The following is a 114,323-nucleotide window of genomic DNA, read 5'->3' as shown; positions in this document are numbered from 1 at the left end:
ATTCGAGTTCGAGTTGCAGGAGATTCTCAACCAGCCAAGCGATTCCAGCGACGGGCTTTCGTTCGACCAGGCGCGCCGCGAAACGGATGCAATTCGGTCCGATAGTTTCGCCGAATTCAGTCGTGAATTCGAACCTTATGACCATCTTCTGTTCCGGAAAGGCGAGGTCGATCCGCTGAGCACGGTTTCGTTCTCATTCCTGGTGACTGATTTCACGCCGACTGCGCGGCTCTATCTCGTTCAGGACCCGCGCATTCCCTCAACCTGAACGTGTCGCGCATCATCGCGGCCGTCGGTTCGAACAACGCTGCTCGTCATGCATGCCGGCAGTTTGGCAGGTGTCGTTGGGCGCGGCATGCCGATGGATTTGCTGGTCATTTTGGTCGCTTGGCCGTGCCTTTGATTCGGGCCACAAAATACGGACAACAGGGCAAAACCCGACGCGAACGACGATTGAGGATCGTGAGCGCCCGCGGTACGAGTTCTCCGCCGAGTTACTTGTGAAGCGTTCACACTAGCGACAGTTCCGGATCGTGCTATGATCTTGCGCATGAGGACGATCCCGGCCTCTTACATTCTGGTTTTCGCGGCGCTCGCTGCAACGCCCGCGCGGGCCGAATGCCAGTGCCTCGCCAACGGCCACATTTTCCATCACGGCGAAATCGCTTGTCTGCAATTGCCGTCAGGTCCTGAACTCGCGCAGTGCGACATGGTTCTCAACATTTCGTCATGGAAAAAATTCAGGATGGATGCCCCGAGGCGACGGCGCCGTTTGGCTTGCCTGTCAAAGGGGACGAGCAGAAACCAGGCGAAGGCGGAGATAAAGCCAACGATTTGGCTTTATCAACAGCAAACGCCCGGAGCTAAAGCGAAGCGCAGTTTGCGCGCATCCAACAGTGCGACGCAAGCCCAACGCATACCCTAGCGGTGTTCCAACACCGCTAGGAACCAGCCCTATGGATGAGCTTCCTGTTGAGATTCTGCTTTCCTGTCAGTCCTTCTTGTTCCGGTAGCTTTCAATGGCTTTGCCAACCATGTCGATGGCGACGTTGGCGCCACCAAAGCCGTTCAGCTCAACGGCCTTGCGGCCTTCAGGTAGCTGCTTGTAAACTCGAAAGAATGCCTCGATGCGCTGTCGTTCGATGGCCGGAAGATCATCGATGGTCTTGACCCCGTCATATTGCGGATCGATATCCGTAGCCGGCACAGCGATGATCTTGTCATCCGCTTCGCCGCCGTCGACCATGTTGAGCACGCCGATGGCGCGGACTTTGATCAGAGCACCGGGCACAACGGGTTCCCGGGTGAAGACAAGCGCATCCAACGGGTCGCCGTCGCCGCCCAACGAACTGGTAACGGAACCATAGTTGGCCGGATAGACGACCGGCATGGACTGATATCGATCGACGACGACATGGCCTGTCTCGGCATCGATCTCATATTTGGTGATGCTTCCCGCCGGAATCTCGATAACCGTGTAAAATTCGCTGGTGTCTTTCGGCTGCGGAAAATCGAAAGCTGTGACGAATTCGGCGAAAGCGGGCTGCGTGCCCAGCAGGGCCGCAAGCGCCATGACAGTCGGCAAAGCGCGCATGGTTGTCTCCAGAGGTTGGACGGGCAGGGCGCCCTGCATCCGCCTAGCCACCGTATGTGACGGCAGCATTACAGGGTTCCGTTATTGAAATTGGATGACCGTATTTGCACCGATCCTGCGGCGAGCAGAAATGGGCCGAGATAGAGCGCTGACGAGTGATGAGCGTCTATGGGCGTTTGCGTTTATGGGCGTTTAAGAGACGGTGGCCGCTTCAAATGTGCTATTTCAGGCGAGCCCATTTCCGGCAAGGGGATAGCTTGCGTCGTAACTCCTGCCAATCGGGCACGCTACACCCACAACACGCCGTTCGGCGAGAGCTGCCACGTAGACGCCTCGCGGCTCAGTGCGACGTTGTGTGGCAATCATCAAAAAGCAAGTGAAACTCCAACTTCAGTTGAAGTCCTTCGGAGACTACGCCACCTTGACCTTGAATCATTGCCAGGGTTCGAAATTCGTGAACGAAGAGACAACAACACCACGTCCGCTATACTCCACTGAAAGGGCTGCTTCATGTCGGGAATGTCGCGCAGGGGATTCTTGCTGGGCGGCACGGCAGCAGTAGCTGTCGGCGCTGCAGGCGGGCTGATTGCCGGCAGGGCCGTAGCAGCCGATCTGACCTTGCGGGTTTCAGCGATCAGTCGGTCGATTTTGCCCGGCACCGTCACCAAAGGGATGATGAGTTTCGGTGCGGGCGGGCCGCCGCCCACTCTGCGTTTATTGCGAGGTAGGCCGTTTTCCATAGACGTGGTCAATGATCTCGATGAAGCGACGAGTGTGCACTGGCATGGATTGCGCATCGCCAATGCCATGGACGGCGTGCCTTATCTCACCCAGCGTCCCATCGCGGCGGGCGAAAGCTTCCGTTACACTCTGACACCGCCGGATGCCGGCACCTATTGGTATCATCCGCATTGCAACACGCTCGATCAGATGGCCCGCGGTCTGACAGGCATGCTTGTTGTCGAAGATGACGAAGATGCCGGTTTCGACCAGGATTTGCCGCTCAATATACGCGACTTCCGTCTCGGCGAAGACGGCCAGTTCATCGAATTGTTCAAGGCACGCAACGCTGCGCGCGGCGGCACGCTGGGTACGGTCTCGACGGTAAATTGGGAAGTCACCCCGATTTACGATCTGCCAGCGGGCAGCCTTGTGCGCCTGCGTTTGGCAGTCACGGATGTCACCCGTATCGGCACTTATGACCTCGATGGCGGAACGGCCAAAGTGATCGCTCTTGATGCCAACCCGCTGCCGCAGCCTGTTGCGCCTCGGGGCATTGTCATCGCGCCCGGCCAGCGCGCCGATGTCGCCCTCCGCGTGCCTGATGGCGAAGACGAGATCGTCAGCCTGAATCTCAGAACAGCCAAGGGACCTCGCGTTCTCGTCCGATTCCGGCCTATCGGCGCCAGCGCGGGGCGGACGCTTGGCGAACTCAAGCCGCTGCGGCCGAATCGCGTACCGGAGCCGGATCTTGCCGATCCCGAGACAATGGACTTCGTCTTTGGCTGGTCGCCCAATGGTGATGCGCCGGCGCCGGGTGTTTGCGGCACGCTCGGCTACACCTTCTGGTCGATCAACCGCGTCGCCTGGCGAGGGGACGCGCCGGGGCCAGTTGATCCGCTCGCGGCTCTAAAACGAGGCAAAAGCTATGTTCTGCGCCTTCGCAACGAAACGCCGAACGATCATCCGATCCATTTGCACGGTATGTCTTTCCGTCTGCTACGCTCCGACAAGCGCAAAATTGCGTCGCTTGTAACAGATACGGCCCTTCTTAAATCGCAAGAAGTGATGGAAGTGGCGTTGGTCGCTGACAATCCGGGTAATTGGGCATTCCATTGCCACGTCATTGAACATCAGAAGAGCGGCCTGACCGGTTATTTGCGTGTGGAATGACCCGGTCCTCATCCAGGGTTGCGTTGCCGAGGGCGTGAGAGGGTCGAAATTGGGCGAGGCGGAGCGTCCGAGTTCTCGCCGCACTAATGGCGCTACTGCTCACGGGCGCCGGAGCGGCCGGCGACGGGTGCTGATCTGTGCATCTGATCGAGCCTCTGCTGAGTGGCCTCCCGGGCTCGCTCGCCAACGCCGGTTCCCATGCCACCGCGGTCGCGATTGCGTTGGTCATCATCACGGCGCTGTAGCTCATGCTGGGCGATCTGGCGCCCGCTCCGGATCGTGCTATGATTTCGCATGAGGACGTTCCATGCCTCTTGCATCCTGGTTTTCGTGGCGCTTGTTGCAACGCCCGCGCGGGCAGAATGTCAGTGCCTCGCCAACGGCCGGACGTTCCATCACGGTGAATTCGCCTGTCTGCAATTGCCGTCTGGACCGGAACTCGCGCAATGCGACATGGTTCTCAACATTTCGTCATGGAAAAAAATTCAGAGCGGCTGCCCGGAGGCGACAGCACCATTGAGTGTGCTCGTCGAAGGGGGCGAGCAGCAATCAGGCGAAGCCGGACACAAAGCCTTAACAACGACGAACACTCCGACCTAAGACGAAGAGCAGGCTGCGCATCAGCCACAGAGATCTCTTTCGGCAAGGCGTCAACTTTGGGGTGAACTGTTACACTACCGTCACTTGATTGCGCTGACCAGCGGGTTGTCGCCATCGAGGGAGACCCAGCGCCCCGTGTCGGTGCCGGTTTGCCTCTTCAGGAAGCGGTAGCCGGTCTGGTCCCAGCGGCGCACCGTGTCGGTGAGGTTGTCGAGGATGAAGTCGCCCGTGTCGGTACGAACAGTCAGCACTGCATGACCCTCGCCGTCGGGCTTGCGAACAACCGTCATCAGCAGATCCGACACAGGAATGCCGCGGTTTATCAGACGGCGACGCTTTTCCAGCGCATAGTCTTCGCAATCGCCGAAACCACTGTCCGGATAAGCCCAGAATTCGTCCTGTCCGTACTGGTCGAGATCGCTCATCGGCTTGACGTTGTTGTTGACCGTCAGGTTAACGCTCGTAATCTGCCGCCAGAGTTTTCCGGTCATGTGCTCCGGACCATTGTCGCGTGAGCGGATCTCACATTCGGCCCGATGGGATTTGCAGAAATCGTAGTGACCGATCGGCTGCGAGGTAAAGCCACCGATCGGCATCGACTGTGAAGCCGTCGCCGCCGACCACGTGGACATTATCGCAATGATTGCAACGACCGCACCGCCGCCCAACCGTGCGCACAACCGCACTCGTGAGGAACTCATCCGACCCGCCCAACCACCTTTGTTAAGAATGAGTTAAGGTCGATCCCGTGGGTTCTGTCAATCAGAGCGGGAGGAAGATCCTTCTGAATGGTTACTTGCGCCGTGTGCGTTGCTCGGCCGCTACACGTCTGCACGATTTCGGTTTCCTGCGCGGCAGGTCTTTGCCAGAGGGACCGATATGGTGAGATGTCAACCGTCGGTCACGCTTGGTGCGAATTGGAAAGTGATGAATGAGCCTCGATGAGGTCACGCAAGCGACGATCGCGTTTATCCGGACGCATGAAGCATGGGGTGTTCCGCTGGTGCTCGTGCTGGCCTTTGGGGAATCGCTGGCGTTCATCTCTCTGTTGTTGCCTGCAACCGTGATCCTGATCGGTGTCGGTTTTCTCATCGGCGAAAGCGGTATCGCATTCTGGCCCCTGTGGCTTGCCGCCGCCATTGGGGCGGCATTGGGGGACTGGCTGTCCTTCTGGATCGGCACGCGGTTGGGAAACGGGGTTTCGCACTATTGGCCCCTGTCACGTTATCCAAACCTCATTCCGCGCGGTCACCTGTTCTTCGAGCGATGGGGGGTGGCCGGGGTGTTCTTTGGGCGCTTCTTCGGTCCTTTGCGCGCATCCGTGCCATTGGCGGCGGGCATCTGTAAGATGCCCGCCTTGACGTTTCAGATTGCCAACATCACCTCAGCCTTCGTCTGGGCCACAGGTATTCTGGCTCCCGGCGCCTTCGGCCTCAAATGGCTGCAGGCGTGGATTTGATGGGCACCAAAGGCGGACCGTCATTGTCTGCCTCTGGCAAGGGCAGGAATCAATCGTAGGCGGCGCGAACGGGTATGCTCCCCAGTTCAGTTCGAGTTCGAATTTCGAAGGCGAAACAATCCGCAACTCAAGAGAATTAGGCACGGTTTCGTCTTGAACTCGTAGCTGGTTCCTTTGATGCCGCTGGCGCAACCGTAGGAGCCAACTTGCCGCCGCTACTCGAGGCCAGATTTGCAGATTTCTAGTGCGACAAAAGGACAGGCAGGCGCAGATCGCCCAGAACGCCCTTGGTTGCGCCACCCACGACAAAATCTCTCATCCGGGAATGGCCGTACGCACCCATGACAAGCAGATCGGCGCCCATGCCGACAGCGCGCTCCTGAAGCGTAACGCCAATGGGGCGATCTTCCGTATCGATTGAGACTCCCTCAGCGGGAAGGCCACGCATTCTCAGGCTTAAAGCAAGGCTTTCGCCAATATCGCGCAGCGGCTTTTCGATTGTCACCGTCAGTACGGTTATCTTTGCCGCACATTGCAGAAACTCATACGCGTCGGCAACGGCCCGGGCCGCAACGCGACTCCCATCCCAAGCGATGATAACATGATCGATTGCACCAACATTTGCGCTTTCCGGCAGAATTATGGTCGGTCGGCCCGAACCAAACAGAACCGCGTCAACGGTCATGCGCGCAGTCTGGTTATTTGGCTCCAACCCAATCAAAGCAAAATCGAAATAGCGTGACTTCACTGCCGCAACATCGCTGACAGATGCCGGCTGAACAGCAATCTCCTCGGTTGTCAGGGACGATCCGACACGTGCCGCTTCAGCTTTCAATGCCTCCAGCAAATCGAGCCCGTGCTTGCGGCTGGTCGCTTCTGTCTCCCGGATCATTTCGGGAAGGTTGATCAAGTATCTCGACACCGGGTTGGAAATACCCGGGATATCGACATTGATCGTTAATGCGTGAAGCGCCGCGCCAATGTGCTTGACCACCGCGATTGCGTTTAAGGCGATTTTGGTGGAATTCGCTTCCGGATACGTCACCAGAGGAAGTAAGGCAATCTTATTCATCAAACCTCAGCTCCATGATTTCGGCCGCTGTCGAGCGACCAATGGCCCAACGCGTGTTACACACCTCAAGCCTCCTAGTTCAGCCCGCCAAAATACTCAGACGACCGAGGTTCGCTATCGCCTACCTCGATATTCCAAGGCGATCTTGCGCCGCATCGATTCCGTCCTGAACGGTCGTGGCTATAATGGCAGGCATCGATGACGAGAAATGTCAACAAAGATTAGCCCGTTTGTTGCCATGAGCGCAGTGGCGCCCGCAAGCATTGTTTTGACAGTAGCGGCAGCCGAGGATGTGGCGGAAACTCCGCTGTTCACGATCCGCGCCGGGGACCATCGGGGTTTGACATCTGGAGATCCGCGTTCTGCGATCATCCTTCCTGAATCCGGATACCGGCCAAACCTGGATGCCTAGCGAAGCTGTAACGCAGCCTGCCGCAACCGACGCGCCAGTGTTGTGCTCCCTACATTATGTCCGGCAGGCTCCAAGCAGACACAAGAGCGGGAGGGGTTGAAGCTGTCGATCGCGCGCTTTCGATCCTCGGGTGCTTCACAGAGCGCGACGAAGGTTTAAGCTTGGCCGAGATTTCTTCTAGACCAGGCCTCTACAAAAGCACGATCCTTCGGTTAACGGAATCCCTTGTCCGGAGTGGCTACATTGTTCGCATGGCGGACAAGCGCTTTGCTGCCGGCCCTACGCCGATGATATTGGGCTCATTCTACCGTCGTCGTTTTAAGATGGAGGCCTTCGTTCGGCCTCTCCTTTTGAGCCTTGTTGAACGGGCGAATGAAAGCGCATCGTTTTTTCGAAAGGAGGGAAATCGCAGCATTTGCCTGTTTCGTGCAGACTGTCGCCATTTGATCCGGGATCAAATCCGAGAGGGCGATGTGCTTTCGCTTGACCATCATGCAGCTGGCCAAGTGCTTGCTCGGTTTAGTCTCGCTAAGCCTAGAATGCGAATAGCTCTTATGGCGAAGATTCCGTTTGTATCGCTCGGGGAGGGAGATTCTGAAACAGCGACGATGGCCGTACCGGTTTTTTCAGGCAGCGAGGGCTTGGCCGGAGCGCTGGCTGTTTCTGGACCGCTGACCAGATTTACACCGGAAAAGCTGGTCAACATGAGACCGCTTTTGCTGGAATTTGACGAACGCCTATGGACATCCCTTGCGAGTAGCCAATATTTACAAGCGCGCTCATAGAATGGTCGTCACTAGAGCGTGTGTGCCCAAGGGCACGGGAGCAGCAGTTGGGGCGGATTGTGGCCTTCTTGCCTTTGGAAGCGGTTAAGCGTGATGACAAGCGAGGCTCCAAATCGGCTACTCTGCTCGATTCATGGCAAGCGGCCCCGCCAAACATGATTGGAATCGACATCGGGCGCTTGAGGACATGACTGCCAGTGAGCGTCCGAGCAACAACGCGCACAATCAAAGCGATAGTGGCGATCTGATCCGCCGGGCGGTGGCTGCTTTCAATTCCGGTAATCACGACCAAGCGATGCATCTGTGCGCATTGGGCCTGGGGCAGCACCCGGGCGATCCAGCGCTTTGCCATCTTCTGGCGGCGTTCCTGTTCGCAAGGGCAGACATGCCGGGGGCTCGTGCGCGCGCATCGAAGCGAGCCTTGCCGTTCGCCCGGACAATGTGCCTGCCTTGATTCTGGCATGCAGGATTGCCCGGGCCGAAGGCAGGTTTGAAGCGGCGTTGCAACAGCTGGATCGCGCAGCCAAGCTATCATTGCAGGCGGAAATCCTCATCGAGCGAGCACGTACCCTTGATCAGGCAGGCGACGCCCCGGCCGCGCGCGAATGCTGGACACTTGTCTTGCAGCGGGATCCGAAATCCTAGGAGGCAGCGCGCGCCTCGGGCGCCTTGCCTGGCAACGCGGTGCGCCTGCCGAAGCGGAGGGCTTCCTCGAACGCGCTGTCGCCGGCGGTGGGCATCCGGCTGCGTGGTTTGACCTCGGGCTGGTGCGTCAGGACATGCGCAAGTTCGGCAGCGCCGCTCAAGCCTATCGGCGGGTGCTGAAGATGAGCCCGGACGCCCCGGAAGCTGCCGTCAATCTGGGTGTCGTCCTGCAGGAAGTCGGCGACCTCGACGGGGCCATGGCTGCGTATTCGATTGCCTACAGTCTGCGCCCATCCACGTTCGGCGTCATCGCCATGGCACTCACATCGGCGTCCAGCGGCCGGCTATGGCTTGATGAGGAAGCGCTGCGTCGCTCACTCGCTGGTGGAGCGTCCCCGCCTGGCGCGAAACCGCTTGCGGTACACACCGGGCGTTGACAGGACATCGGCGACCGTCTGCGCATACGATGCCTGCCGCTTTTCATCGAACACCTCGTATTCCAGCTGCGGCTCAACCCGTGGAACCGCAAAGCACTGCGCGACCGGGGTTCCTTTCCTGAGCAAGCCAGAAAACTCGGGCTCAGTCCAGACCGCCGGGAAATTAATGCCTCCATCGTTGAACCGGTCGGAATCCACCAGGCCCGTCACCAGCCTGAAGGGCAGATCGTCGCGATTGACCGGATGCGTCGCGAACAGCGACCAGCCGTCCTCGACCTGTATGGTCCAGAAGCTGTTGAATTTGAGGGCGGCCTGACCGGGAGTGGCAAACGGGCTGCCTGCGAGTTGCCCCGGCGTGTGGAAGCTCAAAGGCGCTCGGGGGTGGTTCCCGGTGACCGGGTCCGGAATCTGCCAGTCCTAGGAAAAGGTCCCTTTGTCGGCGATGACGTCGCACGGCAGGAGGATCATGAAGCCATAGGTCATCGCATCGATAACGGGCGGGCACTGCTTGAGCGTGCGAATGTCGCGGCCGTGGATCGCCGAAAAGGAAGTAGCGGGCATTGTGCGCAGCCAATCCGGCAACGCGCCGCGCGCGAGGATCGGGCGTGGCAAATGCTCGACCAACATTGGATCACATCGGAAAATGACACGCATCGTCGCCTCCCGGCATTGCGATACCACGATTGCCGATCACACTCCAAGCGGCGATAAGGCAAGGGCAATGCTCCGTTGACACTTTGGACAAGTTGGCGAGTTTTTTTAATACAGGCGAAACCCATCCGTCCGGTAGCCCAAGCCGTTCCAAAGGCCATCAGGGAAGGGAGCCACGCAGGCAACCAACTGTCGCGTCATCATGACTAACGGCAGAATCACCACCACGACTGCCGGGTTTGCGGGATAAAGGAAGGGCCCCGCCGAGCAACCACGCAAAAATGAAAATGACGACGCCTGTCTTGCAGGAATCCGGGCATTCTTACTCCGATGTTTCTTGCCGCCCCGTGGGAGAGTTCCTTCGTGCGAGCAGTTTGTCGATCCGCCGGCCATCCATGTCCACGATCTCGAAGTGCCAGCCGCCATAATCAAAATGTTCCCCGATCTCAGGCAGATGCCCTAGTCGAAACAGGGCAAATCCTGCGATCGTATGGAAGTCGCCTTCAGTTGGCCGTGCTCGAAAACCAAGGCGATCGAACGCGTCCTGGGCCGACATCATACCATCCACGAGAAGGGAGCCGTCTTCACGCTCGACGATATCCGGCTCTTCGCCTTCGATGTTGGGCAGGTCGCCGGCGATGGCTTCGAGCAAATCGGTCTGGGTAACAATTCCTTCCAGACTTCCGTACTCGTCGAGGACCATTGCTATGCGGACGGGCGCCTTCCTGAACTGCTCCAGCACTTTGAAAATCGGCGTTGATTCATGAACGACGAGCGGCTCACGGATGATCGCCATCGGATCGAGAACCTGCCCGTCAAGAACCTGGTCGAGCATGTCCTTCTTCAGAACCATGCCGAGCAGTTCATCGATACCGCCCTTGCCGACAAGGAGCTGCTCATGGCGGCAATCGCGGATCGTACGAAGAATCTCGGTTCGGTCATCATTCACGTCGATCCAGTCGATATCCGGCCGAGGCGTCATGATGTCACTGATGCGGCGCTCGCCGATATTGAAGACCCGCTCGACCATCTCCCGCTGCGCCTGCTGCAACAGCCCGCCTTCCTGACTGGCCGAGATCAGAAGCTTCAGCTCGTCTGGCGAGTGCAATGAATCCTCACCGGTTCCCGGGCGCAGGCCGCAGAGTCGCAGAACGAGGTTGCCGAGACCATTCAGCATTAGAATCGCCGGCCTGAGCAGAAAGAGGAACAGACCGAGCGGACGCACGACCCAGAGCGCAGTGTCTTCGCTGCGCTGGAGCGCCAGACTCTTTGGTGCGAGCTCGCCAAGCACGATGTGAAGCGCGGTGATGATGATGAAAGCGATCGCGACGGCGACAGTGTGTGAGCCCGCAGTCGCCAACGACCCGAGCAGCCCGATCAAGAGAGGCTCGACGAGATGCGCGAGAGCAGGTTCGCCGATCCAGCCGAGCGCGAGCGATGAAATGGTGATGCCGAGCTGGGTCGCCGCCAGATTGGCATCGAGATTGTCGACGGCCCGCTGGAGCGCTGCCGCGTTCAGCCGCCCAGCCGCAGCGAGTTCGGCAACTCGGCTTCGGCGCACGGCGACCAGGGAAAACTCGGCGGCGACAAAGAAGCCGTTTGCGGCCACGAGTAGGAGAACCGATAAGATACCAAGAATGTCGCTCAAACTGCCATCGCCTGTCGGCATGATATCCTCTTAATGACGCAATTGGATACGTCTCTGAAGCGCAAATGATGGCATTGCGCAATCGCTGTCAGCATCACGATCGCCAGAAGCATAATCCCCTGATGGCGATGGTGGTGCATCTACTAGCGACTGATCACGGTGCGGTCGAATACGTTGAATGCGGCAAAGTGCGTGGTCCAGCCGTGGCTTGCAGCGCGGGTCATGTACCGACGCGCCGCGTTCTTGGCGTGGATGCGCAGATCACATGAAGGCAGACGCCATCACGCAGCCCGTCGATAAAGCTCAAATGATTGGATAGCTTGAACTGCTGACGGTAACAGGGCTGAAGCCAACGCGTGATCTGCAGATGATGTCAAGCGCCTCTCCGCAAAGAGGTGACGCTTGATAGGCGGCTGCTTCCGTGCAAATGCTCCGGCATGCGAATTCTCCTCGTCGAAGACACGCGCGACGTTGGCGAGGCTATCAGCCGCCGCTTCGAAACGATCGGCCACGCAGTCGATTGGGAGACGGACGGCCGTGCTGCCGCAGAGATCCTCGATTTCACCTGCTACGATCTCGTCATCCTCGACGTCATGCTGCCCAGCCTCGACGGGTTCGAAATCGTTCGACGGCTCCGGCAGGCAAGGAATACGACCCCGGTTCTGATGTTGACGGCCCGTTCCGAGATAGAGGACCGCGTTGGCGCGCTTGATCTCGGCGCCGACGACTATCTGGTCAAACCGTTCGATTTCCGGGAATTGGAAGCGCGCGCCCGTGTTCTGCTCCGGCGGAAAAGCGGCGAGGCGACCAACATCGTACAGTGTGGCGATGTCGTGCTCGACCGCGGCAGCCGCTCAGTGCGAGTAGGCAGGCGCGAGGTGCAATTGAAACGACGCGAGATGTCGTTGCTTGAGATACTGGCGTCGCGGCCAGGCCGCGTCTTCAGCAAAGATGAACTTATCGATCAGCTTTTCGGGTTTGACGAGCCGGCCAATCAGAACGCGATCGAACTTTATGTCGGGCGGCTGCGCAAGAAGCTGGAAGGCGCCAAGGCGCAGATCGTTACCGTGCGGGGCGTGGGATATCAGCTGGCTTCCGATGATACCGGCTGAGCCTTCCCTTTTCACGCGCCTGGCGGTCCGCATCTCGCTGGTGCTGGGCCTGGGTGCGGCTCTTCTGGTGAGTGCGGCGTCGTACTACGCACGTACCGCCGCCGATGACGCCTATGACCGGCTTCTGCTTGGTGCGGCCATCCAGATGGCAGACAGCCTTACGGTTGAATCCGGTTCGCTCATCATCAACCTGCCGGTATCAGCTTTTGAACTTCTGGGCCTCGCCAGCCGCGATCGCATCTTCTATCGCGTGATCGGCCCTTCCGGCGCGACGCTGACAGGTTATGCCGATCTGCAAACAGAAGTTGATCTGGCCGCAATACACGATGTCCCGGTATTGGAATCGGCGCATTATCGCGGCGAACCGGTTCGGATTGCGGTGGTGGCGCGCGCACTGTCCGATCCAGCCGTATCCGGTTGGGCGCATGTCATCGTTGGGCAGACCACGGAAGCCCGCCGCGCGCTCGCGGGTGAATTGACTCTCAGGGCGACCGTCCTCCTGGCGGTCATGAGCATATTGGCATTGGCTGGAGCGATGATTGCTATTCGCTATTCTCTGCAACCGGTCAAGCATCTCGGAGCGACGCTCCGCCGTCGCGATCCACAAGACCTGACGCCGGTAACGGTCGTCGTACCGAGAGAATTGCGGCCCTTCGTTACTTCCATCAATTATTTCATGAGTCGGCTCGACGAGCGCGTGAAACTCCTGCAGCGCTTCATCGCCGACGCGGCGCACCAGATCAGAACGCCGCTGACAGCGCTAACGGCGCAGCTCGATCTGTTGAGTCAAGCCAAGCTGGACAAGTCGAGCCGCCAGCATCTCGATCGCGTACAGCAGCGCGCCAGCGAACTTGCGCGCCTGACCAACCAGTTGCTCAGCCACGCCATGGTCATCCATCGTGCCGATTCCGTGCAGCTTCAGCCGCACGGTCTGGCAGATGTCGCACGGCGCGCTTTCCGTGCGGCGGTTCCGATAACTATCGATCCGGACATTATCGTCTCCTTCGAGGCGCCTGACGACGAGCCGGTCGTGCTTGCGGACGCCGTCAGCCTTCGCGAAGCGATCGTCAATATCATCGACAATGCCTTGCGTCATGGAGTGGTGTCGCGCCTTGAGGTCAGAGTACGCAGGGACGGTACGCGTGCCCATCTCGAGGTCGAAGATGACGGACCGGGCATTCCGCCGGGCGAGTGGGAGCGGGTCACGCAGCGCTTCGAAACGTCCAAATCTCATGACGGCAGCGCAGGTCTTGGTTTCGCCATCGCGTCGGAGGTTGCGGCGGCTCACGGTGGCGCGCTGACCTTTCGCGAGACAAGCAAGGATGGCGGGAAGGGCACGCAAGGGTTCACCGTCACCTTGACGTTGCCCATCGCCACGGAGAAGACCGGATGATAACGGGAACATTGCCGACATTCGGTTTGATGGCTGCCGTCCTCCTATGCATCGGTCACGCGGCAAGAGCTGCTGAAGGAAGCAGCGCATTTTTCCCTTCGTCTCAGCCGGAGAAGGACCGACTGTCGATCCACGCCGCGACCGATCTGGCGGCTATGGAACCACTGATCCGGGATTTTCAGTCCGTTTTCCCCAACGTGGCCGTCGAGTATGTTGAATATGTCACCAACGACTTGCAAAGGAGTGCCAGTGAAGCCTGTCGGACGGACGCGGTGCTGGGCGACATCTTGTTGTCTCCGTCGGTCGACCAACTCGTGAAGCTCGCCAATGACGGCTGCGCGGCGCCGCACGTGTCGGCCGAAACCGCGCATGTCGCCAATTGGGCAAACTGGCGCGACGAGGTATTCGGCTTTACCTACGAACCGGCCGTCTTCGTCTATAATGCCCGCCTCGTGCCGTCCGGCGACGTACCGCGCACCCACATCGAACTCGCCGATCTTCTCAGGCGGCGGATCGATTTTTATCGCGGACGGGTCGGAACGTTCGACATCCGACTTTCGGGCATCGGCTACCTATTGGCGTTCAGTGATGCGCGGCAGACGACGGCGGTCTACGGTCGGCTTCTGGAAAGCATGAGCCGAGCGGAAACTGTGGTGCGTTGTTGCACCGCGGAGACCCTTCAGGACGTTGCAAACGGGAGCCTGTATATAGGCTACAATATGATCGGGTCATATGCCTACGCCGCGGCCAGGGGCAATTCCGATTTGAGGGTCGTTGTCCCGCGGGACTATGCGCTGATACTCAGTCGTGGCGCGCTCATTCCGAAGACGGCGCCGAATATGGGCGTTGCCAAACGATTTCTCGACTACCTTCTGTCAGCCCGAGGACAGAAGGTTGCCAGGGATAGCGCCTTCTTCTTTGCCGAGAACGGGCAATTGCCTGAGGGAGCGGACGGCCCGGAAAAACTTGGGGAGTCTGGTATCGCGCGCGCCATACGCATCGGCCCTGCGTTACTTGCCGTACAGGACGAGGCGTTGCGCCGCCGCTTCATCGAGGATTGGAGCAAGTCCATGATCGATGCGCAGGGCCAGCGACCGTGACGCGTAGGATGCCGTCCCAAGATTTCAAAAATTCGGCAATACGTCGATGTGGCCGATCCGGCTGTCGTCGACAATCTGATCACGACCCATCGGGCCTAGTCGGCTGAGCAAACCTCGACATCGCCGTGACAGGTTGGTGACAGGTCAGGATGATACTCGCCTTTGTGCCTGGAGGAGTACGATTTAGGCGAACTTGGAGGAGACCCTAATGAAAAATCGTCTTGCGACGATGATGGCCGCGTTTTCGCTGTCAGCCGCTTTCGCGACGCTTGCCGCCGCTGCCGAGATCCCCGCCGGGTATCCGGACGACTACAAGGATCTGGTGGCCGCCGCCACCGCGGAAGGACACCTAAGCATCTATTCAACGACCGATGCGGCGCTGGTCCAGCCCTTGCTCAAGGACTTCGAAGCAGCGTTCCCCGGCATCGCCGTCGAATATTCCGACCTCAATTCCACCGAACTCTACAATCGCGTCATTGCCGAAACCGCTTCGGGCCAAGGCACGGCAGATGTCGCATGGTCTTCGGCTCCGGATCTGCAGATCAAACTTGCCTCAGACGGCTATGCGCAGGAATACAAATCCGTGGAGGCGGCCCACCTTCCGGCCTGGGCGTCCTACAAGGACATGGTCTATGGTACCACCGCCGACCCGGTGACTTTCGTCTACAACAAGCGTCTCGTGCCTGAAGGCGATGTTCCCGCAACCCACGCCGATCTTCTCAAGCTGATGACCGGGAAAACCGCAGAATATGATGGCAAGATCGCGTCCTACGATCCGGAAAAATCCGGTGTCGGCTTCTATTTCTACAACCAGGACGCCAAGAACTGGACCGATTCCTGGGCGCTTAACAAGGCTTTTGGCAAGGCCCATATCAAGCTCTACAGCTCCGCCGGCTCGATGATCGAGAAGGTCACGTCTGGCGAACATTCCATCGCCTATGGCATCTTCGGCTCATATGGCCTCGCCAAGCAGGCCAAGGACGAGAACCTCGGTGTGATAATCCCGAAGGACTATGTCCTGGTGACCACCCGCGCCACCGTCATTCCGGCGGAAGCCCAGGATCCCAATGCTGCGAAGCTATTCGTAGACTATCTGCTGTCGGCGCGCGCGCAGAAGCTGATCGCCGACGACATCAAGCTCTATGCCGTTCGTGATGACGTTGAAGGGGCAACCACGCTGGCGTCCATAAAGGCCGCCGCCGGTGAAAACGTTCACCCGATCGCGCTCGACGACGAGCTGCTCGAAGGTCTCGACGAGACGACACGGCTGGCGTTCCTCAACGAGTGGCAGAAAGCCATGAAGGGCGAGTAATCGCTTGATCGGGAGTGCCTCCACAGTCGGCTCTCTCACCCTTCTTGCTATTGAGAACCATCGGAACGGCGCGCTTGCGCTCTTGCTAGCGGACGGCCCCCGGCTTTGTTCGAGGCGATCATGCCCTTCCGTGTCTTTCGTGTCAGCACCAACCTCCTCGCCATCCTGGTGGTGCTGGCACCGGTCACCCTGATCATTTATCAGAGTTTTCTGTCCGCGCCTTTCTTCCAGAAAACCGCGCATCTGTCGCTGAACGCCTACAGCTTCATCCTCGCGGACGCGGATTTCTGGCTAGCGCTGACGACTTCGCTCAAGCTCGCGGTGGGCATGACGGTGATCGCAGTTCCGGTGGGAATCCTGCTGGCGTTCATCATCGTGCGCACCGACGTGCCGGGCAAGCGCTGGCTGGAGCCGATCATCCTGATCCCGGTTTTCATGTCGGCGGTGGTGCTGGCCTTCGGCTATGTGATGACACTGGGACCAGTCGGCTTCGTCTCGCTGGCGGTCAAGTCGATGATCGGCTACGTGCCCTGGAATGTCTATTCGGTGACATCGATCGCGATCATTGCCGGGCTCACCCATGTCCCACATGTCTATCTCTATGCATCGGCGGCGCTCCGCAACGTTGGCGCCGACCTCGAAGAGGCGGCACGCACCGCCGGCGCTGGCCCTTGGCGCGTCGCCGCCAGTGTGTCGCTGCCCATGGTGATGCCGGTGGTGCTCTATGCGGCGGTTCTGGTGTTCTTCCTCGGTTTCGAACTTTTCGGCCTGCCGCTGGTGCTTGGCGATCCGGAAGGCGTGCTGGTTCTCGCCACCTATCTCTACAAGCTCACCAACAAGCTCGGTGTTCCTTCCTATCAGTTGATGGCCGTAGTGGTGGTGGCGATCATCATGATCGCGCTGCCGCTGGTGGTGCTGCAGCGCTACATGCTGCGCAACGCCAGCCGCTATGTGTCCGTCAAAGGCAAGGGCAGTCGGCACAACCCCATCCGGCTGGGCGCTCTTCGCTGGCCGGCCTTCGCGCTTGTGGTGGCCTGGTTCGCGGCCACCGTGATCATACCGGTGGGCGGCGTCGCAATTCGTTCACTGGTGACAAGCTGGGGCGTCGGGGTGAATATCTTCCAGGTGCTGACGTTGGATCACTATCGCGATCTCGCTGACTATCCGAATGTCGTCAGCGCCATTGTCAACACGGTCGGCGTCGCGGTGGTCGGCGGCGCGGCTTCGATCGCGGCCTATACTGCCGTGGCACTCGCCGGTCATCGCTCGAGCGCACCCCTGACCAAAGTCGTCGACTACGTGGCCATGATACCGCGGGCGATGCCGGGCATTGTGGCTGGCCTCGCCATGCTGTGGATATTTCTGTTCTTCAAGCCGATCGCACCCCTGCGCGCCACGATGATCTCGGTATGGCTCGCCTACACCATTGTCTGGTTCGCCTATGGCATGCGGCTGATTTCCGGAACGCTCCTGCAGATCGGCAAGGAGCTCGAGGAAGCCGGCCGGTCAGTTGGTGCCAGCGAGGGCCAGGTTGCCAGGGACATCACCCTGCCGCTCATCCGCGGCGGCATGTTCTCGGCCTGGCTGTTGATCTTCCTGATCTTCGCCCGTGAATATTCGACGGGCGTCTATCTGCTCGGACCGGGAACCGAAGTGATCGGCTCGCTCATGGTTTCCCTTTGGGGCACCGGCGCGATCGATCTGGTCTCGGCTCTCGCCGTCATCAACACCGTCATCATCGTGACCGGTCTTGCCCTCGCGATGCGCTTTGGAGTCCGCCTCAATGACTGACATCGTCATAGACGGCCTGCGCCTCAGTTACGGCAACCTTGAAATCCTGAAAGGTGTGTCCTTCTCGGTCGAACCGGGTCAGATCGTCGCCTTGCTCGGCGCGTCCGGGTCCGGCAAGACGACGCTCTTGCGAGCGGTCGCCGGTCTGGAGACACCCAACAGCGGCAAGATACTGCTCGGTGACAAGCCGCTTTTCGATGCCGGGCAGAACATCAATCTGGCGCCGGAAACGCGCGGTCTCGGGCTGGTATTCCAGTCCTATGCGCTGTGGCCGCATCGGACGGTGTCCGAGAATGTGGGTTATCCCCTGAAGCTGCGCAAAGTATCCCAGGCAGATGTTGCGAGCCGCGTCCAGAAGGCTTTGGACAGCATCGGCCTCGGCAAACTGGGCGAGCGCTATCCGCATCAGCTCTCCGGCGGACAGCAGCAGCGCGTGGCGTTGGCCCGTGCGCTGGTCTACGAGCCGAACGTGATTCTGCTCGATGAGCCGCTCTCAAATCTGGACGCCAAGCTACGCGAAGAAGCGCGGATCTGGCTGCGCCGCCTCATCACCAATCTCGGGCTATCGGCGCTGTGCGTCACCCATGATCAGGTGGAAGCGATGGCGCTCGCCGACCGCATCCTGCTGCTCAACGGCGGCCAGATCGAACAGGACGGAACACCCAAGCAAATCTACAACAAGCCGGAGAGCCTGTTTGCAGCAGAGTTCATGGGTGCCAGCAATCGCCTTGACGGCGTGGTCACCGCCATCAACGGCAACCGTGCGGAAATTGTCGCCAACGGCATCCATCTTGTGGGCAGCGCCCAGCAGGAGCTGACCGTCGGCGCCAAAGTCACCGCACTCGTCCGGCTTGAGCGGGTGACGTGGTCCGGGGAGGACGGCCCTGGACGTATCGCCATGACCTGCGTCGAGAGCCTTTTCCTTGGCGATCGGCATGAAGTCATTTTCGAAAGCAATGACCTGACCATCCGGACCTATTCCCGGGACGCCCTTCCGTCCGGCCAATACTATGTCGAGTTCCCCTTCGAGGATCTGATGGTCTTCGCGGCGGAATGAACTTCGGCTTCACCACGAAGAGGATCATTCTTGCCAACGGCATAAACATCCTCGAGCGGCTGACCTGCCACGGGCAATTTCCTCCATCTGAGATTAAAGTCCGGCCTCGATTGAAGGGCGGACTGATGAAGAGAATGCGGTTTACGGAAGAGCTGATCATCGCGGTCCTGCGTGAGCATGAGGCGGGGCAAAAACGGGCGACCTGGCGCGCAAGCATGGGATCTGCGAGGCGGTTAGCCTTACACACGTGTTGAACGCGTGTTCGCTTGCGCATCACCGGGTATCAAAGCTAATGAAACCCGGAGAGGACTTGGCTGCTTCTGCAGGTGAAAAGTGCTGACTTTCTCATGGTTCTATCTCGCGTCGTGCCTGCTTGCGCTTATAGCGCTCGTCGCCGTTCTCGAACTCGGACTGCTTCCGGCACTGCTTTCGGGCCTTCTCGTGTTCAACATCGTTCATTTCGCCGCACCGATGCTCCATCGAATCGGCGTCTCCAACAGCCTGACGAAAAGCCTTGCGCTGACCTTGGTGGCATTGATCTTCACGCTCCTGATAGCCGCCGCTATCTTTAGCGGCATGTCGCAATTGACTGGCGGTTCGGAGAACGTCGTGACGCTCCTCAAGAAGATGGCCGAGATCATCGATACCGCGCGCGTCCATCTCCCGACCTGGGCGATGGCCTATTTTCCGTCGAACATCGAGGAACTGGAAGTCTTCGCGGCCCGGTGGCTCCGCGAACATGCCGGCCAGCTTCAACTCGTCGGGCGGGATGTCGGCGTCCTGGTGGTCCACATTGTCGTCGGCATGGTGATCGGCGGCTTGATCGCGGTGAGCTCGGCGGCGCCATCGCGCGAGCCCGGCCCACTGGCGGTCGCGCTGGCGGATCGTGTCAACATTCTGAGCAAGGCCTTTCGCAACATCGTGTTCTCGCAAATCCGGATTTCGGCGTTGAATACGTTTCTGACGGCGGTCTATCTCGTCGTTGTTCTGCCGTCCTTCGGCATCGATCTGCCATTCATCAGGACAATGATAGCGCTGACTTTCGTCACCGGCCTTCTGCCGGTCATCGGCAATCTGATCTCCAACACGGTGATCGTGGTTGTCAGCCTCAGCATCTCCTTCCTTGCAGCACTCGGCTCGCTTGCCTTTCTCATCATCATTCACAAGCTCGAATACTTCGTAAACGCCAAGATCATCGGTTCGCGGATCAATGCGCGTGCCTGGGAGCTTCTTCTGGCGATGGTTTTCATGGAAGCCTGGTTCGGTATGCCGGGTCTTGTCGCCGCGCCGATCTATTATGCCTATCTGAAGGCTGAACTGACGATGCGCGGGCTAATCTAGTTTCCGTCCATAAACGGCAAACGATTGATTCTGTTGGATGAATCGCGGCTTTGCGCGAGCAAGGCCCGGCGGTTTCAGGTATCTTGGATCATGCCACTGATTCCAAAGCCTTGCCACCGCCGGAGCCGACAATGCGCCAAGAACGCACCGTCCAAGATGGGGTATTCGGCTTGCGCCCCATCTTGGCGGAGCGGCATGGAGGTGCTGCGCTTCGAGCTGATGGTAGAACGTGGTCTGTCCGAAACAGCCACAAGCATCAGGAAAGGAAGCGCAGCATGAAACATTATGCAGGATTGGACGTCTCGGTGAAAGAGACGGCAGTGTGCATCGTCGACGAAACAGGCACGGTTTGCCGCGAGATGAAAGTTCCCAGCCATCCGGAGGATCTTGCGCGGGTGCTCAAGGATCCTGCCTGGAACTTTGAGCGGATCGGTCTTGAAGCCGGGCCCTTATCGCAATGGCTGTTCGAGGCCCTTGCCAAAGCCGGCCTGCCGTTGATCTGCATTGAGACGCGTCACACCAAGGCATTCCTGAAGGCGCAGGTGAACAAGACCGACCGCAATGACGCGCGCGGCATCGCACAGATGATGCGGGTCAACCTGTTCCGCCCGGTGCGTGAAGACCCTGACGAGCCAGAAGCGTCGGGCGTTGCTGACGGCGCGCAAGCTGCTGCAGGAAAAGGCGATTGCCATCGAGAACGACATCCGCGGGCTGCTGCGCAACTTCGGGCTCAAGGTCGGCATCGTCGGTACGGGCAAATTCGAGCAACGCATCCACGAACTGGTTGAAGGCATGCCTGATCTGGCCGAAATCGTCGAACCGCTTCTCGACGCTCGCGGCAAGCTGCGCCAGCACTTTGCCACCCTTCACCGCAAGCTTTTGGCGATCGTCCGGGATGAGGAAGTTTGCCGCCGACTGATGACGACACCAGGTGTAGGCCCGGTCGTGGCTCTGGCCTATACCACCACCATCGACATTCCGGCCCGCTTCCGCAATTCGAAAGCGGTCGGACCGGTTTTGGGTCTGACACCTGTGCTCCATGAGTCGGGCGAAAGCCGCCGGGTCGGCCGGATCTCGTTATGCGGTGACGATATGATGCGAACGCTGCTCTACGAAGCCGCGCAGGTCCTACTGACGCGCGTGACGAAGTGGTCCTGGCTGAAGGCCTGGGCGATGAACGTCGCCAAGCGGCGTGGTCGGCAGAGGGCCATCGTTGCGCTCGCCCGTAGACTAGCGGTGATCATGCATCGCATGTGGAGCGATGGCACACGGTTCCACTGGACAAAGGAAAGCACACCGGTCGCCGTCTGAACTGGGCCGTTAAGAAGGAGACAACAAAGTTCCACTTGCCGGTGGAAAAACGTCCTTCGCGGGACGAGGGATGAGGTGAGTTCGCTATGCTGGCGGTGCCAGCATATTCGATCTTTTCGCCACGCACGAGATCGGTCACGAGTTGAAGGCGATGTCGCAATGGCTGGATGAGCATCGCGACCTTCTTGGCTTGGTGGCGCGCGATTTGGTGCGGGTCGACGTCAAGGCCACCGGACGGCAGGGCCTGCCTGCCGAAGCGGTGTTGCGCTGCGCGATCCTCAAGCAATACCGGCAACTGAGCTACCAGGAGCTGGCGTTCCATCTTGAGGACTCCGCTTCGTTTCGCGCCTTTGCTCGCCTGCCTTTGTCATGGAGCCCGCACAAGTCGGTGCTGCAAAGGACCATCAGTGCGATCCGGTCCGAGACCTGGGAACAGGTCAATCGGGTACTGCTGTCGAGCGCTCGGCAGGCGAAGCTCGAAGATGGCGCAGTCGTGCGGCTGGACAGCACCGTGACCTCGGCACTCATGCACGAGCCGAGCGACAGCAGCCTGCTTTGGGATGCCGTGCGGGTCATGGTGCGCCTGCTGAAGCGGGCTGACGCCTTGGTCGGCGGTGCCGGCTCAGCATGGCGGATCATTGCCGCGCAGCCAAGAAGCGGGCTCGCAAGATCCAGTTCACGCGGGGTCGACCCAATCGGGTCCAACTCTACCGCGAGCTGATCGCAATCGCCCGTGCGACCTTGACTTATCTGGAGCAGGCGAGCGAGCGATTGGTAGTGGCGAGCACACCGTCCATCGCACTGTGGCAGCTCCAGGTCCGTCACTATCGGCCGCTGGTCGAACGCATCATCAGACAGAGCGAGCGGCGGGTATTGGCCGGCGAGCCGGTGTCGGCCGGCGAGAAGCTGGTCAGCCTGTTCGAAGAGCATGCCGATATCATCGTCAAAGGCAGCCGCGACACCGAGTATGGCCACAAGCTCAACCTGACCACCGGCAAGAGTGGAATGATCCTCGATCTGGTGATCGAGAAAGGCAACCCGGCCGACAGCGACCGATTGCTGCCGATGCTGGAGCGTCACATAGGCATTTGGGGTCAGGCGCCACGGCAGGCAGCAGCCGATGGTGGCTTCGCCACGCGCGACAACCCTGGCCACGGCGAAGGCGTGGGGCGTCTCCGACATGGCCTTCCACAAGAAAGCCGGCCTCAAGATCGAGGATATGGTCAGAAGCAAGTGGGTCTATCGCAAGCTGCGCAACTGTCGCGCCGGCATCGAAGCTGGCATCTCGTGCCTCAAACGCGCTTACGGCCTGGCGCGCTGCACTTGGCGCGGCCTTGATCACTTCAAAACCTACGTCTGGTCCTCGGTCGCGGCCTACAACCTCGTCCTCTTCACCCGCCTCAGGCCGACCTGATATCAGCTCGGCATCGCAGCCGTCCCGCCGGCAGAGCCGCCGGCAATGGCGTGCGTCCGATCGTTGCCAAGCACTGCATTTTGTCGATCATCAACTATTCCTGACCTGTCCATGCCCGTCAACGGCGCTTCCGGTCGGATCCAAGCGATTGCAAATGCTGCGAAATACCGGCGTTTATGGACGGAAACTAATCTAGGGTTAGGGCAGGTGGCGATTTGACGACGCAAGCAAGGTTGCTGGGAAACCGCGCAAATTTGGCCACTCGCTGAACAGCACCATCTTGGTTAGTGAACCCTCAGGAGTTTCGTGACCGATTTGAAGGCCCCCGTTTAATAGCACACCCCCTGCAAAGACATTAGACAGCGCTAAAACGTAAATTGTCCGGAGGCATGTAATCTGCTACTGCTTAATCACCGACAAACGGCTCTGGAAAGCCGTGCGTCGGACATCATGCACAAGATCAACTCAAACCGGAGAACGGCCATGAAACGGCTGCTGACGGTCGCTGCCCTTTTGGCGGCAGGCAGTTTGGTTACGATGCAAGGCGCAGCCGCCGACGACGCTGCGATGATCAAGAGCGCTGAATCTGCTGCACCCCCTGCCGTGGCAAGCGGCGCTGCGGTCTACGCCGCGGATGAAAAGGGCGCCATGCGCACCTTGCGCGAGGGCAAGAACGGCTTCTGGTGCATGCCGGACAGCCCGTCCACGCCCGGCCCGGACCCAATGTGCGGCGATGCCAACGCGATGGAATGGGCGATGGCATGGATGGAAAAGAAGGAGCCGCCCAAGGGCAAGGTCGGCTTCATGTACATGCTGTCCGGCGGTACCGATGGCAGCAACACCGATCCCTATGCGACGAAGCCCGAGGAAGGCAACAATTGGATAGAGACCGGCCCGCATGTGATGATCGTCAACGCAATGGACATGATGCAGGGCTATCCGACGGACCCCAAGCCTGACACATCCAAGCCCTATGTGATGTGGCCGGGCACTCCATACGCACATCTCATGATCCCGATTAAGTAGCTGAAATGGAGTCACGCGGGCGCAAACGCTTGTTTCGCCCGCGCTTGTCCTGATAATTACAAACGCTTGCGGCGTCCGTGACCTTCAATCGAGAGTCTCGGCGGTCGGTAGCGTGTTGGCCTGATCTCCCATCACTTTTCCGGCAAATGGAAAATTTCGTGACAGCTCGAACGGTGGCGGCCCTGCAACACCAACAAATTCGTATACTCGTCAGAAAGTGCATAGTCTTTGATGACCGTCGCCGCGGGAGGAGTTCGCGTTGAATCGGACTATCGGAATGATCGCCACACTTGCGCTGTGGAGCGTGCCATTATCGGGCCAGGCGCTTGCGCATGCTCGATTGGTCGAGGCTACTCCAGAGATCAATAGCACCATTGCCGCTCCGCCCACCGAGATTGGACTGCGGTTTAGCGAATCCATTGAGGCTCGATTCTCGGGCATCGATCTGTCGGGGCCGGATGGTGCGAAGATCACCACGGAGATCGCGGTGCGCGATAAGGACATGGTGGCACCTGTATCAAGGTCCCTTGCGCCGGGTGTTTATCAAGTTGATTGGCACGTGCTGTCAGCAGACGGGCACAAGGTGAAGGGCAATTTCAAATTTGAAGTCAGACCGTAGAAATGGACGTTGATGGCACTCTGGCCTTCGCCCGGTGGGTCTACTTCCTCTCAGTGATGATTCTATTCGGGTCGGCACTCTTCCCTTTCTATGCGCTAGACAGAACCGCGGCTCCCGCGCTTGCGCCTCTACCCCGTAACATCAATCCTGCCCTCGCACTTGCGGCCGCAATCTTCGCGGCAATTTGGCTGCTGTGCTTTACGGCCGGGCTCTCCGGACGCGAGGGTATGGTTGACACCTTGCGCGGCGTTCTCATGGAAAGCGACTTCGGAACTGTTTGGTTTGTTCGCCTTTCGCTCGTTCTCCTGCTCCTGGTGATCAGTTTCTCGGGGCGGCCCGAATTGATCGTCGGGCCGGCTTTCTTGCTACTGACCTGCGAGGGTTGGCAGGGCCACGCGGCGGCGTTGGGCCTTCTAGGCTCACTGACTCAAGCTCTCCATGTTGCAAGTGCCGGGGCGTGGATAGGTGGCCTCCTGCCCCTCGGCCTGCTTATCGCGGCAGCACAGCGGCATCCATCCGAAGTCGCAGGCGTGGAAACCGTCCTGTGGCGCTTCTCCCGCTTTGGTATGGTGGCGGTTGCGCTCATTTTTTTGACGGGTGCCATGAACACTTGGCTCGTGCTTGGCTCGTTCCCCGATCCGCGCAACAGCTACGGTCGAGTTCTCCTGTTCAAGATCAGCCTATTCGTCGCGATGGTCGGTTTGGCGGTCTACAACCGATATGCCCTGGTCAGCCGCATGAAGTCCGAACCGGCCAAAAGCTTGGGCACATTGTCTCGCAACGTTGCGCTGGAGCAGATCATCGGGTTTGGGGTGCTTATGGATGTAAGCGCGCTGGGGCTTATGGATCCGTACGCGTGACGCGCTGACTTTGCAATTATCCGCTGGCAACGTTTCTGCAATTCGCGATCGACACTCACCTCTATCCGCCTGGCGCACAGAGTGGCTGGCCGGTCTGGCTGCCGATCTTAACCAACGTCGGGACGTGTGGAGCGCGGATATATGCCTGCGACCTAGACACGATTCCATGCGTAAACGAGTAACTGCCAGCACCAGCCGGCCAGCGTTCATCGCTCCTTTGATCCCCACCCTGGTGGAGAAGCCTCCCGAGGGCCGAGGGATGGACACACAAGTTCGACGGCTATCGCGGGTCTTCAATGCGGACCGCGTTGGAGAATAACTGGCGAATGATACTACGGGGCGACGGCGCAGCCGCCGACAGTCGGATGCAGGTCGATCTCGTCGCAGCCGCTGGGCCCGCTAAATGGCACTCTTGACTAACGTGCCAGAGGGTCCATTTTTTGACCCTGCGGTGTGCTGATGTCGAAGCCCCTCTTTATCCCGGCGCTCGCTGCTATATGCCTGAGATCGCCGCTGGTGCGTGCCGATAATGTCGATCTGGCGTTGGAAGCTTTTCACGGTATTTGTCTTGCCCATGGACCTGACTTCGAACGAACCGTCCTGCGGCCAGGAGACGCGGATGGACTCCGTTGTCCGGCGACGCAGCACTTGCCCCCGTCGGTGACGTAGGCGCCTTCCAGGACTGGGAGGCGACCGGTGACGACCTCCCGGCCAAAACCATGATCGCGGTGACAAAAGCCACTTGAATGGCAAGTCCGTGCAACCTTGCTCCATAAAGCTATTCGATGTCGACGGCGCGCCATTCGAGGAGCGTTTCTTCGCCCGGACGGATGCCGAAACAATCGGCGAGGACAGAAACGGAATGCAAGTTTCCAAACTCTGCATATTGACAGTCGGCAATCGCAAGCACTTGTCCATTTGACGTTCCCGAGGTCCGGATCACATCGAACACGGTCATTGCAAGCTCGATCGCCGACGACTAGGGCGGATCAGCTGGTGTTATCAGCACGGGACGCGGGGCTTTTTGCGTTTGCAAGGAACTCGCGATAGGAATGCTCTGAATCGATCAGGAGCAGGAAATTGAGCGATCGGCAAAAGATCATCTGGATGATAGTGCTGGCAATCCTTGCTGGTATCGCGGTGATCATGCTCAAACATTGGCTGAAGGGCGACCTTGGGTAGCTGCCTCCTTAGATGAAGCAACACAGCCCTGATCGATCAAGGTTGGTATGGGCTTTGGCCCGTCCCATTTCGGCCTGCTTGCAATGGCAGGTGTCCTGCCTGATGCGGAATCGACGAGCGAAATGTGAGCGAAGAATGCAACTGACAGGCATGGTATCCGGCGCGGCGCTGTTGCTCGCTTCCACCGCGGCAGCGAACGCCCATCCGCATGTCTTTGCCGAAGCGAAGCTGGACCTGACCGTCGGTCCAGACAGGACGGTCAAGTCGCTTCGGCATCTCTGGCGTTTCGACGACCTCTTTTCCAGCACTGTGCTGATGGAATTCGACAAGAATTCCGACCTTGTCCTTGATGCGAAGGAACTCGATGAAGTCGCTCTCACCGTCCATGCGTCGTTGGCCGAGTACAACTACTTTCAGATGGTGACCTTGAACGGCAAGGACGTGACGATGGCGCCACCGCCGAAGTTCAGCGTCAGCTATGAAAACGATCAACTCGTCGTCCAGTTCGAAACGCAGCCGAAGGACCCGTTGGCCCTTGCTGGAAAAGTCAGTATCGGTGTCTACGATCCGACCTTCTACACGGCAATCGATTTTACCGAGGACGAAAAGCTTGCGGTGGCCGGTCTGCCGCAAGGCTGCTCACGTTCCGTCGTCCGTCCAGATCCGGACACGGCCATCGCGCAGAACCAGAAGAGCCTGACAGGCGCGTTCTTCAGTGACCCGACGGGGACCGATCTCGGCAAGATTTTCGCGACGCGCCTCGAATTGACGTGCGGCTGACCCGGAGCCGGTTCGATGGCCATGTTCCAGACGCTGGTCGAGTTCCAACGCACGATCTACCTGGCGTTGGCCGAGCAGATCAAACTGCTTGCGGCTGGCGGCGGTTGGCTGGCGTTCACGGCCTTTCTGCCCATGGGCATTCTGTTCGGTGCGGCGCATGCGCTGACGCCGGGCCATAGCAAGGCTGTCCTGGCCACCTATCTGGCAGGATCGGACGCCAGCGTCCGGCGTGGGCTTCTGGTGTCGCTGACACTCTCCTTCACGCATGTAACGATTGCCGTGCTGATCGCGGCGCTCTCGTTGCCGTTGGTATCGATTGCCCTGGGCAGTGTTGGCCGAGCCCCACTGCTGGAAGACGTCAGTCGGGGCCTGCTTGGCCTGATCGGCATTTGGATGCTCTGGCGCGCATTGAGCCACGGCCATCACCACAAGCATGAGGGCGAGGCCGTCGGCGTCATGGCCGGCCTGATCCCATGCCCGCTGACGCTTTTCGTGATGACCTTTGCGATATCCAGAGGCGTTCCGGTCGCCGGCATTCTTTTCGCAATCACAATGATGGCCGGCGTGGCGCTGACGCTGTCTTGCGTTGCGGTGCTGTCGATCCTGTTTCGTGAACGTCTGGTGCATTTTTTCGATAGCCGGCCACGCCTGTTCGATGCCATTTCCCGAGCCATTGAGGGCGCTGCCGGCTTGGCGCTTGCCGGCGTAGCCGTTTGGCAAATCTCGTCGGGCTGAAATGCCGTGAACCAGATCGAGCGATGGATCAAGACCCGTTTACCTGAAGGTCAGCCGTGTCTTCGTCGCGGCGCAAAGCTTCGACGCGCATCTGCGCTCGTCGGTGGAACAGACGGATAGGTGACGCCCGAGGCTCGAAGTGGCGCCGGGCGACCCTGTATGCGCTAGATCATACGCTTGATGTCGATGTAGTCGCCTTCAGCCTGGATCGTCAGGGTCACGTCGCTGCCACCGCGGTTGCGCCAGAACCAACCATGATTTCCATCGAAGGCGGCTTCAATGGCACCTTCGTCAGCTGGAACGCTGCGGCCCTTTTCGTAGCTTACGGACTGACCGCCGCCATCGCCGTGCGTCTCGAAGTTCACCACGCCACCGTCCGCTGTCCAGGAAAAGTTTGCCTTGGCACCCTGCCGCATCACGAGCTTGACCTCAATGCCCTGACCCGGTGTCAGTGTGAAGGACATTTCATCTCGCCTTCCGGTGGTCGGGGCCGGCGCTTCCGCGGGGATTTCTGCGACCTGCGGCGCCGCACTCGGATTGACTGGCAGGGCTTCGGCAGGAGCAATCTCTCCAACTGTCACATTGTCTTGGGCAATGGCCTCCCCAGTTGGGGATGGCTGCGACGCGGGCTGTTCGGCGGTAAGGGCAACGAGGAGGTTTTCAATTCGGTCCATGCGCGCCATCAACTCGGCTGGAGGGACCATTTGCGTCATCCGCTCGGCCGAAGCCTTCGCGCTGGCCATTTCGTCCGCTGCCGCCTCGGCTGCCAACTGCGTTTTGATTTCGCCCATTCTGGTGAGGCCGAGCAATCTGCCCGCCCCCGTCGGGTCGATTGCATACTCGGACGGCATAACGACCGTGACAAGCAAGGCGAGCGCCGTCAGCGCGGCAATGAAGGTGGAGCGCTTCAGCTGCGCTGAAGTGGGCAATTCGGCGCGAGTGGGCAAGTCAGTATTGTACATTGTTGCGGTTCCTATGCTGCGACGAACAGGCCGGTGAGCTGATATCCGATCAGCAGGAACCCGGCCGTCATCATGATGACGTTTGCGGTATAGGCGTGACGCCAGAAGCTTCGTGTCCGGCGCCAGTAGCCCATCACGATCAGGATGGCGCCAAGAGCCAAGAGCTGCCCGATCTCGACGCCGACATTGAAGGCCAGCAGGTTCGGCACAAGGCCGTCAGGCGAGATGTTGTATTCGATGATCTTCGTCGACAGGCCAAAACCGTGGAAGAAGCCGAAGACCAGCGTCGCGACCTTGGTGTTCGGCTGGAAGCCGAGCCATCTCTGGAAAGCGCCCATATTGTCGAGCGCCTTGTAGACCACGGACAGGCCGATGATGGCGTCGATGATGTAGCTGTTGATGCCGACGTTGAAGTAGACGCCAAGCAGCATGGTCGTCGAGTGACCGAGCGCAAACAGGCTGACGTAGATGCCGATATGCTTCATCCGGTAGAGGAAGAAGATCACGCCGAACAAGAACAGGATGTGGTCGTATCCGGTCACCATGTGCTTGGCGCCGAGATAGATGAAGGGCAGCACGTTGATGCCCGAGATTTCCTGGATATAGCCCTTGTCGCCGGCGGCAACGGCATGGGCAAAGGCTGCTCCTGCCAGCAGCGGCAGGGTCAGCAGAGCGATAAGCAGGGGCAGGGCGGGTCGCCAACACGTGCGACGCGCGCGTGATCGGCCCTGATCGAAGGGTCCTTGCATGAAATTTCCAATCTTCGTCGTTGAGGGTGGCCGCGTGAGCGGCCGCGATCATGCTGCGAGGAACGGTCTCGGCGGTCGATCAAGCCGGAATGTCGTGTCCGGATCGACGAAAGTCGGCTGATACTTTAGCCAGCCCCGCTCGATCTGTGGAACGGTCGGCGCGAAGTCGGCGGGCGTACTCGCCGTTTCGTGCGAGTGGTCGGCCGCATTGTGCCCGTGAAAATGGCCAGCGCTCTGCTCGTCGGCTACGCCGTCATCATTTGCATGGTCATGATTTTCGATCTGCGCGGCGGCTTCGACTTGGCGCTCGATTGTGGCGGCGGCAAGTGCGACCGGATCGTGCGAGGCCGAATAGCCGACGGGGCGCAGCACGCCGAACGTCATCGCCAAGGCGATGACGAGACAAAAGGCTGAGCTGTGGATCCGATTCGGCATGAACGGCGATTATTCTCCAAAATCCTAAGGAATGGTTGTTGCATGCACCAGAATCGAGGCCTCTTTGAGACTTGCATATCCCCTCCGGGAGGATAGTATCAACATATCAGCGAGCAACCTCACATCCACGAAACCCATCCCGATATCGTCAAGCGCCTGAAACGGGCTGGCGGACATCTCAAGGGTGTCATCGAAATGATCGAAGCGGGCCGGCCCTGCCTCGACCTCGCCCAGCAGCTTCATGCTGTCGAGAAGGCCATTTCGCAGGCCAAGAAGACCTTGATCCAGGATCATCTCAACCATTGCCTTGAAGACGTCGTCGGGCCGCTGGCGCGCGAGCAGCGCCGTTCGATCGACGAGTTCAAAGATATCACCAAGTACCTGTGAGAAGCGCCATTATGGACAAAGTTCGCGACTGGTTTGGGTTTGGCCCGATGACGCATGGCATGGGCAGCCACGGACATGATCACGGTGATGGCGGCCATGGCCACACCCATGGCGTCATCGATCCGACGATCGCCACGACGACACGCGGCATCTGGGCGATCAAATGGTCGTTCGTCGTTCTGGCTATCACGGCAGCGCTCCAGCTTGTGGTTGTGTTCCTCTCCGGCAGCGTGGCGCTGCTGGCCGATACGATCCACAATGTCGGCGACGCGGCCACTGCCATTCCGCTGTGGATCGCGTTCGTGCTGGCCCGCCGCAAGCCGAGCAAGACGTTCACCTACGGGCTGGGCCGGGTCGAGGATCTGGCTGGAATCGTCATCGTTCTCATCATCCTCTTCAGCGCCGTCGTTGCCGGCTATGAGGCGATCGACCGGTTGATCAATCCGCGTCCCATCACGTTTCTTGGCTGGGTCGCCATCGCCGGCCTCATAGGCTTCATCGGCAATGAAGCGGTCGCCGTATTTCGTATCCGCGTCGGGCGAGAGATCAACAGCGCGGCGCTGATCGCGGACGGCTACCATGCCCGCACCGACGGCTTTACCAGCCTGGCGGTTGTCCTGGGCGCTATCGGCGTCTGGCTGGGCTTTCCGCTTGCCGATCCGATCGTCGGGCTGCTGATCACCGTGGCGATCTTCGCCATCGTCTGGCAGTCGTCGAAAGCCGTATTGACCCGCATGCTCGACGGAGTCGAGCCCGGCGTCATCGATGAAATCCATCATGCCGCCGAACACGTGTCGGGCATCGGGCGCGTTGAAGGCGTGCAGGCACGCTGGATCGGACATCGTCTGCATGCCGACGTCGCCATCAGTGTTCCGGAGACGGCGACGGCCAAGAACGTGCTGGGCGTAACCGAAGCCCTCAAGGAGGAGCTGTTCGCCCACTTGCCGGCGTTGGCGGAAGCCAATGTCCGCCTGGTGAGTCCGGCCGGGCCGACCGCCACTGGAAGGGAACCCTCTCATGCTCACCATCATGCGCCGGAGCCCTTCAAGGTCGCCTGCGATCTGGCTGAAGGGACGTTGGAAATCGTCGACACGGCGGCCGGCGAGCGGATGCGGCTGACCATAGAACGGCACGCCGATGATTTGACAGCGACTGTGATCATCGACCGACCCGAAGGGCCAGAGACGCTTCGCCTCGAGCCCGCCGCTGACAACCATCATCGGCTTGAGAGCACCGTCGCCCCTGCCGAGCCGCATGAGTTCCAGGCGAGGTTGATCCTGGCCGCGAAGGGTCGCGAGCAGGTGCTGCCGTTCAAGATGGTCGAACCCGAAGGTCACCACCACTGAGACAGGCGGGCTGTTTGCGCTACGTTCCTGGCTCGACGAACCCCAATCCGCTGCAAGAACGCAAAATATGCTTCAGGTCCTGGCCAATCGCACCTACCGTCATCTCTTCCTGGCCCAGGTCATCGCCCTGATCGGCACTGGCCTTGCCACCGTAGCACTCGGGCTGCTGGCCTATGATCTTGCCGGCGCCGATGCCGGCGCGGTGCTCGGCACGGCGCTCGCTATCAAGATGATCGCCTATGTCGGCGTGGCGCCTGTCGCCGCTGCGTTCGCCGAGCGCCTGCCGCGCCGCACCATGCTGGTTTCGCTCGACCTCATCCGGGCTGCGGTCGCGGTGTTCCTGCCCTTCGTTACCGAAGTCTGGCAGGTATATGTTCTCATCTTCGTCCTGCAGTCGGCGTCGGCAGGCTTCACTCCGGCCTTCCAGGCCTCTATTCCTGACGTGCTGCCCGAGGAGAAGGACTACACGCGGGCCCTGTCGCTGTCGCGACTGGCCTATGACCTGGAAAGCGTCGTCAGTCCCATGCTGGCGGCGGCGCTGCTTTCCGTCATCAGCTTCCACAGCCTGTTCGCCGGTACGGTTATCGGCTTTCTCGCCTCGGCGGCGCTGGTGGTGTCGGTGGTCCTGCCGAGCCCTAAACCGTCGCAGCCGCGCGGCGTTTACGATCGTACCACGCGCGGAATCCGCATCTATCTGGCGACGCCGCGATTGCGCGGGCTGCTGGCCCTTAACGTTGCCGTCGCGGCGGCAAGCGCGATGGTGATCGTCAACACGGTCGTCCTGGTGCAGGCGCAGTTCGGCCTCTCGCAAAGCGACACGGCGCTGGCGCTCGCAGCGTTCGGCGGCGGATCGATGATTGCAGCCCTTGCCCTGCCGCGGCTGCTGGAGAACGTCCCGGACCGGGTTGCGATGCTCTCGGGCGCCGCGATCCTGGTCGCGGGCGTGCTGGTGGGACCGCTCGCCGGCAGCTATTATCTGCTGCTGCCGCTCTGGTTCGTGCTGGGGCTCGGCTATTCGCTGGCGCAGACGCCTTCGGGCCGATTGATCAGACGTTCTGCCGATGCCGTCGACCGGCCCGCTCTGTTTGCTGCCCAATTCGCGCTTTCGCATGCCTGCTGGCTGATGACCTATCCCATTGCCGGCCGCGTCGGTGCCGCGATGGGATTGCCCTTCACCTTCGTTCTGCTCGGCGTTATAGGCGCCGCTGCCCTGCTTGCCGCGATCTGGCTATGGCCGAAACACGATCCCGACGTGCTTGTGCATACGCATGTCGACCTGCCTGAGGACGACCGTCATATCGGGGACGCAGTATGGTCGGAAGCGGGCTATGAGCATTCGCATGGCTACGTCGTCGACGATCGGCACCCGAAATGGCCCAAGGCAAGCTGAGGGCTCGAGATGCCTGGCGAGCTCGCCATCTATGGCGGTCTATTTCTGACCGCGTTCGCGGCGGCGACCATACTGCCGATGCAATCGGAAGCAGCCCTTGCGGGACTGCTTCTGACAGAAAGCTATGCTCCGGCTCTGCTCATCGCCTCCGCAAGCGCAGGCAATGTGCTCGGCTCGATCGTCAACTGGTGGCTCGGCCGGGGCGCCGACCGCTTTCGCAACCGCAAATGGTTCCCGGTGAGGCCCTCTGCGCTGACGCGCGCGACGCTATGGTATCAGCGCTATGGACGATGGTCGCTGCTGTTGAGCTGGTTTCCTCTCGTTGGCGATCCGCTGACGGTTGTGGCGGGAGCGCTGCGGGAGCCATTCTGGAGCTTCCTTGCGATCGTCACGATCGCGAAGGTCGGCCGCTACCTCGCGCTGGCGGCGATGACGCTGAGCTGGATTTAGCCCTTGTCGAGACCCGCGCCGGCATGGCGACATTACGCGAGACGGCGCTTTCCTATGCCAAACGCAGCGCTGCGCGCCAACTTGGATTTGCGCCGTATATGTCTATACAAATGGGAATGCATGTGTACAATCGCTACCAATCAAAAAATGGGGAACTGAAATGATCACTCTCGACCGCCGCAATTTTCTCGCTTCCACCGCTGGCCTCGCCTTCGTCGCCGCCCTTCCGCGCAGCGCCTTCTCCGAAACGAATGACACGTTGAAAATTGCTATCGCCGCGGAGACCGGCGATCTCGATTTGCTGCAGAACGTTTCGACGCTGAGCACCTACACCATCGTCTTCGACGCGCTGATCCACTACGGCCAGAATGGCGCGCTGGAGCCGGGGCTTGCTACCAAATGGGCCGTCGCCGACGATCAGCTTTCGATCGCTTTCGATCTGCGCGAAGGCGTGACCTTCAGCGACGGCACACCGTTTGACTCGGCCGCAGCCGAATGGAATCTCAAGCGCTGGATGGGGGTGAGCGACTTCTCCTGGATTGGCGTCTCCGACGCGTTCGACAGTATCGTCACCGATGGGCCGAACAAGCTGACGGTCAAGCTGAAGCGGCCGGTGCCGGCCGCATTGCTTGAACTCACCATCGTCCGCCCAGTTCGTTTCCTGTCGCCAAAGGCAGTCGACAAGGATGGCAAGCAGACGGCGCCGATCGGAACCGGTCCGTGGATCGTCGAAAAATACGATGCGAGCGGCACCAGCCTCGTTCGCAACGACAAATACTGGGGCGAGAAGCCGCTCTTCAGCCGCATGGAATTGAAGGTCGTTCCGGACGAGCTCGCTCGCGCCAACGGTCTGCGCTCAGGCGACCTCGATGTCATCGGTGGCGACTGGGTAGCGACGCTGTCGCCACGCCGCGCTCGCGCGCTGGAAAGCGACGGCATGAAGGTCGTGGCCGAGCCGGGCACGGCGACGATGCTGCTCGGCTATTCGCCGAAGTCGAAGATCATCGCCGACAAGGCCGTCCGCGACGCTGTCTATGCATCGATCGACCGGGCGGCGATCGCCAAGGTCCTATTCGAAGGCTTTGCCGACCCGGCCGCCGATCTGTTCCCGGCGAACGTGCCTTCGTCGGGCAAGCGGCATGACGTGCCGGTGCGCGACGTGGCGGCGGCCAAGAAGATCCTCGCCGATGGCGGCTGGGTCGACAGCGGCGGTGCTTGGACCAAGGCTGGCTCTCCTCTGACCATCGACTTTCTGGTTTCCGAAGAGTCCCTGCCGGGATCGCGGCGAATCGCCGAAATGATCCAGGGTCAATTGTCCGAGGTCGGTTTCCAGGTCCAAGTCTCCTCGGTGGACAATGCCACCATGCATGAACGGCGTCCGGCCTTCGACTATGATCTCGCTTTCTTCACCACCTATGGCGCTCCCTATGACCCTCACGGGACCCTTGGCAATGCCTTCGTCTCGACGGCGGACAGCGGGCCTGACGGCAAGATCTATGTCTCGGACGCGCTCGACGGCGTAGTCAAGGCTGCGCTCGAGGCGAGCGGCGCCGAACGCGACCTGAAGATGCAGGCTCTCTACGATTGGCTGCACGACAACACCGCCATCTGTCCGCTTGTCGTCAGCCAGCGGCTGTGGGCTCACAATCCGCGCGCAGAGAACTTCTCGCTTCCGGCGACTGACTACGACTTGCCGTTCAAGGCGATCACGCTGAAGGCCTGAAGACTTCGAGCCCGAGTGAGGCCTGACGATGAAACGCACGATCCTGCGACGGATGCTGCTTGCCTGCCTTTTGATCCTGGCGGCATCCGCGCTGACATTCGCCCTGGTTGCGGCGGCTCCGGGCAATGTTGCGGCGCTCATTGCCGAGCGTGCGGCAGGTCCTGGTGCTGACGCGCAAATGATCGCCAAGATCGGCAACGAGCTCGGTCTCTACGACCCGTTGCCGATCCGCTACGGACGCTGGCTTTCCGGCGCGCTGGCCGGGGATTTCGGCATCTCACTGCGAACGGGAAAGCCGATCTCGTCGGAGTTTGCCGCCCGCATCCCGATGACGGCGGCTCTGCTTGCCGGCGGCGGCGTTCTCGCCTTCATTTTCTCGATCACGCTCGGCATTGCCGGCGCCGTCAGCAACGGCGGCATGATGGACAGGTTCCTGCATGCATTTTCGCTGATCGGCGCGTCGACCCCGAACTTCTTCGTGGCGGCGCTGCTGGTCATCGCGTTTTCGGTGATGCTCGGCTGGGTGCCCACCTTCGGCACCAGCGGCTTCACCTCATGGCTTCTGCCGTGGGTGACGATCGCGCTGTTCCCGGCCTCCGTTCTCAGCCGCGTCGTTAGGGTCAACCTCCAGGAAGCGATGTCGCGGCCGTTTGCGACAACGGGCTTCGCAAAAGGCTTTACCAGAACGCAGGTGCTGCTGCGCGAGGCGCTGCCCAACATCGCCATTCCGTTCCTGACGACATTCGGGGCGCAATTCACGCTGATGATCATCGGGTCGATCGTCGTCGAGACGGTATTTGCATTGCGCGGCGTCGGTGCCTTTTTCATCGAGGCGATACGCTTCCGCGACTTCATCGGCATGCAGTCGGTGCTGCTGCTGTTTGTCGTCTTCTTCGTCATGGTCAATTTCATCGTCGACATGATTTGCATCGTCGCGGATCCGCGAATGCGCCGGGCGCGGGGAGCATGAGGCGATGAACATTTCTGCTATCAGGGACATCAAGGACTGGCCGTGGCTGGTGCTGCTCCCCGTAATCGGCTTTGTGCTGATCGGCATCTTCGCTCCTGCGATCATGCCTTACGATCCGAGTGCGCAGGACTATTCGGCGACACTGGAGGGCATGAGCTGGAGCCACTGGCTCGGCACCGACTATCTCGGCCGAGACGTCTTCAGCCGCATCGTTGGTGGCGCCCGCATTTCCCTGGTGGCGATGGTCATCGTGCTTGTCGCTGCCTTGGCAATCGGGGTGACGATCGGCTCCTTCGCCGGCTATGTCGGCGGTCGCGTCGAGCTTGTCCTGATCAGCATCATCGACATTGCGCTGGCACTTCCGAGCCTGGTGATCGCGCTGGCGCTGATCGGCATTCTGGGCACGGGCTATTGGTCGATGATCACGGCGCTCACCCTGGCGTGGTGGGCGAACTATGCCCGCATGAGCCGCGCCGTCGTCACCGCCGAGCTGCAACAGCCCTATATCGAGGCGGCGAGAGTCATGGGCGCCGGTCATCTGTGGATATTTGTCCGCCATATCCTGCCGCATGTGCTCGCTCTCGTCGTCGTCTACGCAAGCGCCGACGCCGGCGCCCTTGTGCTGGCCATCGCGACGCTCAGCTTTCTCGGACTTGGCGTCGCACCGCCGACACCGGAATGGGGCCAGATTCCGGTGGCGATCGATGTCTGCCGGGTCGAGGAACCGATGCTGCGATCGGTGCCGCATGGCGGCGTTGCAGCCTGTCATCTGGCCGATAGCGGCCGCCGCCCGGTTATCTGAAAAGATGGCGTTTCTGCCCCCAACGCGTTTCGCGAGGCTGACCGTCATTGCCGGTGTCCTGCGCGAGCTTTTTTTGCTGGTCACTGCCGCCAAGGTTGGCCGTTATCTTGTTCTTGCCGCCGTGACGCTGAGCGTCATCTGACCTCGCGAAGCTTCTCCAACCTGAGCGGGTTAGGCCCGACTGGTTCGAAGGAGCCAGCCCAAGAGCCACGTCTGATACAGGCGGTCGGGAAGCCTAGCCTTTCTTGACGGCGACCTTGTCAAGGGGCCGCGCGCAGTCCTTTCGCCAGCTGCTGCGCGTCGCGGGACCGGCCAACCAAGCTAAGGCACAGCGCGCGAAGGGCTTCAGCCAACGTCGACATTGTTAAGACATTCCTGTGGCCGCGCGCCAGGCCTGCACAACAAAGCTGTGCTGGTTCCAGACCATCAGCGCTCCACTGACAGCCATGAGCGCGACCACAAGGCCGCGGAACTGTCGTCCACTCAGGCGCTCGAGCCAGCGCTTGGCCAGCAGATTGGCAAGCGCAGCGCCCAAACCCGCGGCTGCGCCGTACATGGCCGCCTGACCCCCGAGCGCGCCAAGTCCGGTGAATACCGCGATCTTGACGACATCGGTCACAAACGAGTTCACCGATTTCGTGGCGACCAACGTCTCCTTCTCCGAACCGTAGTTCAGATAGAGCGAATTCAAGACGGGTCCCACCGTGCCCATCAGCGCCGACAACAGCGCGACGATCAGGCCGGCCGGGAGGAACCACCAGCGGCGGGCTCGGTAGCTCCGCTCGCGCGCCCCGCCGCGAAATTCCCAGACTGCACTGATCAGATAGATCCCTATGAGTATCTGGAGCCATTCCGCCCGACTGTTGGCGAAGAGCCAGGAGCCCGCAGCGGCACCGGCGATGGCGCCGGGCAGGTACCAACGGACGAGGCTCCAATCGATGTCGCGCCGGAAGGCCAGGGCGCGGATGGGATTGCCGATGAGCTCGGTCAAGGTGATGACCGGCGCAACCGCCGCGCTCCCTGTGATGAAAGTCACGGCGGGGATCAGCAATAGACCTCCGCCTCCGGCCGAGAGGGTGTTCAGCGTCCAGGTGAGGAACCCCGCCAACGCCAGGAGGCCTAGTCTAATCCAGTCCATCGGATCAGAACGAAGCGGGCCTCCGATCGTTCCGAACGCATCGGTTCGCAAAAACCCGGCCCGCCTTTTGAGTCTCGTGTGCGGTGGAAAGGCGATCTCCGGCGGAATGCTGGTGGCAGAAAGACGCCCTGCCAGAGAACAATTCCCGAGGCGGCGGGAAGAAGGCCGGCGATCGCTCCGAGCCGGCCGAACTCCGCCGTTGGACGGGCCACCAATCTAGCTCTTCTTGACGGCGACCTTGTCGAGGGCTGCGCGCAGGCCTTTCGCCAGCTTCTGCACATCGTCGTTCGCCCAGAAATGCATGAAGAAGAGCCGCGGCTGCTCATCGAGCATGTGGCTATGCAGTGCGGTGATCTCGATGCCGTTGTCCTGCATGGCTTTGATAACCAGATTGACCTCCTTTGCGGTCAGCACAAAATCTCCCGTGATCGCCGCCTTGCCGCCACCTGTCGATTGGAAGTTGATCGCTATTGCCGAGCCCATGGCCGCCGGCACTTCCATTCCATTTTCCTCGACCGGCTTAGCGCGCGGGATCGTGAACTGGTAGATCGCGCCATTGGCTTTGCCCTTATAACCGATGGTTTGGTCGACACCGGCTGCGTCGAAGTCGATCTGCGGAGCGGCTTGCGGCTGGGCGCCGCCTCCCATCGGTGTTTTGCTCAGCGCCAATCCGGCATGAAGCGCTGTGGCGAGCGTAACCGGGTCGCCCTGGCCGAACACGTGCATGTAGAGCGTCATCGGCTCCGCGCGCAGCAGGTGGTTGTGCACCGCGGTGATCTCGATCCCGCCTTCTTCCAACTTCTTCATGACCGGGTTCACCTCGTCCTGCGTCAGAACGATGTCGCCCATGACCATAGTCTGATTTCCCATGGGTTCGAACGCGACCCAGCCTCCGAGCGCAAAGCCGGGTTTCAGGGCCACGCCGTCGAGCGACACCTTCAGGTCCGTTCGTGGCAAGCCCACTCGATAGACGCCATCAGGCGTCTCTGCTCCGGATTTGCCGAGCGCCTTTGCGATTGTTTGCCAATCGGGTGCCGCCGATGCCGGTTGGAGCAGCGCCGACATCGCGATCAGCATTGCTCCGGTCACGAGTTTTGCATGCATGGGGTTTCTCCTTGTGATCTGCCCCCATTGCCCAATTCGTCATGCGGCTGCTGGCTTCGTGGCGGGAGGCCAGCTGTGCGTTTCCGCTTTGCGGCCCGAAGCCCACGCGTAGAGCGCGTCATAGATGACGAAGCCGTGGTTCAGCACCTCATGGTCGTCGGGCGTCAGGTCCCGCAGACCCATGGAGATCGCCAGCAACCCGGCCGATTGCGGCGTCAGGTCATGCCGGTCGGTGTCGGCACCGCGCACGATCGCGGCAATGGTCACGATCGCCGGGTGCGCTCGAGGCCGTATTTCGAGACGAAGGTGTCGACACTGCAGCCGTCGCCGACATGCGTGAATTCGACGCCGGGCACGTCATACGGCGTAGCGCCCGTCTCCTGTGCAACCCGGATCACCTGATCGGGTGGCACGAACAGGAATTCGGACTCCTTGTCGATGAAGCGGGCGATCAGCCAGGGGCAGGCAATGCGGTCGATGACCGGACGTTCGCGGGTAACCCATTTCACGGCCTTGTCTCCCTTGATTTGGCAACAAGCCCAGGCGGCCCACTGCCATAAGGAGGTCAACGCTACGCCCGAATGTGAAATGATACAAGTGTTGCATTTATTTGTGCACGTGATACGGTTCACTTATGAGTGAGGGGGAAACGACGGAACAGCGCTGGCTGCTCCTTATCCATCGGCTGCCGAGCAAGCCGGCCTATTTCCGGGTGAAGATCTGGCGGCGGCTGCAAGGCATCGGCGCGGTCGCGGTGAAAAGCACCGTCTATGCACTGCCGGCCAATGCCGAGACGCAGGAGGATTTCGAGTGGCTCCTGAAGGAGATCGTCGCGGGTGGTGGCGAGGCGATGGTGTGCGAGGCGCGTCTCGTCGACGGGCTGTCGGATGCCCAGGTCCAGGCGCTGTTCGATGCGGCGCGTGATGCCGACTATGCGGAGATCGCCAAAGAAGCGCGTGGTCTCGCCGCCGAGATCGGCGCGAACGCTGCGCCGGAGAAACGTGTGGAGACGCGGCCGCAGCTCAACCGAATGCGCAAGCGGGTCGCCGAAGTGGACACGATCGATTTTTTCGGCGCTACCGGTCGCCTCGCGGTTGAGGGGTTGCTCGCCGAGCTCGAAACGCATGTCGTGGAGGACCAGCCCATGACCGAGGAGTCGAAGGCGGCTGAGCCGATCACGGACCTCAAGGGCCGGATCTGGGTGACACGCCGTGACGTGCATATCGACCGGATTGCCTGCAGCTGGCTGATCCGCCGCTTCATTGATCCAGACGCCGTCATCCGCTTCGTCCCGGGCAAGAGCTATGCGGCGAAGCCGAGAGAGCTGCGCTTTGATATGTTTGACGGTGAGGTCACCCATGAGGGCGACCGCTGCAGCTTCGAGGTGCTGCTCACCCGGGCCGGGCTTGACGACCCGGCGCTGCAGGCCATCGCCGAGATCGTCCATGATATCGACCTCAAGGACGGCAAGTTCGGGCGCGACGAGACGACGGGCATTGCCAGCCTAATCGCGGGCATCGCCATGACGAATAAGGGCGACGAGCAGCGGATCGCGCAGGGCGGCCCGGTCTTCGACAATCTCTACCAGTATTTCCGCCAGAAGCGCGGGTGAGGGGAACCAATGACCAGCGTCCATGCCGTCCATCCGAATGCGCTGGGGGATGAACCTTCGCATTGCATCCCCTTCCGCGAAGCAGTGCGGGTCTGGGCGCGAGTCGCTGCGTTGAGTTTTGGTGGCCCGGCCGGCCAGATCGCGGTAATGCATCGCATCCTCGTTGAGGAGAAGCGCTGGATCGGCGAGACGCGGTTCCTGCATGCGCTGAACTACTGCATGCTGCTGCCAGGACCGGAGGCCCAGCAGCTCGCCGTCTACATCGGGTGGCTCCTGCATAAAACCCGAGGCGGGCTCGTGGCCGGCACGCTGTTCGTACTGCCGGGCGTCATCGCCATCATGGCGCTGAGCTGGATCTATGCGATTTTAGGCAATGTCGGCGCGGTGCAGGCGCTTTTCTTCGGCCTGAAGGCCGCTGTCCTCGCCATCGTGCTCGAGGCGGTTATCCGGGTCGGCAAGCGAGCGCTCAAGAACAAGGTCATGACAGGCCTCGCCGCCGCCGCCTTTATCGGGCTCTTCCTGTTCCATCTCCCGTTCCCGCTCATTGTCCTGACGGCCGGAGTGATCGGGTACGTCGGCGGGCGGGCCGGGCTGGCAGCGTTCATGGCGGGCAACGGCCATGGCAAGGTCGGCGGCAAGCAGGTCGCCGACGCGGAATCGGCGCTCGGCGAAGGCATTCCTGCCCATGCTCGCCCGCCGGTCAGCTGGTCGTTGAAGATCGGAGGTGTGTTTCTGGTGCTATGGCTGGCACCTGTCCTCGGCCTTTTCGTGCTGTTCGGGTCCGGCAATGTCTTCGCCGATATCGCGGTCTTTTTCTCGAAGATGGCGGTCGTGACCTTCGGAGGCGCCTACGCCGTCCTCGCTTACGTGGCGCAGCAGGCTGTCGATACATATGGCTGGCTGAAGCCAGGCGAGATGCTGGACGGCCTCGGCATGGCGGAGACGACGCCTGGCCCCTTGATCATGGTGACGCAGTTCGTCGGGTTCATGGGCGCGTATCGAGCGCCGGGATCGCTTAATCCGCTGCTCGCTGGAACGTTGGGCGGCCTGCTCACCACCTGGGTCACCTTCACACCTTGCTTCCTCTGGATATTTGTCGGTGCGCCGTTCGTGGAAACGTTGCGCAGCAACAAGGCCTTGTCCGCCGCGCTGGCGACCATAACGGCAGCCGTGGTGGGCGTGATCCTGAACCTGGCGGTGTGGTTCGCGCTTCACGTTCTGTTTGGAGCACTGCGCGAGGTCAAAGGGTTCGGCATGACGGTCGATGTGCCCGCATTCAGCTCCGTCAACGTCCCGTCCCTCGTCCTGACATTGGGTGCGCTGCTAGCGGTGTTTCGCTTCAAGATCGGCATGCTCCCGGTGCTCGTCGGCTGTTCGATCCTCGGGCTGCTCTACGGGATGGCAACGGGAGCGATCTAACCCGTGCAGCCAGCGCCGCTTACCAGTGGTGAGGAGGCATTGTTGACGTTACAGTGGCTCGCGCACGGTTTGCGCAAAGCTATTTCGAAGCGGCGCTTCAGGCTCCTTCCTGCCGGTGCTGAGCCGACTGCTGCGAACCTGCTGATATCAAGGGGACTGCGGGCGTTCGGTGACGGTCTGGTCAGCATCCTGCTTCCCGCCTATCTGGCCACGCTCGGCTTCGACGCCTTCGAGATCGGAACCCTGTCGACGGCGACGCTCGCGGGCTCAGCCGTCCTCACCCTGGCTGTTGGGATCGTCGCGCACCGCTTCTCCCGTCGAGCGCTGCTGACCGCAGCGGCTGTCCTGATGATAGCAACGGGGGTGGTCTTCGCTGTCGTTCACGACTTCTGGCCGCTGCTTCTCATCGCGTTCGTCGGCACGCTGAACCCATCTTCAGGGGACGTCAGCGTGTTTCTACCGCTCGAACATGCGCAGCTTGCGCAGAGCGTCACCGACCGCGACCGCACGGCGCTCTTTGCGCGCTACAGCCTCATCGGCTCTCTCGCCGGCGCCGTCGGAGCGCTGGCCGCAGGAGCGCCCGACTTTCTCCGCGACGCCATCGGCCTGGAAATGAAGCAGGCCCTCCAGGCAGCTTTTCTATTTTATGCCTCACTTGGGTTGGCGGCGGTGCTCCTCTATCGGCGGCTGCCGAGTGACGCGCCTGATGCAGGCAAAGTGTCGGCACAGCCATTGCGCAGGTCTCGCTCCATCGTTCTGTCACTCGCAGCGCTCTTCAGCCTCGACGCTTTCGCAGGCGGCTTCATCGTCCAATCGTTGTTGGCCCTCTGGCTCTTTCAACGGTTCGGCCTGTCGCTGGCCGCGACCGGCGCAATCTTCTTCTGGACGGGTGTCCTTTCGGCTGCGTCCTATTTGGTCGCTGTGCGAATTTCCCAGCAGATCGGACTCATAAACACGATGGTGTTTACGCACCTTCCGTCGAGCCTCTGTCTGGTGCTCATCCCGTTCATGCCGAGCGTCGCTCCGGCTATCGCTCTTCTGCTGATTAGAAGCGCGCTGTCGCAGATGGACGTGCCGACCCGCACATCGTACGTCATGGCCGTGGTGACGCCCGAAGAGCGGGCTGCCGCGGCGAGCATCACCGCCGTCCCCCGCAGCCTCGCGGCGGCCGCCAGTCCGGTCCTCGCAGGGGCTCTCCTTGCCGTCTCCAGCTTTGGCTGGCCCCTGATCATCGCCGGTGGGCTGAAAATTATCTACGACCTTCTGCTGCTCGCGACATTTCGCAGTGTTCGCCCTCCAGAGGAGCACGGGGGCGGGAGGAATGACATGTCAGTCGGCCATGATCGAACTGGCAACGACGCGCGGGTTTCCTGGTGGCGTTGAAGGCAGGACCACCAGCCGGACAAATTGCTTACGTCCGCCGGCAACGAGGATGTAGAGACGCGAGAACTCCTCCGTATCGCGATCTTCGGCAATCTTCTCGGCATCCGTACGGGTGAAGAAACTCTTCCGAAATGCCTCTTGATCGATATCGGGAAATGCCAGCGTACACGTCTGCACCGGTTTGCCGCTCATCGTTGCCTTGGTGGTGCCGATGATGGTTCCTGCTGGCAATCCTTCCTCCGCTTCGGCCACCAGCCATGCCTCCAATGAGGTTGGATTAGCGATTGGCGCGAGTTCGGCGAAGCCTGCTTCGGCAATAAGTGTCCACCTGCGTTCGTGCGCGGTCTCTATCATGCGCTCGAAATTGGGACCCTCGGCCAGACAGGTACGGTGAAATTGTTCGACAGCCTGATCCGCATCACTGGCGGCCTGCGCCGGTGACATCGTCAGACCCAAGATGGTCCCTGCCCACGTTAGAAATCGGAACATGTCTATCTCGCGTAGCTGATTGTGGACGAACCACTTATCCTGAACGGGCTACGACACTCGTTGTTCCGGACTGTCGGCGCCTGCATGGCCGGTATCTTGATGGAGGCGCGAAGCGCCTGCGCAGTTGATGCAATGTTCAGGCATCTGGCAACTGATGGAACCATGCCGCACTGGGTTTCGATGACGGACCCTGCTACAGACCCACTCACACCGCCGGGCGGGACCATTTGATCTCGTGCTGAGTTCCTGGAGACATCTCCCGGCGCTCGCCGAGGAACCTGCATGTCGTGCTCGCCGGCAACCAGCCCCGGTGGTTTTTCGGGCACTTGGCCTATGTCCCAGTCCACTGTGGAAACTTGTTAAAATCCCTTACGGCAAAGGTTTTCGAGGTCCGCTTTTGCCATTCCCTCGAAGCCCAGCGCGGGAAGAATATCATTATCTCCCTTAAGATCGCGACCGTAAGCCGCCGAGAATATGGCAATTCCAGATTCATGGAGAATCGCTGAATTTCCGCTGATCTTCCCCAACAAAACGGTCGGCAGCAGCCCGAACGGAACGTCCTCGAGGATATAGCGGCTTTCGATGGTTGACGGGCCGAAGCCGCCGCGGCCTTGGCGATCCATCTCCTGGTTCATTTCCGAAACGGTGGCCATGGGGACGTGAAACGACAATGAAAAATGCTCTTCAACTGTGCGCACGGCAATTCCAAAACGGGCGGCGATCGCCAATCGTTCCGCGTCCAGAGCCTCGATAAAGCGGCCGACAGCCGGGGTGACGTTTCCGGCCTGGCTCCACTGTTCTCCCTTCTCCATGCGTGTGAGATTAAGAAGAGCGATCCCAAGATGGTTCTGCGGATTGAGGTTGCTGAGCGCGATAGCAAGCATGCCGTCGCGCTTGACGAAACGATCGCCGAACAAGCTCGTGCAAAGCTCGAACCCTTGGTCCTGAGCACTGAAAGGCAGCGTCGCGACATCCAGTTTCTGGCGAACGGTTGCAACATCGATTTCGGCTGGCCCGCGCTGTTGCCCAGTCACGAGCGTGGTACCCCAGACGACGATCGGCAGGCTAACCTTCCGGTCCGCAAGCTGCTTGGAGAGATACAGTGCCCCAAAGGAACTGTGCGAGCTGATGATAACCGGCGTTCCGTCGCTTAGATAAGGAGTGGCAGCGTCCATCACCATCTTGTGGCCGTAAGCCGGCAACGCGATTATGACGACGTCGGCATCGGCAATGGCGTCTTCGCAATCCTTGGCGATGCGCACCTTAGTCGTTGCCTTGATAGCTCCGGTAGCCTTCAGCAATCCACCGGCGGCCAGCGCCTTGGTGCGTTCTCCGGAAGGCGACCAAAGCATAGGGTCATGTCCCGCTTCGGCCAGATAGGCGGCAAGGCCGTAAGCAATCGCTCCGGCGCCAAGAATGCTTACGCGCATAAATTCCCTCCTGTTGCATTGCAGCCTCCATTTCTCACTAGGAGGTTCCACAAATCGGAGCCGCATCTGCCATCGTCGGCTTCTGGCGATGGGATTCCGGCCTGAGCCCGCGATTGCAACATGCCGCAGCGAATATTCGTTTCCCGCTTGACATATATCAAAAATGAATGAGACGATCTTATTCATACATAATACGCATGTAGGCGTAAATGGAAACACGAGATCTCCAGGCCTTTCTTGCCGTTGCCGCCAGTGGCAGCATCACCAAGGCTGCCGAGATGCTCGGGTGTTCCCAGCCTGCAGTGACACGCACCATTCAGGATCTCGAGGCAGAGCTCGGCTTCGAATTGCTGCACCGTGTCGGTCGGCGGGTGCAGTTGTCTGAAGAAGGTGCCGCCTTCGAGGAGGAAGCGCGGCGTTTGCTGATGTCCTTCACCGAGCTTGCCGCGCGGGCCAAGATGATTGCCGCCGGCAGACGGCGGATCCTGCAGATTGTTACCACTTCCGCGATCGGTACTGGCTTGATCCCGACGGCCATGGCCGAGCTCAAAGGTGTCGAACTTCCGCACGAGACGCATCTCGGGCAGTTTCTCCCCTCGATCGTCGCCCAGGAGGTGCGGAGCGGACGTGCCGAGATCGGGTTTTCAAGCCTGCCGCTCGATACGCCTGGTCTGGATGTCCTGCGGCTTTATTCAGCGCCTGATGTTGCTGCCGTGCGGGAGGACGATCCGCTGGCTGAACTTGACGTCATACCGCTTTCCGCTTTTGCCGGTCGCCGCGTCGCCACACTGCTCAACCCCCTACGTTTCCAGTTGCATGTCTCAAAGGCCTTGGCGGCCAGGGGCATCGACACAGGGCCAGTGATCCGGACGAATACTGCATATGGCGCGTTACAGATCGTGCGTCAGACTGGTGCGGCGGCCGTCATCGATCCCCTCACCGCTTATGGCGTCGCCCTGCCCGATGTCGTCATCCGCCCGATCGACGCAACCGTTCTTTTTTATTGGGGCGTTATGGCTGCCGAAAAACGCCCCCTTCGTCCAGTCGCGCAGGCGTTGATGGATGCGGTCGAGGCGGTGGCTGAACGGTCGATCGTCGGCTTCAAAAAACTGGATCCGACCCTCGCTGGCCAATTGGTGAACGATCCTGCATCCGGCACAAATCACGGAACAGGAATATGAAGCATACCCCCGCCGCGCCAACGCCGACAGGTCTTGCTGCGCTCGAAGCACAGCTCGCGCAGGATCTCGACTTTCTCGAACTGCCCGCCAAGCCATGGGTTCCCGCGCGTTCGCACGATGGCGTGCCGGTCCGTGACGTCGTGGTGATCGGCGCCGGCATGTGCGGACTTGCTGCCACGGCAAAGCTGGTGCTGACCGGGATAACCAATGTCGTGGCCTATGATGCGGCTCCGGCCGGGCTCGAAGGACCATGGGTCACCTTTGCCCGCATGCAAACGCTCCGGTCGCCGAAAACACTGCACGGTCCATCGCTCGGCCTGCCGCAATTGACGTTCCGCGCCTGGTTCACGGCGCAATGGGGCGTTGAGGCTTGGCGGTCGCTGGACAAAATCCCCAAGGGCCAGTGGATGGACTACCTTGTCTGGTACCGCAAGGTTCTTGGCCTGCCGGTGCGCAACAGCGTGCGCATGACCGGACTGGCACCCCTTGGAGATCTGATTGCGATCGATATCGAAGGCGCGGAAACCGGCCGGGTTCTCACCCGTCGCCTCGTTCTGGCCACCGGTCGGTCCGGGTTGGGCGGTTTTGCCGTGCCCGATTTCCTCAGCGGCGTCGATCGCGCCTATTGGGCCCATTCTGCCGACGACATCGATTTCGACGCGCTGAAAGGCAAGCGTGTCGCGGTTATTGGCGCTGGTGCCTCGTCCATGGACAATGCCGCAACGGCACTCGAGGCGGGAGCCGGCTCTGTTGACATGTTGATCCGGCGCAAGGAAATGCCGCGCATCAACAAGCTGACCGGCATTGGCAGCCCGGGTGTTGTACTCGGCATGCATCACTTGCCCGATGCCTGGAAGTGGAAATTCTTCGATTATACCGCCTCGACCCAGACACCGCCGCCGCGTTCCTCGACACTCCGCGTGTCTCGCCACTCGAATGCTCGGTTCCTTCTCGACTGCGTCATAGTTGCGGTGAGGGAAGAGGCAGGGACCCTGCTGGTGGAAACCACGCAGGGGCCGATACGCTACGACTTCCTGATCGCGGCAACCGGCTTTTCAAATGACTTCAGCGGCCGCCCGGAATTTGCGGCGATCGCCCCACATATCCGCACCTGGTCGGATGGCCGATATAGGCCGGATATGGGGCCGGCTCGTGCAGGCATGTCGGACGCGCCGGATCTCGGTCCGGCCTTCGAGTTTCGCGAACGCGTCCCCGGCTCCTGCCCGATGCTGGCGCATATCCATTGCTTCAACGACGCCGCGATGCTGACCCATGGCAAGGTCTCCGGCGACATCCCGGCCGTCAGCGCCGGGGCCGACCGTCTCGTCCGCGGCATTGCCGCATCGCTGTTTGCCGAAGATGTCGAAACCCACTTCGCCAATCTGATCGCTTACGACACGCCCGAACTTCTGGGCGACGAATGGGTCGATTCAACACCCTTGCTGCAGAAGGAGGCCGCGTGGTGATCGACGCGATGGACAAGGCCGCCGGTCTTTCGCCGGACGATGAGCTTTTCAGAGCGCGTCGGTTTCGGCCGGAATTCGTGCAAGGGGCCGAGGAATGTCGCATCTCCGGGCCGTGGCCCAGGGCGAAACGGCTCTGGAAGAACCATTGGCGACTATCGCCCGGCACGCCGACCTGGTCACGTTGATGCCGAAAAAGGCGGAGGCGAGCGACATCGCCCTGCTCGCCCAGGCTGGATTGAACAATCCTCAGATCGTCGCGCTCTCCGAACTGATTGCCTTCGTCAACTTCCAGACGCGGGTAGCGACCGGCTTGCGATTGATGAGGTCGGCATGATTTCCTCGGTGCGCCTGAAGCCGCTGAACTGGCAGCCATACATCGCGCCGGTCGAGTTGTCCGGGGCCACGCCGGAACAGCTCGATGCGATGAAGGTTACGCCCTCCGCCAAGAAAGTTTCGGAATATGTGCGAACCCTTGCGCATGACCCAGAGAGCTATCTTGCGCGTACCGTTTTGTTCAACGCGATCATGTATGTCGAAGGCGGGCTTGCCCGTCCCGACCGCGAACTTGGCGCATTGGGTGCCTCGATCGTCAATGGCTGCAAATTCTGCGCCGTTGTTCACGCCCGCCGCCATGCAGAGCTGACCAAGAGCGATGATGTGGTCACCGCGCTTTATCTCGACAAACCCGAGGCGCTCGGGCCGCGCGATGCGGCAATCTACAGCTTTGCCCGCCGTCTGTCGGCGGCGCCGTCGGAAGCAACGGTAGACGACATCGCCTCGCTGCGTGCCGTCGGCATGAATGATGCCGAGATCATCGACCTTGTCCACGCCATAGCGATCTTCGGCTGGGCAAACAGGCTGATGCACGTTCTCGGCCACGCGGAGAGCGGATGATGACGCCGCATACGGTCAAAGCAGTCCGTCCCCCACTCTGAAGGACCAACCAGAAATGCTTGAACTCAAAGATGTAAAGCTGTCTTACGGAAGCACGCAGGTCCTGAACGGCGTCAATCTCTCGGTAAAGCGGGGTGACGTGGTGTCGATCATCGGCCCCAGCGGCACCGGCAAGACCACGCTGCTGAAATGCATCAACTACCTGGCCAAGCCGTCGTCAGGAACCATCGCGTTCGACCAGATTCGGATGGACTACCAGCGCGCCGACAAGACCGCTGTCCAGGCGATCCGGCTTCGCACAGCGATGGTCTTTCAGCAGTTCAATGTCTTCAAGAACATGACCGTCCTCCAGAACGTGATGGATCCGCTGGTCGTCGTGCAGCGCAAGTCAACGGACGAGGCGCGTGAAATCGCGCTGCGAGAGCTTGACCGGGTCGGTCTCTCAGCGAAGCGGGACAGCTATCCGTCCCAGCTGTCGGGCGGCCAGCTCCAGCGCACCGGCATCGCGCGTGCGCTGGCGGTTCGTCCCAACGTGATGCTCTTCGATGAGCCTACGTCATCGCTGGATCCTGAACTCGTCGGTGAAGTTCTGAAGGTGATCAAGGATGTCACGTCGTCAGGGATCACTTCGCTGCTTGTGACCCACGAGATGCAATTCGCAAAGAACATCTCGAACCGGATCGTCTTCATGGATCGTGGCGTGGTTGCCGCCGATGGCAGTCCAGCTGAGATCTTCGATGCACCATCCAGCCCACGACTTGCTCAATTCCTGCAGTCAGAACTCGCTTTTCAATAGCTCAACAAGAAGGGAACCTAAGAAATGTCTGCAATCACATCCAGTTTTTCCCGTCGCGCTGCCCTGGCTGTTGCCGGCGGCATCGCAATTGCTCTTGCAACCGCGGGGATCAGCAATGGTCAGACCGTTCGCACGATCAAGATCGCAACGTCGGCAGAATCCAAGCCGCTGGCGTGGGGGGCGATCGGCGTCGAACCACAAGGATATGAACCCGAACTCCTCAAAGCGATCAACGCAAAGCTGCCGCAGTACAAATTCGAAATGGAAGGTGTCTCGGACATCGCGCAGGAAACCGGCCTTGCCACCGGGAAGTACGACATCGCGGTCGGTGGTTACTACAAGTCACCCGAGCGCGCCAAGCAGTTCTTCATTCCGGAAAACCCCATGGGCGCCAGCCTGATGAAGATCTATAGCAAAAAGGGCAGCGGCATCAAAGAAATGAAAGATCTGGTCGGCAAGAGGATCGTTCCGACCACGGCTGGCGGCGGAACCTATAAGTTCATCATGAACTGGCAAAAAGAAAATCCGCAATACAAGCTTGACGTGACGGCGTCGAGCGCCGGAATCCCGTATCCAAACCGTTTGGACGAAGTTCAGAACGGCAAGTTCGACGCGCTGGTCCTGCCTTCAAATCTTGGTGAGCAGACCGTCATCGATGAAAAGAAGCTCGACATCGTGGCGTCCGAACCAGTCTTCACCACAATACTTATATGCTTATTCACAAGTCAGATGAAAACAAGGTTCTGGTCAATGACGTGAACAAAGTTCTGAAGGAGTTGAAAGACGACGCTACGATCGAAAAGCTCTCGCAGAAGTGGTTTGGCGAAGGCATCGTCAAGTATATGAAATGATGCGATCTGAGTAGATATCGTCAGCGGCAAGGCTGAATTGCAAGAAGGAGTGTTTCAAAGTGGATGTTTCTGCTATGATTCCCGAGTTGCTCTCGGCATTGCCGCTGACGCTCGCTATCACGTTTACCGCCATGTTGGTCGGCTTTTGCTTGGCGCTCGTTGCGACAACATTGCGGATTCGCAGGATACCAGTGGTCAGCCACCTCACCGACCTCTACGTGTCCTATGCCCGCAGCGTTCCCGTCGTCCTCCAGTTGTTCGTCGCGTTCTACGGGCTCCCCCTATTGGTGGCCCTGTTCGGCTCCGCAGATTTCTTCTCGCCGACGATCGCTGCGATGGTCGGACTGAGCTTTTACCACGGCGGCTATCTGTCGGAAGTCCTTCGGCCCGCATACCTGGCCGTCGATCGCGGCCAGCATGATGCGGCCGACAGTCTAGGATATACCTTTCGCCAGAAGATCACCCGCATCGTGGGCCCGCAAGCGGTGCACTTCGCATTGCCTGGCTATGGAAATTCCATCATCTACCTGATCCATAACGTTGCGCTGGTCATGTACATCGGGGCGGCCGACGTGATGGCGACCGCGCACTTGATCATGGAGCGCGACTATAACCAGTACCAGTTCGAAACATACCTCGTCCTGGCCGTCATCTATGCGCTGATGTGCCTGATTGCCTGGTTCATCGTGCACTTGTTCGAGCTTCGCTCGCCGATGCAGGCGCCTGAGGCCACGACAACAGCTCAGATCAAGAACGCGGCCATCGCCAGCGTCTGACCTAAAGGGTATTAAACCATGTTCGATACCGAAATTTTGCTCCAGGACACCCAGGAAATTCTGGGCGCCGTACCTGTAACGCTTGGAATGGCGCTGACGATTTTCGTCTTGTCGACGCTAGTCGGCAGCATTTTCGCACTCGTCGAATATAGACGAGTCCCGGTGCTGCGAGAGCTCATCATGGCTTACAAGATCGTCTTCAAGGGCGTTCCGATGGTCATCGTGATTTTCCTCGCCTATTTCGGTCTGCCCCCGGCATTCCAGTTCCTGCTCTCGTTGCTCGGGGTCAACTTCAACGCCCACGAAACACCCAACTCGGTTATCCTTATTATTGCGGTGACAGGCTGTATCGCTGCGTTCCAATCGGAGATTATCAAGGGAGCCCTGAACGCCTTTGACACCGGTCAGTCAGACGCGGCCTATTCGCTGGGCTATACGAACGGCCAATTGTTCCGACGGATTCTGTTTCCCCAGGTGGCTCTCACGGCAATTCCCGACCTGACAACCTCGATGATGGTCATCATGAAGGCGCTTTCTCTCGGATTTGCCATCGAGGTTGTCGATATATTCGCCCAGTCCCAGCTGACCGCCGCGCTGAACTACTACTATCTCGAAGCCTTCGTGATTGCCGTCGTGATCTACATGGTGATTGCCTATATCGTCACCCAGATTGCCGATCGGCTGGAGCAAGCCCTTAGGGTACGGACCTGAGCGAAGCGTCGTCGGAACCCGCGCATCAAGGCGGAGGAACTCAAGGCTCTGTTGAGAGCCTGCAAACAGCCGACGTGCGGGGCCAGCTCGCAGCCAGATCTGTGGGCTTGTAATAGACACCTTGGCGGGGCCTGCGGCCGAAGGCTTGCTCGACGGCCAGCGGCGCGTCCCAATTGCGCGCCGGATTATCGCAGATTGGTCAGATCCACTGGACGATTGTTGATGATCGCTTCCATCGAGAAGAAGCCTGTCACCGTAGCCAGGTCGAAGTTCGTGATCAGTTTCTGGTAGAACGCATCGTAGCCGGACATGCCTTGCGTCACGACCTTGATCAGATAGTCCCAGTCCCCTCCGATCCGATAGAAATCGATCACCTCCGGCAACCGTTCAACATGGGCACGGAACGCCTCACTCCACTCCTTGGAATGGTGGCGAGTGCGGACCATTACGAAAACCGTCAGGTCGAGACCCAGCGCTCGCAGATCGATATTGCTGTGCGACCCCCGGATAAGACCTAGCGACTGCAGGCGCTGGATCCGCCGCCAGCACGCGTTCTGGGACAGGCCGACCCTCTCCGCCAAATCTCGCTGCGAAAGGCTTGCATCGATCTGCATGGCCGTCAAAATCTTCATATCAAATACATCGATTTTCGCCCGATCTTCGATCATCTGACACGCTCTTTGCAAGAAATTGCAGAAAATAGGTGAATTTTTTCGACCGTGGAGCAGGCTACAATCCGAGTCAACATCCGAGCCGGGGAGAATGACCGTGCAAGCAGCTCGCCCGACGACAGGGCAGACCGAGACCCCTCTGTCAAAGTTCCGCCAGGGGCTGAAGAAAAAGGCTGACGTCACCGCCGACCTCCGGGATGGGCTTGTGGGATCGACGGCGAAAATCGTGGGTCCCTACGGGCAAAAGGACCTGGTGTACGCCGACTATGTCGCGTCAGGCCGCGCACTCCGTCAGATCGAGCGCTTTGTGCTTGAGGAGGTCCTGCCGTACTACGCCAACAGCCACACGGAAGCCTCCTATTGCGGAGGCTTCATGACCCGCATGCGTCGGGAAGCGCGCGCCCTGGTCGGTCAATTCTGCGGGGCCACCGAACGGCATGCTGTGATCTTCACCGGCTCCGGCGCTACGTCGGGGATCAACCGCCTCGTCAAGCTATTCGGCGTCGCCGAAGCCGTGGCAGCGGGCAAGCGCGCTCGGATCATTATCGGTCCCTATGAGCATCACTCCAACATTCTGCCCTGGCGCGAGAGCGGAGCAGAAATCGTGGAATCGCCGAGGATCCGTCCGGCGGGCCTGACCTGTCTCACCTCAAGGACGCGCTTGCGGACCGGTCGCCAACTCTGACGATATGCACCATGTCCGCGGCCTCGAACGTAACGGGCATCACGAGCGATGTCGCGGCCGTCACCGCGATGGCGAACGCCGCCGGCGCAAAGATGATCTGGGACTATGCCGGCGCAGGTCCTTATCTGCCGATTTCCATGTCGCCCGCCCCTGATGCCGAGATCGACGCGATAGTCGTTTCGCCTCACAAGTTCCTCGGGGGCCCCGGTGCCTCCGGCATCTTGATCGTTCGACGCGATGGACTTTCAGAGACAAAGCCGTCGTGGCCAGGTGGCGGGACGGTGAAGTTCGTCTCACCCAAAACACACGATTACAGCGATAGCCTGGAATCACGCGAGGAAGCCGGCACGCCGAACGTGATCGGCGACATACGAGCCGCGCTGGCCTTCATCGTCAAAGATGCGATCGGACTTGATGCGACGGTAGCGCGCAATCGCGAGCTTGCGCGTCGTGCTTTTCGCGCATGGAAAGACGTGCCGCGGCTGGAGCTCCTCGGCCTGTCGGGTCCTGACCGGCTTCCGATCTATTCCTTTAGGGTCAAAAACGGAAAGGGCGGCTACGTCCACCAGCAGTTGATCACGCGCATGCTTAGCGACCGATTCGGGATCCAGGCTCGCGGTGGCTGCGCCTGTGCCGGCCCGTATGTTCACAGACTGCTGTCGATCGACGACGAGCAGTCCGAGGAAATCAGGCAAGCCATTCTCTCCGGCGACGAAATGAAAAAGCCGGGATTCACCCGGTTGAATTTCAGCGTTCTGCTGCCGGACGAGAAGGTGCAGTTCATACTCGATGCCGTGGCGCAGATTGCGTCCGACGCAACGGACTTCGAGCGTGACTACGACCTCGACCCTGGCCGGGCGATCTTTTTCCCGCGAGCCGCAGTCGAGGGCATCGCCCATGCAGCAGCCTGAAGTCGTCGGCTTCTACGATGCACGGACGGGCAGCATCCAATATGTCGTTGCATGCCCGAGTTCGCGAAGATGCGCCATCGTCGACCCAGTGCTCGATTTCGACGAAAAGTCTGGCTCGACGGCAACGACAAATGCGACACGATCCTCGACTACATCAACAGCCACAATTTGAAGCTCGAGTGGATCCTGGACACCCATCCGCATGCCGATCACTTTTCGGCCGCGGGTTATCTCAAGGCAAAAACCGGCGTGCCGACAGCGATCGGCGGGCGCGTGAAGCAAGTGCAGCGGATCTGGCAACGGATCTATAACTTCTCGGATCTCCCGTGTGACGGCTCACAATGGGATCGGCTGTTTTGCGACGGCGAGACCTTCAACATCGGCGAGCTGGAAGCGCGCGTCACGCACTCGCCAGGACACACCTTGGCGTCGATAAGCTATGTCATCGGCGATGCAGCGTTCATTCACGACACACTTTTCATGCCCGATAGCGGCTCCGCCCGTGCAGATTTTCCAGGCGGCAGCGCAGCTGATCTGTGGCAGTCCATCCAGGACATTTTGAGCTTACCCGGCGAGACCCGTCTCTTTACCGGTCACGACTACAGGCCGGGAGGGCGCCAGGCTCTGTGGGAGAGTTCGGTGGCGGAGCAGAAAGAGAAAAACCAGCACGTCGCCGGTCAATCTCGGAGTGCGTTCATCAGGCTTCGAGAGGCGCGAGACAGGGCATTGCCGATGCCAAGGCTCATGTTGCATGCCCTCCAGGTCAATATTCGCGGAGGAGAGCTGCCTCAGGTCGAGGAAAATGGCCTGCGTTATCTGAAAATCCCGCTCAACGCGCTGCCGCATCGCCGGATTAGCGACGAATTGGATGGCTCTCTCCAGCAGTTCCTGCGCGCGATCGCTTCAGGATCACTGATCGGATGTACGCTCGGTCCGATTGGCTGAGGCGAGTCGATCCTCGCCACGCCCTATTGATGTACGTCCTCGGGATCAGCAATCCTCGGAAGTGATCGCGGTAAGCAATTGCAGTGGCGCGTCTGCAACACTATTATCGATCGGAGGGGATATCTCGGATGTGGGATAGGATCATAAAGCTTCGGATATCGAGCCACACCTGGGAGGTAATTCTTTTGGGGACGAAAAGCTTGAGGCGAAGCTCAAGTAGCCGATGTATGTACTGGTGATTTGGCGCGATTCCAGTCGACTAGAGCAATTTGATAGGTGCTCCAGACAGGCCGGAACTACCGAAGGCTGATCGCGGCTTTCATGTTCCTCGCGCGCAACTAAATAGCCGGATTTGGCGCTCCTAACTCGTTCCCATGGCCGGCACAGTTGACTGCGGGCGACCCGGGCAGCGATCATAGCGATCGCCCACCAAAATCACCGCTTGTTCTCCCTTAGCGCTCTTGGTGTTTCAACGCGATGCCCTCAAACATAGATGCGACCGGTCTTGCCGCATTAAGGCGCGGACGTCTAAGTTACACGACGCGAATGCCAGTCCTATCCTTTCCACATCGTCGAGCGGAGAAGAGCCACCTCAAAGCCCTTGGCCGCGCCGGAGCGCTTGATAATTTCGATGGTCCATGTGCCGAGATTGGCCAGAGCCTGCGACAGTTTTTCTCCGGCATAGGCGCCGTCGGCGAACAGATGGCGTAACCAGGGATAAAGCCGTCGAATGGAGGCGCTGACGCCGACTGCCCCATCCCTGTCCTGGATGTTAGCCGTGTGCACCGTCAGCCCGACCAAGTGTCCCTCGGTGTCGGTAATGATGTGGCGCTTGCGGCCTTTGAATCAGAGCGATGGCCCCGCCGAAGAGCGCTGGCAAGAATGACACCTGGATCAGGTCCACAATCGGGATCAGGACGACGCCGACTGCCAGCCAGACCAAGAGGTAGGGAAACATGAACAGCAAACTTGCGTGCTACCGCGGAGGCCCAATGGTCTGCTGCCAAACATGGGCCAACGGCGCCGCCAGCAGCGGGGCCATCATCCCCATCAGCATAGCGCACCACGATAACGCGACCAGCGTCAGGTCACCCCTGCAACCGCCGCTTCAGCCCTAGCCGTAAGCGCCTGCGCGAATGTTCCCCTTAAACAAAGATCAGGTGTTGTGGGAACCATCTTTGACCAGACCATAAAAGCCCAGCCCAGCAGCGTGACGGACAGCAAGGGCCGTGGCAGTCGACGAAGCAAAATCCAAATGGCACTAACGACCCGCATGTTATCGTCCTGACAGTAAATTCGTCGCTAGAAACAGAAGCTTTTTGGCACTGGGAATATCAGTTCATCGATGGCACTCACGGAGTTGCCGTGATCGGCAAACAAGGCCCGCGCGTTTCCTCGAATGGAAGGCATAAACCCCATCCGAGAATTGCCGGCGTTACAGAGAAATTTAGATGATCAACTATACTTAAAGTTAAGCTAGCTACAATAGAAATTTGAGCGGCCAGTATCCGGCACCTCCATTTCTCACTAGGAGGTTCCACCAATTGGAGCCGCATCTGCCATCGTCGGCCAAATGTTCCGACGGATTCTGTTTCCTCAGGTGGCTCTCACGCAATTCCCGACCTGACAACCTCGATGATGGTCATCATGAAGGCGCTTTCACTCGGATTTGCCATCGAGGTCGTCGATATATTCGCCCAGTCCCAGCTGACCGCCGCGCTGAACTTCTACTACCTCGAAGCCTTCGTAATTGCCGTCGTGATCTATATGGTTATTGCCTATATCGTCACACAGATTGCCGATCGGCTGGAGCAAGCCCTTAGGGTACGGACCTGAGCGAAGCGTCGTCAGGACCCGCGCAGCAAGGGCGCGGTGGCGGCGTCTTCCTCGCCTCCGATGCCTGAAGGTTTTATCAACGGCCGTACGCTCTACGTCTACGTCTACGGCGGCATCACCGCATCGCCGTGACATTGGACTCGCATGAGCGATGCGAAATGTAGCGTTTGGCCCCTATGTCGCCCGATTCCTGACAGCTCTTGCCATCCAAGAACTTTAGATGAAGCGGAAGATCGGCAACTGCTTTTCGTCCTGAACACTCTGGAGACGCCTGTTGCAGTGCCGGCGATACTGTCGGGAGCTGACTTGTAATCGGCGCGCCGGTGGAGGCCGCGATCAATCTCGATGCTCACGGGTGCGCCTTGGTTCGCCTTTACCCTATCCCGGCGCCGAGCCGAAATGTTGGATCATCAGTTCGGTGAGCACCCGGATTTTCCGCGCCGGGTGCTGTCCCGGCGGTCGGACGACATATATGCCGGCCTCAGGAAACCGATAGCGTGTCATCACCGGGACCAAGGCGCCGGAAGCCAAATGGTCCTCGGTCAGGAAATCCGGCAGCGCGGCGATCCCTAGGCCCGCCACTGCCGCGGCGACGAGCGCGACGCCGTTGTCCGCCTTGAACCGTCCCTGCGGGTGAGCGGTAACAGTCTTGTCTGCGTCGATAAGTTGCCAAGCTTCCGTACCCTGCAACACGGCTTGGTGCATCGGAAGGTCGTCAAGCGTCTCTGGAGCTCCATGCTCCTTGATGTAATCCGGACTCGCGACGAGCCTTCCATAGATCGGCCCTATGCGACGCGCGATCAGGTCGGAGTCGGGAAGGTAGCCGACACGTATGGCGCAGTCGAAACCCTCTCCGACAAGATCGACGAAGCGATCACTGTAAGACGCATGCACGCTCAGCAGCGGGTGGCGCTTCGCAAGTTCTGCAAACACCGGCGCCAGATGTGTTGTTCCGAAGGAGAGCGGCGCTGCGATCCGCAGGCGCCCGCGCAGCTCGCCAGCGGGCAGGATGGTCTCCCGCGCGACATCTATTTCGGCGCAGACCCGGGCCGCGTGGTCGCGGAACGTGACGCCGGCTTCGGTCAGCGCGGCGCCCCGGGTGGTCCGTGCGAGAAGCTGCACACCAAGTTCCGCTTCCAGCCGGAACAGTCGCCGGCTGACGATGGATTTGGAGACCCCGAGCCGGCGGGCGGCCGGCGAGACGCCGCCAGCATCGGCCACTTCGACAAATGTTTGCAGGTCCTCAAGGTCCAACATGAGCGTTCCACTTTTCGCGACACAGCTTGCCTTGATGTAACACTACCACATCGCCTTCGGGAACGATGTGTGTGGATTGGTGGAGGCCGATGGGCCTCTGACCACCCTTTTCAGACAGCGCAGGTATCACGAATGCAAAATCAAACCACGACACTTGCGGCTGCCGGCCGTGTGCTGATCGCCGTTCTGTTTCTTCTGAGCGGCCTCGGCAAGATCGCGGCCCCCGCGATGACACAAGGCTATATCGCCTCGGCGGGTCTTCCGGCACCGCTTCTCGGCTACCTGATCGCGATCATCGTCGAGGTCGGAGGCGGGGTGTTGCTCGTGATTGGATATCAGACACGGATCATCGCCCTGGTCCTGGCGGGCTTTAGCGTGGCGGCCGCGTTGGCGTTTCACCATGATCTCGCGGACCAGAACCAACTGATCCATTTCCTCAAGAACATCGCTATTGCCGGTGGTCTGCTTCAGGTCGCTGCCTTCGGCGCGGGCTCGTTAAGCCTGGATGCCCGCCGGACCCAGCCCGTGCATTGAAGCAAACCAGCCGATGATTTGGGACGACCGGGCATCAGCAAACCCGGTCGCGTGTCCTACTCACGCCCAGACAAAGGAAATCGTTATGAGTGAAGCCCACGGTGTCTGGACTGCGGAACAGGTCGCGCTCATCCTGATCGACTATCAGAAAGAGATGTTCGAGAAGGTGAAGTCCGAGACGACACCGGACGAGATCGATCTGAACGTCCGGTTTCTGATCAGGGCCGCCAAAGCTTTCAATATCCCTGTGGTGCTGAGCACGGTCGGCGTTGAGATGGGCGTGAACGGTCCGACCCGAGCTTCGATCAGGGACGAACTGTCCGACGTCGAAGTCATCGACCGAAGCTCGATGGATGCCTGGGAAGATGCCGCATTCCGGGCCGCTGTCGAAAAGACGGGCAGAAGAGGCTGATCTTCGGCGCGCTCTACACCGAGATCTGTCTGGCATTCCCGGTCATCGACGCAATGGACGATGGCTACGAAGCCATGTTCGTCGTCGACGCGGTTGGCGGCATGTCACAGCTCGCCCACCGCACCGCGATCGAACGCCTGACGGCAGCCGGTGCGGTCCCGAATACGTCTCTCGCGCTAGTCACCGAGCTGTTCCGCGATTGGAAGTCGGCGCTCGCCGACCCGGCCCGGGACGTCATCAAGTGGTACATGCCCGAGGCTCAGAAGCTCGCAAGGCCGCAGCGTTTTCCCTGACGAGATGCGCCATGACTGGCTGCTGATGGCGAGTTGCGGGCGCCACCGAGTGATCTCCTCGCAGGCAGCCTCGGCTCTCTGAATGACGCCCCCGGGGCTCGCTTCTCGATGCAGGCTCGACCTGGGGATCGGAAACTTGGCGGAAGGAGCCACGTGACAATGCGTGGCAAACTGACTCGGGATCCTGGCACAAACGATGCCAGTACATGCAGACCCTCTGAGTTTCACAAACGCGTCGTTCAGGGGCGTGAACCAGGTGACGTTCAGCTATCGGACGAATGCGGAGGCGGCGGCGGCGTTGCTGCCTCCCGACCTGGAAATCGAACAAGACACCAAAGTGTCGGTGATGTTCCTGTCCTACGGGTTCAGCAGCGTCGGTCCGTTCCGGGAATACATCCACATCATCCACGCGCGTTTCCGCGGCGAAAATGTCGGATTTGTCCGCACATCTTCATTTCCAACGAACGAGGAATGCTCGCCGGGCGGGAGAGAGAGGGGTATCCGAAGCTGCTGGGCGAGATCGATTTCGACATGAACCAGTCCAATGTGTACGGGCTGGTCACGGCCCGGTTGTCGCGACCGGCCGACGTTGTGCTGGCGCAAGGGATTTTCCGCCCCAGCCAATTGGTCGGCGAAATCAGTGCGGACAATCCGCAGGTCGTCAAGGCGTTCGGATTGCGGGTCATCGGCTCGGCGGTTCCCGGCGGTCCCCTGGCCGTGTGCGAATTCGTGCGGTCGGCACTGGAGTTTTACGCACGACGTCCTTGCGCTTAGCGCGCGTGGAGCATTGAGCGCCGCTCTGCCGTTTGATGCGGCATTCGGTCAAACTCAAGAGCTGCCAAATCAGAGAACAAATGTGGGGAGCAATCCGATGCCTGGTAGATTCGTTATCGCGAATGAAGCCCAGCTCAAGGTCGATGACTTTGGATCGTCCCGGCGGCTCAGCGATCCGCCCAGTACGGGCGCCAAGCAACTCACGGTGATCGAGGTCAATTTCGATCCGGGCAAAGGACACAGTTTCCACAAGCATCCCGACCAAGAAGAGGTGGTGCTTGTCCTTGCCGGGCAGGTCGAGCAGTGGATCGATCGTGAGAAGCGCATCCTCGGTCCCGGCGATTCCGCCTTCATCCCGGCAGATGTCGTGCACGCCTCGTTCAATACCGGCGACCAGCCCGCGAAGATCGCCGCAATCCTCGGACCCTCCGTCAGACCGACAGGGTACGAGGTGGTCGATGTCTCCAGCGATGCACCGTGGAATACGCTGCGGAAGTAAAAAGCCGCGGACGAAACGACGGATCATGCGATCCGGTTCTGGCCTTCTTGGCTTCAGTGCAGTCGATGCCGTTGGGAGACATACGAGGCGCCGCACGCGGGTGATCATGGCCGTGGGCGGGAAGCGGAAAGCGAGCGGTGACCGCGCTCGATATACCGAAGCAACAGGCAGGCGAGGCTATACGGGCATAGTCATGCAGCCTTCGGCACGCCGCTGCGGTGAATACGCAGCCGCCTCGATCTAGGTTTACGTCCGACGCAGCCGTTCCAGTTTTCGCGACACAGCTTGGCGCTGTGCGAGGCTACCGTCGCGCGCCTTTGAACAGCATCTTGGATCGGTCAGTACCAAGGAGAGTGTTATGGCAAGTATTCTGGTCCTCAACAGCAGTGTTCTTGGCGACGGGTCCGTTTCCAAAATTCTGGTCGAGGAAGCTGTTCACCGCTTGCTGGAGGCCAGCCCCGGCGCAACCGTTATTCGTCGCGACCTTGGTACCGTGCCGGTTCCGCATCTTACCACCGCCGATGTGGCGGGTGTCCGCGGCGAGCCCGCGACCGACACGGAACTCGCCGCCCGAGCTCTTTCGGACGAACTGATTGCCGAACTCCGCTCCGCGGACGCCGTCGTGATTGGCGCGCCGATGTACAATTTCAGCATCCCGACCGGCCTGCGCGCCTGGTTCGATTACGTTCTGCGTGCTGGCGAGACGTTCAGCTATTCGGAGGCGGGTCCGCAGGGGCTGCTGACCGGCAAGCGCGTCTTCGTCATCGAGTCTCGGGGCGGTCTTTACTCTGAAGGTCCCGCTCAGGCGATGGATTTCCAGGAACCCTATCTGCGGACCCTTCTGGGCTTCATCGGGCTGACCGATGTCACTTTCATCCACGCCGAGAAGATCGGCTTCGGGCCTGAAGCGCGCGAGGCTGCGCTCTCGGGTGCAATGCAGGCGCTCGCTAAAGCCGCCTGACCCACGCCACGCACAGGAGGCGGCAATGACCATTTCGAGTGCGACGGTCGACCTAGCGGTGGAAGAGGTTCTGCTTCCACCTGTTCGGGATCTTGGTGATGGCTTCAAGGTTCGTCGCGCGCTGCCGTCTGCGCAGCGCCGGACGGTCGGTCCCTTCATCTTCCTCGACCATTTCGGACCGATCGTGTTCCGCGCCGGGGCCGGCCCGGAGATCCGGCCGCATCCGCATATCGGCCTTTCGACGCTGAGCTATCTACTCGAGGGCGAGATGGTTCATCGCGACAGCGCCGGCAATGTCGAGACAATCCGGCCCGGCGACGTGAACTGGATGACGGCGGGCAGGGGCATCGTCCATTCGGAGCGTTCGCCTGCGAAATTCCAGACGCAGGGCGGGGCGATGTTCGGCCAGCAGATCTGGGTCGCCCTGCCCAAGGCCCTGGAAGAGATGGAGCCGGGTTTCTCCCATCATGCCGAAGACTTCTTGCCTGCGCTCGAAGCGGACGGAGTCTCGCTCACCATCGTTGCGGGCGAAGCTTTCGGAGAACGCTCGCCGGTGCCGGTTTATTCGGACCTGATGTATGTCGATGTCGTGCTCAAGCCCGGCGCGCGCCTGCAGGTCCCAGCCCAGCATATCGAGCGCGCGATGTTTGTCGTCTCGGGCGAGATTGAAGTCGCGGGCCAGACGGGCAGCTTCGGCGAAGCGCAGTTCGTGGTCTTCAAGCCCGGCGCCGAGATCGTGCTGCAAGCGCGCAGCGGCGCCCATCTGATGATGGTGGGCGGAGAACCCTTTCCCGAGCCGCGCCACATCTACTGGAACTTCGTCTCGAGCTCCAAGCACCGGATCGAACAGGCGAAGGACGACTGGCGGCAGGGGCGCTTTCCCGAGATCGCTGGCGAGACCGAGTTCATCCCGCTGCCTCCTGACCCATTGCGCATTGCGCCCCGCGGCTGACAACACATTGCAAGGAGGTGTTATGGAAATCGGTGTCGACAGTTTCGCGGCAATCCTCCCTGATCCGGCGACGGGCAAACTGCCTTCGGCAACCGACCGCATGGCCGATCTCCTCGAGGAGGTCGAGGTTGCCGACGACGTCGGCCTCGACGTGTTCGGCATCGGCGAGCACCACCGTGCCGAATTCCTCGATTCCGCACCCGCGATCATTCTGGCGGCCGCGGCTGCCCGCACCAAGAGTATCCGCCTCACGAGCGCCGTCACGGTCCTGAGCGCCGCCGATCCTGTGCGGGTGTTTCAGGAGTTTGCAACCCTCGACCTGATCGCGAAGGGGCGTGCCGAGATCGTCGTTGGCCGCGGTTCCTTCGGTGAGGCCTATCCATTGTTCGGCTTTCGGATGGAGGACTATGACGATCTTTTTGCGGAGAAACTCGAGCTCTTCCTCAAGCTTCGCGAGAAGACCCACCTCGCGTGGGAGGGGCGCTTCCGCCCGGCACTCACCGGGCAAGGCGTTTTCCTCCGGCCGCATCAGCAGCGCCTGCCGGTGTGGCTCGGCGTCGGAGGTACGCCGCAATCCTTCGCACGCGCCGGAACGCTCGGCCTCCCACTGATGGTCGCGATCATCGGCGGCAGCTTTGAGCGCTTCCGCCCGCTCGTCGATCTCTACCGCGAGAGCGGACTGCGCGCCGGGCACGCGCTTGAGCAACTCACAGTCGGTGCCCATGCGATGGGCTTCGTCGGAGAGACCATCGCAAAAGCCAAGGATGCCTTCTTCCCCGGCTGGGCGCATCTGACAACGACGATTGGCCGCGAACGCGGTTGGTTTGCACCGTCGCGCCAGCAGTTCGAGGCGATGTGCGGCCCGGAGGGCGCCTTTCTGATCGGTGATCCGGACACTGTCGCCAGCAAGATGCTCGATGCCGACAGCGCACTCGGCGGCGTATCGAGGATCACCTTCCAAATGAGCACGGCATCCCTCGAAACCGCTGCGATGAAGCGCTCGATCGAGCTGCTCGGAACCGAAGTAGCGCCGATCGTCCGTGCGGCGCGGTCAAAGCACGGGGCACCGACTGAAAAGGAGACCTCAAATGCCGAACTCTTCTGAACACTTGAGACGCTCCGCCGCAGTCACCGGCGCTGGCGGTGGCCTTGGCCGCGACATCGCGCTCGGACTGGCGGCCAAGGGCTATACTGTTTTCGGCACGGCCATGTCCGCCGCAGAGGTCCAGGATCTGAAGGACGCCTCCGGTGGACGCGTCAGCCTGACCGTCTGCGACATGACCAAGGAACAGGCCGTGAAAGCCTGGGCTGACGACGTGTCCGACGCGCTCGGCGATGGCGCCCTCGATCTTCTGATCAACAACGCAGGGATCCTTACCCCCGGCCCGATCGAGATTTTGCCGCTCGACGCCATCCGGCGCGAATTCGACGTCAACGTGTTCGGCGCCCTCTCGGTCATGAATGCGTTCCTGCCCGCATTGAGGAAGGCGCGCGGTCGCATCGTCCAGGTGAGCACCTGGACCGCCAGCGTACCGCTCCCGTTCAATGGGCCATCAGGCGCATCGAAGGTCGCCCTGGAGGTATTTGCGGCCGTCTACCGTGCCGAGCTGAAGCGCTTCGGCATCGATGTCGTGGTGGCTGCGGCAGGCAATATGAAGACTGGGGGACCGGCGAAAACGGCTGCCGCTCTAAAGCGGGTCGCGGACGATATGACCTCTGAACAGCGCGAGTTATACGGTCAAACATTCGAAACCTTCGCGAACACGCTCAACGGCATGCAGAGCAGTGGGCTCGAGTCGGCTGCGGCCGCGAAGCGTATCGTCGAACTGGCCGAACAGGTACCTGCACCGAGCCGCGCGCCGGTGGGACAGGACGCCGACGAAATGCTCCGCGCAGCTCGCGAGAAGTCCGACGCTGAACTGGATGGGCTCCGGCTTCAAGTCGCCGGCCTGAGCTAGGGCCTTCCAGCAAATCCACACTTCATAAGAAGGAGATACCCCATGCTTGAGCTCGTAGACGGCAACGACAGCCGTGCCGTTCGCAATAAGGACAACATCCTTGGCTTCTATGATCTGGTGATCAACCAGAAGAAGGCGGAAGAATATGTGCCCAAGTTCATCGCGCCGGGTTACATCCAGCACAATCCCCTGATCGCAGATGGGCCAGTCGCCCTGGCGCAGTTTTTTGGCCAGATCAACAAGGAACGCGCTCTGGCGCGCGTCGTGGTCCACAAAATCATCGCCCTCGACGACTACGTCTGGGCCCATGTGAATTTTCTGAATCTTTTCAACGACGACCCGAATGACACCGGGATCGCCGGCGTCGACATCTACAAAATGGATGCCAACGGCAAAGCGATCGAGCATTGGGACACCTTGCAGGTGGTCGGCGATCCGCAGAACTCGGCCCCGTTGATCGCGCCAAACATTCCTCGCGCCAATGCAAATGGAATGTTCTGAAAGGGAAACGGTTACGCAAAGCCGCCTCCGACCGCGAAAGCTGACGAATCAGGAAGGGCGAAAAGATGAACTACGCCATCGTTGGATCGGGAGCGATCGGCACCGCGCTCGCTCGGCGTTTCGTTGCCAACGGAATCGACATCGCCATCGCCAACTCGAAGGGCCTAAAGAGCTTGGCTGGTTTGGTTAGTGAACTTGGGCCCATCGTAAAGCCTGTGACTGCCTCCGAAGCTCTCCGGGCCGACGTCGTCATTTTGGCTATCCCTTTCGACGCAGTACAGGATGCAGTGAAGGATGTTGAATGGGACAGCCGCATCGTGGTCGACGCCACGAACGCGATCGACTTCCCGGCGTTCTCGCCGCGCGACCTCAAGGGTCGTTTGTCGACGGAGATCGTTGCTGACGCCGTCCCGGGTGCGCGTGTGGTCAAGGCCTTCAACACGCTTCCGGCCGCAATCCTCGGGGCCGACCCGGCGGTGCTCGGCGGCCGTCGTGTGCTGTTCGTCTCGGGTGACGATCCATCGGCTCGGCTCGCTGTCGTGGACCTTGTCGAGCGCCTCGGCTTCGCCGCCGTCGATCTGGGCGGTATCGCTGAAGGCGGCCGTGCGCAGCAGTTCGGCGGTGGTGTTTCCGGCCAGGAATTCGTTCAACTCGGATGACCAGCACGCGCCACGATGGCAGCGAAAGGTTGAATTGGAGAAGGCGGTATGTCCTCAAACTTAGAAGGGAACAAAGCACTGGGGCGGCGATTCTTCGCCGCCATCGAAAGCGGGAATTTCAGCGTCTTCGACGAGATCGTTACGCAGGATTATGACGACCATCTGGCTGGGCAAGGTCGGGGGCGCGAGGCGCTCAAGCAGTACTTCGCGGGGCTTCACTCAGCGTTTGCTGATCTGAAGCTACCGATTTCGGCGATCGTCGCCGAAGGCGACCAGGTTGCTGTCCTGAATGCCGTCCGCCGGACGCACAAAGGCGATTTCGCCGGTGTCAAGGCCACTGGCAGAGAGATCAATACAATGGCGTTTCGGCTCTACCGAATTGAAAATGGGCATCTCGCCGAGCATTGGGAAGTTGCGGACTTCTCGACGCTTATGCAGCAACTTCAAGGATGATCGCGGATGTCAATGGTTCGCACGGGCGTACCTGCTAGCGAGACTGTTTGATATGATGGCCGAGGCGTTTCAGGCGGTGTTGGCAGTTCTCGTGTTGCTCGCGGTGCGGACGGCAAGCTACGAAGCGAACAGAGCGAGCCGCGATTGTCCTTCGAGCTTCGCCATCTTCGTTAACAGGTCGCGGCTGCCGAGTATTGGGACTTCCGCAAGGCGGCGTTGGCGTACATGGCTACAAGCATCGGATGGCGGCCTCATTCGCTTTCGCTGATTTGAACTTTGCAGATCTCGGCCATCGTGGCCGCAGACGACCAAGTGGCAGCCTTAAACGCCTTCTCCGGCAGGCACGGAGGCGATTTCGTTGGAATATGTCCACAAACAGAAGAATCGACGCGATGGCATCTCAGCTTTGCCGTATCCAGAATGGCCACCTTGCGGAGCATTGTGAAGTCGCGGACCTTGCCAGTTGTAGGGTGAAGCACGGTGAGGGCACTCCCTCCACATCATCGGTCAGGAGGCCTAAGCTTGGCTGGGAAATTTTTGAGACAAACGAATTGCGCAGAGGCGCCGGATGTGAGGCGAAATTTTGAATGAGAATGCGCTGAGATCGTTGCTGGGCAACGCAACGTCAGCTTTCGTCACCAGCCAAATCGTGAGGGCGCTATGTGAGCGCGGGCCACTGTCGGCCGCACAGGTTGCCCGGCTCACCGGACTTGCTCGCTCTACCGTGTCAACCGCGGTGGCGGAGCTGAAGCTCTTGGAAATTGTCATTGAGGGACCTGCGACCAATAGCACCCCTAGGGCAATCGGCCGACCGGCGACCCCGCTAACGCTCAATCCGCGTGCCGGCACGTGCGTGGGCGTTCACCTCAACCAGCAGGACATCCGCCTGGCGATCGCCGATGTCTCACATTCAGTAATTTTGGAGAAAAGTATCGAAGTTGAACCGGGCTATTCGCCCCAATGCGCGGCGGCCGTCGTGAGGGACATCGTGACCGTGGCTTACGGGGTTTGCGGGCTGGACATCTCGGCCCTGCTCGGCGTCGGCGTCTCGGTCTGCGGGCCGGTCAGCCCTGGGGGCATGGTGCAGCGCGCCAACGGCATGCCAACCTGGGCGGGAGTGAACATTTCGCAGATTTTCGGCGCCGTGTTGGAGAAGCCGGTCTTCGCGGACAACGAGAGCAACTGCTCGGCGCTGGCCGAAATGATGTGGGGTGCAGCCGCCGGTTATGAAGACTTCGTCCTGTTGAAACTCGATCTCGGTGTGGGCGGCGCGATCGTTCGCAACGGCAAAGTTATCACTGGGGTCGCCGGAGGGGGCGGCGAATTCGGTCACATGAGCATCGAGCCTAATGGCGGATTGTGCCGCTGCGGCAACCGTGGATGCCTCGAAGTTCAGATTGGCGTCGATCGCTCCCTGCAAGAGATGTCGAGGCTTTATGGGCGCATCATCACTATTTACGACGTGTCGGCGATGGCGTCCCAGGGTGATGTGGGCGCGCGTCGAATGATCGAGGACATGGCGGAACAGGCCGGCCGAGGGCTCGCCCTTATCGGCACGATCATCAATCCGCCGCTCGTCATCGTCAGCGGGCGTATGACGCGAGCAGGCGACATGCTGCTCAAGCCTCTCGTTGCGGTCTACGAAAAGCACACGCTGATGAAGGCACGCGATGTGCCTTCCCCGATGCGCACCCGCGTCATGATCGGAAAGCTGGCGGAGAATGATGCGGTGCTCGGTGCCGTCGGCTTGGCGCTTCGTGGGCTAGCTGCCTTACCTTGATCATGAGAGGGTCCTCAGGCTCGCTCATCTCGCGTTGGCTTTTCGTTCAAATCCGGCCGTGCTCTCAAAGTCGAAAAACTGCTGGATGGCCAGGGCTGCTGCCCCGCGTGACCACACATTGTTGTCCCAGTCGATTTCGACCGCTGGCGGTTTCTCAAACGAGGATTCTCTGACAGTGTTCACGAGGGGGTCGACGAGCGCAGGGCCGAAGCGGACCGCCTCGCCTCCAACGATGACAACTTCCGGATCGACCAGATCGATCATTGCGGTTACCCGACGCCCGATGTCACAACCGACTTCGCGCAGATACTCTAATGCGAGCCGGTCGCACTTCGCTGCGGCCTGCTGAAGGTCGACAGGGGTCTTGGGGGAGCGCTTGCGGATCTCCTGCCAAGCGCGGACTATCGCCGGTTCCGACAAGCGTCGATCCCAGCTCAGCCGCTCCTCGGTGGCGATCGAGCCGGCGTCTTCCTTGACCGGGAATCCGATCTCGCCAGCAGCGAAACGCGCACGGCGATGGATCTGACCGTTGAAGATAAACGCCGCCCCGACGCCGGTTCCAATGATCAGCACCAGCACTGAGTTGCGCCGACGCCCGTGGCCGAACAGCTGCTGAGCTATTGCGAATGCATTGACGTCGTTGTCGACCCAGACCGGCACACTGATGCGTGATGCAATAAGTGCCGCTATCGGCACGTCCCTCCAGTCGAAGCGCTGCGATACCAGGCAAATCCCTCTGTTCACGTCGATCAGCCCGGGCATCGCCATGCCAACACCGACAAGTTTCTGACGACCTTCGCGCCTATTCCGCAGGAGTGTGGAGACGCCCTTCTGGACCGCTGCAGCGACCGTGGCCGGCTCATGGTCAGCGAGCGGCAACTCGCAAGTGCCGATCGGTTGGGTGGAGAGGTCGGTGAGCGTACCCTCTAGCCGGTGCTGCGATAGCTTGAAGCCGATGGACCAATGCCTTGCGTAATTGATACTGAGCGGTATCGGGCGACGGCCGCCACTGCTTTGCGCGCTCTTGCCTTCAACAACGATGCCTTCCTCGATCAACTCGCCCGCAACGCCAGACACTGCGGCTGGGCTGAGGCCCGTCATCGCCGCTACTTCCATGCGGCTGAGCTCGCCCTCCCGCCGTAAACAATTGAGGATGAAGGCCTCGCTCAACGGCCGCCCGCGCGACAGGGATTGGATGGATGGCGCCGACGAGCTGGTGATCAAGCTGTCCTCGCCCGATCCTTTCCGCCGGCCGCAAGGCATGAGCCTTGCCGCCTTCACCGATTTCCTGGTCGAGCAGTTCCGCGACACGGTGGCCCGGGTCGGCGCCGACAGAATCGGCGCTTTCGTTGGTGAGCCCGTGCAGGCCTCGGGCGGTGTCATCGTGCCGCCCGACGGCTATCTCAAGCGCATCCGCGAGATCTGCCGCGACAACGACATCCTCTATGTCTCCGACGAGGTGGTGACGGGCTTCGGCCGGCTTGGCCATGTCTTCGCCTCGGGCGAGGTCTTCGGCATCGATCCCGATATGATCACTTTCGCCAAGGGCGTCACCTCGGGCTATTTTCCCGCTCGGCGGCGTCATCATCTCGGAACGGCTGCTGGAACAACTGCGCCGCTCGAACCATCCCGATGCGATGTTCGGTCATGGGCTGACCTACACCAGCCACCCCGTCGGCTGTGCGGTGGCGCTGAAAAACCTCGATTTGCTGGAAGAAAGCGTGCTTGCGCATACGCAGGCGGTCGCCCCCTATTTCCAGGCGCAGCTGAAGACGCTGGAAGAGTTGCCGCTGGTCGGCGAGGTGAGGGGCTTGGGACTGATGGGCTGTGTCGAATGCGTCGCCGACCGCGAAAGCAAGGACCCGCTGCAGCTCGACAAGGATGTCGGAAAACGTATCGATGCCCATTGCTATGAGCTCGGCCTCCTGGTGCGGCCGCTGATCAACATGTGCGTGATGTCGCCGCCACTGATCATCAGCCGAGAGCAGATCGACGACACGGTGGCGATCCTGCGCGAAGGCATTTCACGGACGATGGATGATCTACGCAAAGAGGGTGCTTGGCAGGGGTGAGGTGAGCTGTACAGGCGGCATCGAAGGCCGGCATGCCATAGCCCGGGCTTGCCCGCTCGATGACATCGAAACCGCCGAGACCCCAGGCATAGCCCAGCCAGCCCTGGTAGAGGGCACCTAGCTTGTTTCGGCGCGAAGAATCGTAGGTGAGCGCGATCGACGGCTCGATGCCATGGAAGTCCGAAAGGTCGATGCCAATGGCATAGCCCAGATTGCCGTTGCCAGAGTTCTTCGGCAGATCCACCTTCGGCGTGCCGATCGCCTCTGGATCGCCGCTTTCGGAGGTCGTCGTCGTCGCCAACGTCGTCGCGGCAGGCTCCTCGGGCGCGGCCTGGCTGTCGGTCGACTGATCTGTCGTTCCTACCTCGGCCGCCGCGTCGGGAGCCTCGGCCGCGGGCGCGGCATCTCCCGTGGCATTTGCCGCCGGCGTTGCACCAGCATCATCCGTACCGGAGGCTGTTCCCGAACTCAGCGCTGCCCCGCCATTACCAAAGCCGCCGTCCGATGGTGCGCCAACATCTGGCGAAGTCCCTTGCGCCTCCTGCGCAAAGGCCGCCATCCCTGCAGAGCTTCTAATATAAGAAACAAAAGATGTATCCGCGCCGAAGACGCCTGCGGCAAGCATTGCCGCACCAACAAGCAACTTGTTCATGATTCCCCCGAGCCCAAGTTGCTTATTTCTACTCAACATCCACCAAACGGGTACGACGCCAATTCGTCACAGAGGCAATATCCACAGGGAAATTTTCGAAAGGCACCAGTGGCACCCGTCAATCGTCTTCTGCTCAGCGAGTTAGGCAGCGTGAACAAAACTTTGCGATTGCCGCCTGCGAATCGCTGCGCTGCTCGGACTTCCCCTCCATCGTCGTATTTCAGGCGCGGCAGCAGCTGCCACCCTGCCGGCTAGAGCGCCGCTTACCGTGAAAGCCCCTGTTCGAGCTTTCCGAAGCGCACCAGATCGTTCAGCGCGGAACGGATTTGCGGCCAGGGGAATTCGGAGCATTCCTCCCAGCCTCGCCCTTACGCAATACAGCGTCGAGCTTGCCCGCCACACCAGCAAGAGTGGTGGCGGGGGGTCGTTGAGAACGCTTCCAGCAGATAGTCAGCCCGCTCACCTGTGGCGCCTTGTCACCACGGGCGAGACGGGCGCGCCGGTGCTCACGCGACACCGCAACGCTGGCGGGATGGATGGCATAGGCCTCGATGTCGCGCGCCCACAGCCAACGCGCCAGCCAAAAGCCGACGCCGGCCGCCTCACAGGTGACGGCGATGCGCTTGATCGTGTGCCCGGCTTCGTCGCGCCAGCGCTGCAGCAGCTTCAACAGTGATGGTGCGGCAGCATCGATCTTCTTGAGGGGCTGGCGCTTGAGACCCGGTACGAGCGCGGCGACGAGCCACTTCGCCTTGCTCATTTCGATGACGGCGATGACCGTGTTATCCTGTTCAAGAGCGGTAAGGGACCGGCTCGCGTCAAAAGACTGCGACATGGGGTGCCTCCTTCTGATGGTGGATCCAACAGCGCCTAAGGTGCCCCACTCTCGCCGCTCGCCCCATAGCGTCTACTCCCCACTTTTACGGTGATCGAGCAGCTCTGATCTTTCTTCGCCTTGGCGGCCGCCGGGATGCAGTGCCCGAAATCACGGGCGCCTGACGCACGAGATCGACGACGCGCGATTGATGAATCGAAAATTAGCGCTCAAGCCCCTTGAGCCAACGTTCGGAGTCGATCCGATCCGGTTGAGAGTATTGGTCGGCATTGTCGGCTCTGCCGCGGGCAAGCAAATACTCGACGACACGGATCGGCTTGAACTCTTCCTTCAGAACGGCAATAGCCTCTTTGGGGCGGGCCCGGCCACACATAACCACATCTAATGCCGCATAGCTGTGCTCTGGCCAAGTATGGATACTGATGTGAGATTCCGCCAATAACAGTACGCCTGAGACACCCTCGGGTGAAAACCGATGGAAGTTTGAAAAAAGTATAGTGGCTCCAGCGGACTGTGCGCTTTTCGTAATGGCTGTTTCGATAAAAGCGGGATTGCCAAACCTGTGCCGCCGAACAGATCGACAATATAATGGGCGCCAGCGCAGATCACGCCGTTAACTGAAACAAAGCTACCTGCACCGCCTTCGCGATTGTGCGACATGCTAAAAGCTCCAAAATATCGAAGGAGATCGCTCAGCTATTTTTCTGGCCGACCCAAACGAAAATGGCGTCGTAAAGTGGGTCCCGCTGTATCTCGATACGACGGCATTCCAGCGGGGTGAGCCCCGCATTCTTCATCGCGCTGGCTATCAGTTCGATGCTCAAATACGAATTGTCGTGCCCATCCTTCTGCGCAAATGACTGCCGCCTTGCCCAATCCGCTCCGATAGTTCGGCCCGTGGGTGCAAGGTGATCAGCGATGTGCTGGAAGCAATCGTCGTACGCGTCAGCTGTCCCCGAAATCGCTAGATTACCGAAGGCAGTGATCAAGTCGTATCGGTGGCTGTCCATCCAACTTGGCCACCGCTTCAGGCAGTCGAAAATCAAGAACTCGGCAAAGCGCTCGCGAAGCTGGTTGACCGAGTGATTGGATATTTTGAAATGATCGGCTACCCAACCGTAACACTCAGGAAGCGGTTGATTGCTCCGTACGAAGTTCGCTAGCACGCTAAGGGCTTCAGGCGCGATGTCGCAGCAAGAGAGGCGATTGACTCCCTTGGTTGGGAGATACCAGAACAGCGTCGAAGTTCCAGATCCCAGATCGAGAGCATTTCCCATAACGCCCCATTCCGCCATCGCCTTCAAAATATCCTCGGCCCCTTGGCCCTTGATGAAGGGGCCGGAGAAATACTCCGTCAGATAGGTCTCAAAATAAGCTCGGACGGACGGACGCATTGGAACCAACTGCAGGTCTTTCGTTCGAAAGGCATCACGGTCGTTCTGGAACCCTCGGCCGAGTTCCCACATAACCCCGGACGGGGGGAGCTGATCGTCCCGAATGTCGGTAGTTGCGCTGAGAAGAAAAATCATTCGGGCGTCGTTCGGCTGGTACCAGTTGCGTCCGTAGTCGCCGAACACCTTTTCAACCTTCAATCCAGCATCGACGCAGAGCGCCGTGAACTCGTCGACTCAGTAAGGCCTAAGTCGAATGGTCGTCTCGGTCTCGTCGATGGCCGTCTCAGTGTCACGAATGTGTCTGAACGACACGTCGACTGTGCCGTCACAATTGTGTTGCTGCATACGATGACGAGACAACGTGAGCCTGGCGGCTAGCGGGCGCGTCCACTCAAAGCGCCAACTGCCATCAGGGGCAGTAGGATCGAAATAGTCTGGCTGGAGGTAGGCCTGTTCTGGCCTGACCTTTGCGAAAGACGATAGGTCGATCATCAATGTCCCATCGTCCGAGAGGTGCCGTCGCAGCGCTTTGAGCGACTGCCGCGCCTGGGACAAGTCTACCAACAGCTGAAATGCCTCTCGGGGCACGAGGATAAGGTCGAACCGCTCTTCGAGGTCCAACGTCCGGAGATCCCGAACGAGTGCTGACACATTGTTGAAGCCGAGTTTTTCAGCCTTTTCTGTCAGCCGTTCGACCATAGCCGGTTCGTTGTCGACAGCGACTATCGAACATCCGCTTCGAGCCAAATTAAGCGCGTTACGCCCGACCCCACACGGAATCTCAAGGACCGAGCGCGTAGAACCACCAACAAGACTGGCGAGAAAAGCATGGTCTACAGTGTCCGTATATTCGACATCGTAGTACGCGGCCCGTTCTTTATATGATATCTTATGCCGCATCGCCATGGCCGCCCCCTCACGCGGATTTCTTGGCCAATGCCTCGATCAAGGCAAAGTCGCTAATCACGTGCGGATGGATGATCTCACCGTTTTCAACAAATTTGCCCTTTTGGGAAACCGAGTCCTGGAAATCCTTAAGGAAAATCGATTTGCCGAGACTAATAAGATAACGCGTATGGTTTGTGGTTGCCCCGATCGACGCCGTCTGATGCACGTGAGCTGGCATTACGGGATCCTTGTAGTGCCAAACGCCATGCACCTTATATGGTGCCGCGCCCATCCAGGTGAATGTATGGGCCGTCGGGATGTATCCTGCTCCATAGCCGCAAGTGACGTCGATGATCATCGAGCCTTCCTTCATCTTCTTGACGAGTTCGTCTGTGAGCATCGCTGGTGTATCGTAGGTCGAAATCAAAGTCGCTCCGATCACCAGGTCGGCGTCGGGTATCTCTCGCTCCAGGGCTTCTTGCGAGACAATCAGGCATTTGACGTTCGAGGGAACGGTCGCCTCAAATCGGCGGAGGCTTTCCTCGCGGTAGCCAAAGACAACAACTTCGTTTCCGAGACCTGCGGCTGTTCGAGCAGCTGCTGCGCCGACATTTCCATGCCCGATGACGACGACTTTCGGCGGCTTCATCCCCGGTAGGGAAGCCAGCATTATGCCGAGCCCTCCCTGCGTCGATAGCAGGTGATGGGCCCCAAAGAGCACAGCCAATTTCCCGCTGATCTCGCTATCGGGCGTCATGAGCGGAAACGAACCATCTGCGGCCTGAAAGTACTCATAGCTATAGGCTGTCACCCCATGCTCGCGCAGGTGGTGCGTTAGCTCGTAGTTTTCGCCTGGGTAAAAGTATGCGCCAATATGCAGCGGGCGGCACAGGTACCGCCGTTCGGCGACGCTCGGAAACTTATATTTCAAGAGGAATGGAGAAACTGTCCAAGCCTCGTCTGTTGAAACGATTTCGCCCCCTGCCGCCTTGTAGTCCCCATCAAACGCTCCCGAGGCGGCTCCGGCATCATGCTCAACGTAAACCTTAAAACCGGCCTCGACAAACTGTCGAACACCTTGCGGAAGCATGATAACCCGCTTCTCGTTGTCGCGGGTTTCTTTCAGGATAGAGACCGAGGGTTTATCCGTCATATTGGTACTCTTCATTTCGAGATTTTGTAGAAGTGTCGCGCTAGGCCCCTGACCTGCGTCCTGGTTAGATTCGAGCTGTTTCGTCGCGTTTTAGGAATAGCGTCAGCCGCACCAGCAGACTGAGAATTCCCACCTAACGCTGCGAAAGCGTTAGCGGACGATGCAGGGCTTTCATTCGGCAGGAGCCTGCAGCAGCGCTTCGTCTGATCTTCTCAACCTTCCGCATTCTCTTCCTCCCGAGCCCGCTCATAACGCTCAGCATTTCCTGACCGATCTCCGTCGCCTCGACGCTTGCGGTATGGGAAGCTCTGACCCGAGCTCTCGCCTGATATTCCCGCCCGCGGTCCCTTCACGTCCAACCTCAGACGGCGAGACAATGCCGACTATTGTGTTTCGCCCGATCGTCAATGAATTGCTTCAACTCGGCTCGCCACATAATCAGTCCCCGTGGCTCGGCATGGTACGCCTGCAGATCTTCAGCCATCTTCAGTTGCTCCGAGCAATTCAGGCGAATTGCCATCGTCATCTCCCTTGGTTTGCGGGCAATTGCCGTCACGATGGCTTCCCAAAGTTGATGTGCAAGTGACGTGCCATCCTGATGATGTAGCTCCGCGCTGATACTCAAGTTGGGCCGGCCGCCTTCTCCCCGCGCGCGTCTTCTTTTGTTGCTTTGAGGGCTTCGCACGAAATGCAAAACGTTCGACTATAATGCGTCCGTTCGATAGTGGACAGTTTGGGCCAAAGGCCACAATATTGTTTGCATCGGTCGAGACACATGGGAGCGGCGCCGGCTTGAGCGCTGCCGCCCAAGCCGCTTCGAGAGCATGCCGCTCATCCATCTCATCTGCTTTTGGACCGATTTTGACACAAAACTTTCTCTCCGGTGCGCGACACCCAGGCTGGAGCGCGTATGTTGACATAAAGATGTCTTTATGTGAATGGACACTACTGTCGTCTTGAGGATGAAAATGTCGCAGAATTCTGCATCGCTGGACGCATTGTTCGGCTCCGTCGCGGCAAAGCCCGACGAGTCGGAAGTGCTTGCGGCGCTGACGGCAGCGGCGCGTGAGCGCATCCTCATCCTCGACGGCGCCATGGGCACGCAGATCCAGGGGCTGGGTTTCGATGAAGATCATTTCCGTGGTGAGGCCTTCGCCGGCTGCGCCTGCCATCAGCAAGGCAACAACGATCTTCTGATCCTGACGCAGCCGAAGGCAATCGAGGAGATCCACTATCAATACGCCATCGCAGGCGCGGATATCCTCGAAACCAACACCTTCTCCTCGACGTCGATCACCCAGGCCGATTACGGCATGGAGGATGCCGTCTATGCGCTGAATCGCGATGGCGCGCGGCTGGTGCGGCGCGCCGCTGTTCGTGCCGAGCAGCAGGATGGCAAGCGCCGTTTCGTCGCCGGCGCGCTGGGGCCGACCAACCGCACCGCCTCGATGTCGCCCGACGTCAACAATCCCGGCTATCGCGCCGTGACCTTCGACGAATTGCGCCTCGCCTATGGCGAGCAGCTGCGCGGCCTGATCGATGGCGGCGTCGACATCATCCTGATCGAGACGATCTTCGACACGCTGAACGCCAAGGCGGCAATCTTCGCAGCAGAAGAGGTCTTCAATGAGAAGGGCGTGCGCCTGCCGGTGATGATTTCCGGCACCATCACCGATCTGTCCGGCCGCACGCTGTCCGGCCAGACGCCGACCGCCTTCTGGCATTCGGTGCGCCATGCCAGCCCCTTCACCATCGGCCTCAACTGCGCGCTCGGCGCCAATGCCATGCGCGAGCATCTGGCCGAGATATCAGGCGTCGCCAACACTTTTGTCTGCGCCTATCCAAATGCCGGCCTGCCCAATGAATTCGGCCGTTATGACGAGAGCCCGGAATTCATGGCCGCGCAGATCGAGGATTTCGCCCGCGAGGGGCTGGTCAATATCGTTGGCGGCTGCTGCGGTTCGACGCCTGAGCACATCCGCGCCATCGCAGAGGCGGTGCGGAAATATCCGCCGCGCACCATTCCCGACATCGTGCGCAAGATGCGCCTGTCCGGGTTGGAACCGTTCACGCTGACGGATGAGATTCCCTTCGTCAATGTCGGCGAGCGCACCAATGTCACCGGCTCAGCCAAGTTCCGCAAGCTGATCACGGCGGGCGACTATGTCGCCGCGCTCGACGTGGCGCGCGACCAAGTCGCCAATGGCGCGCAGATCATCGACATCAACATGGACGAGGGACTGATCGATTCGAAGAGGGCGATGGTGGAGTACCTCAACCTGATCGCCGCCGAGCCGGACATCGCCCGTGTTCCTGTCATGGTCGACAGTTCCAAATGGGAGATCATCGAAGCCGGCCTGAAATGCGTGCAGGGCAAGCCGCTGGTCAACTCCATCTCTATGAAGGAAGGCGAGGCGGCATTCCTGCATCATGCCAGACTCGTGCGCGCCTATGGCGCGGCGGTGGTCGTCATGGCCTTCGACGAGGACGGCCAGGCCGACACCAAAGCGCGCAAGGTCGAAATCTGCACCCGCGCCTACAAGCTTTTGACCGAACAGGCCGGCTTCCCGCCCGAGGATATCGTCTTCGACCCCAATGTCTTCGCCATTGCCACCGGCATCGAGGAGCACGACAATTACGGCATCGACTTCATCGAGGCGACGGGAGAGATCACCGGGACGCTGCCGCATGTCCATATCTCAGGCGGCGTGTCGAACCTGTCCTTCTCGTTCAGGGGCAACGAGCCGGTGCGCGAGGCCATGCATGCGGTGTTGCTTTACCATGCTATCCAGGCGGGCATGGACATGGGCATCGTCAACGCCGGACAGCTTGCCGTCTACGAATCCATCGATCCCGACCTGCGCGAAGCCTGCGAGGATGTCGTCAACAACCGTCAACCGAAAGGCGGCGGCACCGCCACCGAACGCATGCTGGAGATCGCCGAACGCTTCAAGGGCACGGCGGGCCAGGAAGCCAAGGAGCGCGACCTCGCCTGGCGCGAATTGCCAGTTGCGCAGCGGATCAGCCATGCGCTGGTCAACGGCATCACCGAATTCATCGATGCCGACACCGAGGAAGCGCGGCTGGCCGCCGAGCGCCCGCTGCATGTCATCGAAGGCCCGCTGATGGCCGGCATGAACGTCGTCGGCGACTTGTTCGGCGCCGGCAAGATGTTCCTACCGCAAGTGGTGAAATCGGCGCGGGTGATGAAACAGGCGGTGGCCGGCTTGCTGCCGCATATGGAGGCCGAGAAGCTGGCCAATACCGCCAATGGCATCGACAATGGCGAACGCCAGACGGCGGGCAAGATCCTGATGGCGACGGTGAAGGGCGATGTCCACGACATCGGCAAGAACATCGTCGGCGTCGTGCTGGCCTGCAACAATTACGAGATCATCGATCTCGGCGTCATGGTGCCGGCGGCAAAAATCCTGCAGACGGCGCGAGAGCAAAATGTCGACATCATCGGCCTGTCCGGCCTGATCACGCCCTCGCTCGACGAGATGGCGCACATGGCCGCCGAGATGGAGCGCGAAGGCTTTGACATTCCGCTTTTGATCGGCGGCGCGACGACCAGCCGCGTGCACACGGCGGTCAAGATCCACCCGCGCTATGCGAAAGGCCAGACCGTCTACGTCACCGACGCCAGCCGGGCGGTCGGCGTGGTGTCGTCCTTGCTGTCGAATGACAGCAAGGCGAAGTATGTCGACACGTTGCGCGCCGAATACAAGAAAGTCGCCGACGCGCATGCCCGGTCCGAAGCCGACAAGCAGCGGCTGCCGCTGGCCAAGGCGAGGGCCAATGCGCATCGGATCGATTGGTCTGAATATGAGCCGCCGAAGCCGTCCTTCACAGGTGTGAAGGTCTTCGAGAACTGGGATCTCACGGAACTCGCGCGCTACATCGACTGGACGCCGTTCTTCCAGACCTGGGAGCTGAAAGGGCGCTATCCCAAGATCCTCGAAGACGAAGCGCAAGGACCCGCCGCGCGCCAGCTGTTCGAGGATGCGCAGGCGATGCTGAAGCAGATCATCGCCGAAAAATGGTTTGCGCCACGCGGCGTCATCGGCTTCTGGCCGGCCAATGCCACCGGCGACGATATCAGGCTGTTCACGGATGAGGGGCGATCGCAGGAGCTGGCGACCTTCTTCACGCTGCGCCAACAACTGACCAAGCGCGACGGCAAGGCCAATGTCGCATTGTCGGATTTCGTCGCGCCGGTGGACAGCGGAAAGCCCGACTACATCGGCGGCTTCATCGTCACGGCCGGCATCGAGGAGGTGGCGATCGCCGAACGATTTGAGAGGGCCAATGACGACTATTCGTCGATCATGGTCAAGGCGCTGGCCGACCGCGTCGCTGAGGCCTTCGCCGAGCGCATGCACGAGAAGGTGCGCAAGGAGTTCTGGGGCTATGCGGTCGACGAAAAGCTGGCGCCGGACGAGCTGATCGGCGAGCCCTATCGCGGCATCCGCCCGGCGCCCGGTTATCCCGCCCAGCCCGACCACACCGAGAAGGCCACACTGTTCCGGCTGCTCGACAGCGAGCGCAATGCCGGGGTGAGCCTGACCGAAAGCTATGCGATGTGGCCCGGCTCGTCTGTGTCGGGGATCTATCTGTCGCATACCGAAAGCTATTATTTCGGCGTCGCCAAGGTCGAACGCGACCAGGTTGAGGACTATGCACGCCGCAAGGACATGCCGCTCGCGGAAGTGGAGCGCTGGCTCGGACCCATTCTCAACTATGTGCCAGCGCACTATGCCGAGGCTGCGGAGTAGTGGCGGCAAGCTCTGCCGTCTTACGCTCCGAGCCGCAACTGCCGTTTCTGTATCATGGAAATGAGGTCCCGGATAAACGCTCAGGTCATAGGAATGTCAGCTGAGGCACAATTTCCATTCACGCGTTTCCGGCCGCCTCAGCGATGGCCATATCCCTCGCGCGCAGGAAGACGCTCTCCATCCGCCAGTGCTCGTTGGTGTAGCGGGGGTCGTGTGCCCATTCGTCCCAGCCATGATTGCGGCGGAATTCGCCGAGCAGGCCGGAAGCTGCAAATGACCTTTCCGAAAAGTTTGCGACAGAACCTTTCTATCGCTACCCCATTCGTTCTGAGGCGAACGAACCGGGTGATGGTGGAAATACAACCGTCTTGTTCCCGTTTAGGAAAACTCGGCCATGGATGTGGGCGTGTATCGCCCGTGCCAAGGCCTGTGCTTCAACGTCACGACCCAAGCTGACGTAATCCTCATTGGACTGCGCATGTGTCACCCGAATGATGTCTTGCTCAATGATCGGCCCCTCATCTAGATCGGCAGTGACGTAATGAGAGGTCGCGCCGATCAATTTCACTCCGCGTTCATACGCTTGCTTGTAGGGATTGGCGCCCTTGAACGAAGGAAGAAACGAATGGTGGATGTTGATAATGCGGCCGGACATCTTCCGACATATTTCATCCGAGAGAACCTGCATGTAGCGAGCTAGAACGATCAGCTCGGCCTTGGTCTCGGTCACTACAAGCATCTGCTGGGCTTCCGCTTCGGCTTTATTTTCCTTCGTTACCATGATGCAGTGAAACGGAATGTCGTGATTCACCACGACCTTTTGATATTCCATGTGATTGGAGATCACCGCCACGATATCGATCGGGAGAGCGCCAATGCGCCAACGGTAGAGGAGATCGTTGAGGCAGTGGCCGAAGCGAGAGACCATGACGATAACTCTTCGCTTCACGGCCTCGTCAAAGAATTCTGAATCCATCGCGAAGCGCGATGCGATTGGATCGAAGCCGACGCGGAGCTCGTCCAGGTTTCGCCCACCTTCAGACCGGAAGCTCACTCTCATAAAGAAGTTGCCAGTATCAACATCGTCAAACTGCGCACTGTCCGTGATGTTGCAAGTTTGATCAGCGAGAAAGCTGGAGATCGCAGCCACTATGCCCCTGGTGGAACGACATTTCACGCGAAGTGCAAATTTCGACATTGTTCGTTCCTCAGTTGTTTCGCGCCGCCAAGGTGTGACGGAATGCGGAAAGGGTATTCGCGAGCAAACACGCGATTGTCATCGGACCCACGCCGCCTGGGACAGGTGTAATCGCTTGAACGTGAGCAGCCTCTGCAAATGCGACATCGCCAACAAGGCGCGGCTTTCCGCCTTGGGTCACCCGATTGATACCTATGTCGACGACAACCGCGCCTGGCTTGATCCAATCACCTCGGATCATTTCTGCGCGTCCGACCGCGGCGACTAGAATGTCGGCCATCCTGCAGAGAGCCGGAAGTTCGCGGGTCCGCGAATGAGCGACTGTTACAGTGCAATTCTCAGCCAGCAACAGTTGGGCCATTGGTTTGCCGACGATATTGCTTCGTCCAACTATGATCGCGTGGAGACCAGCTAAATCGCCGAGACGATGCTTCAGGAGCAATAGGCAGCCGCGAGGAGTGCACGGAACGAACCCTTCTTGGCCGGTCGCCAGCCTGCCGGCATTCTGGACATGAAACCCGTCGACGTCTTTGGTCGGATCAATCGCGTTGAGAACCATGTTCGGATCAATCTGAGACGGCAATGGTAGCTGTACCAAAATGCCATGCACAGAAGGGTCCTGATTCAATTCATTAACGATTGACAACAGGTCGTCCTGATTGGTGTCGGCTGGAAGTTTGTGTTCAAAGGACGCCATACCCACCGCAAGCGTCTGACGGTGTTTGTATGCGACATAGACAGCACTCGCTGGGTCTTCTCCCACTAAGATCACTGCCAAGCCCGGCACTTTTCCGGTTGCCGATCTCAGCGCAGCTACATCGGCGGCAATCTGCGTGGTAAGGGTGTTTGCGACTGCTTTTCCGTCGATGAGCTTGCTGGGTTGAATGCCAACGGTCATGATTTTGCCTTTCGGTCTCGCGGGCGTCGAAGAATGCTGGACGCCGTGCCGGTACGACCAGCGCGGCTGCGATGGAAATCCCTGCGGACCGAGGGACAATTAGTCTATCTCAACTGAGAATAGATCGAAAAAGTGGATACTGATATTGAGACGGAGCAAGTCTCACTATCGAGATCCCAAGTGACTAAGAAAGGTTTCAAATTCAGCCTCCGGGATCGCCGCAGTGTGTTCGGGTCCGGGATAGGCACCGGAATAGATGTCAGCCCGGAATTCCCGGAATGCCGCGACGCGTTCACTATTCAGTCGGTCGAACTCGGCCTTGAAGTTGCGATACGCCTTGGCGTGGCGCGGAAGGCGGTTCCGGCCGTAGCCGAGCACGTCCTCTGCGAACAGGTACTGGACATCGCCACCTGAGCCCGAACCGAGGCTGAAGTAGATCATCGATGTGTTTTTGGCGAAGAACTCGGCTATCCGGCCGGGAACGACCTCAAGCTCAACAGCGAAACAACCGATTTCCTCGAGCCGTTTTAGTCGCTTCCACATCGTCAGCGCCTCTGATGCGGTCTTTCCGACAGCGCGCCAGCCGGTCCAGGTAACGTAAGATGGAATAAGGCCCACATGAGCGACAATCGGAATGTGATTTTCGCACATTGTCCTCTGGATATCGAAAGAAGCGGCACAATAGAAACAATCGCCCCCAATCGCTGTGTAGCGGTAAGCCGCCTCCAGGAATTGCTCGGCGCTGACCAGCAGCTTTCCGTCCACGGTTCCTTTCGTTGGCGGCGTCAGGCCGATCTGCACGAAGCACGCCCCCGCCGCCTCACGCATTTCGGGGGTGAAGTCCTTTGCCTCGATTGACAGGAGATCGATCCCCGCAGCGGCGGCGGCGGCGGCTTCCTCCGTGCTGGTGACATAGAGCATCGAAAGCTTTTCGCCCCGTCGCTTCTTCGCGCGTATGTCTTCGACGTGAGGTCTGTTGTGGTACATGATCGTGGGTCTCCGCGAAATGCGACTCCCTTTAATGAGTCTCGCTTACTCAACGGGTATCAGGAAGGTCAGGACTGAACCGGCACCCTGAACGAGGGTCCCAAGCTTGGCGTTCAATCGAGCGTTCTCGGGTGCGGAAAGGTGCGTCTCGAAGGCCGCCTGGTCCGCGTAGACCTCGTAGACGACAAACTTGTCTGGTCGACCGTCGACTTGGCGGCAGGCAAACGCTCGGTTCCCAGGTTCTTGCCGAACAATGCGCCCGTAGTCGCATAGCAAGCCGCGGACCTTTTCAACCGTCTCCGGAAGAGCCGTGACTTCCGCGATTACGGCTTTCGCGTTGATGTCGGTCAACGGATGGTCTCCTCAGACATCGATTATCACGCGGCCGCCTTCGACCTTAACGGCGTAGGTGCGCAGGTTATCGCAGGCGGGAGGCGTCTCGACCTCGCCGGTTGTGAAGTCGAAGACCGAGGCATGCTTGGGGCATTCCACCGTATTCTCCATCACCAACCCGTCGGCGAGGTGGATATTCTCGTGGGTACAAAGCCCGTCCGTGCAGTAATACTGGTCCTGATGATTCCGGAAGATTGCGAACGTCTTACCTGCATGGTCGAACCGTAGGCCGCCTTCCTCTTCCAGGTCGTCGGCTCCACAAACGTCAATCCAAGGCATCGTCACTCTCGCTAGATTTTGAGGCAACAGGGTTCGAGCGGGTTCAGGCCGATTTGTCCTTGAGGCGCTCTTTCTTGGCGCGGAAACGCGCCTTCATCCGTTCGTCAGATTCCTTCGACCCGTCGTGATAGGTGCCGAACATCCGGTCCACGGGGACGAGCCCCTCGCCTCCGTAATTCACCTCGAAATACTTATGGTGGAGGTAGTGCATATAGGCGTGGGTATCGAACCCCTGCTCATCGCTGGTCTCAACCGTGTCGAAACCGATGTGCCCAGGCACGGCGCCGAAACCCGCGAAGTGTAGCTGGTAGAGTGCAATGACGGGGTTTGAGGGGATAACGAAGTGCCAGAAAACCACCCCGAAATAGAGCAAGTGCTCAATGGGATGCATCGATAGCGATGACCACGGGCTGGGATTTATGGAGTTGTGGTGCACCGAATGGACGTATTTGTAGAGCACTGGGACGTGGATCAGCCGGTGGATGCAATAGAAGTGGAAGTCGTGAATTATTGGCACCACGACAGCCACGACCCCGAGCCACACAGGGTGCTCGGCGAAGTTGAGCCAGGGTATGTATCCATTCGCGGAACTCCACAGCATCAAGACCTGCAGGCACGTCCATATCGGTACACCGATCAGCAGCGACCGCAGCATATTGTCGAGGGTCTGCTTATTGAACCAAAATACATTTGATTGCTGATCCGCCGGGAACTTGTGGTTGTACTTAAATCGGTTCCCCTGCCGACGGCGAACGTAAAGCGGCAACTCCCAGCTTTGGTACCAGAGAAAGGCCAGGATGAGGTTCACCGCCAGCATTTTCAGCGACCAACCCCATGCAAAGTTCTGCAGGACTGCGGCGTCAGGGACAACCAGCTGCCAGTAGGCGAGTGCCGAGACCATGAACAGCAGGTTGTACGGAAAGAAGTAAGATGGAAGCCACTTCAGAAGCTTCTTTGGATTGGGAGGGAAGAGCCATATTGGCGCCGGCTCCAACAGCTCGTTGGGAGCCCAATCGCCGCGCTTGCTGCGCGTTCCAAACTTAAGATCGTCCATCGGATGCTCCTTTCGATCTCGCCCCGAAAGGCCCGATCGGCCTACAACATGCCAATATTCCAACAAATGGTCAATAACTAAATCCGGTTGATTTACAAAAAAAATCATGCCAGATTTCGGCCGTCGATCCTACGGCAAGCTGACGGGTGGAAGACGAAGCACTACGACCGCATTCACGCGCTCAAAGGGAGCCTCAATTGGGATATCAGACGCGGCGGGCACTGGCGCGATGGCATCGCGGGCGTTCTGGACGTCAAGACCGGCCAGCAGTAACGAGAAGGGCGCCATGATAACCGGCGTTTCCGATCTTAACGCCCCTGAAAACGCGAGCTGTATCTAATGTCAGTCGACAGCACCTTCAACGCATTCGTAGGCAACGCGACGCACCGTGGCGGCAACCAGATAGGTGTCAAACACTACAATGAGCGCTTAATCCTTAGTCTGATCCAGGAGGCTGGCGCGCTTTCCAAGGCCGAGATCGCGCGCATTACACATTTGTCCTCGCAAACGGTCACGATTATCGTAAATCGCCTCCTCAAGGAAGGATACCTGCGGAAGAAGGACGTAATCCGCGGCCGGATTGGTCAGCCTTCTACTCCGATCGAGATTGCACCGGATGGAGCGATTTCGATCGGGGTCAAGATTGGCCGCCGCTCCTTGGATCTGCTGGCTCTATCGTTCGACCGCCGGGTGATTGCTAAGAAAAGCTTTGCCTACGATGCCCTCGACGCGGACGTCGTCTCGGGCCTGATGGGAACAGCGTTCGACAGCCTGAAGGATGATTTGAGCCGCGTCCAGAAATCCAGACTCGTGGGCGTAGGTATTGCTGCTCCAACGGCGATCGAGTCTGGCATAGCCGTCATCGGTGATCCTGGCGGTGCATCCCCACGCTGGCGGGAGGCCGACATGGTCGCCAGGGTCGAAGAAACCTCCGGCTTGAGCGCCGTGGTGCTCAATGACGCTGACGCTGCTTGCTTGGCTGAGATTGATTTCCGGAGAGAGAACCGGAATCGGTCAATCGTATACTTTTACATCAGCACCTTGATTGGCGGCAGTGTTGTTTTGGAGGGCAATCTAATTACCGGCCACACCGGCAACGCGGGCGCGGTGGGTGCAATCCCTCTTAAACTTGGATCGCACAATAGGAGTCCAGCGCCCGCGCGGTTGAGTCAAGCCGCCTCCCTCAATCGGTTGGAGGTCCTTGCGGCGCAGCACAAATTGCCAATGAAGACGTTCCGTGAAGATGGTGGATCCGTCGCCAAGCTTGATGAACCGGCACTTGCCTGTTTCGATGAGTGGTGCGATCTGGCGGCGGATGCACTTGCTTTTGCGGCCATCTCTGGCACGAGCTTCATCGAAGCCGATAGTGTCGTTGTTGACGGCGTCCTCTTGCGACCTCTCCTCGATCGTCTCATCGTGAGCGTCCGGGAACGAGTGGCAGGCTACGATCTGGAGGGCATCATCATTCCTGAGTTCCGTGTGGGCTCGATCGGGTTTAACGCCCGCGCGATTGGCGCTGCTCTGGTTCCATTGAACGAACAGTTTGCGCCAGACAACAAAGTCGTTCTCAAGAGCTGAAGTGAAGGACCGCATGGCAGAGATAGCTATTGTCGGCGCCGGAGAATGCGGTGTCCGCGCCGCATTCACGTTGCGGGAACTTGGTTTTCAAGGGTCGGTAACGTTGCTGACTGCAGAGAAAGCTCTGCCATATGAACGACCGCCGTTATCCAAGACGATGCTAGCCAATCCCAAGGCCATTCGTGCCGAAGATGCCTATCCCGGAGCAGGGATCGAACTCCGACGTGGTGCGCTGGTCGAGTCTCTGGTGCCTGAGAGGCGGGAGATTCACCTCGCCGATGGCACGCTCTTGACGTATGATCAGTTGCTCCTTGCGACGGGAGCCCGTGCCAGATTGTTTCCTGGCCTTGAAGGCTGTCTCACACTACGAACCGATGTGCAGGCGCGGCGCATTATGCTGGAGTTCAGCAGCAATGCGCGCATCGGGGTCATTGGTGGCGGATTCATTGGCCTTGAACTCGCCGCGACTGCGCGGCAGGCAGGTGCCGAGGTTACGGTGATCGAGACCGCACCGCGCATTCTCGGACGCGCCGTGCCCGGGGCGATCGCCCAAATCGTTCACGCGCGGCACGAAACCGCAGGGGTCAAGATTCTGACTGGTACTGTCGTCACCGAGGCTGGAACGAACCGCATTGTGCTGGCCAACGGGATTGAACTGGAGTTCGACGCCGTTATCGCTGGCGTCGGGGCGATCCCTAATACCGAGCTCGCCGAAAAGGCCGGTCTGCTCGTGGATAACGGGATTGTTGTCGACAGCGCATTCCGAACCTCCGAACCCAATATCTTCGCCGCAGGCGACTGCTGCAATTTCGAGTGGCGAGGAGCCCGTATGCGACTTGAAAGCTGGAAGGCCGCACAGGACCAGGGTGCCCATGCCGCAGCAGCCATGCTCGGTGCCAGTGGAGAGTACCAGAAAGTCCCGTGGTTTTGGTCGGATCAGTTCGATCTGACTCTGCAGGTCGCAGGGCAGTTCGATCTAACCCGGGATATACATCACCGCGCAGCCTCCGGTGGGGTCCGCATCGTCTTTCAGTGCGATCAAGATGCCCGGGTCTCAGCGGCCGCCGCAATAGGACAGGGGAACACGGTCGCGAGGGACATGAGTGTTCTCGAGAAGCTCATCGAGCGCGGAACTGTGGTTGCGGCCAGTTCGCTGATAGACCCTGACTTTAGGATCAAGGGCTTGCTCAAGTAATCAAGTAATAAAGCCGCCGGAGGTCTACCAGCCCAAGCCAAGGTGCGGTCCGCGGCCGTCGTCGCGGCATCCGCTCCAGCACTTCTCGACCGAAATCAACTAAAATGCTCTATTCGTTCGGATAGCGCAGTCCGATTTGCGCCCTGATCGTATCAAGTGATTGCATTATCGACACGGTCTCGTTAGCAGGCATGATCTCACCGGACAATTTTCCAGCCGTCACAAGCCTCTCCATTTCGGCAGCTTCATATTGCATGCCACGTCCTGCTACCGACGACGAATACTCTTCTATCACCCTGTCATTCTTGTCGATGTGGCGAAATGAAGTTGGCGAATACCAGGTAGATGCAATCTCAACTCTCCCCTCGGTGCCGAGGATCGATGCAACATTGGGTCCGGTGTTGTCGAGACTGGAGATGGTGGTAGACAAAGCCCCGCCGGCGTGTTGGAAGATAGTTGCTACCTCAGCGTCCACTCCTGTCTCCTTAATCCGAGCCATCGAAACGATGTGTTCAGGCTCTCCGAGCACGTCAAAGGCGAACGAAATGGGGTAAATGGCGAGATCAAGCAGGGCGCCTCCGCCGAGTTCCAGAGCGTTGAGCCGATGATTGGGATCGCCAGGAAGGTCACGAGTATGATCGGCGATCACCGAATAGATCTTTCCAAGCACTCCTGATGCGATGATCTCCCGGATGCGCACCATATGAGGAAGGAAGCGCGTCCACATCGCCTCCATCACGACCAGGTTTTTCGCAGAGGCGAAATCAACGACATTGCGCGCTTCCCGTGCATTGATCGTGAATGGCTTTTCGATAAGCACGTGCTTGCCGGCGGTCAGCGCCTTAAGCGCGTTGTCGGCGTGCATCGGATGGGGTGTAGCCACATAGATAATATCGACCTCCGGGTCCGACAAAAGGTCCTTGTAGCTGGCGTGCGCGTTGGGAATACTGAAACGATTGGCGAACTTGTCGGCTCCTGCCTGTGTTCGAGAGCCGACAGCCGAGACACGATGACCGGCAAGCTGCAAATCCTGGACAAAGAGATCAGCAATCCAGCCGGTCGCTAGAATCCCCCAACGCAATTCGGCGTTCATTATCTTACCTCAAGGCTCGACTGTGAATTCAACTTTGTAGGTGTCACGCTGCATGAGATATTGACTAGCCTCACCTACTTGCGTCGAACGCGACCCGCGTGCCGCTGGTCGTGTCGAAGAAATGCAGATGTTTCGGATCGAAGCGGATGCCGACGTTTTTTCCCATGTGCACCTTGGTATTTTTGTCGGTCTTCACGGCGACCAAGTTTTTGCCGACCTTTACGGTAACCAGCGTGCTGTCGCCCAATAGTTCGGTGGTATAAACCTCGCCGGCCATATTACCCGCGTCTGTTTCGCTGAGCCGCATATCTTCGGGTCGCTGGCCGACGGTGATCGCGCCGTTCACGCCGGCCGGAGCCGCAAGCGTCAACTCGGAGTCCTGCACCCGTCCGTCGGCAATTGCTATCGGAAGCAGGTTCATGGGTGGATTGCCGAGGAAGCCGGCAACAAAGACGTTTGCCGGCGTGTTGTAGATGTCGAGGGGTGTGCCGACCTGCTGTAGTTTGCCGTTCGCCATCACGGCGACACGGTCAGCCAGCGTCATCGCTTCGACCTGGTCGTGCGTCACATAGATCGTAGTGGTACCGAGGTCGCGCTGCAGGTGCTTCAATTCCGCGCGCATATAGACGCGCAGCTTGGCGTCGAGATTGGACAGAGGTTCGTCCATCAAAAACAGTTTGGGCGTGCGTACGATGGCACGACCGAGCGCCACGCGCTGTCTTTGCCCGCCGGACAGTTGACCGGGTTTGCGCTCTAGAAGCCCGCCGAGTTCGACGCGCTCGGCGGCGGCGCGTACCTGGCGCTCGCGTTCCTCACGGTTCACACCTGCGACTTTGAGCGGATAACCAATATTGTCCGCCACGGTCATATGCGGATAGAGGCCATAGTTCTGGAACACCATGGCGAGGTCGCGTTTACCCGGGGGCAAATCGTTGACCACACGATCGTCTATGCGAATCTCGCCAGCGCTCGGGTCGTCGAGCCCGGCGATCATGCGCATTGTGGTGGACTTGCCACAGCCAGAGGGCCCGAGCAACACGATGAACTCGCCATCGGCCATGGCGAGCGAGATCTTTTCCACGGCGACAAAGGAGCCCCAAAATTTAGATACGGATGACAACGTTACGGAGGCCAAGATCATATCCCTTCGTGGACGATGCTACGGACAGCAGTCATAGCTGTGGAGTATTTGTCACGATAAATCGTTGACGGCGATGGTCGGTTTTGGGAACGCCTCCGACGGTCGTTCAGCCCGCATCGAGCAAACTGAAACTCCATGAACTCCCGCTCAGGTCGGCCCATGTAGCCGGCGATGTCGGTGCCAAGTGCTAAGGCGCCAACGTCAGTACCGGTGAGAATATGCACATGCACGTCTGGATCAGAGGGCACTACGTTCAGCTTCTCCAGCCAGTCCCACGTCAGCAACGCGATGCTGGGCTCAGGAATATCCAAGAGCATGATATCCGACACGTCAGCCCTTCACCGCGCCGGCCGTCAGGCCTGCTACGAACTGTCGTTGCAGAAAGAAGAAGACAGCGACCACGGGCATGGAGATCATCACGGATGAGGCCATGAGCTCTCCGTAGCGGATGCCGTACTGGCCGATAAAGTCATTCACTCCAACTGGCAGCGTGCGCATCTCCTTGGTCGAGGTAAAGGAGAGCGCAAAGAGGAACTCCTGCCAGGTGACGATAAGCACAAAGACTGCAGTGGCGACTATCCCCGGCCGGCAAAGCGGCACGATTATCTCGAAAAACGTTCTGAACGGCCCGGCCCCATCGATCGCCGCCGCTTCTTCGAGTGTCAGCGGCAAATTGGCCATGAAGCCACGCAGCATCCAGATCGCCACCGGCAAGGTTACGGTGACGTAGGCGAGGATCAACGACGTATATGTGTTGAGTAGGTTGGCCCCCTTCATCATCTTGTAGATCGGGATGATGATGGCGCTGGCCGGGAACATCTGCGTGACGATCACCAGCGTCATGGCGATGATAAGTAGGCGGACGTGGGTGCGCGTAAATGCATAGGCGGCCAGCAGGGCTAACGAAACGGTGATGATGACGGTGGACAGTGAAACGATGACCGAATTCATAAAATAGGTTCGGAACTCCGGCCGGAATGCAGTGATGTAGTTGTCGAAGGTCGGGTTCTCCGGCCACAGCCTGGCGGGAATGGAAAAAGGCTCGGCCGCCGGCTTCAACGACACTGAAACCATCCAAAAGAAGGGCACCAGGATTATCAGCGCCAATACGACGTTGAGGGCCAGCAGTGCGGCTTGGCGGCTCCTGTGGGAACGGGTGTTCATGACGCCTTCCCCCTATGCCGGCCGCGCGACAAAACGCCGAAATAGACCATTATCAGCAGCGCCAGGACCAAGATTGAAAAAACGCCATATACAGCGGCTTCGCCAAAGCGAAATTGTCCGAAACCGAGTTCGTAGATCTGGGTTGGGAAGATGGCTGTGGCATTCTGTGGGCCACCGTTTGTCATCACCCAGATTATGTCGAAGTAATTGAAAGTGAGGATAGTGGTAAGGAGGAGATTGATGGCGATCACGTCTTTGATTCCGGGGAGCACAACGTCAAACAGGCGCCTAGTCGCTCCCGCTCCGTCTATCTTGGCGGCCTCGACCTGCTCTTGGTCGACCGTCTGCAGGGCCGCTAAGTAGACGATCGCCGAGAAGGGGAACCCTTTCCATACGGCCGCCATAATGATCGAGCCCATGGCTGTCGACGTTTCCGCCAGCCAAGCGGTACCGTGGTCGATCAGTCCCAGGCTAATAAGTAACGAGTTCACCAAACCGAGTTGCGGGTCATACATGAATCGCCAAAGGATGGCGGCCACTACGCCGGGGAGGACCCAAGGCAAAAGCACCAACGACCGCATAAGTCCCTGGCCAGGCATCTGCTGATTGAGCAGCAGTGCGACCAGCAAGCCGAACACATTCTGCAGTGCTACCACAAAGACAGTCCAAATGAGGGAGTTCCACACTACTTGGCCGAAGATCGGATCGGCCAAGATCTTGTAATACGCTGCAAGCCCCTGGAACTTCGGCACCGGGTTGATGAACGAGGTCGAATAAAGGCTTTCAATTATGGTGCCGATCATCGGGTAATACATAAGTGCGCCGACCAGCAGCAGCGCCGGAGCTACGAAAATCCAGGCCATCCAGCGTTCACGATGGGACATTGTGTCATTTCCCGATAGAGAGGGCCGGGCTCGGGGCAAAGCCCGAGCCCGGCTTAGTCCTGGTGACTAGTTAAGGGCGTCGATAGCAGTGCAGGCCTTGCCGGCTGCCTTCTGCGGATCCATTCCGGAAAATACATCCTGCGCTAGAGTCACCTCGATGTCGGCGACTTCGAGATAGCGAGGTGACAACGGCCGGGGTGAGGCATTCTCGAGATGAGGGATGATGAGATCCGCACCTTTGCGGTTTGCCGCCAAAAAGCTTTTTGCGGCCTTCATGTTTGCCGGGACAAGTTCGACAACATCGCCGTTCACGTCTTCGCGGGTTAGGAACTGGATGAGTTTCCAAGCGGCTTCCTTGTGCTGGGAAGCTTCAAAGATGGCAAGGTTCCACCCACCATACGTGCCAATCGCCGTCTTACCTTCGGGCGCATTCCCTACAACGAAATCCCAGTCAAGTTTGGACTTCTGCAGAGTCGGCTGCTCCAGCGCGGGCCAGAACTCCGTTGCAAGAGATCCGTTTAGAAAAAGTTCGCGCATCGTTGCGGAACTGGCGTTCATGATGCCCTGCGGCGCATATGGCACCAGTGACTGCAGGTAACTCAATGCCCCGACCGCTTCAGGGCTGGTGAGCGCGCATTTGCCCTTCTCATCCAAGACTTTACCGCCATTGGAGAAGATGAAAGTATCGAGAACGACGACCGTGTCTTCCCCCTTGTGGCCGAACAAGCCAATGCCGTAGCGGCCCTTGGACTTGTCCGTAAGCTTCGGCGCCGCTGCCTTCAATCCCTCGAAGGTCTTTAGCGAGGCAGGATCAACGCCAGCCTCTTTGAGGAGTGCCGTGTTGTAGTAAGTGAAGGACCAAACGTCCACGTTGATGGGGATTCCCCAGAGCTTGCCGTCAGAAACGTTCGAGTCCCAGGCTCCTTTGAAGAAAGTGTCGCCCGTAAGACCGGAAGTCTTGACTTGGTCGTCGAGAGCCGTAATTGCGCCGGCTTGAGCAAAGGCGCCCATCCAGATTTGATCCAGGGTGGCTACATCAGGCGCATTACCGCCCTGTACCGCCGTCAACAAGCGCTGTTGGTACTCCGAATATGGTATTGTGGTAAGCTCTACTTTGATTTCGGGGTTTTCCTTCTCGAAGCGCTTCAAGGCGTTCTGCTGATTCTGATTGAAATCGGATTCGGCCCGCTGGTTGTCCCAGAATTTTAGCACGACCTGCTCCGCGTTGGCCGAACCCGCGGCGAACATCGCTGTGGCCGCTGCGAGGACGGCCGACTTCATGACGTTGCGTATCATCCATTCACTCCCTGTTCAGTTTGTTTGGCTTGATATCCTCGCCGCCGGCCGTGCCGGCTTCGAATGGACCACCTCCTCCACCGACTACGATCAAGCGATGGATCGACACCGCTCCGGTGTTTGTGGACGCCGCGCGTGACCGGCGTGATCGCACGGATTAACTCAATAAATTGGAACGTTCTAAATTGCAACAACTATTTTCCCTCACCCATCGGGCCCAGATCTGCACCGCTTCAAGCTAGGTCTACCCAAAGGACTGCAAATATGGGGCTTTATGGCACACCATCGGGGCGCAATGACAAAAGCGGCGGGTGACAGGCGCTCCCATTACATAAAATTCCGCTTGACAAGCTAGGAACGTTCCAATTGTTTGAAGCCTAATTTGAGAAGACCGAGGTTGCGATGTCAAAGGCGAGACTGACTGTCATCGACATCGCCAAAGCCGCAGGCGTTTCCAAGTCCACGGTTTCGTTGGTCTTGCAGGGCTCGCCTCTGGTGAAGGAAGCGACGCGTTCCAAGGTCAACGCGACAATGCGCGAGTTGGGGTATGTCTACAACCGGGGTGCCGCAAACCTTCGACAGGCGAGCGCCAGATCGGGCATCATCGGTGTCGTGGTGAACGATCTTACAAACAGCTTCTTTGCAGAGTTGGCCGTAGGGGTCGACACGGTCGTCCAGTCGGCGGGCTTCGTCCAGTTCCTCTCAAATACGAGTGAAAATACCGACCGGCAGCGAGAGGTGGTTGCCTCGATGCGTGAGCATGGAATTTCGGGGCTTATCGTTTCGCCGGCCCGCGCCACCGATGCAGCAGACTTCAAGCCGCTCGTGGCGTCAGGAATCCCGGTGGTTGTGGTAGTCCGCAGCCTGCCCGGCGCGAGAATGTCGTCGATTGTGTCTGATAACGTTGGCGGCGTGGCGATGGCGGTCAAGCATTTGGTGTCGCTAGGGCATAGCCGGATCGCTTTTTTGGGAGGCTTTCCAGATACGGCTGTGTTTGCCGAGCGACGGTCTGGTTACCGCAAAGCGATGGACGAAAGTGGTCTTAAGTTCGATGAGGAGTTAGTTGTTCCGTCCATTCCCTCGAGAGCAGGTGGCGTGGAAGCCATCGGACGTGCGATGACCATCAGCGATCGACCGACCGGGGCCGTCTGCTTCAATGACGCGGTGGCGTTTGGCGTGTGTGATGGATTGCGCGCTCGGCGCATGGAACCGGGGCGGGACTTCGCGGTGGTAGGTTTCGACGACGTTATCGAGGCGAAAACGGCGGTTCCGGCCCTGACGACGATCTCGGTCGATCCGCAAGCTATGGGCAGGCGCGCCGCACACCTCCTTCTGAAGCAGATCAATGCGGGAAAAGCAGATGCGGAGAACATCATTGCGGCGGTCAGGCTGGTCGTCCGCCAGAGTTGTGGAACTGGCCAGAGCAAACCAGAGGGGAAGTTAGGATGACGGTTCGATGGGCATTGATCGGTGCGAGCATGATCGCGCGCGAATGGGTCACTGGTATGCGGGGAAGCCGAGGCAGGTCGTATCAGTCGTCAGTTCCAGTGTTGGGCGCGCCAAGACATATGCGCGTCGAACCAGGACTTTGAGCATCCCGCAATGAGCAAGCACATCACCCCCGCCCAAGCCGCCGCCCTCATTCCGGATGGCGCTGTCGTGTCGGTCTCGTCCTCGAGCGGGCTCGGTTGCCCGGACCTGATGCTGAAGGCGATCGGCGAACGCTTCGAGGCCGCCGGGCATCCGCGCGACCTGACCACGCTCCACCCGATTGCCGCGGGCGACATGAGCGGCATCAACGGCGTCGATTACATAGCCCAAAAAGGCCTCTTGAAGACCATCATCGGCGGCTCCTACCCTTCAGGTCCTTCCACCGCCGAGCCGCCCCTCATTTGGCAAATGATCGCAAGCAACGACGTGGCGGCGTACAACATCCCTTCCGGAGTGCTCTTCGACATGCACCGCGAAGCGGCCGCGAAGCGCCCGGGCGTTATCACCAAGATCGGGCTCGACACCTTCGCCGACCCGAACCGCCAGGGCTGCGCGATGAATGCGGCCGCGGAAGCCCGGCCCGTGGTGAGCAAAATCCAATTCTACGGTGAGGAGTACCTCTACTTCGAGGCGATCGCGCCGCAGGTAGCGATCATCCGTGCCACGACGGCGGACGAGCGCGGCAATTTGACCTACGAACACGAAGGCGCCTATCTCGGCGGCCTCGACCAAGCGCTCGCGGCCCACAACAATGGCGGCATCGTCATCGCCCAGGTGAAGCGCATCACCAAGGACGGATCGATGAGGCCGCATGACGTGCGAGTGCCCGGAATTCTCGTCGACTACGTCGTCGTCGATCCCGACCAGAAACAGACAACGCAGACGCTCTACGACCCTGCAATCTCGGGTGAGATTTTTCGGCCGCTCGAAAGTTTTCGCGTGCCGGAGTTCAACATCCAGAAGATAATCGCGCGGCGCGTCGCGCAGGAACTCGAGGCGGGCAGCGCCGTCAATCTCGGCTTCGGGATTTCGGCCAATGTCCCACGCATTCTCCTGGAGGAAGGGCTGCACGGCGCGGTCACTTGGGTCATCGAACAGGGGGCGGTCGGGGGCGTGCCGCTGCTTGACTTCGCCTTTGGCTGCGCCGCGAATGCCGACGCCTTCATGCCCTCGCCCTACCAGTTTACATATTTCCAAGGGGCAGGTTTCGACGCCTCGCTGCTGTCATTCCTAGAGATAGGCCGCGACGGCTCCGTCAACGTGTCAAAGCTCTCGTTCCGCCCTCATATCACGGCGGGCGCCGGCGGCTTCGTCGACATTACGGCAAGGGCGAGGAAGATCGTCTTCTCCGGCATGTTCAATGCCGGCGCCAAGCTCGCTGTCGAGGACGGCAAGGTCGTTGTAGAGAAGGAGGGCAAGCTTAGGAAGCTCGTCAAAGAGGTCGAGCACGTCACCTTTTCGGGCAGGCGAGCCATCGAACAGCGCCAGGATATCACCTATGTCACCGAGCGCGGCGTGATGAGACTGACGCCGGACGGCGTCGTGCTGACTGAAATTGCGCCGGGCATCGATCTCAACACCGGCATTCTTGAACAGTCGGAGTTCCCGCTGATCGTGTCCGACACCCTAAAAGTCATGGACGGCGCGCTCTTCGTCGACAGGCCGATCGGCCTGTCGCTTGCCGTGAAGCCGGCCCGTAGCTTGGCGGGGGCATGTAATGGCTGACGCGCACATGAGGCTTGCCGCCGAAGGCGCGGTCGCATCCGTCACGATCGCTCGACCCGAGAAGCTCAACGCCGTCGATATTGACATGCTGAAGGCATTGGCCGCCATCTGCGACGAGGTCGAGGCGATGATCGATGTCCGCGCGGTGGTGCTTACCGGCGAAGGCAGAGCCTTCAGCGCCGGTGGCGACATCAAAGCTTGGGGCGCCATGCAGGCGAACGAGTTCGGCCATGCCTGGGTCCGCTTCGGCCATCGCGTCTTCGAGCGTCTGGCGACCCTGCGCATGCCGGTGATCGCCGCACTCAACGGCCACGCGCTCGGCGGCGGCCTGGAACTCGCGGCCGCAGCCGACTTCCGCATCGCGGAACAAAATATCCGCATCGGCCTGCCGGAGACCGGGCTCGGCATGATACCGGGAGTTCGCCGCATGGTCCTGGGAGGTGAGACGTTCTCCGCCGAGGAAGCCCTCAAGTACGGACTGGTCGACGCCGTCGTGGACAGCGGCGCTGCCGTCATCGAGGCGAAGGCCTACGCGGCGCGGGTCGCGACGCGGGGACCGGCGGCCGTCGAGATATCGAAGCTAATGATCGCCGTCGCGAATGGCGAGGACAATGGTTCGGCGGTCGAAGCGCTCGGCTCGATTCTGGCCGCCAAGACTGGGGATCTCAAGGAAGGCGTCGCCGCCTTCTCGCAGAAGCGCGCGGCGGTCTTCAAGGGAGAATGGTGATGACGTTAGAGATCAGGCCAACAGCGCTTGCCGACGCGCCCGTGCGCGGCTTCGAGATGCTGATCGACGGCAGATGGACGGCCGGCGCAGAAGGCCGGACGATCGACCGGAACGCGCCGAGCCACGGCATCGTCGTGAGCCGCTACCAGGCGGCGACAAGGATGGATGCCGAGCGCGCCATCGCCTCGGCGCGAAAGGCATTCGACCACGGCCGGTGGCCGCACACGACGGCGTCGCAGCGCTCGCGGGTTCTGCTGAAGGCCGCCGATCTCATCGAGGCCCGCGCCGAAGACCTCGCCTATCTCGACTGCATCGAGGGCGGCAAGCCAATAACTCAGGTGCGCGGCGAGATCGCCGGCGCTGTCGACATCTGGCGCTATGCCGCTGCGCTTGCCCGCGACCTGCACGGCGAGAGCTACAATTCGCTTGGGCAGAACACACTAGGCGTCGTTCTGCGCGAGGGGATCGGCGTCGTGTCCATCATAACGCCGTGGAACTTTCCATTCCTGATCCTAAGCCAGAAACTGCCCTTTGCGCTGGCCGCCGGCTGTACATGCGTCGTTAAGCCCTCAGAGCTGACATCGGGTTCGACGCTCGTTCTCGGCGAGATCCTTGAGGAAGCGGGCGTTCCGGACAGCGTCGTGAACATCGTCACCGGCACGGGTCCCGAAGTCGGCGCGATCATGACGTCCCATCCTGCGGTCGACATGGTTTCGTTCACCGGCTCGACCGGCGTCGGAAAGCTCACCATGACGAATGCAGCGCAGACCCTCAAAAAGGTGTCATTGGAACTCGGCGGCAAGAATCCGCAGATCGTATTCCCGGATGCGGACCTCGACTCCTTCATCGACGCCGCCGTCTTCGGCGCTTATTTCAATGCGGGCGAATGCTGCAACGCCGGCTCGCGGCTAATCCTCCATAAGAGCATCGCGTCGGATGTGGTCAAGCGTGTTGCAGAGCTTGCGAAATACGTGAAGGTTGGCGATCCGCTGGACCCAGCGACGCAGGTCGGCGCGATCATTACGCCTCAGCATTTGGAGAAGATCGCGGGCTACGTCGCCAGTGCAAAGAATAGCGGCGCGAAGGTTGTTCACGGGGGCGATCAACTCGATCTCGGGATGGGGCATTTTATGTCGCCAACAATCCTCGAGGCGGTCATGCCGGATATGGAAATCGCACGTGAGGAGGTCTTCGGCCCCGTACTTTCAGTTCTCACCTTTGAAACGGCGGCGGAAGCCGTCGAGATCGCCAATTCCATCGATTACGGCCTTTCCGCCAGTGTGTGGAGCCGCGATTTCGATACGTGCCTGACATTCGGGCGCAGCTTGCGGGTAGGAACGGTGTGGATGAACACCTTCATGGATGGCGCCTCCGAGCTCCCGTTCGGTGGCTACAAGCAATCCGGGCTCGGTCGCGAACTCGGACGCCGCGCGGTCGAGGACTACACCGAAACAAAAACACTCAACATGCACATCGGAGGCCGCACCAATTGGTGGATGCCGCGACAGGAAAATTGGCCTGGCCAACGCACCGACCGGGACCTCGCCGAATGAAGACGACCACACGGCCCGTCGCCGTCGTCACTGGCAGCCACGGCATCGATCTCGGAATTGCGACCGCCTTTGCAAAAGCGGGATACAATGTGGCGATCACTGGGGTCGCGAGTCCCGACAACGGGCAGGATGCTGTCGCAAAACTAGAATCCTATGGCGTGGCAGCCGCCTATCTGCAGTCCGATATCGCTGATGTTTCCCGACATGAAGAAACGGTAACGGGCGTCCTTTCGCGATTTGGTCGTGTCGATTGCCTTGTTAGCAATGCCTCCATGGCAGTCGTACCAGGTGACTTCCTCGACCTGGTGCCGGCGGACTTCGATAAGACGATCGCGATGGACCTAAGGGGAACGGTGTTCTTTACGCTTGCTGTGGTCAAGGCAATGCTCGTGAGGAGCGCGGCGGATGTACCCAGGTCCATCATCAACATCACGTCGGTCTCACCCGAGGTAAGTTCGCCCGAACGCGCGGACTATTGCATCAGCAAGGCCGAGCTGGCGGCATTCTACCAGGGGGTGGCATTTCATATCATGGATACGGGAGTATCAGTATTTGAGGTGCGGCCCGGCATCGAGCGGGGGGAAGAAGCAGCAGACCTCGGCAAAATCTGCACGGCACTCGCTTCCGGCGATTTGGGTTTTGCGACGGGAACGATCATCGAAGCCGACGGGGGCTCTTCAATTCCACGCCTCTGAAGGGAGCAACAGAATGGGCTTCGACTACATCATCACCGGAGCCGGGCCTGCCGGCTGCGTGCTCGCGAACCGGCTTTCTGAAGATCCGGCCGTGCGCGTGTTGTTGCTGGAGGCTGGCGGCCGAGATTGGAACCCGCTGTTCCACATGCCGGCGGGCTTCGCCAAGATGACCAAGGGCGTGGCGAGTTGGGGCTGGGAAACCGTGCCGCAGAAGCACATGAAAGGCCAAGTGCTGCGCTATACGCAGGCGAAGGTGATCGGCGGAGGTTCTTCAATCAATGCACAGCTCTATACGCGCGGCAATGCAGCCGACTACGATCTCTGGGCTACAGACGACGGCTGCGAAGGCTGGAGCTATCGGGAAATCCTGCCCTATTTTAAGCGCGCTGAGGACAACCAGCGTTTTGCCGACGACTACCATTCCTATGGTGGGCCGCTCGGCGTCTCCATGCCAGTCTCGAATCTCCCGATCTGCGACGCGTATATCCGCGCCGGCCAGGAACTCGGCATTCCCTACAACCACGACTTCAACGGTCGCCAGCAGGCCGGCGTCGGCTTCTACCAGCTTACGCAACGCAATCGCCGTCGCTCCTCCGTCTCAATGGCCTATCTGTCGCCGATCAAGGGTCGGAGAAACCTTTCGATCCGCACCGGCGCTCGCGTCGCCCGCATCGTGCTGGAAGGCACCCGCGCCGTGGGCGTGGAGGTCGTGACTGCGAAGGGCATCGAAGCGATCCGGGCGGAACGCGAAGTACTCGTCTCCTCCGGCGCCATAGGGTCGCCTAAGTTACTCCTGCAGTCGGGCATCGGCCCGATCGATCATCTTAAATCTGTCGGAGTTCAGGTGAAACACGACCTACCGGGGGTTGGCTCGAACATGCAGGACCATCTCGACCTGTTCGTCATTTGCGAATGCACCGGCGACCACACCTATGACAACGTGGCGAAGCTGCACCGCACCCTCTGGGCCGGTATCCAGTACGTACTCTTCCGCACTGGTCCGGTCGCCTCCTCGCTCTTCGAGACGGGCGGTTTTTGGTATGCGGACCCCGAGGCCCGCTCGCCCGACGTCCAGTTCCACCTCGGCCTCGGCTCCGGGATCGAGGCGGGAGTCGAGCGGCTGAAGAGCGCCGGTGTGACGCTGAACTCCGCCTATCTGCACCCGCGCTCTCGCGGCACGGTTAGACTTTCTTCCGCCGATCCTTCGGCGGCCCCGCTGATCGACCCCAACTATTGGGAAGACCCGCACGACCGGAAAATGTCGATTGAGGGCCTGAAGATCGCCCGGGAGATCATGCAGCAGGCCGCCCTGGAACCTTTCGTGATGGCCGAGCGCCTGCCTGGACCAAAGGCCGTGACGGACGAAGACTTGTTCATTTACGGGTGCGCCAATGCCAAGACCGATCACCACCCGGTCGGCACGTGCAAGATGGGTTTCGATTCCATGGCCGTCGTCGGGCTCGATCTCAAGGTCCATGGGCTGGAGGGATTACGCGTTTGCGACTCCTCAGTCATGCCGCGGGTGCCGTCCTGCAACACCAATGCTCCGACGATCATGGTGGGCGAGAAGGGATCCGACATAATACGCAATCGTGCCCCGCTTCCGCCGGCTCTTTTCGAGCATGAACGCAACGACGCGCGCCCCCGCGCACGCAACAACATTCAATAGGTGCACTCATGATCCGCCGCCACGAAGTGAGCAGGGAAATGGGGCGAATGTTACGATTTCCGGCTGTTCTCGTCGGCCAAGATATCCCGCGCATGCACGCACTGATCGGCCAAATTCGTGCTGACACATCCGGTTGGCATTTCATGGTGATGAATCACTGGCAAAAATGCGCTCCCTGATGACACAAGGATCTTAGCAGTCTTATGACGATTGACGTCCCGCAGCACATTCTCGACGCCATGACCGATGTCGATATGCCGCGACTACGGTCGGAGACGGCTCCGTCCGGTACAATGGTCCACGGCGACCTTCAAGTCCCGGTCTATCGATGCGGTTGTGTAGTGGTCGGTTCCGGTGCGGCGGGGCTGCGTGCGGCGGTGGAATTAAGGCGGCGTGGGAAAGAGGTGGTTATCGTCAGTCAAAGCGCTTGGGGTGGAACGTCGGCCTGCTCCGGCTCTGACAAGCAGACGCTGCATACGGCCAACAGTGCGGATCAGGGAGATAACTACAAGGCGATGGCGCGAGCAATACGCGCCGGCGGCGCGATGGATGAGGATATTGCCTATGTGGAGGCCGTGGGCTCGTCTCGCATGATGGCCTCGCTACAGTTTCTTGGCCTTCCACTGCCTCAGGACGCGCTGGGCGGCACTCTCAGATACAAGACCGACCACGACGAGGTGGGTCGTGCCACCAGTTGCGGTCCACGCACGTCACGTCTGATGGTCAAGGTGCTTGCCGAAGAGGCGATCCGTCTTGATGTTCCGTTCTATAACCACACTACGGCTGCCAAAATCCTCACCTGCGGGGAGGGGACGGATCGGCACGTCGCCGGCATTCTTACGATGCGCCCCAACGACCGAACAACAACAAACCCCTTCGGCCTTGCCCTGTTCGAGTGCTCGGTCCTTGTGCTTGCCGCGGGCGGTCCCGGCGAACTTTATCGTGATAGTGTCTATCCCAACGGCTGCTTCGGGTCGCTCGGCCTTGCGCTCGAAGCTGGTATCGAATTGGTCAACCTTACGGAGAGCCAGTTCGGTATAGGCACGCGCCGGGAGGGTTTTCCCTGGAATCTGTCCGGCACCTATGTCCAGGCGATTCCGCATGTCTATTCGATTGACGCGGAGGGCAATGAGCACCACTTCCTTGCCCAGTATTATCGCAGCACACAGGAGATGGCCTCCAACCTGTTCCGCAAGGGATATCAATGGCCTTTTCATGCCACGCGGATGCTCGATTTCAGCTCGAGTCTCATAGATGTTGCGATCTATCGCGAGTCCGCAGCGGGGCGGCGCGTGTTCATGGACTTCAACCGGAATCCGCTGCCCATGCCCGGCGATCTGCCGTTCTCCCTCGAACGGTTGGACGACGACGTGAGTTCCTATCTCGGCAATGCCGGCGCGGGTCAACATTTGCCAATCGAGCGGTTGAAGCACATGAACCCGCTCGCGATCGAACTCTATCGTCGCTACAAGATAGACATAACCAAGGAACCGTTGGAGTTCGCCGTCAACAACCAGCACATGAACGGCGGCATCATGGTGGACGTTTGGGGGCGCAGTAGCCTTGCCGGCTGCTATGCGATCGGAGAGGCCGCTGGTACGCACGGCGTGACGCGGCCCGGCGGAGCCGCGCTTAATGCCGGGCAGGTCTTTGGCACCCGAGCGGCCGAGCACATTGCAGCCAGCGGCAAAGCAAAAGTAGCGCCGAAGGTCGACATTGCCCGAGCTGCGCAAGCGGGCATCGCGGCGCTCTTCACGATCATGCGCCCCGACAGCTCGCTGACGATCAAGTCGGCGCGTTCCACGATCCAGGCGCGGATGAGCGATGCGGCCGGTATGATCTGCGACGGCGAGCGGGTAAGCCAGGCCCTCGCAGAAGCTCGAAGACTCAATGTAAGCATTCGCGCAAATGGCATTAGGTACAAACGACCTGCTGAGGCGGTGCGGTCAATACAATGGCGGCAAATGGCGCTAGCTTCCGAAGCGGTGCTTACCGCTTTGGACCATTACATTGGCCAAGGCGGAGGGAGCCGCGGTTCCCGCGCAATATGCGATCGAGAAGGTGAATCGCTTCCGCTCGCGAGGACAGGCCCGCTGGAAGACTATCGCTTCCGGAGGGAGCGCGACGCCCAGCGGAGTGAACAGATCATTGTCCGATTGGACGGCGTCGAAATGGTGGTTTCAACACGTCCAATCCGTTCGTTCGACGAGAGTGCTGGGTCGTTCTTCGAACGCGATTGGCCAGATTGGCTGACCGGCCGGATCTTTGATCGCGGTTCTGACTAAGAAGATACCTAGTCGCGGTGCGCGTGATGTCGTCAACATCCGCATGGAATATCTGGAACTGAGGGAACCTGAGGCCTAAACGCCAGCCGAAGGGCGACCGGAGACGGACAATGAGGTGTGGTATGGGTGGTGGAGAGGCTGACATCGTTTGCATGGGTGAACCCCTGTTCGAGTTCGCGTGGCGGCGGGACGGAACGATCAAGCCGGGCATTGGCGGCGATGTGTCGAATTGCGCGGTCGCCGCAGCCAGATCCGGCGCGAAAGCAGGGATGATAACCCGCCTTGGGGAGGACAGCCTGGGCGAGCGTATCCGGTCGCTGTATCACGACGAAGGCATCGCAACGACGCATGTCATCCGTGATGCTGCCGCGCCAACCGGTATCTATTTCATAGAGTATGGTCCTGATGGTCATAGCTTTTCCTACCGGCGCGCCGGCTCGGCTGCCTGCCGCCTGGCAAGCAGTGATCTCGCACCAGGCATGTTCGCGGGAGTGTCATTTCTTCATCTTAGCGGGATATCACAGGCTATTTCCGAGTCTTGCCGGGACGCTTCGTTTACAGCGATGGAGATGGCCAGATCGGCAGGTGCCAAGGTTTCCTTTGATACCAATCTGCGGCGCAGTCTATGGACGCCGGCAGCGGCGTGGGAAACCTTGTCAGCTTCATTGCCACAAATAGACTTTCTCTTTCCGAGCATGGAGGACGCACAAGCCCTGCTCGGGCTATCGGATCCGGATGCCATTTGCGACGAATTCCTTCGACACGGCGTCAAAACGGTCCTTTTGACCCTAGGCGAAGAAGGCGCAATTGTAGCTGGTGGCGATATGAGAATTCGGATACCCGCTTACTCAGCGCAACTTGTGGATGCGACGGCTGCTGGTGACACTTTTGATGGTGCCTTTCTGGCTGAATTTTTGCGCTGCGGCGATCCAGAGGCGGCCACCCGGTTCGCTTGTGCTGCGGCGTCCCTCGCAGTTGAGAAGACCGGCGCGGTCGATTCCATCCCTTATCTGAGAGAAATCCGCACACGTATGGCTGCGTAGTCCTGTCGAGCTTGCACCACACCAGCATTGGAAAACAACGCTCGTATATGCCCACCGTCGCGACGCGACGGCCACCAGTGCGTCGCCGGCGAGACGGGATCCAGATACCGGCCGATGCCGTTGCGGCCTTCATCAGTCTCCTTCGTCTTCAGGTGACGAAGAAAGCTCAGAATGGCTTGAAGCCGTGAGCCCGTCGAAATTCGCCAGCTTTTCAACGATCGCCATAGGAGTTTCCGCTTCGGCCTGGTCTTCACCGCAAAGATGCAGCACGACGGGGTATAGGATCTCCACCGGTGAAATATTCAGCACCTCGCAAAAGTGGAGCAGTCGGCCGACGGTCAGCCGTGAAACCGCGTTTTCGTAACGATTATAAACCTAGTCGCTGAGCCCAAGCATGGGTGCTAGCTTTGAACGCGGGATTTTCCGTCGGTCGCGAGCGTTGCGAAGGCTGGTGCTGATCTTTTTTTCGATTTCGGCGCTTAACTCCAGTTCGCCGAAGCTGGTTTTCCGATAGACCGGCTTGTCAATTTATGGATCGTCGATCTGCTGTAAACCGAGGTGAGAAATCCATTCTTCGAAAGGTCCTGCCATTGCTCCTGCCAAAGTGACGTTGATCTTCTGTGTTCGTTCCAATCAATGTAACCGAATTGGTTGACTGGACGCCACCTTGGAATCTAGTGGGCCTGCCAGAATATGGGCGCGTCGCTTCGCGAAACCGCTCTATGCCTTCGGCACGGAGCCAACGCGGCCAGAACGCCGTCATCAATACACCAGATTGGGATATCGCCCGTTTACAGCACGGCCCGCAATCAGCATAGTGCGCCAGCTCGGGTAATACGAGTTGGTGATGGTAAGTCGCTAGCTCTTCTTGCCATTCACCGCGGGAGCCGTCCTGGCGCTAGCCGGTGACGACGGCTGCTTTCTATTCAAAGAGTGACGGCCGCGATCGCGGCCGACTTTGTCTGCCTCAGAGAGGGAAAGAGGGCCCTGCCTTCTCTCCCTCGCAAGCAAAAAAGGTCTCCCAGTCCTTCCTCCGCTACGCCTTCGGCTGCGCTACGTGCAGGATCGACGCGGATCCCATTACGCGGATCATGCTTTGCCTCGGGCGGGCGAACCCCCTCAGTTTGTCCCTCGCGCCGACCACGGGGCGTCTTTGGATCGGGCGCCGCGATGAGGGTGTCCACTTCGGCCTTGGTGAGGTGGTACGTCACCTCAATGTGCGTCCGTTTAATGCGAATCGTCAGCACGCGTTGGGCAACGCCGAAGAACGCCGGGTCGGCGGCAAGCGACGTCGGAAGAAAGATCGGATCGCGGCCAAGCGGGCGTTGCGCGTGGTGACGGAATTGTTCCGCTTCTCCTCGAGTTCGTCGAGAAAAGCGAGAACAAGGTCTCGATCAAGCTCTTCGAGCGTCAACGCCGCCGGCTTCTTCCGCAACCGGGCGGCGGCAAAAGGATCAGCATGCGCAAGGCGTCGCGATAGCTGGCCACGGTCGCGGGAGTCGCGTTCCGCTGCTTGGTCAGGCGCCGGCGGAAATAGGACTCCAGGAGCGGCGCTACGAGCAGGTGTGCGGTGTTCGCTCGTGCTGCGCCTCCATCGAGGGCGGCACGCTCAGGTAGTAGGCCGTGTCGGTGTAACTGGCGTGGCCGAGATATGTGGCCAGCGCCTGAACGTCTGCGCGCTGTTGGTGCCAGAGGCTGAGGCGGGTCACGGCAAACCGGTGATCGTGCGGCCTTAAACGGCTTACCGCCATCAAAGTCGGCGAGTTTACGGACCTCGGCAAAGCCATTTTGCAGGCCGGTCGCCGAGAGGCGGTTGCCCCGGGAACTGAGGACGAATCCCTGATCCTTGGGTATGGGCGCTTCATTTCGGAATCGGGGGCGGGCTTCATGGGAATAGGCACACCACAGCGTTGGAGAAATTGAGATCTCGTCGGATTGTTACTCCTAGCCATGACCTTCTCTCTTTTGTCGTCATCGCCCGGTCCGGTCAGTTCGATATGGTGGTGTTCTTCGGAGGGCGTGGAGGGCAGCGAACGGTCCCGCGCCACGCCGCTGATCTGGCGGCCCATCAGTTGGCCAGCTGCGACTCGCGCGCGGTGTGCGCAGCGAAATATCTCGCGATTGCACCGATGACCCGAGTTGTCGCCTTTCCATCGCCGTAGGCGTCCACGGGCTGGGCCATCCGTGAATATTCGTCCGGATCGCGCAGCAGCCGGGTCGCTTCACTCACGATGCGGGCGGTGCTGCGGCCCACAAGGCGCGCCGTGCCAGCTTCGACAGCCTCCGGCCGCTCGGTGATTTCTCTTAAAACGAGCGTCGGTTTGCCGAGTGAAGGGCCTTCTTCCTCTGCGCCGCTGCTGTCCGAGATGATGATGTCCGCGCGCAGCATAAGGCTGCAGAAGTTGCGGTACGGCAGAGGATCCACCACCGTAATATTCGCCTGGTTGCTTAAATAGGGCAAAATGACTTCGCGCACTGCCGGGTTCTGGTGCAATGGGATGATGACACGCACGTTCTCCTGACATGATAGCTGCACAAGAGCTTTTGCGATCTCGTGCATCGGTGCGCCCCACGATTCACGCCGATGTGCTGAGGCGACCACGATCCGCCGCGTTTCGTTCTTCAGGTCGGCAAGCGCTGGCTCGGCGAAGGCGGGGGCATTTTCGGCCGCCCAGTGAAGGGCGTCGACGACCGTGTTCCCGGTGACCGTGATACGATCCTCAGCGGCACCTTCGCGGAGAAGGTTCTCGCTGCTACGAATCGTCGGCGCCAGGTGGAGATCCGTTATCTGGGCGACCAGGCGCCGATTGGCCTCCTCTGGATATGGCGATGCAATGTTGCCGCTACGCAAGCCCGCCTCGATATGGATGATGGGGATACGGTGCTGGAAGGCGGCCAGGGCTCCTGCCAGGGTGCTCGCGGTATCGCCATGAACGACTACCGCGTCGATCCCCCATTGTTCTATTTGCCCGGAGAGCCTTTCCAGTATTCGATATGTGACCTGTGACAAGGTCTGGCGAGGTTGCATGACGCTTAGTTCGATGTCGGGTCGAATACCGAATTCCGCTAAAGCGATATCCAGCATCTCGCGATGCTGCCCCGTGGAAACAACGAGGGGCTCGAACCTGCGGTCGAGCTTCATCGCCTTAATTACTGTGGCGCATTTAATCGCCTCAGGACGAGTACCGAAAATGAATGCCACCTTGGGCATGATCGTCTCTCCAAATAAATGTGAGCGCGCTCTCTGCTAGTGTCTTGCGTGGCCTGGGGGCGTCGGAGACCGCAGTCGCCAAGGAATCGCCTAAGGGGCCATAGGCGCCATCATCAGGGCCGAAGCGAACCACGTCTTGTCCATTCACAGCGGACGACGAGGATGTACCCTTGCCATAGTACGCGATTTGACGCGGATCGCCTTCCTCCATCGCGACTGACCCCGGCATCAATGATGGCGGCAATTGCTGCCGCCACTCCTCAACGAGGAGGCACAAAACTCGTGCCACATTGGCTGATCGAGCTAAAAAACAATTTGTGATTGCTTACAGCTACTTAGCAAACAGAAAAAAGTTCGCCCAACCGAACTTCGTGTCACGGGCCCGACAAAGCCGACACACGACGCAGTCTTAGCGACGAAGAGCAAATCGCTGCGTCGGACAAGCTGGCCGGCTTTGCCAAATGCGGGTCGGCTTTCGACCGGCGCCGGGAGCAATCCTGCAATCGACTTGTGGCATCGCAGGAAACAATGGCTTCCCGGTTGGTCTGCCTGCGTCGATGACGATGCGATCAGCACGGTCATGGCGTGCCAACGCTCTTACGCTTGGCGGCCGGCAAATCCCGGGATTCACTGAACCAGAACTCGACGGTGTCGCCGACGCTGTCGATGGCGCGATAGAGGTCCATCCATCGCCAGCGGACCTTGATGTAGTTCTCGTCCGCATGCCATTTGCCGGTCACGAGGCGCTTGCGCCGGTTAAAGCGTTCCATCAGCAGCGGCGCGAAATGAACGACCCAGCGATGGATCGTTGAATGATCGACACTAATGCCACGCTCCGCCATCATTTCTCGAAGATCAGCGTAGGCTCAGTCCGTAGGCCAGATGCGAGCGAATGCAAAGCAAGATCACAGATTGGTCGAAATGGCGGCCTTCGAATATCTCAACTCTCCGAGGAACACCGGAGCCCAATGCGCTTGGTTACCAAAAACTTTGCAACACATCCTCGGGAAGTCGCCGGACGGTGGCGCTGATGTCGCGAACCCGACAAAAGTGTCGCGGCCATTCCAGCGGGCGCGCGTGTTTCACTCTTATTGAGTAAGGAGCACCGCATTCGGCACGTGGCACGCTGATTGCGGGGATTATGAGCAGGGGCCGTCGCGACAACCGGTCGTAGCGGTCCCCTGTCCAATACATTGGAGGTCGAGCTATGTTGTCCCACTTCGAAAACCAGTCAATAAACCAAGAGGTCACTAGGCTCAATCTCCCGAACTCTCGGATAAAGCACTTCGCGCCGGCTAGTTACGCACAAGCCGGAGAAGACGTTATTGTCGAAGGAATTCTGGCTGCAAAACTCTGCAAGAGTCAAAGATCTTGGGCCAGTGTGTTTTATGTCGAGATCGGCGCTAATCACCCCATCTCGACCTCAAATACCTTTCTTATGTACCAACGGGGCGCGCGAGGTGTTCTGGTTGAACCCAATCCTGAATTGGAAGCGCTGATCAGGACTGCTCGCCCGGAAGACGTTCTCGTTCGATCCGTTGTCTTGCCCGCTCCGCAAGCGTCTGCGACGCTCTTCATCGGAAACGCCCATGAGCTTTCGTCGGTGGATAAAGCACACGTTGAAAGTTTCGGGGACTTCGACGGTATAGGAGGTATCCGAGAACATATCGAGGTGAGCGCGATCGGTATCAATGAACTACTGGCCCCTTATGCCAATAAGATCGATTTCTTATCGATCGATTGCGAAGGACTGGATCACGATCTCGTCAAGGCCATTGACTACGAGTGCATCAGACCTGCTGTCATCCAATGCGAGCCAAACGAGCATTATCTAAAGGGCAATAGGGATCGGATCATCAATGTAATGGAATGCAGATCATACCGGCTTGCTGCAATGACTGACATCAACGTCGTCTTCGAGCGATTGACTTGATGCAGCGGCCCAAATCGAACGCGTCATTGAACGTACACCAAGCCTGCCAACGTCCGTCCTCGGGTGCCGCGTGGCAATCAGATGAAGCGCATATCGCCGCATGTAGCGTAAGCGGGAGCTGAGGCCATTCAGCGCTGGGAATTCCATGGCATGAGGGCGTCGATACCGCTGTTTGGCCATGCATTGGGATCGGCCACTATCTTATCGAGCCGGTGGCCTGCACTTCAGCGTCGGGTTGGGAGAGGGGTCGGGTCGAGAACCAGGTCAGGCTGGGCGCGAGCGCTTTTTCACCCCAAGGCTGCGCTTCAAGAACCTGGAGGAACTCAACGCCTTGCTGCTGGAGACGGCCTCAGCTCCATGTCCCGCGAGCGCAGGCCCTGAACGCGCCGAAGACGTATTTCATAGGCTCAGGATAGGCCCTGTGAAACTTCGTCTCGTCCGCATCGAGACAACGGTCAATGCGTCCCATGGCGCAATCAACACAGCAGGGCATAAGGGTCGGAACTTCATAGGCCAGTCCACTCTTGGAGAACGGAGCAAAATTAATCCGCATGTGCGCGCGATGCCGAAAAAGGGTCGCGCGAGCCCTGCACCAAGCCCTGTCGGTCCGAATCGGGGTAGCCTGTTGCAATCTGTTTGTCCTGAAGGAGAACGACATGACGTTCCGTTCATTGGATGACCGCATCCTCGTCCGCCGCATCGAAGCCGACGAGAAGACGGCCAGCGAGGCATCACCATTCCCGACATCGCGAAGGAAAAGCTGCAGGAGGGCGAAGTGATCGCCGCCGGTCCTGACGCACGCAATGAAACCGGCCAGCCTAAGCCACTGGACCTCGAGGTCGGCGACCGCCGTAAATCGATGCTGGAGGATATCGCGATCCTGACTGGCGGCACCGCCATGAGCGAGGATCTCGGTATCAAGCTAGAGAATGTCGCGCTGGACATGCTCGGCCGCGCCAGGCGGGTGACAGTCGAGAAGGAGAACACCACGATCGTCGACGGCGCCGGCAAGAAGGAGCAGATCCAGAGGCGTGTCACCCAGATCAAGACGCAGATCGAGGAGACCATCTCCGACTGGATCGCGAGAAGCTGCAGGAGCGGCTGGCCGAGCTCGCCGGGGTGTCGCCGTCATCCGCGTCGGCGGCTCGACGGAGGTCGAGGTCAAGGAACGCAAGGATTGGGTCGGCGACGCCATTCATGCCACCCGTGCCGCGGTCGAGGAGGGCATCCTGCCCGGCGGCGTGGCGCTGCTCAGAGCCGCCAAGGCACTCGAGGCGGTCGCCGCCGACAACGCCGACCAGAGATACCGCCCCGATATCGTGCGGCGCGCCATCGAAGCTCCCGCGCGCCAGATCGCGGAGAACAGCGGGGCAAACCGCTCCATCGTCATCGGCAAGCTGCGCGAGGCTGTACCTATGGCTCGGACGCCCAGACCGGCGAATTCGGCGATCTCTTCGGCCAAGGCGTGATCTCGGCTTAAGGAGACCGCATGGTTCAGCCCGGTAGAACTCCATTTCATATTCAGCTCGCGGATATCATTCGGTCTCAGATCGAGAGCGGGGTCTTCAATGCTGGGGATCAGCTCCCCACTCAGATGGAGTTGATGAAACAGCACGAACTCAGCAGCAATACGGTGCGACAGGCGGTGCTTGCCCTTGTCGGTGACGGCTTGCTTTATCGACGCGCTGGCAAGGGGACGTTTGTTGCCAAGCGTCACATCGGCCGGGACCTGCTCACTTTTTCAGGATTTTCGGAAGAAGCGGTAGCGCGTGGCTTCCGGCCGGGTACCAGGCATGTGACGGTCGACTGGCGTTCCGCTGACGCCGTGGTTGCAACCGCACTTAATGTGCCAACCGATGAACGAGTACTAAACATCGAGCGCGTGAGAACGATTGACGACGAAGTCGTAGCTGTTGAGACGGTTTCGCTTCCTGCGGCAATAGGGCGCCAGATCGAAAAAGTGGACCTTGCCGACACCTCTCTCACCGAGATTCTCGAGCGGCAACTTGGTGTGACTCTGGCGCGAGCCAGGCAGGAGATAAGGGCCGGCACCGCGCGTGCCAAACTGGCAAAGGCACTCGACGTGCCTAGCGGCACTGCGGTACTGCAAATCGACCGTACCGCCTTCGACGCGACCGATCAGGTTATTTACTTTTCGTCCTCGTCCTACCGGGCCGATCGCTACATTTACACTGGCTGGATCGAGCGCAAGAGCGCCTCGATCGCTCAACCCCGCCAATTGATCGGCCGGAGCAGATGATGCCCAACTGCGAAGGGATGTGTTGCAAAGTTTTCAGCTAGCTAGTCATGTGAACCTAAAGTTCGCCACATAAGGTCTGCTCGGCCTAAACACCTGACGGACGAGAGAATTTCGTCCGCGGACTTGGTCCATCGATAGGGCTTTGGGTTCTCATTGTGGCGCTCGATGAAGGTGCGAATATCGGCCTCGAGCTGGCTGGTTGAGGTATGCACGCCGCGTCGCAGCTGCTTTCGGGTCAGTTCAGCGAACCAGCGTTCGACCTGATTGATCCAGGATGCCGATGTGGGCGTGAAGTGGACATGGTAGTGAGGCCGGCGCGACAGAAACCTGACCAGCGCGGTTCTGTGGTATCCATGATGACGTGGACATCGAGATCGGGCGGCACATTGGCGTCAATCTGCTTGAGGAAGTCCAGAAACTCGGTCGCCCTGTGCCGCTTGTAGCATTTGCCAATCACAAAGCCGGACGCCACATCGAGCGCCGCGAACAGCGAGTGGTGCCGTGTCGGACATAGCTATGGGTCCGGCGCTCCGGCACGCCCGGCATCATCGGCAGGACCGGTTGCTCCCGATCGAGTGCCTGGATCTGGCTCTTCTCGTCGACGCTCAAAACCATTGCCCTGTTGGGCGGTGACAGGTAGAGCCCGACGATGTCGCCAACCTTGTCGACGAACAGTGGATCGCTCGACAGCTTGAACTGGGTGAAGAATTGCCCGCGGCGCCCGGCAGCCGCATCTATGTGATCGAGGACATGCGGGATGTGACCGCCGAAATGCTCAAGAGCCTCTCAGACAAGCTGAACGGGTTTGCCCGCTGTGAGCGGCTCGCCACGAACAAAAAGGCCCTGATCGCCGCATGTGAAGGACAGCCCAATCACCGTTGCGACGTAGGGGCCCATTATGGCGGCGCCTCCTACTATCTCCTCCAGAAGCTCGAAATTGAGGACGTGCGCCTCGTCTATGCGCCCGCGCTCCGCATCGGCAACTTCGGCGGCCAAACGGATAACTGGATGTGGCCGCGCCACACGGGCCACTTCGGCTTTTGTCGCGCCTATGTCGCGCCTGATGGTTCCTCCCGGCCATATGCGCGCGACAACGTGCCCTACCGGCCCAAGAACTGGCTGCGCATCGCCGTTGAAGGCGCCAGGATGGACATTCTGCTGAATTTTACCTGCGGCGCTGTTTCATGGACGCGCTTGGGCACCCCATTTTCTATTGCCCGCCTCGGCTCATGCGGGGCGGGCTTCTTGGCCTTCTGGAGGATTTGCTCACCATGGTTCATAGTGGCGGCGCAACCGTCCGGTGAGCGCCTCACCTGAGGCTACATGGCGGCCGTGGAGATTGCCTCAGGAGCGGCGCCCAATCGGAAACCTTAGCACCTCCGCGTTTTGGCGTGGCTGCTTGAACTCTTCGACGGCAACCGCCTCAATTAGCAGGTCCAAGGCTTGGCGTCCCCTTCGACTCATCGGGTCATCGCCACAAAGGTAGTCATACGCTCGATCTAAATGCACTCGGGCGGCGGAAAAATCGCTTGTCATAGGACCCTCTCTAACCACCCCATTGCCGTCTACGAGGTGAAGGTCGCGCAATCGTCAATATTTACAGACAAATTTGAATTAATCGCGGATGATCGGGGAGTAGCTAGGCCGTCACCCACGGTGACTGAACCGGCCGACATCGGCGCCGAGGTCTCGGCATTCCTCGCGCGCCTGGAGGCCGTAGTCCCCTAACATGATGCCGCCGTCCAGCCCGCCGACGATCACTCGCTGGCGCTCGGTCGGATCATAAATGCCGAGCACCCCGTTCCGAGACCACCTCTAACCGGCGTCATTCGATGCGGACGCGGAACCGGCCCGATTTTGCGGCGCAGAGCCAGAGGCGGCGAGGCGGCCGCCCAGGTCCCAGGCCGGTTGGCTCCAAATCGCGCTAGGTCGTGTAGATCGTACGCCTCCGGCGAGGGCCGCCTTGCGCGAGCATGGCCCGGTAGCGAAGCTGCGCTCTTAAGGTCGTCCTTTCGAGCGTAGTTA

At 59.7% G+C, this 114,323-nt stretch carries 104 protein-coding genes and 16 pseudogenes (1 of these 120 running past the window's edge); 75 read left to right on the top strand and 45 right to left on the bottom strand.

What is annotated here, in order from left to right:
- Both NKI63_RS21095 and NKI63_RS21090 read left to right on the top strand, forming a co-directional pair.
- Window positions 1–268, top strand: the end of a protein-coding gene (locus NKI63_RS21095; RefSeq protein WP_352452000.1) for a hypothetical protein. It extends 299 nt beyond the left edge of the window; 268 of the gene's 567 nt are visible here — the last part of the coding sequence; its start codon lies beyond the left edge, outside the window; its stop codon occupies window positions 266–268.
- A gap of 282 nt (window positions 269–550) precedes the next feature.
- On the top strand, window positions 551–925 hold the full coding sequence (locus NKI63_RS21090; protein WP_352466301.1) for a hypothetical protein: 375 nt from the start codon (window positions 551–553) through the stop codon (window positions 923–925).
- A gap of 66 nt (window positions 926–991) precedes the next feature.
- Here the strand turns inward: NKI63_RS21090 and NKI63_RS21085 are convergent, their stop codons facing one another.
- Window positions 992–1,633 carry an inorganic diphosphatase gene (locus tag NKI63_RS21085; protein ID WP_352452002.1) on the bottom strand — a complete coding sequence of 214 codons (642 nt, stop codon included), beginning with the start codon at window positions 1,631–1,633 and terminating at the stop codon, window positions 992–994.
- Window positions 1,634–2,104: 471 nt separating this feature from the next.
- Here NKI63_RS21085 and NKI63_RS21080 point away from each other — a divergent pair, with 471 nt between their 5' ends.
- Window positions 2,105–3,487, top strand: a complete 1,383-nt coding sequence (locus NKI63_RS21080; RefSeq protein ID WP_352466303.1) for a multicopper oxidase family protein — start codon at window positions 2,105–2,107, stop codon at window positions 3,485–3,487.
- Between the two features lie 294 nt (window positions 3,488–3,781).
- A complete protein-coding gene (locus NKI63_RS21075; RefSeq protein WP_352452004.1) occupies window positions 3,782–4,087 on the top strand; it encodes a hypothetical protein in 306 nt (101 codons plus the stop codon).
- An 80-nt stretch (window positions 4,088–4,167) separates the two neighbouring features.
- Here NKI63_RS21075 and NKI63_RS21070 read toward each other — a convergent pair whose 3' ends face one another.
- Window positions 4,168–4,788 carry a transglutaminase-like cysteine peptidase gene (locus NKI63_RS21070; RefSeq protein ID WP_352452005.1) on the bottom strand — a complete coding sequence of 207 codons (621 nt, stop codon included), beginning with the start codon at window positions 4,786–4,788 and terminating at the stop codon, window positions 4,168–4,170.
- A gap of 230 nt (window positions 4,789–5,018) precedes the next feature.
- Between NKI63_RS21070 and NKI63_RS21065 the strand changes: the two genes are divergently transcribed.
- Window positions 5,019–5,546, top strand: coding sequence for a DedA family protein (locus NKI63_RS21065; RefSeq protein ID WP_352452006.1), 528 nt, complete (start codon window positions 5,019–5,021; stop codon window positions 5,544–5,546).
- Between the two features lie 241 nt (window positions 5,547–5,787).
- On the opposite strand, the gene NKI63_RS21060 is transcribed toward NKI63_RS21065, so the two are convergent.
- Entirely contained in the window at window positions 5,788–6,618 is an 831-nt protein-coding gene (locus NKI63_RS21060) for a universal stress protein (RefSeq protein WP_352452007.1), read from the bottom strand.
- Window positions 6,619–7,086: 468 nt separating this feature from the next.
- On the opposite strand from NKI63_RS21060, the pseudogene NKI63_RS21055 reads away from it, so the two are divergent.
- The 4 genes and pseudogenes from NKI63_RS21055 to NKI63_RS21040 all read left to right on the top strand — a co-directional run.
- Window positions 7,087–7,269 (top strand): annotated as a pseudogene (locus NKI63_RS21055) (helix-turn-helix domain-containing protein); the annotation flags it as partial.
- 12 nt (window positions 7,270–7,281) lie between these two features.
- Window positions 7,282–7,815 (top strand): IclR family transcriptional regulator, encoded by a 534-nt coding sequence (locus NKI63_RS21050; RefSeq protein ID WP_352452075.1) that lies wholly within the window; start codon window positions 7,282–7,284, stop codon window positions 7,813–7,815.
- A gap of 187 nt (window positions 7,816–8,002) precedes the next feature.
- Complete coding sequence (locus NKI63_RS21045) at window positions 8,003–8,269, top strand: hypothetical protein (protein ID WP_352452008.1); 267 nt, start codon at window positions 8,003–8,005, stop codon at window positions 8,267–8,269.
- Window positions 8,270–8,420: 151 nt separating this feature from the next.
- Window positions 8,421–8,897, top strand: coding sequence for a tetratricopeptide repeat protein (locus NKI63_RS21040; protein ID WP_352466304.1), 477 nt, complete (start codon window positions 8,421–8,423; stop codon window positions 8,895–8,897).
- On the opposite strand, the gene NKI63_RS21035 is transcribed toward NKI63_RS21040, so the two are convergent.
- The 3 genes from NKI63_RS21035 to NKI63_RS21025 form a co-directional block, all read right to left on the bottom strand.
- Entirely contained in the window at window positions 8,835–9,266 is a 432-nt protein-coding gene (locus NKI63_RS21035; protein ID WP_352452010.1) for a hypothetical protein, read from the bottom strand. The genes NKI63_RS21040 and NKI63_RS21035 overlap by 63 nt on opposite strands.
- Before the next feature lie 48 nt (window positions 9,267–9,314).
- Entirely contained in the window at window positions 9,315–9,521 is a 207-nt protein-coding gene (locus tag NKI63_RS21030; RefSeq protein WP_352491411.1) for a hypothetical protein, read from the bottom strand.
- A gap of 349 nt (window positions 9,522–9,870) precedes the next feature.
- Window positions 9,871–11,217 (bottom strand): hemolysin family protein, encoded by a 1,347-nt coding sequence (locus NKI63_RS21025; RefSeq protein ID WP_352452012.1) that lies wholly within the window; start codon window positions 11,215–11,217, stop codon window positions 9,871–9,873.
- Between the two features lie 416 nt (window positions 11,218–11,633).
- Between NKI63_RS21025 and NKI63_RS21020 the strand changes: the two genes are divergently transcribed.
- From NKI63_RS21020 to copD, 12 genes and pseudogenes are all read left to right on the top strand, one after another.
- Entirely contained in the window at window positions 11,634–12,308 is a 675-nt protein-coding gene (locus tag NKI63_RS21020; protein ID WP_352823148.1) for a response regulator transcription factor, read from the top strand.
- Window positions 12,295–13,701: a sensor histidine kinase gene (locus NKI63_RS21015; RefSeq protein ID WP_352466306.1), complete on the top strand. Its 1,407-nt coding sequence runs from the start codon at window positions 12,295–12,297 to the stop codon at window positions 13,699–13,701. Before NKI63_RS21020 ends, NKI63_RS21015 begins: the two co-directional genes overlap by 14 nt.
- Window positions 13,698–14,801, top strand: coding sequence for an ABC transporter substrate-binding protein (locus tag NKI63_RS21010; RefSeq protein WP_352452015.1), 1,104 nt, complete (start codon window positions 13,698–13,700; stop codon window positions 14,799–14,801). The genes NKI63_RS21015 and NKI63_RS21010 overlap by 4 nt, the downstream gene beginning before the upstream one ends.
- A 208-nt stretch (window positions 14,802–15,009) precedes the next feature.
- Window positions 15,010–16,113 carry an ABC transporter substrate-binding protein gene (locus tag NKI63_RS21005; protein ID WP_352452016.1) on the top strand — a complete coding sequence of 368 codons (1,104 nt, stop codon included), beginning with the start codon at window positions 15,010–15,012 and terminating at the stop codon, window positions 16,111–16,113.
- A 120-nt stretch (window positions 16,114–16,233) separates the two neighbouring features.
- Window positions 16,234–17,904 (top strand): ABC transporter permease, encoded by a 1,671-nt coding sequence (locus NKI63_RS21000; protein ID WP_352452017.1) that lies wholly within the window; start codon window positions 16,234–16,236, stop codon window positions 17,902–17,904.
- Window positions 17,897–18,961, top strand: a complete 1,065-nt coding sequence (locus NKI63_RS20995; protein ID WP_352466307.1) for an ABC transporter ATP-binding protein — start codon at window positions 17,897–17,899, stop codon at window positions 18,959–18,961. Before NKI63_RS21000 ends, NKI63_RS20995 begins: the two co-directional genes overlap by 8 nt.
- A gap of 333 nt (window positions 18,962–19,294) precedes the next feature.
- Complete coding sequence (locus NKI63_RS20990; protein WP_352466308.1) at window positions 19,295–20,302, top strand: AI-2E family transporter; 1,008 nt, start codon at window positions 19,295–19,297, stop codon at window positions 20,300–20,302.
- A 275-nt stretch (window positions 20,303–20,577) separates the two neighbouring features.
- Window positions 20,578–21,613: pseudogene (locus tag NKI63_RS20985) on the top strand (IS110 family RNA-guided transposase).
- A gap of 103 nt (window positions 21,614–21,716) precedes the next feature.
- Window positions 21,717–23,027 (top strand): annotated as a pseudogene (locus NKI63_RS20980) (ISNCY family transposase).
- Between the two features lie 483 nt (window positions 23,028–23,510).
- Complete coding sequence (locus NKI63_RS20975; RefSeq protein ID WP_023722110.1) at window positions 23,511–24,053, top strand: hypothetical protein; 543 nt, start codon at window positions 23,511–23,513, stop codon at window positions 24,051–24,053.
- A gap of 277 nt (window positions 24,054–24,330) precedes the next feature.
- Window positions 24,331–24,672: a copper homeostasis periplasmic binding protein CopC gene (gene copC, locus NKI63_RS20970; RefSeq protein ID WP_023722111.1), complete on the top strand. Its 342-nt coding sequence runs from the start codon at window positions 24,331–24,333 to the stop codon at window positions 24,670–24,672.
- A 2-nt stretch (window positions 24,673–24,674) separates the two neighbouring features.
- Window positions 24,675–25,532 (top strand): copper homeostasis membrane protein CopD, encoded by an 858-nt coding sequence (gene copD / locus NKI63_RS20965; RefSeq protein ID WP_023722112.1) that lies wholly within the window; start codon window positions 24,675–24,677, stop codon window positions 25,530–25,532.
- 778 nt (window positions 25,533–26,310) lie between these two features.
- On the opposite strand, the gene NKI63_RS20960 is transcribed toward copD, so the two are convergent.
- Window positions 26,311–26,490, bottom strand: a complete 180-nt coding sequence (locus NKI63_RS20960; protein WP_352466309.1) for a hypothetical protein — start codon at window positions 26,488–26,490, stop codon at window positions 26,311–26,313.
- 359 nt (window positions 26,491–26,849) lie between these two features.
- Here NKI63_RS20960 and NKI63_RS20955 point away from each other — a divergent pair, with 359 nt between their 5' ends.
- Window positions 26,850–27,494 carry a DUF1007 family protein gene (locus NKI63_RS20955; protein WP_502896188.1) on the top strand — a complete coding sequence of 215 codons (645 nt, stop codon included), beginning with the start codon at window positions 26,850–26,852 and terminating at the stop codon, window positions 27,492–27,494.
- 21 nt (window positions 27,495–27,515) lie between these two features.
- Window positions 27,516–28,229 (top strand): HoxN/HupN/NixA family nickel/cobalt transporter, encoded by a 714-nt coding sequence (locus NKI63_RS20950; protein ID WP_352466347.1) that lies wholly within the window; start codon window positions 27,516–27,518, stop codon window positions 28,227–28,229.
- A gap of 164 nt (window positions 28,230–28,393) precedes the next feature.
- On the opposite strand, the gene NKI63_RS20945 is transcribed toward NKI63_RS20950, so the two are convergent.
- The 3 genes from NKI63_RS20945 to NKI63_RS20935 are packed head-to-tail and all read right to left on the bottom strand — an operon-like array spanning window position 28,394 to window position 30,375.
- Window positions 28,394–29,191: a hypothetical protein gene (locus tag NKI63_RS20945; RefSeq protein WP_352466310.1), complete on the bottom strand. Its 798-nt coding sequence runs from the start codon at window positions 29,189–29,191 to the stop codon at window positions 28,394–28,396.
- Between the two features lie 11 nt (window positions 29,192–29,202).
- Complete coding sequence (locus NKI63_RS20940; protein WP_352466311.1) at window positions 29,203–29,940, bottom strand: HupE/UreJ family protein; 738 nt, start codon at window positions 29,938–29,940, stop codon at window positions 29,203–29,205.
- 48 nt (window positions 29,941–29,988) lie between these two features.
- Window positions 29,989–30,375 carry a hypothetical protein gene (locus NKI63_RS20935; RefSeq protein WP_352466312.1) on the bottom strand — a complete coding sequence of 129 codons (387 nt, stop codon included), beginning with the start codon at window positions 30,373–30,375 and terminating at the stop codon, window positions 29,989–29,991.
- Between the two features lie 105 nt (window positions 30,376–30,480).
- Here NKI63_RS20935 and NKI63_RS20930 point away from each other — a divergent pair, with 105 nt between their 5' ends.
- The 8 genes and pseudogenes from NKI63_RS20930 to NKI63_RS20895 all read left to right on the top strand — a co-directional run.
- On the top strand, window positions 30,481–30,762 hold the full coding sequence (locus NKI63_RS20930) for a metal-sensing transcriptional repressor (RefSeq protein ID WP_352466313.1): 282 nt from the start codon (window positions 30,481–30,483) through the stop codon (window positions 30,760–30,762).
- A gap of 8 nt (window positions 30,763–30,770) precedes the next feature.
- Window positions 30,771–32,108, top strand: coding sequence for a cation diffusion facilitator family transporter (locus NKI63_RS20925; RefSeq protein ID WP_352466348.1), 1,338 nt, complete (start codon window positions 30,771–30,773; stop codon window positions 32,106–32,108).
- 67 nt (window positions 32,109–32,175) lie between these two features.
- The gene (locus NKI63_RS20920) at window positions 32,176–33,498 is read left to right on the top strand and encodes an MFS transporter (RefSeq protein WP_352466314.1); all 1,323 of its coding nucleotides are present in this window, start codon (window positions 32,176–32,178) and stop codon (window positions 33,496–33,498) included.
- Between the two features lie 9 nt (window positions 33,499–33,507).
- The gene (locus NKI63_RS20915; RefSeq protein WP_352466315.1) at window positions 33,508–33,948 is read left to right on the top strand and encodes a YqaA family protein; all 441 of its coding nucleotides are present in this window, start codon (window positions 33,508–33,510) and stop codon (window positions 33,946–33,948) included.
- 160 nt (window positions 33,949–34,108) lie between these two features.
- The gene (locus NKI63_RS20910; protein WP_352466316.1) at window positions 34,109–35,671 is read left to right on the top strand and encodes an ABC transporter substrate-binding protein; all 1,563 of its coding nucleotides are present in this window, start codon (window positions 34,109–34,111) and stop codon (window positions 35,669–35,671) included.
- Between the two features lie 28 nt (window positions 35,672–35,699).
- Complete coding sequence (locus NKI63_RS20905) at window positions 35,700–36,641, top strand: ABC transporter permease (protein WP_352466317.1); 942 nt, start codon at window positions 35,700–35,702, stop codon at window positions 36,639–36,641.
- Between the two features lie 4 nt (window positions 36,642–36,645).
- On the top strand, window positions 36,646–37,443 hold the full coding sequence (locus NKI63_RS20900; protein ID WP_352466318.1) for an ABC transporter permease: 798 nt from the start codon (window positions 36,646–36,648) through the stop codon (window positions 37,441–37,443).
- Window positions 37,444–37,480: 37 nt separating this feature from the next.
- Window positions 37,481–37,585, top strand: a pseudogene (locus NKI63_RS20895) (YqaA family protein); the annotation flags it as partial.
- A gap of 222 nt (window positions 37,586–37,807) precedes the next feature.
- On the opposite strand, the gene NKI63_RS20890 reads toward NKI63_RS20895, so the two are convergent.
- The 4 genes from NKI63_RS20890 to NKI63_RS20875 all read right to left on the bottom strand — a co-directional run bounded on the left by NKI63_RS20890 (window position 37,808) and on the right by NKI63_RS20875 (window position 40,194).
- Window positions 37,808–38,581: a sulfite exporter TauE/SafE family protein gene (locus NKI63_RS20890; protein WP_023722131.1), complete on the bottom strand. Its 774-nt coding sequence runs from the start codon at window positions 38,579–38,581 to the stop codon at window positions 37,808–37,810.
- Between the two features lie 216 nt (window positions 38,582–38,797).
- A complete protein-coding gene (locus tag NKI63_RS20885; RefSeq protein WP_352491419.1) occupies window positions 38,798–39,658 on the bottom strand; it encodes a DUF1259 domain-containing protein in 861 nt (286 codons plus the stop codon).
- Window positions 39,659–39,724: 66 nt separating this feature from the next.
- Entirely contained in the window at window positions 39,725–39,952 is a 228-nt protein-coding gene (locus NKI63_RS20880; RefSeq protein WP_023722133.1) for a chromate resistance protein ChrB domain-containing protein, read from the bottom strand.
- The gene (locus NKI63_RS20875) at window positions 39,949–40,194 is read right to left on the bottom strand and encodes a chromate resistance protein ChrB domain-containing protein (protein ID WP_023722134.1); all 246 of its coding nucleotides are present in this window, start codon (window positions 40,192–40,194) and stop codon (window positions 39,949–39,951) included. Before NKI63_RS20875 ends, NKI63_RS20880 begins: the two co-directional genes overlap by 4 nt.
- A gap of 125 nt (window positions 40,195–40,319) precedes the next feature.
- On the opposite strand from NKI63_RS20875, the gene NKI63_RS20870 reads away from it, so the two are divergent.
- The 3 genes from NKI63_RS20870 (at window position 40,320) to NKI63_RS20860 (ending at window position 44,099) form a co-directional block, all read left to right on the top strand.
- Complete coding sequence (locus NKI63_RS20870) at window positions 40,320–41,297, top strand: chromate resistance protein ChrB domain-containing protein (protein WP_023722135.1); 978 nt, start codon at window positions 40,320–40,322, stop codon at window positions 41,295–41,297.
- 9 nt (window positions 41,298–41,306) lie between these two features.
- Entirely contained in the window at window positions 41,307–42,716 is a 1,410-nt protein-coding gene (gene chrA, locus NKI63_RS20865; protein ID WP_352466319.1) for a chromate efflux transporter, read from the top strand.
- Window positions 42,717–42,797: 81 nt separating this feature from the next.
- The gene (locus NKI63_RS20860; RefSeq protein WP_502896190.1) at window positions 42,798–44,099 is read left to right on the top strand and encodes an MFS transporter; all 1,302 of its coding nucleotides are present in this window, start codon (window positions 42,798–42,800) and stop codon (window positions 44,097–44,099) included.
- Here NKI63_RS20860 and NKI63_RS20855 read toward each other — a convergent pair.
- On the bottom strand, window positions 44,046–44,555 hold the full coding sequence (locus NKI63_RS20855; protein ID WP_352491420.1) for a hypothetical protein: 510 nt from the start codon (window positions 44,553–44,555) through the stop codon (window positions 44,046–44,048). The genes NKI63_RS20860 and NKI63_RS20855 overlap by 54 nt on opposite strands.
- Window positions 44,556–44,947: 392 nt before the next feature.
- Window positions 44,948–46,018, bottom strand: coding sequence for an NAD/NADP octopine/nopaline dehydrogenase family protein (locus NKI63_RS20850; RefSeq protein ID WP_352466321.1), 1,071 nt, complete (start codon window positions 46,016–46,018; stop codon window positions 44,948–44,950).
- A 209-nt stretch (window positions 46,019–46,227) separates the two neighbouring features.
- On the opposite strand from NKI63_RS20850, the gene NKI63_RS20845 reads away from it, so the two are divergent.
- The 8 genes and pseudogenes from NKI63_RS20845 to NKI63_RS20810 all read left to right on the top strand — a co-directional run bounded on the left by NKI63_RS20845 (window position 46,228) and on the right by NKI63_RS20810 (window position 52,693).
- Window positions 46,228–47,199: a LysR family transcriptional regulator gene (locus tag NKI63_RS20845; protein WP_352466322.1), complete on the top strand. Its 972-nt coding sequence runs from the start codon at window positions 46,228–46,230 to the stop codon at window positions 47,197–47,199.
- Entirely contained in the window at window positions 47,196–48,665 is a 1,470-nt protein-coding gene (locus NKI63_RS20840) for an NAD(P)-binding domain-containing protein (protein WP_352466323.1), read from the top strand. The genes NKI63_RS20845 and NKI63_RS20840 overlap by 4 nt, the downstream gene beginning before the upstream one ends.
- A 94-nt stretch (window positions 48,666–48,759) precedes the next feature.
- Window positions 48,760–48,999 carry a hypothetical protein gene (locus NKI63_RS20835; protein ID WP_352466324.1) on the top strand — a complete coding sequence of 80 codons (240 nt, stop codon included), beginning with the start codon at window positions 48,760–48,762 and terminating at the stop codon, window positions 48,997–48,999.
- Window positions 48,996–49,559, top strand: coding sequence for a peroxidase-related enzyme (locus NKI63_RS20830; RefSeq protein ID WP_352466325.1), 564 nt, complete (start codon window positions 48,996–48,998; stop codon window positions 49,557–49,559). Before NKI63_RS20835 ends, NKI63_RS20830 begins: the two co-directional genes overlap by 4 nt.
- Window positions 49,560–49,614: 55 nt before the next feature.
- Window positions 49,615–50,355, top strand: a complete 741-nt coding sequence (locus tag NKI63_RS20825) for an amino acid ABC transporter ATP-binding protein (protein WP_031212966.1) — start codon at window positions 49,615–49,617, stop codon at window positions 50,353–50,355.
- A 24-nt stretch (window positions 50,356–50,379) separates the two neighbouring features.
- Window positions 50,380–51,206, top strand: a pseudogene (locus NKI63_RS20820) (transporter substrate-binding domain-containing protein).
- 59 nt (window positions 51,207–51,265) lie between these two features.
- Window positions 51,266–51,982 (top strand): amino acid ABC transporter permease, encoded by a 717-nt coding sequence (locus tag NKI63_RS20815; RefSeq protein ID WP_031194726.1) that lies wholly within the window; start codon window positions 51,266–51,268, stop codon window positions 51,980–51,982.
- Between the two features lie 18 nt (window positions 51,983–52,000).
- The gene (locus tag NKI63_RS20810) at window positions 52,001–52,693 is read left to right on the top strand and encodes an amino acid ABC transporter permease (protein ID WP_352466326.1); all 693 of its coding nucleotides are present in this window, start codon (window positions 52,001–52,003) and stop codon (window positions 52,691–52,693) included.
- A gap of 185 nt (window positions 52,694–52,878) precedes the next feature.
- On the opposite strand, the gene NKI63_RS20805 is transcribed toward NKI63_RS20810, so the two are convergent.
- Window positions 52,879–53,361, bottom strand: a complete 483-nt coding sequence (locus tag NKI63_RS20805) for an Lrp/AsnC family transcriptional regulator (protein ID WP_352466327.1) — start codon at window positions 53,359–53,361, stop codon at window positions 52,879–52,881.
- 78 nt (window positions 53,362–53,439) lie between these two features.
- Between NKI63_RS20805 and NKI63_RS20800 the strand changes: the two are divergent.
- Window positions 53,440–54,960 (top strand): annotated as a pseudogene (locus tag NKI63_RS20800) (aminotransferase class V-fold PLP-dependent enzyme).
- Window positions 54,947–55,803 (top strand): annotated as a pseudogene (locus NKI63_RS20795) (MBL fold metallo-hydrolase); the annotation flags it as partial. The pseudogenes NKI63_RS20800 and NKI63_RS20795, both read left to right, overlap by 14 nt.
- 690 nt (window positions 55,804–56,493) lie before the next feature.
- Here the strand turns inward: NKI63_RS20795 and NKI63_RS20790 are convergent.
- Window positions 56,494–56,748: pseudogene (locus NKI63_RS20790) on the bottom strand (IS5/IS1182 family transposase); the annotation flags it as partial.
- 727 nt (window positions 56,749–57,475) lie between these two features.
- On the opposite strand from NKI63_RS20790, the pseudogene NKI63_RS20785 reads away from it, so the two are divergent.
- Window positions 57,476–57,741: pseudogene (locus tag NKI63_RS20785) on the top strand (ABC transporter permease family protein); the annotation flags it as partial.
- 378 nt (window positions 57,742–58,119) lie between these two features.
- On the opposite strand, the gene NKI63_RS20780 reads toward NKI63_RS20785, so the two are convergent.
- On the bottom strand, window positions 58,120–58,995 hold the full coding sequence (locus tag NKI63_RS20780; RefSeq protein WP_031194727.1) for a LysR family transcriptional regulator: 876 nt from the start codon (window positions 58,993–58,995) through the stop codon (window positions 58,120–58,122).
- Window positions 58,996–59,130: 135 nt separating this feature from the next.
- Between NKI63_RS20780 and NKI63_RS20775 the strand changes: the two genes are divergently transcribed.
- From NKI63_RS20775 to NKI63_RS20720, 12 genes and pseudogenes are all read left to right on the top strand, one after another.
- Window positions 59,131–59,532: a DoxX family protein gene (locus tag NKI63_RS20775; RefSeq protein ID WP_023721570.1), complete on the top strand. Its 402-nt coding sequence runs from the start codon at window positions 59,131–59,133 to the stop codon at window positions 59,530–59,532.
- Window positions 59,504–60,237 (top strand): annotated as a pseudogene (locus NKI63_RS20770) (isochorismatase family protein). Before NKI63_RS20775 ends, NKI63_RS20770 begins: the two are co-directional and overlap by 29 nt.
- A 196-nt stretch (window positions 60,238–60,433) precedes the next feature.
- Window positions 60,434–61,011: pseudogene (locus NKI63_RS20765) on the top strand (acetoacetate decarboxylase family protein).
- Between the two features lie 13 nt (window positions 61,012–61,024).
- Complete coding sequence (locus NKI63_RS20760; RefSeq protein ID WP_352466328.1) at window positions 61,025–61,510, top strand: cupin domain-containing protein; 486 nt, start codon at window positions 61,025–61,027, stop codon at window positions 61,508–61,510.
- 358 nt (window positions 61,511–61,868) lie between these two features.
- A complete protein-coding gene (locus NKI63_RS20755) occupies window positions 61,869–62,471 on the top strand; it encodes an FMN-dependent NADH-azoreductase (protein ID WP_023721575.1) in 603 nt (200 codons plus the stop codon).
- 25 nt (window positions 62,472–62,496) lie between these two features.
- Window positions 62,497–63,423: a pirin family protein gene (locus NKI63_RS20750; RefSeq protein ID WP_023721576.1), complete on the top strand. Its 927-nt coding sequence runs from the start codon at window positions 62,497–62,499 to the stop codon at window positions 63,421–63,423.
- 22 nt (window positions 63,424–63,445) lie between these two features.
- Entirely contained in the window at window positions 63,446–64,528 is a 1,083-nt protein-coding gene (locus tag NKI63_RS20745; RefSeq protein WP_023721577.1) for an LLM class flavin-dependent oxidoreductase, read from the top strand.
- Window positions 64,512–65,381, top strand: coding sequence for an SDR family NAD(P)-dependent oxidoreductase (locus tag NKI63_RS20740; protein WP_031194731.1), 870 nt, complete (start codon window positions 64,512–64,514; stop codon window positions 65,379–65,381). The genes NKI63_RS20745 and NKI63_RS20740 overlap by 17 nt, the downstream gene beginning before the upstream one ends.
- Window positions 65,382–65,423: 42 nt before the next feature.
- Window positions 65,424–65,882: a nuclear transport factor 2 family protein gene (locus tag NKI63_RS20735; RefSeq protein WP_023721579.1), complete on the top strand. Its 459-nt coding sequence runs from the start codon at window positions 65,424–65,426 to the stop codon at window positions 65,880–65,882.
- Between the two features lie 65 nt (window positions 65,883–65,947).
- Window positions 65,948–66,541, top strand: a complete 594-nt coding sequence (locus NKI63_RS20730; RefSeq protein WP_023721580.1) for an NADPH-dependent F420 reductase — start codon at window positions 65,948–65,950, stop codon at window positions 66,539–66,541.
- Window positions 66,542–66,589: 48 nt separating this feature from the next.
- Window positions 66,590–66,994, top strand: a complete 405-nt coding sequence (locus NKI63_RS20725) for an ester cyclase (protein ID WP_352466329.1) — start codon at window positions 66,590–66,592, stop codon at window positions 66,992–66,994.
- Window positions 66,995–67,577: 583 nt separating this feature from the next.
- Window positions 67,578–68,774: an ROK family transcriptional regulator gene (locus NKI63_RS20720; protein WP_352466330.1), complete on the top strand. Its 1,197-nt coding sequence runs from the start codon at window positions 67,578–67,580 to the stop codon at window positions 68,772–68,774.
- 24 nt (window positions 68,775–68,798) lie between these two features.
- Here the strand turns inward: NKI63_RS20720 and NKI63_RS20715 are convergent, their stop codons facing one another.
- Complete coding sequence (locus NKI63_RS20715) at window positions 68,799–69,875, bottom strand: ROK family protein (RefSeq protein ID WP_352755701.1); 1,077 nt, start codon at window positions 69,873–69,875, stop codon at window positions 68,799–68,801.
- A gap of 52 nt (window positions 69,876–69,927) precedes the next feature.
- On the opposite strand from NKI63_RS20715, the pseudogene NKI63_RS20710 reads away from it, so the two are divergent.
- Window positions 69,928–70,846, top strand: a pseudogene (locus NKI63_RS20710) (aminotransferase class III-fold pyridoxal phosphate-dependent enzyme); the annotation flags it as partial.
- Here NKI63_RS20710 and NKI63_RS20705 read toward each other — a convergent pair.
- The 7 genes from NKI63_RS20705 to NKI63_RS20675 all read right to left on the bottom strand — a co-directional run bounded on the left by NKI63_RS20705 (window position 70,749) and on the right by NKI63_RS20675 (window position 76,393).
- The gene (locus tag NKI63_RS20705) at window positions 70,749–71,498 is read right to left on the bottom strand and encodes a hypothetical protein (RefSeq protein WP_352752663.1); all 750 of its coding nucleotides are present in this window, start codon (window positions 71,496–71,498) and stop codon (window positions 70,749–70,751) included. The pseudogene NKI63_RS20710 and the gene NKI63_RS20705 sit on opposite strands and share 98 nt — an antisense overlap.
- 310 nt (window positions 71,499–71,808) lie before the next feature.
- Window positions 71,809–72,333: a hypothetical protein gene (locus tag NKI63_RS20700; RefSeq protein WP_023721587.1), complete on the bottom strand. Its 525-nt coding sequence runs from the start codon at window positions 72,331–72,333 to the stop codon at window positions 71,809–71,811.
- 202 nt (window positions 72,334–72,535) lie between these two features.
- Complete coding sequence (gene speD / locus NKI63_RS20695) at window positions 72,536–72,937, bottom strand: adenosylmethionine decarboxylase (protein WP_084642945.1); 402 nt, start codon at window positions 72,935–72,937, stop codon at window positions 72,536–72,538.
- Window positions 72,938–73,025: 88 nt separating this feature from the next.
- Entirely contained in the window at window positions 73,026–73,925 is a 900-nt protein-coding gene (locus NKI63_RS20690; protein WP_352466333.1) for a class I SAM-dependent methyltransferase, read from the bottom strand.
- Between the two features lie 36 nt (window positions 73,926–73,961).
- Window positions 73,962–74,627, bottom strand: a complete 666-nt coding sequence (locus NKI63_RS20685) for a class I SAM-dependent methyltransferase (protein WP_352823160.1) — start codon at window positions 74,625–74,627, stop codon at window positions 73,962–73,964.
- A 16-nt stretch (window positions 74,628–74,643) separates the two neighbouring features.
- On the bottom strand, window positions 74,644–75,768 hold the full coding sequence (locus NKI63_RS20680) for an NAD(P)-dependent oxidoreductase (protein ID WP_352466335.1): 1,125 nt from the start codon (window positions 75,766–75,768) through the stop codon (window positions 74,644–74,646).
- Between the two features lie 361 nt (window positions 75,769–76,129).
- Complete coding sequence (locus NKI63_RS20675; RefSeq protein WP_031194737.1) at window positions 76,130–76,393, bottom strand: hypothetical protein; 264 nt, start codon at window positions 76,391–76,393, stop codon at window positions 76,130–76,132.
- A 343-nt stretch (window positions 76,394–76,736) separates the two neighbouring features.
- Here NKI63_RS20675 and metH point away from each other — a divergent pair, with 343 nt between their 5' ends.
- Window positions 76,737–80,546 (top strand): methionine synthase, encoded by a 3,810-nt coding sequence (metH, locus tag NKI63_RS20670; RefSeq protein WP_352466336.1) that lies wholly within the window; start codon window positions 76,737–76,739, stop codon window positions 80,544–80,546.
- Between the two features lie 313 nt (window positions 80,547–80,859).
- Here the strand turns inward: metH and purU are convergent, their stop codons facing one another.
- The 6 genes from purU to NKI63_RS20640 form a co-directional block, all read right to left on the bottom strand.
- A complete protein-coding gene (purU, locus tag NKI63_RS20665; protein ID WP_031194740.1) occupies window positions 80,860–81,744 on the bottom strand; it encodes a formyltetrahydrofolate deformylase in 885 nt (294 codons plus the stop codon).
- Window positions 81,745–81,754: 10 nt separating this feature from the next.
- On the bottom strand, window positions 81,755–82,642 hold the full coding sequence (gene folD, locus NKI63_RS20660; protein ID WP_023721594.1) for a bifunctional methylenetetrahydrofolate dehydrogenase/methenyltetrahydrofolate cyclohydrolase FolD: 888 nt from the start codon (window positions 82,640–82,642) through the stop codon (window positions 81,755–81,757).
- 165 nt (window positions 82,643–82,807) lie between these two features.
- The gene (locus NKI63_RS20655; protein WP_023721595.1) at window positions 82,808–83,629 is read right to left on the bottom strand and encodes a 3-methyl-2-oxobutanoate hydroxymethyltransferase; all 822 of its coding nucleotides are present in this window, start codon (window positions 83,627–83,629) and stop codon (window positions 82,808–82,810) included.
- Between the two features lie 45 nt (window positions 83,630–83,674).
- Complete coding sequence (locus tag NKI63_RS20650; protein ID WP_023721596.1) at window positions 83,675–83,980, bottom strand: putative quinol monooxygenase; 306 nt, start codon at window positions 83,978–83,980, stop codon at window positions 83,675–83,677.
- A 12-nt stretch (window positions 83,981–83,992) separates the two neighbouring features.
- A complete protein-coding gene (locus tag NKI63_RS20645) occupies window positions 83,993–84,307 on the bottom strand; it encodes a MocE family 2Fe-2S type ferredoxin (protein WP_036245547.1) in 315 nt (104 codons plus the stop codon).
- Between the two features lie 37 nt (window positions 84,308–84,344).
- Window positions 84,345–85,355, bottom strand: coding sequence for a sterol desaturase family protein (locus NKI63_RS20640; protein ID WP_023721598.1), 1,011 nt, complete (start codon window positions 85,353–85,355; stop codon window positions 84,345–84,347).
- Between the two features lie 339 nt (window positions 85,356–85,694).
- On the opposite strand from NKI63_RS20640, the gene NKI63_RS20635 reads away from it, so the two are divergent.
- Window positions 85,695–86,933: an ROK family transcriptional regulator gene (locus tag NKI63_RS20635; RefSeq protein WP_023721600.1), complete on the top strand. Its 1,239-nt coding sequence runs from the start codon at window positions 85,695–85,697 to the stop codon at window positions 86,931–86,933.
- Between the two features lie 13 nt (window positions 86,934–86,946).
- Window positions 86,947–88,128 carry an NAD(P)/FAD-dependent oxidoreductase gene (locus tag NKI63_RS20630; RefSeq protein ID WP_352466337.1) on the top strand — a complete coding sequence of 394 codons (1,182 nt, stop codon included), beginning with the start codon at window positions 86,947–86,949 and terminating at the stop codon, window positions 88,126–88,128.
- A gap of 109 nt (window positions 88,129–88,237) precedes the next feature.
- Here NKI63_RS20630 and NKI63_RS20625 read toward each other — a convergent pair whose 3' ends face one another.
- The 6 genes from NKI63_RS20625 to NKI63_RS20600 form a co-directional block, all read right to left on the bottom strand.
- Entirely contained in the window at window positions 88,238–89,221 is a 984-nt protein-coding gene (locus NKI63_RS20625; protein WP_023721602.1) for a Gfo/Idh/MocA family protein, read from the bottom strand.
- Window positions 89,222–89,291: 70 nt separating this feature from the next.
- On the bottom strand, window positions 89,292–90,356 hold the full coding sequence (locus NKI63_RS20620; protein ID WP_352466338.1) for an ABC transporter ATP-binding protein: 1,065 nt from the start codon (window positions 90,354–90,356) through the stop codon (window positions 89,292–89,294).
- Between the two features lie 2 nt (window positions 90,357–90,358).
- The gene (locus tag NKI63_RS20615; RefSeq protein ID WP_031194746.1) at window positions 90,359–90,691 is read right to left on the bottom strand and encodes a Clp protease/crotonase-like domain-containing protein; all 333 of its coding nucleotides are present in this window, start codon (window positions 90,689–90,691) and stop codon (window positions 90,359–90,361) included.
- Between the two features lies 1 nt (window position 90,692).
- Window positions 90,693–91,526, bottom strand: a complete 834-nt coding sequence (locus NKI63_RS20610; RefSeq protein WP_023721605.1) for a carbohydrate ABC transporter permease — start codon at window positions 91,524–91,526, stop codon at window positions 90,693–90,695.
- Window positions 91,523–92,410, bottom strand: coding sequence for a carbohydrate ABC transporter permease (locus tag NKI63_RS20605; RefSeq protein ID WP_031194747.1), 888 nt, complete (start codon window positions 92,408–92,410; stop codon window positions 91,523–91,525). The genes NKI63_RS20610 and NKI63_RS20605 overlap by 4 nt, the downstream gene beginning before the upstream one ends.
- A 66-nt stretch (window positions 92,411–92,476) precedes the next feature.
- Entirely contained in the window at window positions 92,477–93,706 is a 1,230-nt protein-coding gene (locus NKI63_RS20600; protein ID WP_023721607.1) for an ABC transporter substrate-binding protein, read from the bottom strand.
- Between NKI63_RS20600 and NKI63_RS20595 the strand changes: the two genes are divergently transcribed.
- From NKI63_RS20595 to NKI63_RS20555, 9 genes are all read left to right on the top strand, one after another.
- Window positions 93,690–93,845, top strand: coding sequence for a hypothetical protein (locus NKI63_RS20595; RefSeq protein ID WP_210164501.1), 156 nt, complete (start codon window positions 93,690–93,692; stop codon window positions 93,843–93,845). The genes NKI63_RS20600 and NKI63_RS20595 overlap by 17 nt on opposite strands.
- A 263-nt stretch (window positions 93,846–94,108) precedes the next feature.
- Window positions 94,109–95,155 (top strand): LacI family DNA-binding transcriptional regulator, encoded by a 1,047-nt coding sequence (locus tag NKI63_RS20590; protein ID WP_023721608.1) that lies wholly within the window; start codon window positions 94,109–94,111, stop codon window positions 95,153–95,155.
- A gap of 153 nt (window positions 95,156–95,308) precedes the next feature.
- Window positions 95,309–96,922: an acyl CoA:acetate/3-ketoacid CoA transferase gene (locus NKI63_RS20585; protein WP_023721609.1), complete on the top strand. Its 1,614-nt coding sequence runs from the start codon at window positions 95,309–95,311 to the stop codon at window positions 96,920–96,922.
- The gene (locus NKI63_RS20580; RefSeq protein WP_023721610.1) at window positions 96,915–97,649 is read left to right on the top strand and encodes an enoyl-CoA hydratase/isomerase family protein; all 735 of its coding nucleotides are present in this window, start codon (window positions 96,915–96,917) and stop codon (window positions 97,647–97,649) included. The genes NKI63_RS20585 and NKI63_RS20580 overlap by 8 nt, the downstream gene beginning before the upstream one ends.
- The gene (locus NKI63_RS20575) at window positions 97,643–99,202 is read left to right on the top strand and encodes an aldehyde dehydrogenase family protein (protein ID WP_023721611.1); all 1,560 of its coding nucleotides are present in this window, start codon (window positions 97,643–97,645) and stop codon (window positions 99,200–99,202) included. The genes NKI63_RS20580 and NKI63_RS20575 overlap by 7 nt, the downstream gene beginning before the upstream one ends.
- Window positions 99,199–99,897 carry an SDR family NAD(P)-dependent oxidoreductase gene (locus tag NKI63_RS20570; protein WP_023721612.1) on the top strand — a complete coding sequence of 233 codons (699 nt, stop codon included), beginning with the start codon at window positions 99,199–99,201 and terminating at the stop codon, window positions 99,895–99,897. Before NKI63_RS20575 ends, NKI63_RS20570 begins: the two co-directional genes overlap by 4 nt.
- A 13-nt stretch (window positions 99,898–99,910) precedes the next feature.
- Complete coding sequence (locus tag NKI63_RS20565; protein ID WP_352466339.1) at window positions 99,911–101,566, top strand: GMC family oxidoreductase; 1,656 nt, start codon at window positions 99,911–99,913, stop codon at window positions 101,564–101,566.
- Between the two features lie 203 nt (window positions 101,567–101,769).
- Complete coding sequence (locus NKI63_RS20560; RefSeq protein WP_031194753.1) at window positions 101,770–103,851, top strand: FAD-dependent oxidoreductase; 2,082 nt, start codon at window positions 101,770–101,772, stop codon at window positions 103,849–103,851.
- Window positions 103,852–104,003: 152 nt separating this feature from the next.
- Window positions 104,004–104,894, top strand: a complete 891-nt coding sequence (locus NKI63_RS20555) for a sugar kinase (protein ID WP_245278698.1) — start codon at window positions 104,004–104,006, stop codon at window positions 104,892–104,894.
- A gap of 1,240 nt (window positions 104,895–106,134) precedes the next feature.
- On the opposite strand, the gene NKI63_RS20550 is transcribed toward NKI63_RS20555, so the two are convergent.
- The 3 genes and pseudogenes from NKI63_RS20550 to NKI63_RS20540 form a co-directional block, all read right to left on the bottom strand.
- Window positions 106,135–106,308 carry a site-specific integrase gene (locus NKI63_RS20550; RefSeq protein WP_352515799.1) on the bottom strand — a complete coding sequence of 58 codons (174 nt, stop codon included), beginning with the start codon at window positions 106,306–106,308 and terminating at the stop codon, window positions 106,135–106,137.
- Window positions 106,309–106,962: 654 nt separating this feature from the next.
- Complete coding sequence (wecB, locus tag NKI63_RS20545; protein WP_023721620.1) at window positions 106,963–108,105, bottom strand: non-hydrolyzing UDP-N-acetylglucosamine 2-epimerase; 1,143 nt, start codon at window positions 108,103–108,105, stop codon at window positions 106,963–106,965.
- A 473-nt stretch (window positions 108,106–108,578) separates the two neighbouring features.
- A pseudogene (locus tag NKI63_RS20540) lies at window positions 108,579–109,044 on the bottom strand (IS6 family transposase); the annotation flags it as partial.
- Between the two features lie 268 nt (window positions 109,045–109,312).
- Between NKI63_RS20540 and NKI63_RS20535 the strand changes: the two are divergent.
- From NKI63_RS20535 to NKI63_RS20520, 4 genes and pseudogenes are all read left to right on the top strand, one after another.
- A complete protein-coding gene (locus NKI63_RS20535) occupies window positions 109,313–110,038 on the top strand; it encodes an FkbM family methyltransferase (RefSeq protein WP_023721622.1) in 726 nt (241 codons plus the stop codon).
- A gap of 194 nt (window positions 110,039–110,232) precedes the next feature.
- A pseudogene (locus NKI63_RS20530) lies at window positions 110,233–110,429 on the top strand (IS21 family transposase); the annotation flags it as partial.
- A 450-nt stretch (window positions 110,430–110,879) separates the two neighbouring features.
- Window positions 110,880–111,509 (top strand): annotated as a pseudogene (locus NKI63_RS20525) (TCP-1/cpn60 chaperonin family protein); the annotation flags it as partial.
- 18 nt (window positions 111,510–111,527) lie between these two features.
- A complete protein-coding gene (locus NKI63_RS20520) occupies window positions 111,528–112,298 on the top strand; it encodes a GntR family transcriptional regulator (RefSeq protein WP_352466340.1) in 771 nt (256 codons plus the stop codon).
- A 55-nt stretch (window positions 112,299–112,353) separates the two neighbouring features.
- Here NKI63_RS20520 and NKI63_RS20515 read toward each other — a convergent pair.
- A pseudogene (locus NKI63_RS20515) lies at window positions 112,354–112,994 on the bottom strand (IS630 family transposase); the annotation flags it as partial.
- 12 nt (window positions 112,995–113,006) lie between these two features.
- Between NKI63_RS20515 and NKI63_RS20510 the strand changes: the two are divergent.
- Window positions 113,007–113,615 (top strand): S46 family peptidase, encoded by a 609-nt coding sequence (locus tag NKI63_RS20510; protein WP_023721626.1) that lies wholly within the window; start codon window positions 113,007–113,009, stop codon window positions 113,613–113,615.
- Between the two features lie 27 nt (window positions 113,616–113,642).
- Here NKI63_RS20510 and NKI63_RS20505 read toward each other — a convergent pair whose 3' ends face one another.
- Together NKI63_RS20505 and NKI63_RS20500 are read right to left on the bottom strand one after the other, a co-directional pair.
- Window positions 113,643–113,834: a hypothetical protein gene (locus NKI63_RS20505; RefSeq protein ID WP_084642947.1), complete on the bottom strand. Its 192-nt coding sequence runs from the start codon at window positions 113,832–113,834 to the stop codon at window positions 113,643–113,645.
- Between the two features lie 111 nt (window positions 113,835–113,945).
- A complete protein-coding gene (locus NKI63_RS20500) occupies window positions 113,946–114,095 on the bottom strand; it encodes a hypothetical protein (RefSeq protein ID WP_023721628.1) in 150 nt (49 codons plus the stop codon).
- Window positions 114,096–114,323: the final 228 nt, after the last annotated feature.

The organism is Mesorhizobium sp. M0410, assembly GCF_040321435.1.
Lineage (GTDB): Bacteria > Pseudomonadota > Alphaproteobacteria > Rhizobiales > Rhizobiaceae > Mesorhizobium.
This window is presented reverse-complemented; position numbering and strand designations above follow the sequence as displayed.

Coding starts and splice junctions, on each gene's coding strand:
- NKI63_RS20850 (WP_352466321.1), bottom strand. CDS start 46,018: ATGCGCGTAAGCATTCTTGGCGCCGGAGCGATTGCTTACGGCCTTGCC.
- NKI63_RS20920 (WP_352466314.1), top strand. CDS start 32,176: ATGCTTCAGGTCCTGGCCAATCGCACCTACCGTCATCTCTTCCTGGCC.
- NKI63_RS21045 (WP_352452008.1), top strand. CDS start 8,003: ATGACTGCCAGTGAGCGTCCGAGCAACAACGCGCACAATCAAAGCGAT.
- NKI63_RS20560 (WP_031194753.1), top strand. CDS start 101,770: ATGACGATTGACGTCCCGCAGCACATTCTCGACGCCATGACCGATGTC.
- NKI63_RS20960 (WP_352466309.1), bottom strand. CDS start 26,490: ATGACCGTGTTCGATGTGATCCGGACCTCGGGAACGTCAAATGGACAA.
- purU (WP_031194740.1), bottom strand. CDS start 81,744: ATGTCGAAATTTGCACTTCGCGTGAAATGTCGTTCCACCAGGGGCATA.
- NKI63_RS20890 (WP_023722131.1), bottom strand. CDS start 38,581: ATGGACTGGATTAGACTAGGCCTCCTGGCGTTGGCGGGGTTCCTCACC.
- NKI63_RS20830 (WP_352466325.1), top strand. CDS start 48,996: ATGATTTCCTCGGTGCGCCTGAAGCCGCTGAACTGGCAGCCATACATC.
- NKI63_RS21040 (WP_352466304.1), top strand. CDS start 8,421: ATGCTGGACACTTGTCTTGCAGCGGGATCCGAAATCCTAGGAGGCAGC.
- NKI63_RS20640 (WP_023721598.1), bottom strand. CDS start 85,355: ATGGACGATCTTAAGTTTGGAACGCGCAGCAAGCGCGGCGATTGGGCT.
- NKI63_RS21020 (WP_352823148.1), top strand. CDS start 11,634: ATGCGAATTCTCCTCGTCGAAGACACGCGCGACGTTGGCGAGGCTATC.
- NKI63_RS21015 (WP_352466306.1), top strand. CDS start 12,295: ATGATACCGGCTGAGCCTTCCCTTTTCACGCGCCTGGCGGTCCGCATC.
- NKI63_RS20605 (WP_031194747.1), bottom strand. CDS start 92,410: ATGTCCCATCGTGAACGCTGGATGGCCTGGATTTTCGTAGCTCCGGCG.
- NKI63_RS20700 (WP_023721587.1), bottom strand. CDS start 72,333: ATGTCGCAGTCTTTTGACGCGAGCCGGTCCCTTACCGCTCTTGAACAG.
- NKI63_RS20610 (WP_023721605.1), bottom strand. CDS start 91,526: ATGAACACCCGTTCCCACAGGAGCCGCCAAGCCGCACTGCTGGCCCTC.
- NKI63_RS20810 (WP_352466326.1), top strand. CDS start 52,001: ATGTTCGATACCGAAATTTTGCTCCAGGACACCCAGGAAATTCTGGGC.
- NKI63_RS20685 (WP_352823160.1), bottom strand. CDS start 74,627: ATGCGGCATAAGATATCATATAAAGAACGGGCCGCGTACTACGATGTC.
- NKI63_RS20625 (WP_023721602.1), bottom strand. CDS start 89,221: ATGAACGCCGAATTGCGTTGGGGGATTCTAGCGACCGGCTGGATTGCT.
- NKI63_RS21085 (WP_352452002.1), bottom strand. CDS start 1,633: ATGCAGGGCGCCCTGCCCGTCCAACCTCTGGAGACAACCATGCGCGCT.
- NKI63_RS20975 (WP_023722110.1), top strand. CDS start 23,511: ATGAAACGGCTGCTGACGGTCGCTGCCCTTTTGGCGGCAGGCAGTTTG.
- NKI63_RS20580 (WP_023721610.1), top strand. CDS start 96,915: ATGGCTGACGCGCACATGAGGCTTGCCGCCGAAGGCGCGGTCGCATCC.
- NKI63_RS20755 (WP_023721575.1), top strand. CDS start 61,869: ATGGCAAGTATTCTGGTCCTCAACAGCAGTGTTCTTGGCGACGGGTCC.
- NKI63_RS21065 (WP_352452006.1), top strand. CDS start 5,019: ATGAGCCTCGATGAGGTCACGCAAGCGACGATCGCGTTTATCCGGACG.
- NKI63_RS20845 (WP_352466322.1), top strand. CDS start 46,228: ATGGAAACACGAGATCTCCAGGCCTTTCTTGCCGTTGCCGCCAGTGGC.
- NKI63_RS20950 (WP_352466347.1), top strand. CDS start 27,516: ATGTTCCAGACGCTGGTCGAGTTCCAACGCACGATCTACCTGGCGTTG.
- NKI63_RS20775 (WP_023721570.1), top strand. CDS start 59,131: ATGCAAAATCAAACCACGACACTTGCGGCTGCCGGCCGTGTGCTGATC.
- NKI63_RS20825 (WP_031212966.1), top strand. CDS start 49,615: ATGCTTGAACTCAAAGATGTAAAGCTGTCTTACGGAAGCACGCAGGTC.
- NKI63_RS20835 (WP_352466324.1), top strand. CDS start 48,760: ATGTCGCATCTCCGGGCCGTGGCCCAGGGCGAAACGGCTCTGGAAGAA.
- NKI63_RS20885 (WP_352491419.1), bottom strand. CDS start 39,658: ATGCTGATCGCGATGTCGGCGCTGCTCCAACCGGCATCGGCGGCACCC.
- NKI63_RS20905 (WP_352466317.1), top strand. CDS start 35,700: ATGAAACGCACGATCCTGCGACGGATGCTGCTTGCCTGCCTTTTGATC.
- NKI63_RS20590 (WP_023721608.1), top strand. CDS start 94,109: ATGTCAAAGGCGAGACTGACTGTCATCGACATCGCCAAAGCCGCAGGC.
- NKI63_RS20805 (WP_352466327.1), bottom strand. CDS start 53,361: ATGATCGAAGATCGGGCGAAAATCGATGTATTTGATATGAAGATTTTG.
- NKI63_RS20570 (WP_023721612.1), top strand. CDS start 99,199: ATGAAGACGACCACACGGCCCGTCGCCGTCGTCACTGGCAGCCACGGC.
- NKI63_RS20940 (WP_352466311.1), bottom strand. CDS start 29,940: ATGCAAGGACCCTTCGATCAGGGCCGATCACGCGCGCGTCGCACGTGT.
- NKI63_RS20635 (WP_023721600.1), top strand. CDS start 85,695: ATGTCAGTCGACAGCACCTTCAACGCATTCGTAGGCAACGCGACGCAC.
- NKI63_RS20555 (WP_245278698.1), top strand. CDS start 104,004: ATGGGTGAACCCCTGTTCGAGTTCGCGTGGCGGCGGGACGGAACGATC.
- chrA (WP_352466319.1), top strand. CDS start 41,307: ATGACCAGCGTCCATGCCGTCCATCCGAATGCGCTGGGGGATGAACCT.
- NKI63_RS20630 (WP_352466337.1), top strand. CDS start 86,947: ATGGCAGAGATAGCTATTGTCGGCGCCGGAGAATGCGGTGTCCGCGCC.
- copC (WP_023722111.1), top strand. CDS start 24,331: ATGATCGCCACACTTGCGCTGTGGAGCGTGCCATTATCGGGCCAGGCG.
- NKI63_RS20840 (WP_352466323.1), top strand. CDS start 47,196: ATGAAGCATACCCCCGCCGCGCCAACGCCGACAGGTCTTGCTGCGCTC.
- NKI63_RS20955 (WP_502896188.1), top strand. CDS start 26,850: ATGCAACTGACAGGCATGGTATCCGGCGCGGCGCTGTTGCTCGCTTCC.
- NKI63_RS20935 (WP_352466312.1), bottom strand. CDS start 30,375: ATGCCGAATCGGATCCACAGCTCAGCCTTTTGTCTCGTCATCGCCTTG.
- NKI63_RS20585 (WP_023721609.1), top strand. CDS start 95,309: ATGAGCAAGCACATCACCCCCGCCCAAGCCGCCGCCCTCATTCCGGAT.
- NKI63_RS20910 (WP_352466316.1), top strand. CDS start 34,109: ATGATCACTCTCGACCGCCGCAATTTTCTCGCTTCCACCGCTGGCCTC.
- NKI63_RS20945 (WP_352466310.1), bottom strand. CDS start 29,191: ATGTACAATACTGACTTGCCCACTCGCGCCGAATTGCCCACTTCAGCG.
- NKI63_RS20595 (WP_210164501.1), top strand. CDS start 93,690: ATGACGTTGCGTATCATCCATTCACTCCCTGTTCAGTTTGTTTGGCTT.
- NKI63_RS20535 (WP_023721622.1), top strand. CDS start 109,313: ATGTTGTCCCACTTCGAAAACCAGTCAATAAACCAAGAGGTCACTAGG.
- NKI63_RS21075 (WP_352452004.1), top strand. CDS start 3,782: ATGAGGACGTTCCATGCCTCTTGCATCCTGGTTTTCGTGGCGCTTGTT.
- NKI63_RS20995 (WP_352466307.1), top strand. CDS start 17,897: ATGACTGACATCGTCATAGACGGCCTGCGCCTCAGTTACGGCAACCTT.
- NKI63_RS20705 (WP_352752663.1), bottom strand. CDS start 71,498: ATGAACAAGTTGCTTGTTGGTGCGGCAATGCTTGCCGCAGGCGTCTTC.
- NKI63_RS20505 (WP_084642947.1), bottom strand. CDS start 113,834: ATGACAAGCGATTTTTCCGCCGCCCGAGTGCATTTAGATCGAGCGTAT.
- NKI63_RS20600 (WP_023721607.1), bottom strand. CDS start 93,706: ATGATACGCAACGTCATGAAGTCGGCCGTCCTCGCAGCGGCCACAGCG.
- NKI63_RS20565 (WP_352466339.1), top strand. CDS start 99,911: ATGGGCTTCGACTACATCATCACCGGAGCCGGGCCTGCCGGCTGCGTG.
- NKI63_RS20735 (WP_023721579.1), top strand. CDS start 65,424: ATGCTTGAGCTCGTAGACGGCAACGACAGCCGTGCCGTTCGCAATAAG.
- copD (WP_023722112.1), top strand. CDS start 24,675: ATGGACGTTGATGGCACTCTGGCCTTCGCCCGGTGGGTCTACTTCCTC.
- NKI63_RS20680 (WP_352466335.1), bottom strand. CDS start 75,768: ATGACGGATAAACCCTCGGTCTCTATCCTGAAAGAAACCCGCGACAAC.
- NKI63_RS20745 (WP_023721577.1), top strand. CDS start 63,446: ATGGAAATCGGTGTCGACAGTTTCGCGGCAATCCTCCCTGATCCGGCG.
- NKI63_RS20915 (WP_352466315.1), top strand. CDS start 33,508: ATGCCTGGCGAGCTCGCCATCTATGGCGGTCTATTTCTGACCGCGTTC.
- wecB (WP_023721620.1), bottom strand. CDS start 108,105: ATGCCCAAGGTGGCATTCATTTTCGGTACTCGTCCTGAGGCGATTAAA.
- NKI63_RS20750 (WP_023721576.1), top strand. CDS start 62,497: ATGACCATTTCGAGTGCGACGGTCGACCTAGCGGTGGAAGAGGTTCTG.
- NKI63_RS20655 (WP_023721595.1), bottom strand. CDS start 83,629: ATGTACCACAACAGACCTCACGTCGAAGACATACGCGCGAAGAAGCGA.
- NKI63_RS21000 (WP_352452017.1), top strand. CDS start 16,234: ATGCCCTTCCGTGTCTTTCGTGTCAGCACCAACCTCCTCGCCATCCTG.
- NKI63_RS21070 (WP_352452005.1), bottom strand. CDS start 4,788: ATGAGTTCCTCACGAGTGCGGTTGTGCGCACGGTTGGGCGGCGGTGCG.
- NKI63_RS20730 (WP_023721580.1), top strand. CDS start 65,948: ATGAACTACGCCATCGTTGGATCGGGAGCGATCGGCACCGCGCTCGCT.
- NKI63_RS21080 (WP_352466303.1), top strand. CDS start 2,105: ATGTCGGGAATGTCGCGCAGGGGATTCTTGCTGGGCGGCACGGCAGCA.
- NKI63_RS21010 (WP_352452015.1), top strand. CDS start 13,698: ATGATAACGGGAACATTGCCGACATTCGGTTTGATGGCTGCCGTCCTC.
- NKI63_RS20870 (WP_023722135.1), top strand. CDS start 40,320: ATGAGTGAGGGGGAAACGACGGAACAGCGCTGGCTGCTCCTTATCCAT.
- metH (WP_352466336.1), top strand. CDS start 76,737: ATGTCGCAGAATTCTGCATCGCTGGACGCATTGTTCGGCTCCGTCGCG.
- NKI63_RS21060 (WP_352452007.1), bottom strand. CDS start 6,618: ATGAATAAGATTGCCTTACTTCCTCTGGTGACGTATCCGGAAGCGAAT.
- NKI63_RS20575 (WP_023721611.1), top strand. CDS start 97,643: ATGGTGATGACGTTAGAGATCAGGCCAACAGCGCTTGCCGACGCGCCC.
- NKI63_RS20740 (WP_031194731.1), top strand. CDS start 64,512: ATGCCGAACTCTTCTGAACACTTGAGACGCTCCGCCGCAGTCACCGGC.
- NKI63_RS21025 (WP_352452012.1), bottom strand. CDS start 11,217: ATGCCGACAGGCGATGGCAGTTTGAGCGACATTCTTGGTATCTTATCG.
- NKI63_RS20900 (WP_352466318.1), top strand. CDS start 36,646: ATGAACATTTCTGCTATCAGGGACATCAAGGACTGGCCGTGGCTGGTG.
- NKI63_RS20520 (WP_352466340.1), top strand. CDS start 111,528: ATGGTTCAGCCCGGTAGAACTCCATTTCATATTCAGCTCGCGGATATC.
- NKI63_RS20715 (WP_352755701.1), bottom strand. CDS start 69,875: ATGACGGGCCTCAGCCCAGCCGCAGTGTCTGGCGTTGCGGGCGAGTTG.
- NKI63_RS21005 (WP_352452016.1), top strand. CDS start 15,010: ATGAAAAATCGTCTTGCGACGATGATGGCCGCGTTTTCGCTGTCAGCC.
- NKI63_RS21090 (WP_352466301.1), top strand. CDS start 551: ATGAGGACGATCCCGGCCTCTTACATTCTGGTTTTCGCGGCGCTCGCT.
- NKI63_RS20725 (WP_352466329.1), top strand. CDS start 66,590: ATGTCCTCAAACTTAGAAGGGAACAAAGCACTGGGGCGGCGATTCTTC.
- folD (WP_023721594.1), bottom strand. CDS start 82,642: ATGACCGTTGGCATTCAACCCAGCAAGCTCATCGACGGAAAAGCAGTC.
- NKI63_RS21050 (WP_352452075.1), top strand. CDS start 7,282: ATGGCGGACAAGCGCTTTGCTGCCGGCCCTACGCCGATGATATTGGGC.